98 protein-coding genes (1 of these 98 running past the window's edge) are annotated in these 115343 nt (G+C 44.4%); 42 read left to right on the forward strand and 56 right to left on the reverse strand.

Annotation, left to right across the window (positions count from 1 at the left end; all coding sequences use genetic code 11):
* The 4 genes from ACWI_RS18390 to ACWI_RS04295 all read right to left on the reverse strand — a co-directional run.
* Nucleotides 1–133 (reverse strand): formate--tetrahydrofolate ligase (locus ACWI_RS18390; RefSeq protein WP_139142314.1); only part of this gene is annotated, 133 nt, incomplete at its 3' end.
* A 389-nt stretch (nucleotides 134–522) separates the two neighbouring features.
* Nucleotides 523–1251 (reverse strand): acyl-[acyl-carrier-protein] thioesterase, encoded by a 729-nt coding sequence (locus tag ACWI_RS04285; protein WP_070370195.1) that lies wholly within the window; start codon nucleotides 1249–1251, stop codon nucleotides 523–525.
* A gap of 9 nt (nucleotides 1252–1260) precedes the next feature.
* A complete protein-coding gene (locus ACWI_RS04290) occupies nucleotides 1261–2208 on the reverse strand; it encodes a 3'-5' exoribonuclease YhaM family protein (RefSeq protein WP_084633490.1) in 948 nt (315 codons plus the stop codon).
* Between the two features lie 20 nt (nucleotides 2209–2228).
* Nucleotides 2229–3437 carry a pyridoxal phosphate-dependent aminotransferase gene (locus ACWI_RS04295; RefSeq protein WP_070370197.1) on the reverse strand — a complete coding sequence of 403 codons (1209 nt, stop codon included), beginning with the start codon at nucleotides 3435–3437 and terminating at the stop codon, nucleotides 2229–2231.
* Nucleotides 3438–3587: 150 nt separating this feature from the next.
* On the opposite strand from ACWI_RS04295, the gene ACWI_RS04300 reads away from it, so the two are divergent.
* The 16 genes from ACWI_RS04300 to ACWI_RS04375 all read left to right on the forward strand — a co-directional run bounded on the left by ACWI_RS04300 (nucleotide 3588) and on the right by ACWI_RS04375 (nucleotide 19785).
* The gene (locus ACWI_RS04300) at nucleotides 3588–4232 is read left to right on the forward strand and encodes a pentapeptide repeat-containing protein (protein WP_070370198.1); all 645 of its coding nucleotides are present in this window, start codon (nucleotides 3588–3590) and stop codon (nucleotides 4230–4232) included.
* Nucleotides 4233–4256: 24 nt separating this feature from the next.
* The gene (locus ACWI_RS04305; RefSeq protein WP_070370199.1) at nucleotides 4257–5141 is read left to right on the forward strand and encodes an SPL family radical SAM protein; all 885 of its coding nucleotides are present in this window, start codon (nucleotides 4257–4259) and stop codon (nucleotides 5139–5141) included.
* Between the two features lie 165 nt (nucleotides 5142–5306).
* Nucleotides 5307–5519 (forward strand): helix-turn-helix transcriptional regulator, encoded by a 213-nt coding sequence (locus ACWI_RS04310; protein WP_070370200.1) that lies wholly within the window; start codon nucleotides 5307–5309, stop codon nucleotides 5517–5519.
* Entirely contained in the window at nucleotides 5506–5988 is a 483-nt protein-coding gene (locus ACWI_RS04315) for a DUF6773 family protein (RefSeq protein WP_070370201.1), read from the forward strand. The genes ACWI_RS04310 and ACWI_RS04315 overlap by 14 nt, the downstream gene beginning before the upstream one ends.
* Nucleotides 5989–6209: 221 nt before the next feature.
* Complete coding sequence (locus ACWI_RS04320) at nucleotides 6210–6848, forward strand: Fe-only nitrogenase accessory AnfO family protein (protein WP_070370202.1); 639 nt, start codon at nucleotides 6210–6212, stop codon at nucleotides 6846–6848.
* Nucleotides 6849–6860: 12 nt separating this feature from the next.
* Complete coding sequence (locus ACWI_RS04325) at nucleotides 6861–7811, forward strand: toxin-antitoxin system YwqK family antitoxin (protein ID WP_070370203.1); 951 nt, start codon at nucleotides 6861–6863, stop codon at nucleotides 7809–7811.
* Between the two features lie 562 nt (nucleotides 7812–8373).
* Nucleotides 8374–9195: a nitrogenase iron protein gene (nifH, locus tag ACWI_RS04330; RefSeq protein ID WP_070370204.1), complete on the forward strand. Its 822-nt coding sequence runs from the start codon at nucleotides 8374–8376 to the stop codon at nucleotides 9193–9195.
* Between the two features lie 48 nt (nucleotides 9196–9243).
* Nucleotides 9244–9570 (forward strand): P-II family nitrogen regulator, encoded by a 327-nt coding sequence (locus ACWI_RS04335; RefSeq protein ID WP_070370205.1) that lies wholly within the window; start codon nucleotides 9244–9246, stop codon nucleotides 9568–9570.
* Between the two features lie 14 nt (nucleotides 9571–9584).
* The gene (locus ACWI_RS04340; protein WP_070370206.1) at nucleotides 9585–9968 is read left to right on the forward strand and encodes a P-II family nitrogen regulator; all 384 of its coding nucleotides are present in this window, start codon (nucleotides 9585–9587) and stop codon (nucleotides 9966–9968) included.
* A gap of 15 nt (nucleotides 9969–9983) precedes the next feature.
* Nucleotides 9984–11573, forward strand: a complete 1590-nt coding sequence (gene nifD, locus ACWI_RS04345; protein WP_070370207.1) for a nitrogenase molybdenum-iron protein alpha chain — start codon at nucleotides 9984–9986, stop codon at nucleotides 11571–11573.
* A complete protein-coding gene (gene nifK, locus ACWI_RS04350; RefSeq protein WP_070370208.1) occupies nucleotides 11573–12937 on the forward strand; it encodes a nitrogenase molybdenum-iron protein subunit beta in 1365 nt (454 codons plus the stop codon). Before nifD ends, nifK begins: the two co-directional genes overlap by 1 nt.
* A 239-nt stretch (nucleotides 12938–13176) precedes the next feature.
* The gene (gene nifE, locus ACWI_RS04355; protein WP_070370209.1) at nucleotides 13177–14526 is read left to right on the forward strand and encodes a nitrogenase iron-molybdenum cofactor biosynthesis protein NifE; all 1350 of its coding nucleotides are present in this window, start codon (nucleotides 13177–13179) and stop codon (nucleotides 14524–14526) included.
* Nucleotides 14519–17233, forward strand: coding sequence for a nitrogenase cofactor biosynthesis protein NifB (gene nifB / locus ACWI_RS04360; protein ID WP_070370210.1), 2715 nt, complete (start codon nucleotides 14519–14521; stop codon nucleotides 17231–17233). The genes nifE and nifB overlap by 8 nt, the downstream gene beginning before the upstream one ends.
* Before the next feature lie 203 nt (nucleotides 17234–17436).
* Nucleotides 17437–17745: a 2Fe-2S ferredoxin gene (locus tag ACWI_RS04365; RefSeq protein WP_070370211.1), complete on the forward strand. Its 309-nt coding sequence runs from the start codon at nucleotides 17437–17439 to the stop codon at nucleotides 17743–17745.
* Between the two features lie 275 nt (nucleotides 17746–18020).
* The gene (locus ACWI_RS04370; protein WP_070370212.1) at nucleotides 18021–18998 is read left to right on the forward strand and encodes a homocitrate synthase/isopropylmalate synthase family protein; all 978 of its coding nucleotides are present in this window, start codon (nucleotides 18021–18023) and stop codon (nucleotides 18996–18998) included.
* On the forward strand, nucleotides 18976–19785 hold the full coding sequence (locus tag ACWI_RS04375) for a beta/alpha barrel domain-containing protein (protein ID WP_070370213.1): 810 nt from the start codon (nucleotides 18976–18978) through the stop codon (nucleotides 19783–19785). Before ACWI_RS04370 ends, ACWI_RS04375 begins: the two co-directional genes overlap by 23 nt.
* A gap of 57 nt (nucleotides 19786–19842) precedes the next feature.
* On the opposite strand, the gene ACWI_RS04380 is transcribed toward ACWI_RS04375, so the two are convergent.
* From ACWI_RS04380 to ACWI_RS04425, 10 genes are all read right to left on the reverse strand, one after another.
* Nucleotides 19843–20118, reverse strand: coding sequence for an HPr family phosphocarrier protein (locus ACWI_RS04380; protein ID WP_070370214.1), 276 nt, complete (start codon nucleotides 20116–20118; stop codon nucleotides 19843–19845).
* A gap of 120 nt (nucleotides 20119–20238) precedes the next feature.
* Complete coding sequence (locus tag ACWI_RS04385) at nucleotides 20239–21033, reverse strand: HAD-IIA family hydrolase (RefSeq protein ID WP_070370303.1); 795 nt, start codon at nucleotides 21031–21033, stop codon at nucleotides 20239–20241.
* Between the two features lie 2 nt (nucleotides 21034–21035).
* Nucleotides 21036–22046, reverse strand: coding sequence for a sugar-binding transcriptional regulator (locus ACWI_RS04390; protein ID WP_070370215.1), 1011 nt, complete (start codon nucleotides 22044–22046; stop codon nucleotides 21036–21038).
* Between the two features lie 192 nt (nucleotides 22047–22238).
* Nucleotides 22239–22577 carry a P-II family nitrogen regulator gene (locus ACWI_RS04395; protein ID WP_070370216.1) on the reverse strand — a complete coding sequence of 113 codons (339 nt, stop codon included), beginning with the start codon at nucleotides 22575–22577 and terminating at the stop codon, nucleotides 22239–22241.
* A 56-nt stretch (nucleotides 22578–22633) separates the two neighbouring features.
* Nucleotides 22634–23890, reverse strand: a complete 1257-nt coding sequence (locus tag ACWI_RS04400) for an ammonium transporter (RefSeq protein ID WP_070370304.1) — start codon at nucleotides 23888–23890, stop codon at nucleotides 22634–22636.
* Nucleotides 23891–24365: 475 nt separating this feature from the next.
* Nucleotides 24366–24704 carry a P-II family nitrogen regulator gene (locus ACWI_RS04405; RefSeq protein WP_070370217.1) on the reverse strand — a complete coding sequence of 113 codons (339 nt, stop codon included), beginning with the start codon at nucleotides 24702–24704 and terminating at the stop codon, nucleotides 24366–24368.
* Nucleotides 24705–24775: 71 nt separating this feature from the next.
* On the reverse strand, nucleotides 24776–26029 hold the full coding sequence (locus tag ACWI_RS04410; protein ID WP_070370218.1) for an ammonium transporter: 1254 nt from the start codon (nucleotides 26027–26029) through the stop codon (nucleotides 24776–24778).
* A 439-nt stretch (nucleotides 26030–26468) separates the two neighbouring features.
* Nucleotides 26469–27572 carry a S1C family serine protease gene (locus ACWI_RS04415; protein WP_070370219.1) on the reverse strand — a complete coding sequence of 368 codons (1104 nt, stop codon included), beginning with the start codon at nucleotides 27570–27572 and terminating at the stop codon, nucleotides 26469–26471.
* A gap of 29 nt (nucleotides 27573–27601) precedes the next feature.
* A complete protein-coding gene (locus tag ACWI_RS04420; protein WP_070370220.1) occupies nucleotides 27602–28390 on the reverse strand; it encodes an MBL fold metallo-hydrolase in 789 nt (262 codons plus the stop codon).
* Nucleotides 28391–28554: 164 nt separating this feature from the next.
* The gene (locus ACWI_RS04425; protein WP_070370221.1) at nucleotides 28555–29832 is read right to left on the reverse strand and encodes a UDP-N-acetylglucosamine 1-carboxyvinyltransferase; all 1278 of its coding nucleotides are present in this window, start codon (nucleotides 29830–29832) and stop codon (nucleotides 28555–28557) included.
* 275 nt (nucleotides 29833–30107) lie between these two features.
* Between ACWI_RS04425 and ACWI_RS04430 the strand changes: the two genes are divergently transcribed.
* The gene (locus ACWI_RS04430) at nucleotides 30108–31136 is read left to right on the forward strand and encodes a DnaD domain protein (RefSeq protein WP_070370222.1); all 1029 of its coding nucleotides are present in this window, start codon (nucleotides 30108–30110) and stop codon (nucleotides 31134–31136) included.
* The gene (locus ACWI_RS04435) at nucleotides 31123–32088 is read left to right on the forward strand and encodes an ATP-binding protein (RefSeq protein ID WP_070370223.1); all 966 of its coding nucleotides are present in this window, start codon (nucleotides 31123–31125) and stop codon (nucleotides 32086–32088) included. The genes ACWI_RS04430 and ACWI_RS04435 overlap by 14 nt, the downstream gene beginning before the upstream one ends.
* Nucleotides 32089–32123: 35 nt before the next feature.
* Here ACWI_RS04435 and ACWI_RS04440 read toward each other — a convergent pair whose 3' ends face one another.
* On the reverse strand, nucleotides 32124–32732 hold the full coding sequence (locus tag ACWI_RS04440) for a CheR family methyltransferase (RefSeq protein WP_070370224.1): 609 nt from the start codon (nucleotides 32730–32732) through the stop codon (nucleotides 32124–32126).
* Nucleotides 32733–32814: 82 nt separating this feature from the next.
* The gene (locus ACWI_RS04445) at nucleotides 32815–33570 is read right to left on the reverse strand and encodes a tRNA1(Val) (adenine(37)-N6)-methyltransferase (RefSeq protein WP_070370225.1); all 756 of its coding nucleotides are present in this window, start codon (nucleotides 33568–33570) and stop codon (nucleotides 32815–32817) included.
* Between the two features lie 523 nt (nucleotides 33571–34093).
* Here ACWI_RS04445 and ACWI_RS04450 point away from each other — a divergent pair.
* The gene (locus tag ACWI_RS04450) at nucleotides 34094–35701 is read left to right on the forward strand and encodes a GGDEF domain-containing protein (RefSeq protein ID WP_070370226.1); all 1608 of its coding nucleotides are present in this window, start codon (nucleotides 34094–34096) and stop codon (nucleotides 35699–35701) included.
* 248 nt (nucleotides 35702–35949) lie between these two features.
* Here the strand turns inward: ACWI_RS04450 and ACWI_RS04455 are convergent, their stop codons facing one another.
* Nucleotides 35950–37071 (reverse strand): 3D domain-containing protein, encoded by a 1122-nt coding sequence (locus ACWI_RS04455; protein ID WP_070370227.1) that lies wholly within the window; start codon nucleotides 37069–37071, stop codon nucleotides 35950–35952.
* Nucleotides 37072–37551: 480 nt separating this feature from the next.
* On the opposite strand from ACWI_RS04455, the gene ACWI_RS04460 reads away from it, so the two are divergent.
* A complete protein-coding gene (locus tag ACWI_RS04460) occupies nucleotides 37552–38925 on the forward strand; it encodes a TrpB-like pyridoxal phosphate-dependent enzyme (protein ID WP_070370228.1) in 1374 nt (457 codons plus the stop codon).
* 65 nt (nucleotides 38926–38990) lie between these two features.
* On the opposite strand, the gene ACWI_RS04465 is transcribed toward ACWI_RS04460, so the two are convergent.
* Together ACWI_RS04465 and ACWI_RS04470 are read right to left on the reverse strand one after the other, a co-directional pair.
* Entirely contained in the window at nucleotides 38991–40550 is a 1560-nt protein-coding gene (locus ACWI_RS04465; protein WP_084633491.1) for an ASKHA domain-containing protein, read from the reverse strand.
* Nucleotides 40551–40573: 23 nt separating this feature from the next.
* On the reverse strand, nucleotides 40574–40927 hold the full coding sequence (locus ACWI_RS04470) for a rhodanese-like domain-containing protein (RefSeq protein WP_070370229.1): 354 nt from the start codon (nucleotides 40925–40927) through the stop codon (nucleotides 40574–40576).
* Between the two features lie 200 nt (nucleotides 40928–41127).
* On the opposite strand from ACWI_RS04470, the gene ACWI_RS04475 reads away from it, so the two are divergent.
* The 6 genes from ACWI_RS04475 (at nucleotide 41128) to ACWI_RS04500 (ending at nucleotide 48362) form a co-directional block, all read left to right on the forward strand.
* Nucleotides 41128–41799, forward strand: a complete 672-nt coding sequence (locus ACWI_RS04475) for a response regulator transcription factor (RefSeq protein ID WP_070370230.1) — start codon at nucleotides 41128–41130, stop codon at nucleotides 41797–41799.
* A gap of 4 nt (nucleotides 41800–41803) precedes the next feature.
* Nucleotides 41804–43348 carry a sensor histidine kinase gene (locus ACWI_RS04480; protein ID WP_070370231.1) on the forward strand — a complete coding sequence of 515 codons (1545 nt, stop codon included), beginning with the start codon at nucleotides 41804–41806 and terminating at the stop codon, nucleotides 43346–43348.
* Nucleotides 43349–43637: 289 nt separating this feature from the next.
* On the forward strand, nucleotides 43638–44417 hold the full coding sequence (locus ACWI_RS04485) for a polyphosphate polymerase domain-containing protein (protein ID WP_070370232.1): 780 nt from the start codon (nucleotides 43638–43640) through the stop codon (nucleotides 44415–44417).
* A gap of 12 nt (nucleotides 44418–44429) precedes the next feature.
* Nucleotides 44430–45119 (forward strand): DUF4956 domain-containing protein, encoded by a 690-nt coding sequence (locus ACWI_RS04490; protein WP_070370233.1) that lies wholly within the window; start codon nucleotides 44430–44432, stop codon nucleotides 45117–45119.
* Between the two features lie 295 nt (nucleotides 45120–45414).
* A complete protein-coding gene (locus ACWI_RS04495) occupies nucleotides 45415–47007 on the forward strand; it encodes an FMN-binding glutamate synthase family protein (protein WP_070370234.1) in 1593 nt (530 codons plus the stop codon).
* Nucleotides 47008–47147: 140 nt separating this feature from the next.
* Entirely contained in the window at nucleotides 47148–48362 is a 1215-nt protein-coding gene (locus ACWI_RS04500) for an SHOCT domain-containing protein (RefSeq protein ID WP_070370235.1), read from the forward strand.
* A gap of 166 nt (nucleotides 48363–48528) precedes the next feature.
* On the opposite strand, the gene ACWI_RS04505 is transcribed toward ACWI_RS04500, so the two are convergent.
* From ACWI_RS04505 to mtgA, 6 genes are all read right to left on the reverse strand, one after another.
* Nucleotides 48529–51567 carry a methyl-accepting chemotaxis protein gene (locus ACWI_RS04505; protein WP_070370236.1) on the reverse strand — a complete coding sequence of 1013 codons (3039 nt, stop codon included), beginning with the start codon at nucleotides 51565–51567 and terminating at the stop codon, nucleotides 48529–48531.
* A gap of 67 nt (nucleotides 51568–51634) precedes the next feature.
* Entirely contained in the window at nucleotides 51635–53149 is a 1515-nt protein-coding gene (locus tag ACWI_RS04510; protein WP_278278278.1) for a glycine betaine uptake BCCT transporter, read from the reverse strand.
* 55 nt (nucleotides 53150–53204) lie between these two features.
* The gene (mtgC, locus tag ACWI_RS04515; RefSeq protein WP_070370238.1) at nucleotides 53205–53852 is read right to left on the reverse strand and encodes a glycine betaine-specific corrinoid protein MtgC; all 648 of its coding nucleotides are present in this window, start codon (nucleotides 53850–53852) and stop codon (nucleotides 53205–53207) included.
* 29 nt (nucleotides 53853–53881) lie between these two features.
* On the reverse strand, nucleotides 53882–55312 hold the full coding sequence (gene mtgB, locus ACWI_RS04520) for a glycine betaine--corrinoid protein methyltransferase (RefSeq protein ID WP_070370239.1): 1431 nt from the start codon (nucleotides 55310–55312) through the stop codon (nucleotides 53882–53884).
* A gap of 21 nt (nucleotides 55313–55333) precedes the next feature.
* The gene (locus ACWI_RS04525; protein WP_070370240.1) at nucleotides 55334–56908 is read right to left on the reverse strand and encodes a glycine betaine uptake BCCT transporter; all 1575 of its coding nucleotides are present in this window, start codon (nucleotides 56906–56908) and stop codon (nucleotides 55334–55336) included.
* Between the two features lie 40 nt (nucleotides 56909–56948).
* Nucleotides 56949–57869 (reverse strand): [methyl-Co(III) glycine betaine-specific corrinoid protein]--tetrahydrofolate methyltransferase MtgA, encoded by a 921-nt coding sequence (gene mtgA / locus ACWI_RS04530; protein WP_070370241.1) that lies wholly within the window; start codon nucleotides 57867–57869, stop codon nucleotides 56949–56951.
* Between the two features lie 474 nt (nucleotides 57870–58343).
* On the opposite strand from mtgA, the gene ACWI_RS04535 reads away from it, so the two are divergent.
* Entirely contained in the window at nucleotides 58344–59768 is a 1425-nt protein-coding gene (locus tag ACWI_RS04535) for a sigma-54 interaction domain-containing protein (protein WP_070370242.1), read from the forward strand.
* Between the two features lie 90 nt (nucleotides 59769–59858).
* On the opposite strand, the gene ACWI_RS04540 is transcribed toward ACWI_RS04535, so the two are convergent.
* The 5 genes from ACWI_RS04540 to ACWI_RS04560 form a co-directional block, all read right to left on the reverse strand.
* Complete coding sequence (locus ACWI_RS04540; RefSeq protein WP_070370243.1) at nucleotides 59859–60116, reverse strand: RDAC family protein; 258 nt, start codon at nucleotides 60114–60116, stop codon at nucleotides 59859–59861.
* Nucleotides 60117–60208: 92 nt separating this feature from the next.
* Nucleotides 60209–62026, reverse strand: a complete 1818-nt coding sequence (locus ACWI_RS04545; RefSeq protein ID WP_070370244.1) for a S8 family serine peptidase — start codon at nucleotides 62024–62026, stop codon at nucleotides 60209–60211.
* A gap of 353 nt (nucleotides 62027–62379) precedes the next feature.
* Nucleotides 62380–63003 (reverse strand): DUF47 domain-containing protein, encoded by a 624-nt coding sequence (locus ACWI_RS04550; protein WP_070370245.1) that lies wholly within the window; start codon nucleotides 63001–63003, stop codon nucleotides 62380–62382.
* 17 nt (nucleotides 63004–63020) lie between these two features.
* Entirely contained in the window at nucleotides 63021–64067 is a 1047-nt protein-coding gene (locus ACWI_RS04555; protein WP_070370246.1) for an inorganic phosphate transporter, read from the reverse strand.
* A 138-nt stretch (nucleotides 64068–64205) separates the two neighbouring features.
* Complete coding sequence (locus tag ACWI_RS04560; RefSeq protein WP_070370247.1) at nucleotides 64206–64778, reverse strand: hypothetical protein; 573 nt, start codon at nucleotides 64776–64778, stop codon at nucleotides 64206–64208.
* A 245-nt stretch (nucleotides 64779–65023) separates the two neighbouring features.
* Here ACWI_RS04560 and ACWI_RS04565 point away from each other — a divergent pair, with 245 nt between their 5' ends.
* The 5 genes from ACWI_RS04565 (at nucleotide 65024) to ACWI_RS04585 (ending at nucleotide 74263) form a co-directional block, all read left to right on the forward strand.
* Nucleotides 65024–65716 carry a TetR/AcrR family transcriptional regulator gene (locus ACWI_RS04565; RefSeq protein WP_070370248.1) on the forward strand — a complete coding sequence of 231 codons (693 nt, stop codon included), beginning with the start codon at nucleotides 65024–65026 and terminating at the stop codon, nucleotides 65714–65716.
* A 248-nt stretch (nucleotides 65717–65964) separates the two neighbouring features.
* A complete protein-coding gene (locus ACWI_RS04570; protein WP_070370249.1) occupies nucleotides 65965–66594 on the forward strand; it encodes a corrinoid protein in 630 nt (209 codons plus the stop codon).
* Nucleotides 66595–66688: 94 nt separating this feature from the next.
* Nucleotides 66689–67672, forward strand: coding sequence for a uroporphyrinogen decarboxylase family protein (locus ACWI_RS04575; protein ID WP_070370250.1), 984 nt, complete (start codon nucleotides 66689–66691; stop codon nucleotides 67670–67672).
* 514 nt (nucleotides 67673–68186) lie between these two features.
* Nucleotides 68187–72770 (forward strand): glutamate synthase large subunit, encoded by a 4584-nt coding sequence (gene gltB / locus ACWI_RS04580; protein ID WP_070370306.1) that lies wholly within the window; start codon nucleotides 68187–68189, stop codon nucleotides 72768–72770.
* Between the two features lie 17 nt (nucleotides 72771–72787).
* Nucleotides 72788–74263 (forward strand): glutamate synthase subunit beta, encoded by a 1476-nt coding sequence (locus ACWI_RS04585; RefSeq protein WP_070370251.1) that lies wholly within the window; start codon nucleotides 72788–72790, stop codon nucleotides 74261–74263.
* A 90-nt stretch (nucleotides 74264–74353) separates the two neighbouring features.
* On the opposite strand, the gene ACWI_RS04590 is transcribed toward ACWI_RS04585, so the two are convergent.
* Nucleotides 74354–75400 carry a DUF389 domain-containing protein gene (locus ACWI_RS04590; protein WP_070370252.1) on the reverse strand — a complete coding sequence of 349 codons (1047 nt, stop codon included), beginning with the start codon at nucleotides 75398–75400 and terminating at the stop codon, nucleotides 74354–74356.
* Between the two features lie 966 nt (nucleotides 75401–76366).
* On the opposite strand from ACWI_RS04590, the gene ACWI_RS04595 reads away from it, so the two are divergent.
* On the forward strand, nucleotides 76367–77149 hold the full coding sequence (locus ACWI_RS04595) for an alpha/beta fold hydrolase (RefSeq protein WP_070370253.1): 783 nt from the start codon (nucleotides 76367–76369) through the stop codon (nucleotides 77147–77149).
* A gap of 130 nt (nucleotides 77150–77279) precedes the next feature.
* Here the strand turns inward: ACWI_RS04595 and ACWI_RS04600 are convergent, their stop codons facing one another.
* From ACWI_RS04600 to ACWI_RS04635, 8 genes are all read right to left on the reverse strand, one after another.
* Entirely contained in the window at nucleotides 77280–79034 is a 1755-nt protein-coding gene (locus ACWI_RS04600; RefSeq protein ID WP_070370254.1) for a bifunctional diguanylate cyclase/phosphohydrolase, read from the reverse strand.
* Between the two features lie 186 nt (nucleotides 79035–79220).
* Entirely contained in the window at nucleotides 79221–80249 is a 1029-nt protein-coding gene (locus ACWI_RS04605; RefSeq protein WP_070370255.1) for a 3-deoxy-7-phosphoheptulonate synthase, read from the reverse strand.
* Nucleotides 80250–80357: 108 nt separating this feature from the next.
* Nucleotides 80358–81773 (reverse strand): sensor histidine kinase, encoded by a 1416-nt coding sequence (locus ACWI_RS04610; protein WP_070370256.1) that lies wholly within the window; start codon nucleotides 81771–81773, stop codon nucleotides 80358–80360.
* Nucleotides 81760–82494, reverse strand: coding sequence for a LytR/AlgR family response regulator transcription factor (locus ACWI_RS04615; protein WP_070370257.1), 735 nt, complete (start codon nucleotides 82492–82494; stop codon nucleotides 81760–81762). Before ACWI_RS04615 ends, ACWI_RS04610 begins: the two co-directional genes overlap by 14 nt.
* Nucleotides 82495–82699: 205 nt before the next feature.
* Entirely contained in the window at nucleotides 82700–83677 is a 978-nt protein-coding gene (locus ACWI_RS04620) for a uroporphyrinogen decarboxylase family protein (RefSeq protein WP_070370258.1), read from the reverse strand.
* A 79-nt stretch (nucleotides 83678–83756) separates the two neighbouring features.
* Nucleotides 83757–84386 carry a corrinoid protein gene (locus ACWI_RS04625; protein ID WP_070370259.1) on the reverse strand — a complete coding sequence of 210 codons (630 nt, stop codon included), beginning with the start codon at nucleotides 84384–84386 and terminating at the stop codon, nucleotides 83757–83759.
* 478 nt (nucleotides 84387–84864) lie between these two features.
* Nucleotides 84865–85404: a DUF2284 domain-containing protein gene (locus tag ACWI_RS04630; protein WP_070370260.1), complete on the reverse strand. Its 540-nt coding sequence runs from the start codon at nucleotides 85402–85404 to the stop codon at nucleotides 84865–84867.
* 178 nt (nucleotides 85405–85582) lie between these two features.
* Nucleotides 85583–86500, reverse strand: coding sequence for an AEC family transporter (locus tag ACWI_RS04635; RefSeq protein ID WP_070370261.1), 918 nt, complete (start codon nucleotides 86498–86500; stop codon nucleotides 85583–85585).
* Between the two features lie 290 nt (nucleotides 86501–86790).
* Here ACWI_RS04635 and ACWI_RS04640 point away from each other — a divergent pair, with 290 nt between their 5' ends.
* Nucleotides 86791–87717, forward strand: a complete 927-nt coding sequence (locus tag ACWI_RS04640) for a polysaccharide deacetylase family protein (RefSeq protein WP_070370262.1) — start codon at nucleotides 86791–86793, stop codon at nucleotides 87715–87717.
* A gap of 68 nt (nucleotides 87718–87785) precedes the next feature.
* Here ACWI_RS04640 and ACWI_RS04645 read toward each other — a convergent pair whose 3' ends face one another.
* The 7 genes from ACWI_RS04645 to cls form a co-directional block, all read right to left on the reverse strand.
* Nucleotides 87786–89594: a PocR ligand-binding domain-containing protein gene (locus ACWI_RS04645; protein ID WP_070370263.1), complete on the reverse strand. Its 1809-nt coding sequence runs from the start codon at nucleotides 89592–89594 to the stop codon at nucleotides 87786–87788.
* A gap of 247 nt (nucleotides 89595–89841) precedes the next feature.
* Entirely contained in the window at nucleotides 89842–90990 is a 1149-nt protein-coding gene (locus ACWI_RS04650) for an iron-containing alcohol dehydrogenase (protein ID WP_070370264.1), read from the reverse strand.
* Nucleotides 90991–91200: 210 nt separating this feature from the next.
* Nucleotides 91201–91749 carry a TetR/AcrR family transcriptional regulator C-terminal domain-containing protein gene (locus tag ACWI_RS04655; protein WP_070370265.1) on the reverse strand — a complete coding sequence of 183 codons (549 nt, stop codon included), beginning with the start codon at nucleotides 91747–91749 and terminating at the stop codon, nucleotides 91201–91203.
* 287 nt (nucleotides 91750–92036) lie between these two features.
* Nucleotides 92037–93302: a hypothetical protein gene (locus tag ACWI_RS18745; RefSeq protein ID WP_070370266.1), complete on the reverse strand. Its 1266-nt coding sequence runs from the start codon at nucleotides 93300–93302 to the stop codon at nucleotides 92037–92039.
* Between the two features lie 218 nt (nucleotides 93303–93520).
* Nucleotides 93521–94687, reverse strand: a complete 1167-nt coding sequence (locus tag ACWI_RS04665; protein WP_070370267.1) for a leucine-rich repeat protein — start codon at nucleotides 94685–94687, stop codon at nucleotides 93521–93523.
* A gap of 282 nt (nucleotides 94688–94969) precedes the next feature.
* Entirely contained in the window at nucleotides 94970–95752 is a 783-nt protein-coding gene (locus ACWI_RS04670; protein ID WP_070370268.1) for a carbon-nitrogen family hydrolase, read from the reverse strand.
* Nucleotides 95753–95767: 15 nt separating this feature from the next.
* Nucleotides 95768–97294 carry a cardiolipin synthase gene (cls, locus tag ACWI_RS04675; RefSeq protein WP_070370269.1) on the reverse strand — a complete coding sequence of 509 codons (1527 nt, stop codon included), beginning with the start codon at nucleotides 97292–97294 and terminating at the stop codon, nucleotides 95768–95770.
* A gap of 441 nt (nucleotides 97295–97735) precedes the next feature.
* Between cls and ACWI_RS04680 the strand changes: the two genes are divergently transcribed.
* From ACWI_RS04680 to ACWI_RS04690, 3 genes are read left to right on the forward strand one after another with little or no spacing between them, the layout of a single operon-like run.
* Nucleotides 97736–98752, forward strand: a complete 1017-nt coding sequence (locus tag ACWI_RS04680; protein ID WP_070370270.1) for a uroporphyrinogen decarboxylase family protein — start codon at nucleotides 97736–97738, stop codon at nucleotides 98750–98752.
* 1 nt (nucleotide 98753) lies between these two features.
* Nucleotides 98754–99377, forward strand: coding sequence for a GTP-binding protein (locus ACWI_RS04685; protein WP_070370271.1), 624 nt, complete (start codon nucleotides 98754–98756; stop codon nucleotides 99375–99377).
* Nucleotides 99370–99816, forward strand: a complete 447-nt coding sequence (locus tag ACWI_RS04690; RefSeq protein WP_070370272.1) for a hypothetical protein — start codon at nucleotides 99370–99372, stop codon at nucleotides 99814–99816. The genes ACWI_RS04685 and ACWI_RS04690 overlap by 8 nt, the downstream gene beginning before the upstream one ends.
* Before the next feature lie 70 nt (nucleotides 99817–99886).
* Here ACWI_RS04690 and ACWI_RS04695 read toward each other — a convergent pair whose 3' ends face one another.
* From ACWI_RS04695 to ACWI_RS04705, 3 genes are all read right to left on the reverse strand, one after another.
* Entirely contained in the window at nucleotides 99887–101701 is a 1815-nt protein-coding gene (locus ACWI_RS04695; protein WP_175440895.1) for an alkaline phosphatase, read from the reverse strand.
* 77 nt (nucleotides 101702–101778) lie between these two features.
* Nucleotides 101779–102402, reverse strand: coding sequence for a response regulator transcription factor (locus ACWI_RS04700; RefSeq protein ID WP_070370274.1), 624 nt, complete (start codon nucleotides 102400–102402; stop codon nucleotides 101779–101781).
* Nucleotides 102403–102680: 278 nt separating this feature from the next.
* Entirely contained in the window at nucleotides 102681–103748 is a 1068-nt protein-coding gene (locus tag ACWI_RS04705) for a sensor histidine kinase (RefSeq protein WP_070370275.1), read from the reverse strand.
* Between the two features lie 204 nt (nucleotides 103749–103952).
* Between ACWI_RS04705 and ACWI_RS04710 the strand changes: the two genes are divergently transcribed.
* From ACWI_RS04710 to ACWI_RS04725, 4 genes are all read left to right on the forward strand, one after another.
* Nucleotides 103953–104885: an ABC transporter ATP-binding protein gene (locus ACWI_RS04710; protein ID WP_070370276.1), complete on the forward strand. Its 933-nt coding sequence runs from the start codon at nucleotides 103953–103955 to the stop codon at nucleotides 104883–104885.
* A gap of 8 nt (nucleotides 104886–104893) precedes the next feature.
* Complete coding sequence (locus tag ACWI_RS04715) at nucleotides 104894–106021, forward strand: ABC transporter permease (RefSeq protein WP_070370277.1); 1128 nt, start codon at nucleotides 104894–104896, stop codon at nucleotides 106019–106021.
* On the forward strand, nucleotides 106008–107174 hold the full coding sequence (locus ACWI_RS04720; protein WP_070370278.1) for an ABC transporter permease: 1167 nt from the start codon (nucleotides 106008–106010) through the stop codon (nucleotides 107172–107174). The genes ACWI_RS04715 and ACWI_RS04720 overlap by 14 nt, the downstream gene beginning before the upstream one ends.
* A gap of 238 nt (nucleotides 107175–107412) precedes the next feature.
* Entirely contained in the window at nucleotides 107413–108027 is a 615-nt protein-coding gene (locus ACWI_RS04725) for a DUF6088 family protein (protein ID WP_070370279.1), read from the forward strand.
* A 1-nt stretch (nucleotide 108028) separates the two neighbouring features.
* On the opposite strand, the gene ACWI_RS04730 is transcribed toward ACWI_RS04725, so the two are convergent.
* Together ACWI_RS04730 and ACWI_RS18955 are read right to left on the reverse strand one after the other, a co-directional pair.
* Nucleotides 108029–108352 carry a hypothetical protein gene (locus ACWI_RS04730; protein ID WP_070370280.1) on the reverse strand — a complete coding sequence of 108 codons (324 nt, stop codon included), beginning with the start codon at nucleotides 108350–108352 and terminating at the stop codon, nucleotides 108029–108031.
* 71 nt (nucleotides 108353–108423) lie between these two features.
* Nucleotides 108424–108567, reverse strand: a complete 144-nt coding sequence (locus ACWI_RS18955; RefSeq protein WP_175440896.1) for a hypothetical protein — start codon at nucleotides 108565–108567, stop codon at nucleotides 108424–108426.
* Nucleotides 108568–108909: 342 nt separating this feature from the next.
* Here ACWI_RS18955 and ACWI_RS04740 point away from each other — a divergent pair, with 342 nt between their 5' ends.
* Nucleotides 108910–109104, forward strand: coding sequence for a type II toxin-antitoxin system HicA family toxin (locus ACWI_RS04740; RefSeq protein ID WP_070370282.1), 195 nt, complete (start codon nucleotides 108910–108912; stop codon nucleotides 109102–109104).
* Nucleotides 109105–109140: 36 nt separating this feature from the next.
* On the opposite strand, the gene ACWI_RS04745 is transcribed toward ACWI_RS04740, so the two are convergent.
* The 5 genes from ACWI_RS04745 to ACWI_RS04765 form a co-directional block, all read right to left on the reverse strand.
* A complete protein-coding gene (locus tag ACWI_RS04745) occupies nucleotides 109141–112179 on the reverse strand; it encodes a nuclease domain-containing protein (RefSeq protein WP_070370283.1) in 3039 nt (1012 codons plus the stop codon).
* Between the two features lie 3 nt (nucleotides 112180–112182).
* Entirely contained in the window at nucleotides 112183–113997 is a 1815-nt protein-coding gene (locus tag ACWI_RS04750; protein WP_070370284.1) for an AAA family ATPase, read from the reverse strand.
* A 28-nt stretch (nucleotides 113998–114025) separates the two neighbouring features.
* Nucleotides 114026–114400, reverse strand: a complete 375-nt coding sequence (locus ACWI_RS04755; protein WP_070370285.1) for a type II toxin-antitoxin system HicB family antitoxin — start codon at nucleotides 114398–114400, stop codon at nucleotides 114026–114028.
* A 103-nt stretch (nucleotides 114401–114503) separates the two neighbouring features.
* Complete coding sequence (locus ACWI_RS04760) at nucleotides 114504–115205, reverse strand: hypothetical protein (RefSeq protein WP_070370286.1); 702 nt, start codon at nucleotides 115203–115205, stop codon at nucleotides 114504–114506.
* Nucleotides 115206–115289: 84 nt separating this feature from the next.
* Nucleotides 115290–115343 carry the end of a hypothetical protein gene (locus ACWI_RS04765; RefSeq protein ID WP_070370287.1) on the reverse strand. 456 nt of this gene lie beyond the right edge of the window, so only the last 54 of its 510 coding nucleotides appear in the window; the start codon falls outside the window, past its right edge; the stop codon is at nucleotides 115290–115292.

The raw sequence follows: 115343 nt of genomic DNA on the forward strand, positions 1-115343 counted from the left end.
TATAGTCTACCTTTGCTTTATACTTCCCGTATAAATCCAGATCGTCTTCTGTTAAACCCAATTTCTTTGCTATCTCACGAATATCCTGTGGTGTAGCTTCTTGTGCAATCTCAATGTCTGATTTAAATCCCATTTTTTCTCCTCCAATACTTTGATAAATATTTAACAACTACTATAAGTTTAACCGATTCGATAATAAAAATCAAACAATAGTTATGATAAAATTTTACTATAATTTCATCTGTAATCCCTGTTTCAATTGTTAATTTTGTATCATTTTTTACTCTAGATGCTTTTGGCTCATCATTTTCTTTAATTCTGTGTATTTATTCTCTATTATTAAATTTTATTTTCATTTTTATATCAATTTTTTTACAAATACACCATTTTATAATCTTTGAAAGCGTTTTATTATTGTTTTTGTAAATAGCATTAATCTTACAACTTTTAATCTTCCTATCCTTTCCGGGTAAAAGAAAAACCGCCACCAGATCATAAAAAAATCCGATGAAGGCGGTTCATTTACTTAAGCATCAGCTCCAGTTGACACAAAATGATATCGTCCTGATTAACAATATCAATCCGATACTGGTTTTCCCCCAATTTCTCACCGAGCGCCCGGATCTGATCGCCGTAAAAGCATTGGGCCTTATAAATCATTTTTGCTTCAGCCAGGACCTTGCTTTTAACCACCTCCAGGGGCAGAACCTCAATGGCCCAGGCCAGATATTTGACATGGTTGACATGCTGATTAAAATCAATATCGAGAAACCGTACCGAGAAACACTTTTCGAGATCGACTTGATTGATTTTTGAAAGCTTCTTGAAGATCGGTTCCCCTTTATCAAAACACTCATAGGCATCCATCTCCGGATGTTCGTCAATACGCTCCATTTTTTCGGTCTCCCGGTTAATCAGCAACCACTGAGTATCGGCGGTAACCTTAACCACGCCACTTGCATCCTCGACGGTGAACCGTCTTGTGGCACAGAATTTCTCCATCCCGGTCGCCCGAGTCGTCACCGTCACCTCATCCTGGTAGCGAGGATAATCGTAGAAGCGGATCGCATATTTGACAAGAAACCAGGCCAGATTGTTTTCCTTTAAGTAATCCCCACCCAAACCCAACTGATTGCCCTGGTTGGTGGAGGCTTCCTGAAAATAGTTCATGGCAGTGGTGGGCAGCATTTTCTCGGTGGAATCCGATTCGTAACAGGCCACCCGCTTTTTTTCCTGATAGACAAGGCTCATAAGCTGCTCCTATAAAAAACTGCGGCGATACAGACTGATTCCGTCAAGGCTCCAGTTGGCTTCAGTGAAGCTTCCCGGTTCCACCCGGTTGAGGGCCTGTTCCATGGTATACATCCGGGCATCGATCATGTCAATGTGATGGAGGAGTTCTGCTTCCGGAAACATTGGCCGTTTGGGACTGCCAAATTCCGGCTGGTAATGATGGGAAAGAATCATGTGTTTAAGCATCATCAGAACCTCCGGATCGGCGCCCAGAGACTGACCGACCAGCTCCAGTTCGACAATTTCCTGGGTGATGTGCCCCAGCAGTTTGCCCTCAGGGGTATAATCGGATACCGATCCGTTTTCATCCGAAACCATCTCATTGATTTTTCCGATATCGTGGAGGATGATGCCAGCATACAGTAGATCCCGGTTGATCAAGGGATAAATTCCCGCCAGACTCTTGCCGATACGGAGCATCGAATAAATATGATAAAGCAGTCCGCCCTTTATGGCATGATGATGCTTTTTGGCGGCTGGAAAATAGCTCAGAATCTCGGTTTGATCACTAAAGATTTTACTGGTGATGGCAGCAATGTCAGCATTGGTAAAATCATCAATGGTATCATTGATATAACCCAGCATTTCATCAATATCCACCGGTACGGTTTCAATGAAATCATTGATGCTCACCTCATCTGATTCATCGACCAATCGCATTTTTTCGACGATCAGCTGTAGCCGGTTGTTGAATTCCTGAACCTTGCCCTTTATTTTTACCAGTTTGCCATTGGTGAAGATTTCCTCTTCCTCTGGTTTTACGTCCCATTTCTTCCCATCGATTTCGTCAAAATCGGCATCATTCAAGACCATATTAAAATAGCGACTGCCATTGGTAGCGGTTTTGGTCATCTGCGACTTTATAAAGAGAAAGCCCAGATAATTTTGCCCCTTCTGTACTGACTTGATTTTCAATTTATTCTCCTCTTGTTTTTTTATTTACACTGCTCTGGAAAAGCTTTTTCATACGTAGACAGACCATGCTTTAATACTTCCATACTCTTTTTCATATCCTCGCCATTAAGCACATAGGCAATCCGAACCTCATCAGCACCGTCCTGGGGGTTTAAATAAAAATCATTGGCCGGGGATAACAGCACTGTTTCACCCTGATAATCAAAATCAGTGATCAACCACTCGATAAAATGACTGGCTTCTTTGATTGGCAACTTGGCCATAAAGTAAAAAGCCCCCCGGGGTTCTTTGCAGATAACCCCAGGAATTTCCTGAAGGGCAGCGTAAACAATCTCCCGGCGACAGGTATATTCCTTTAAAACCCCATCAAAAAAATCCCCATCCAGCTTCAGCAACGAAACCGCTCCAATCTGATCGATTGTCGAAACCGACAGTCGCATCTGGACCAGTTTTTTAAGCTGATTCATCAGGGTTTTATTTTTGGAGACAATAAAACCAATCCGTGCGCCACAGGCGCTGTAGCGTTTGGAAATACTGTCAATCAGAATAAAATGCTGGGCCAGTTCGTCATACTGGGCCGGACTCAGATAGTCCTGACTGTCATAGACAAACTCCCGGTAAACCTCATCAGAAATCAGATAGAGATTGTGTTTGATGGCCAGTTTCACCATCACCTCAATTTCTTCCCGGGAAAAAACCTTACCGGTGGGATTCCCGGGATTGGTCATCAACAGCGCCTTGGTTCGGGGTGTAATGGCTGCTTCAATCACCGCTGCCGCTGGCAGGGCAAAGCCGTCTTCAGCGTAGGTTTTAAAACCAACCAGATTAACATCGGTGGCCGCCGCCATTTCCTTATAAATGCTATAGAGCGGTTCGGCGGTGAGGATTTCATCTCCGGCATTGCAGATCCCGATAAAGGTAAACAACAGGGCCTCGCTGCCGCCATTGGTGACAAAAAGATCACCGACATCGTAATGAAGACCCAAACGCCGGTAATAATCGCAAGCTGCTTGCCGAAGCTCGATGATCCCCTCCGGAGCCTGGTAGGATAAGACTTCCTGATCAATACAGTTAACACTGTCTAAAAAACCGGCCGGGGTTTTGATATCCGGCTGGCCGATGTTTAAAAAATAAACTTTCTTGCCCTTTTTCTGGGCCTCACTAACCAGTGGATAATATTTTAAAAGGGCGGGTTCCCCCATTTTTTGGATACGCTGAGATGTTTTCATTTTTTCTCCTGTTTTTCGTATAATCACAATGACTCTTAAAAAATTATAAGCTTTATCGCTGAAAATTGCAAATATCTGAAGCCCATTTAATTGTGCAGTTTTAAAAATCGTGTTAAACTGATCATAATATACTATACTACCGGAGGCTTTATGAAACGATCAACACCAAACATTCCTCCTGTTCTGGAGTTCACCGAGGATTTTTTCTCCCTGCTGGCCTGGGCCCGGGACGAAGAAGAGGATATTGAAGGCCAGCATTTTAAAGATTTAACATTTAATAATGAGGATTTTTCCCAGCTCTCATTTCGGGAATCACTTTTTGAAAACTGTGACTTTTCAGACTGCAATTTTGAAAAAATCGATGGCCGGGATCTGCGTTTTCAATCCTGCAGCCTGTCCAACAGTAATTTTGCCGAGGGCTACTTCAATCGCTGTGAGTTTTTTGCCTGCAAGCTGGTGGGGGCTGATTTTCATCAGGCTCAACTGGAGAATATTCGGGCTACGAAATCCAGTTTCCACTATGCCAATTTTAGCAAGGCCAAACTCAAGGCCCTGGAAATTTCCCAATGTGATTTTAGCGAAGCCACTATTTCCGAGTGCAAACTTACCCAAATCAAATTGGACGATGTCAATCTCAGCCAAACCAGTTTTTTTAAAACGCCGCTGAAAGGGCTGGACTTCACCAACTGCCAGATTGACGGCCTGATCGTCTCTATCGAAGCATTAAGCGGGGCTGTTGTCACCACCTTCCAGGCCGCCGAATTGGCTAAGCTAATGGGTTTGATTGTCCGCTAATAACGCACTAACGAAAGGTCGCTTATGGAAACCATCCCGGCTAAAAATATGCTGACCCGAACCAAAAATAATTTCTGGTTCGGCACCGACTATAACATGAATATCTACCGGGGCTGCTCCCATGGCTGTATTTACTGCGACAGCCGCAGCGACTGCTATGGGATCAACGCCTTCGACCAGGTTCGGGCCAAAGAAAAAGCCCTGACCATTCTGGAGGATAACCTGCGCCGCAAAACTTTAAAGGGCGTGGTAGGTACCGGCGCCATGAGCGACCCCTATAATCCCATGGAAAAGAAACATCAGCTCACCCGTCAGGCCCTGGAGCTGTTTAAACGCTATGGTTATGGGGTGGCCATCGCCACCAAAAGCCCCCTTGTTACCCGGGATAAAGATCTGCTTGCCGCGATTCAGAAGCGATCACCGGTGCTGGTCAAAATCACCATTACCTGTGCTGATGACCCGCTGGCTAAACTCATCGAACCCCACGTAGCCCCCAGCAGTGCCCGCTTTGCGGCGATAAAAGAATTGTCGGACAGTGGCATCTTTGCCGGAGTCCTGCTAATGCCGATTCTCCCCTTTATCAATGATACCCCGGCAAATATTAAGGCCATTGTGACTGCTGCAGCCGAGCAGGGCGCCCGGTTTATTTATCCTGCCTTCGGGGTGACTCTGCGGGATTCCCAACGCCTTTATTATTACGATCAGCTGGATGCCCATTTTCCCGGCATCAAAAAAGAGTACCTCCGCCGTTTTGGCAATGCCTACAGCTGCGCCAGCCCTCAGGCCAAAAGTCTCTGGACGATCTTTACCAGGGAATGCCAGCATTATGGGCTACTCTACAAAATGGAGGACATTGTCGGCCATTATAAACTGGAGCACGGTAGCCAGCAGTTGTCATTTTTTGATTAGGTTCCTTGTACCGCAATTAAAAATTGATTGCTGCGGCCAGCCTCAAAAGGCCCTTTTCACAACCAGCAGACAATCACAGTCTGCTTTTTTTATACGACATAATGCAATATATATTTGACTTTTTGTTTTTTATAGTATACTATAAATCATGTCAGGAGTGATTAGATGAAAAATATAAAATTGAAGGTAGCCCGGGTTGAAAAAGATATCTCCCAGGCAGAACTGGCCACACGGGTTGGCGTCACCCGCCAAACCATCGGTATGATTGAAACCGGTAAATTCAACCCCTCTTTACAATTATGCATCGCCATCTGTAAAGCGCTGGGAAAAACGTTGAACGATTTATTCTGGGAGGAAAACGACAATGAAAAAATTTAAAAAAGTAGTTGATGAGCGTCAGGAACTGGAATTGTATAAAATCGAACATGTTTGTTTCTGGATTGTTTTCTGGCTGTTGCTTGGCAGTATTATCGTCCAGTCGATGTTTCTCAATGCCCCTTTTAGCCAATGGGGATTTGAGTGGGCCATCTTTATGATCTGCTGTGGCGGGGTCATGGTCGGCTGTTATAAAAAGGGTCAATGGGATTTCTACAGTAAACCCACCACCAAAAACTACCTGATCTACAGCCTGATCGGCTCCGGTTCTTTTGCCGTCATTTATGCCATTACGATGTATCTAAATCACGCTTATTTAAAAGACAATTTGCTGGCCCTGGGCGCTCTGACGGCCTTTATCTTTGCGATGTTGTTTGCCCTGATCTTTGTCGCCCTGTTTATTACCGGCACCTTGGTAAAAAAACGCCAGAAAAAACTGGAAAACCAGTTCAGCGATGATGATCTAAACTAGTCTATTCCCTAACCAACACCCTTTGACTGCACAAGGGGTGTTTTTCTTTCTGCTTTTTACCGTTTACTAAAAAATCAAACTTTACTTAAGTCCCAAATTTCTGCAATCGTTTTTCACCGGATTTCGTGTTAATTGCGTTTCGCTTTTTTATTTCTGTGCTATACTACAACTAATTTACACTGGATTTCGTACTATAAGATTTAATCGTAAGAGGTAAACAAATGAAAGAAAATTTAAACCTGATGGCGGTCTTTTGTGATGACAACGGCCAACTGGCCCGCTTTGATGAGATGTCGAATTTTGTCTTCTTTTCCAAAGAAGCAGCCCACTGGAGTCCATCCGAGCGGATTCCTTTTTCATGTGATCTATCGGGTGGTTTGGCTTCGATCCGGGAAAACATCAGCCAGATGCTGGGTGCCTTCAATGACTGCCGGATTATTATTGCCAAATCAATCAGCGGCGTCCCCTATCAGATTTTTGACCGTTCCGGCTTTGTTATCTGTGAATCTGAAGATTTTGATCCCGAACTTTTGGACGCCATCCAGGCCGATCTCATCAGCCAGAATGAGGACGCACAGGCCGATGCTATTTTATTATCCCGGACACCGGTAGAAACCGAGATCCCCGGATATTACCATTTTGATTTAACCGAGGTACAGAGAAAACACCCGGAGCTCAGTTCAAAAGCAGCGCTGTTGCCGTTTTTAAAAGAAACGCCATTTTATGCCCTTAAGCTGGTTTGTGATCATATCCCGCCATGGTTTGAACACCAGTTACCGGCAATGCAGATGCAATACCGGGTCGAAAATAAAAACAATTCCGCTACGCATGTGGTGATTACCCATGTCGTCTGTGAATAGAAGGAGCTTATTATGCCAACCTGCCAAACTGAAAACTATGGCCCCCTCGCCGGGGTCACCTATTTAGAAACCTATACCGACGGCTCACCCAAAGGCTGTGCCTTCGACGAACCCAATACCATCAATACCCCAGTCGGGATGCTGATTCCCCACTATGGTCCGGCCAACCTGAGAAATCGGGAGGGGCTGGCCCTGGAATTTTTTAAAAGCGGCCAGATTAAAAGTATCGATCTGGAAAATGCGACTGAGGTGATCACCTCTCTGGGAAACCTGTCCGCCGAACGAATCAGCTTTTATGAAAATGGCCGGATCCACCGTTTGTTCCCCTTAAACGGTCGGATTAACGGCTACTGGACCGAGCATGACGAATATACCCTGGCCAAACCAATGGCCTTTGATCTGGCGGTGGGAGCCTTTTCCGCCAAGGTCGTGAGCCTCTGCTTTTATGAAAGCGGGGCACTGAAGAGTCTGACCATGTGGCCTCAGGAAACCATCGAAATCAATAGTCCCGATGGGCTGGTGAAGGTGCGCTACGGTTTCTCCTTATATGAAAACGGCATACTGAAAAGTTTTGAACCCGCCCTGCCCGAACCCATTGTCACCCCGATCGGGATTGTGATCGCCTATGACAGCAACGCTCATGGCATTAATTGCGACGAAAATTCAGTGAACTATTCCCCCGCCGGGAAGGTCCGCTCCCTGATTACCGGCAACAACGGTTTGATGATCACCGCCCCGGAAGGCAAGCAGTTCGTCCAGCCGCTGATGAAACCGGGTACTCTGGATCCGGAGGTACTTGTTCCCGAACCGATGACCATTGTTTTTAGTGATGGCAAAATGGAAATCATTCAGGATAATATTGTAACAGTTGATTTAAAAACCGCCACCGTCCGGTCCATACTGGTTCATGATCCAATGAAAAAATCCTGCGGCGACTGTTCTTCCTGCTCCAGCTGTGGCTGATCGTTTGGGTGATATTTAAGGATCTCTTAAGTTTTATTTAAGCAAGAATTTGTCAATTGATTCAAAATACATTAGCAACCCGTGAAAATGATTTCATCCTATCTGACAGTTATTAAACGCATCAACAAACTAAAGTACAATCCCGGTTTGGGCTCAAAAAAAACACTCGCACTGCCAGCCAATTCTTAAACCCATTTCACTTTGAAAAGGGTTTACAAGCGAAGCAGCTTGACTTATCCCTTAATTCCATGGATAATAAGCCCATAGAAAACAATGCAATACGGATTTGACAAAGACAATGTGGTCTCAGCTCCTTACAATTGGGTAAGTGCTGAGACCTTTTTGTTACCCTCACATCTATCCCTATTTAGACAAAGAGGTCTTAATTTGGTGCTCAATCAGGGCGGCCGATTAAGACCTTTTCGTTTATGCAAAACAAAATAAGTTTTTTAGACAAGGAAGTCTTACCATTTACACTGTTGTGAAAGGCCAGGACTTCTTTTATTTTTGCTCAAAAACTTGCATTGGATCTTAAATTTTTCACACTCAGGAGGAACAGATTATGAGACAAATCGCTATTTATGGAAAAGGTGGTATTGGTAAATCAACCACAACCCAGAACCTGACAGCCGGACTTGGCTTAATGGACAAAAACATTATGGTAGTCGGATGTGATCCAAAGGCGGATTCAACCCGGTTGTTGCTTGGTGGTCTGGCACAAAAAACCGTTTTGGATACCCTTCGTGAAGAAGGCGAAGAAATCGAACTGGAAGCGATCTTAAAACCAGGATTCCGGGGCATTCAATGTGTGGAATCAGGTGGACCGGAACCCGGTGTTGGCTGTGCTGGCCGGGGAATTATTACTTCCATCGGGATGCTGGAACAACTCGGTGCCTACACCGACGATCTGGATTATGTCTTCTACGATGTATTAGGTGACGTTGTCTGTGGTGGTTTTGCCATGCCGATCCGTGAAGGTAAAGCGCAGGAAATCTACATCGTCGCATCGGGTGAAATGATGGCCTTATATGCTGCCAACAATATCGCAAAAGGGGTTCAGAAATATGCTTCAAGTGGCGGCGTTCGACTTGGTGGGATCATCTGTAACAGTCGTAATGTTGATGGCGAAAAAGAACTGGTTGATGCCTTTGCAAAAGAGCTGGGCAGCCAGATGATCTACTTTGTACCCCGTGATAACATGGTTCAACGGGCCGAAATCAATAAAAAAACCGTTCTGGAATTTGATGACACTGCCAACCAGGCTCAGGAATACCGTAATTTGGCTGCTGCTGTCGACAGTAATGAAATGTTTGTAGTGCCTACCCCAATGCATCAGGATCGTTTGGAAGAACTGTTGATGGAACACGGCTTGATGGACATTTAGTCGGTACATTAAGATTAATGCTTTAAGAGCGAAAGGAAGGTTTTACATATGTTAATGGTACGCGCAATTATCAGACCTGAGAAAACAGGCGTTGTTTTATCCGAAATGTTATCCGCTGGATTCTCAGCTGTAACAAAACTGGATGTATACGGACGTGGTAAACAAAAAGGAATCAAGGTTGGGGACGTTTATTACGATGAAATCCCCAAAGTAATGCTGCTTTGTATTGTCAAAGATGAAGATAAAGATGATGTTGTTAAAATAATTATGAAAAATGCAAAAACTGGCAAGGAAGGTACTTTTGGAGATGGTCGTATTTTCATTTCTCCCGTAGAAGAAGCGTATACAATCAGTACTGGAACAGCCGGCCTGTAAAAGGAGGAATTGATATGAAAGAAGTTATGGCGATTATCAGGCAGAATAAAGTAAACCAGACCAAAGAAGCCCTTGTCAACGAAGGCTATCCTGCTTTTACCTGTTTAAAGGTGCTTGGTCGTGGCAAGAAAAGTATTGATTTATCGATCATTCAGGATATTGTTGACGCTGGTGAGATGCCCGTCTCATCCATGGGTGAAGCATTAACCGAATCCTCCCGTTTAATTCCGAAACGATTTTTCACCGTGATTTGTGAAGATGAGGACGTCAGCAAGGTTGTTTCCATTATTATTGACAACAATCAAACCGGGAACCCCGGTGATGGTAAAATTTTTGTCATCCCAATTGAAGAGTCCATTCGGGTACGAAGTGGCGAAAAAAATGCGGATGCATTTTAGAAAGAGGTGATTTGAATGGATTCTAGAGATAAAGTACTCGATAAATACAGCTCTAAAATATATAAAAACCGAAAAGAACATGTCATAGAAATTGAAAGCGGTGAACCGCAAGTCATCGCTGCCGATACCCGAGCGATTCCCGGGATTATGACCAATCGTGGCTGCTGCTACGCAGGTTGTAAAGGGGTTGTTATCGGCCCATTAAAAGATGTTGTCAACATCGTTCACGGCCCCATCGGCTGTGCCTATTACACCTGGGGAACCAGACGAAACAAAGCCAAGGGTGATGAAAACACCAAAGATTTCACCCAGTACAGTTTTTCCACCGACATGCAGGAAACCGATATTGTTTTCGGCGGTGAAAAAAAATTACGCCAGGCCATCAAAGAAGCGGTTGAAATTTTCAACCCGGAATGTATCATGATCAGCTCCACCTGTCCGGTTGGATTAATTGGTGATGACATCCATGCGGTGGCTGCAGAATCTGAAAAACTGTACGGCATCAAGGTTTTAGCCTTCAGTTGTGAAGGGTATAAGGGCGTCAGCCAATCCGGCGGTCACCATATTGCCAACAACGGTCTGATGAAATACATTATCGGTACCGGTGATGCCGAACCTCAGAAATACTCGGTTAACCTTTTAGGTGAATACAACATCGGTGGTGACGGCTGGGAAGTTGAGCGGATCTTAAAGCGCATCGGTTACAACGTGGTCTCTGTCATGACTGGTGACGGCAGCTATGATCATCTTAAAAATGCCCATACCGCCGATCTGAACCTGGTTCAATGCCATCGTTCAATCAACTATATTGCCGAAATGATGAAAACCAAATACGGCATGGACTGGATCAAGGTTAATTTCATCGGTGTCGATGGGATTAAAAAGTCTTTAATGGATATTGCTCTGTATTTTGATGATCCCGAATTACTGGCTCGTACCGAAGCAGTTATTGCTGAAGAACTCGATGAAATTTCCGAAGCAATGTCTTATTATAAATCAAAACTGGATGGTAAAAAAGCCGCTGTTTACGTTGGCGGATCACGAACCCACCACTATATCAATCTGTTAAAATCGTTGGGAGTGGAAGTTATCCTGGCTGGTTACGAGTTTGGACATCGTGACGACTACGAAGGTCGTGATGTGATTCCGACGATTAAAATGGATGCTGATTCCAAAAACATTGAAAGTATTACGGTCACTAAAGACGAAGCAAATTACAAAACCTTCCATACGCCCGAAAAACTTGAAGCTTTGAAAGCCGCCGGTGTTCCGCTGGAAAAATATGATGGCTTATGGTCTGATATTTCCGAAGGTGCCATCATTACCGATGACTTTAACCATTTTGAAACAGAAGAATTTTTAAAACTATTAAAACCTGATATTTTCTTCTCGGGAATTAAAGACAAATTTATTATTCAAAAATCAGGAGTTCCCTCACGACAACTACATTCCTATGATTACAGCGGTCCCTACGCTGGATTCAGAGGAGCACTCAATTTCGCCAAAGACATTACAATGGCCACTTATACCCCGGTTTGGAATATGGTTCAAGCCCCATGGAAAAGTGAACCCACGTTAGTTGGCAGCTTAGGAGGTATGGAATAATGTTAGAATTAACCCCAAAAAAATTATCGGACCGATCCACCCTACGAATCAATCCGATAAAAACATGTCAACCAGTCGGTGCGATGTACGCAGCCCTGGGCGTCCACCAATGTATGCCCCACAGCCATGGCTCTCAGGGATGCTGTTCATTTCATCGGATGTTTTTAACCCGACACTTTAAAGATCCAGCTATTGCATCTTCCAGTTCATTTACTGAAGGAGCATCCGTATTCGGCGGTGGCTCCAACTTAAAAACGGCGATTAAAAACATTTTTGATATTTACGACCCTGAGATCATTGCAGTGCATACCACTTGTCTGAGTGAAACCATCGGTGATGACCTGAGTGGTTACATCCAGGATGCCAAAGTACCTGAAGGCAAATTGGTCGTTCACACCAATACGCCAAGCTATGTTGGTTCACATATTACCGGTTATTATAACATGATCTCCGGATTTATTAAATATCTATCTGAATCAACTGGCGAAAAAAATGGCAAACTGGCCCTCTTCCCCGGCTTTGTCAACCCTGGCGACATGCGGGAAATGAAACGGCTGATGAAGCTGATGGGTACCGAGTTCATTATGCTGCCCGATACCAGCGGCGTTTTAGATGCCCCAATGACCGGCAATTACACCATGTATCCCAAAGGCGGCACCACTATTGCTGATATCCGGGATCTGGGCAACTGTGAAATGAGTCTGGGCTTAGGCGAACTGACCTCTGAATTTGCCGCTGACACCCTGGAGAAAAAATGCAAGGTGCCTTACAAAACCCTGCCACTGCCAATTGGTGTCGAAAATACCGATGCCTTCATTATGGCTTTGAATCAGTTCTCCAAAAATGAAGTCCCTTATGAAATTGAAGAAGAACGGGGCCAGTTAATGGATATCCTGTTGGATTCTCATCAATACACCCACAACAAAACCGTGGCTATTTTCGGCGATCCGGACACTGTTTTGGGGATGGCTCAGATCGTTCTGGAAATGGGCATGATTCCTAAATACATGGTAACTGGGACCCCTGGAGCGGCCTTTGACCGAAAAGCCGCTGCGCTACTGGAAAAATTCGGCGTTGAAGGCTGTACTGCCAAGCAAGCCGGTGACCTGTTTGAACTGCACCAATGGATTAAAAATGACCCGGTAGACTTATTAATCGGCGGCACTCACGGCAAACAAGTCGCCCGTGCCGAAGATATCCCTCTGGTCCGTGTTGGTTTCCCGATCATCGATCGTTATGTTCATTCTTACATGCCGATCGTTGGCTATAAAGGTGCCATCCGACTGGCTGAACTGATCCTCAATGCGCTCATGGACCGTCAAGACCGTGACTGTGAAGATGAAGATCTGGAAATGGTAATGTAACAATTGTCGGTACTGGGTTATCTCATTATCTACAACTGGGGTTAATCTTATATATACCCCCAGATAGCAAACAGAAGTAAGTCCGGAGACAATCATAAATCAGGTGTCTGCATCAAGGCGAACAGGCGCGCCTGTCCGATTTTGTAGCAGACAACGATTTGGTGATTGTCTCCAGGACGATTCTTAGAAACAAACACCAGGGGGGATTTTCTTCCCCTTATTTGAAAGGAGGCTGTACAATGAAAAATGATGCGGCAATTTTACCAGAAAGAGCCCAGTCGATCCGTTTTTCGGAATGCAGCGGCGACGGCATCAAGTGTGAGTCCGCCAGTGTCTCTGGGGCCGTCAGTCAACGGGCCTGTGTTTACTGTGGCGCCCGGGTCGTTTTAAACCCCATCACTGACGCCTTCCATCTTGTTCATGGCCCGATTGGATGTGCCAGCTACACCTGGGATATCCGCGGCAGTCTATCCAGCGGCGAAGAAGGCTATCGCAACTCGTATTCCACTGATCTGCGGGAAACAGACGTCATTTTCGGCGGCGAAAAGAAATTGGTGGCCGCCATTGATGAAATCATGGCCAGTCATGCCCCAAAAGTCATTTTTATTTACGCCACCTGTATTGTCGGCGTCATCGGTGACGATATCGACGCCGTCTGTCGCAACGCCGAAGCAAAGTACGGCATCCGGGTCATCGCTGTTAAATCCCCAGGATTCTCCGGAACCAAGAAAACCGGCTATAAAATGGCCTGTAATGCCATCATGAGCCTGGTTACCCCAGACGTTTTACCCGAAAAAACATGTGGGGTCAACATACTCGGCGACTTTAACCTGGCCGGGGAAATGTGGATCATCAAAAATTATTTAAGACGGATCGGCGTGGAAGTCGTTGCCAATATTACCGGCGACGCCAAAGTCGAGGATTTAAAACAAGCCCCTACAGCCCAACTCAATCTGGTTCAATGTGCCGGTTCAATGACCTATCTGGCCAAACAGATGGAAGAAGCCTTTTCAATTCCTTTTATTAAAGTCAGCTTTTTCGGCGTCACCGACACCTCCGATTCACTGATGCGGATTGCCTATGCGGTCGGTGATAAAGACGTGATCAAGCGCGCTAAAGCCTTTATTGAAGAAGAAAAAAATAGAGTCATTCCTCTTTTAAATAAATATCGCAAAAATCTTGAAGGAAAAAAAGCCGCTATCTATGTCGGTGGCGGCTTTAAAGCAATCTCCCTGATCCGCCAGTTTCACGAATTTGGCATGAACACCGTAATGGTCGGCACCCAAACCGGGAGCAAGGATGATTACGAAGTTATCTCGCATTTGGTCGACGAGGATGCCGTCATTTTAGACGATGCCAATCCGGCCGAACTGGAAGCCTTTATGAAGGAAATGGGAGCCGATATATTAGTCGGCGGCGTCAAGGAACGGCCGCTGGCCTATAAACTGGGGGTCGCCTTCTGTGACCACAACCATGAACGGAAGCATCCTCTGGCGGGCTACGAAGGCACCCTGAACTTCGCCTCAGAAATCAACCTGTCAATGAACAGTCCGGTCTGGGAAATCATAGGAGGTATCAACAATGTCTAAAAATTTAGTCAACCTAAATATTAATCCATGTAAAATGTGCATGCCAATGGGAACCGCCAATGCTTTCTATGGTATTCAGAAGTGTATGAATATCCTCCATGGATCCCAGGGCTGCAGCACCTATATCCGCCGCCACATGGCCACGCATTATAACGAGCCGGTCGATATTGCCTCCTCTTCCCTGACTGAAGAAGGCACCGTTTACGGCGGCGAGAAAAACCTGATCATCGGCCTGGAAAATCTGATTAAATTATATCAGCCCGAAGTCATCGGCGTTTCAACCACCTGCCTGGCAGAAACCATCGGCGAAGACATTGAGTTTATCATCAAAAATTTCTACGCTTCTCATCCTGATGAGACGGTAAAAATCATTCCGGTCAAATCAGCGGGTTACGGCGGTACCCAATTTGAAGGCTTTACCCGGGCACTCCGGGCGATTGTCTCCCATGTCGAGATGGACACTGCCAAACACAATACGATCAATATCATCAGTTCGATGATTTCCCCGGCGGACACCCGCTATTTAAAAGATGTGCTGGATCAGTTTGGGCTGGACTATATCCTTTTGCCGGATCTTTCCGAAAATCTCGACGGTGTCCACCAGAGTTCTTATTATCGGCTACCGATGCATGGCACTCCGATTTCGGAAATTCAGAAAATGGCAGGAGCCCGGGCTACCATCGAACTGTCCGACACCATCAAGCCTGACGAATCCCCGGGGGTTTACCTCTACGAAAACTATGGTGTCCCCTACAAACGGCTGAACCTGCCAATGGGACTCCGGGATACTGATGCCTTAATGGAGCTTCTATCCGAACTGTCAAAAAAAGCCATTCCGGAGAAAATCGTTAAAGAACGCGGGCGTTATCTTGATGGCATGGTCGACTCCCATAAATACAATGCCCTGGGTCGCATCGCCATCTTCGGCGAACCCGATTTTGTCGTTTCGGCAGTCCGCCTCTGTTGTGAAAATGGCGTAATGCCCGTGATTGCCGCCACTGGTTCTGCTTGTCCCCAGCTCAAAGAAAAGATTGAAGCTGAGCTTTCCAAACTGGCCGATGTGCTTTTTGTTGACAACTACGTGATCTTAAATGATGTGGACTTCGAAACCATTGAAGCAGAAGCCCTGAGACTCGGTGCCAACCTGATGCTGGGGAATTCCGATGGCCGCCGGATTGAAGAGAAACATGGGATTCCCTTGATCCGCTGTGCCTTTCCGATCCATGACCGCATCGGCGGCCAGCGGGTTCGGACCTTGGGCTATGAAGGCTCCCAGGTTCTCCTGGATCAAATAACCAACACCATTCTTAAAACAGTGGAAGGGGGATTCCGGGAAACCCTGTACAACACCTATTATAATGAAGGGCCCAAATCCAAATACGGATTAGAGCCGGAAACGGAGGCACAAATGAAAGTTCTGGAATACAAAAAAACTACTGACCCACTAACCCCGCAGGCTCAGACCATTGAGGAAAAAACCGCCAACCATCCCTGCTATAGCTGTGGTGCCTCCCAGAAAAACGCCCGGATGCACCTCCCCATTGCCCCTAAATGTAATATTCAGTGTAATTACTGTGTCCGCAAATTTGATTGCCCCAACGAGAGCCGTCCCGGCGTGACCACCGACATTCTTTCCCCCGAGGCCGCTTTTGAAAAATATAAACTGGTTAAAGAAAAGGTGCCCAACCTCACCGTTGTCGGCATAGCCGGCCCCGGAGATGCGCTGGCAAACTTTGAACAAACCCGAAAAGCCCTGACATTAATCCATGAGCATGACCCCAATGTTACCTTCTGCGTATCCACCAACGGCTTAATGCTCCCCTACTATGCCAAAGAGCTGGCCAAACTGGGGGTATCCCATGTTACCGTTACCGTCAATGCGGTTGATCCGGCTATCGGTGCCAAAATCTACAAACATGTGGATTTTATGGGAAACCGCTACCATGGCGAAGCCGCTGCTTCAATTCTTCTGGCCAACCAGCTTTCCGGGATCAAGCTCCTGATTGATGAAGGGGTGATTGTCAAAATCAATACGGTCACCCTGATGGGAATCAATGATACCCACATCGAAGAAGTGGTCAAAACGGTCAAAGACATGGGCTGTTTTATCTCCAATGTGATGCCCCTGATTCCCGTGAAAGGCTCCGCCTTTGAAGGTTTAAAAATCGCCACCAACCGCGAAATCAATGCGATTCGTGATAAGTGCGGTGTTCATCTAAAACAAATGTATCACTGCAAACAATGCCGGGCTGATGCCATCGGCAAGCTGGACAGCGACATCTCCCTGGATTTCCGGGAAAATGAAGCCAGAAGTGAATCAAAGACCATAGTGTCCCCAAAGGGATTGCGCTTTGCGATCACCTCCAAAGGCGGGATGCTGGTGGATCAGCATTTCGGCCAGGCCTCTGAACTGTATATCTATGACTACCTTGACGACGAGGTTCAGTTTAAAGAAAAACGGGTGATCGGCAAGTATTGCAGCGGCGAAGAAGAATGTGACGAAAAGGAAGATAAGATCGGCACCATTCTAAAAGCCCTAAATGATTGCGACGGTACCATCACCATGCGTATCGGTGATCTACCCACCAAACGGTTAGAAAGCAAGGGTATCAAGGTCTTCACAACCTACGACCGGATTGAAGATGCTGTTAAAACCGCCGCCCAGGAAATCTTAAAGTCCGAACTGCGCACGGCCGGTAATTTCTAGCATTGCTCTATCGTACCGACCAATTATTAATCTGTTGTTTGCTGCGGAATCGGACAGGTTTATCAACCTGTTCGCTCCGATGCAAACAACATGATGTAATAATTGTCGGTACTGGGTTAACTTTTAGACAGACTTTCCGTCGGTAAAGTTGACAATTATTATCATTTAAAACTATTTATAAACGTATCAGGAGGAATTTAAAAATGGTTAGTCCTAAACATCATATTTTTATCTGCACCAGCTGCCGGATCAACGGCACCCAACAGGGGTATTGTTTTCAACAGGATTCAGTCAAAATCCTGCAGACCTTTCTTGAAGAAATCGACGAGCGGGAATTATCCGGTGACGTCATGTTAAACAACACCGGCTGCTTCGGCATCTGCGACAAGGGTCCCATCGTGGTTGTTTATCCCGAAGGCGTCTGGTATGGCAAGGTGACCGTCGACGATGTGGAACGGATTATGGACGAACACATCGAAGGCGGCAAGGTGGTCGAAGACCTGATTATTTAGCTCTCTTGGGGTAGTGCCATACTACCGTACCGACCAATGACCAAGGGGTCAGACCCTTGTTAATCTGTTGAATGCGCACAATTCGTACAGTTGCGAATGCAAGAATGCCACCCTATTATGTTATAGCTCCGCAACTGTTCGCCTTGAGGCACACAACATGATATAACAATTGTCGGTACTGGGCTAATCTTTTATTTTATACTACACCAATTGATGCTGCCCTAACATTGGCAGCATCAATTTTAAATTAAAACAAACGAAAGCGGGGTACACAAATGGTTACTATTATTGATCGAACCTTGACAACCTTTAATACGTCCGGGATGACCAGCCAGGATCTTAACCATTTCTGTGACCTGCTTTTTACCTGTGGCGTCACCAAAATCGAATTGACCCCGGAGCTGGTTGACCGGCTTAATTTTCCGGTCACTGCTGCCGGTTTAAAACAATGGTTGGGGCAGCGACGTTTTTTTCTAACCCGGATTTTTCCCGAATCGCTCGCTTCGGCTGGCCCAGGGACGAAAGAACCGAAAGCCCTCTGGAAACTGGAGCCAAATGAGCTGGTGGAAAAAAATATCCCCGTTGGCAAATTACATTCCTGTCACCATCAAAAGATCCGGATCACCGGATTAGAAGACCTGATGACCCGGGATTATTCAGAAGTTTTTAAGGCCCTGCTGGACAGCGGTATTGACACTCTGGATCTCTGCCCCGGCAATCACCACCATTGTGCCACTGCCATCGCTCTGGAATGGCTATTGGCTGGCGGGCAGAGTATCAGCTGCGGTTTTGCCAACCATCATAACTTCCCACCGCTGGAAGAAGTGCTGATGGGGCTAAAACTAAGTCAACCTGATTTGTTTACCGGTGACTTATCGGTTTTAAGTGAGCTGCGTGACCTTTATGAAAAACTGTCCGGCCAGCCGGTTGGCAAAATGAAGGCGATCATCGGAACCGATATTTTCAAGGTCGAATCCGGTATTCATGTGGATGGGGTATTAAAAAACCCCAATACCTATGAACCCTTTAGTCCCCAAAGCGTTGGTAACCAGCGAGAAATTGTCCTGGGCAAACACTCCGGCCGCCAAAGCCTGTTGTATAAACTAAACGATTCGCAATTATCCGAGTCAGCCGCCCATAGCATTTTAAAACACTTAAAATCCCACTGCACTCAGTTAGGCCGAAATCTGTCCGATCGGGAACTGCGAACCCTTGCCAGAGAGGTACAAAATGACAAACAGATATATTGTTGATACGACCTTAAGAGACGGTGAACAAAGCCCCGGAATGGCCTTTTCGATCCGCGAAAAAATCACCATCGCCAAAGCTCTGGATACCCTGGGGGTTGCCCGGATTGAAGCCGGTACCCCGGCCATGGGCAGAGAGGAATGCCGGGCCTTTGAAAAAATCAAACTGTCCTGTAAGCAGGCGAAGATTATTGGCTGGAACCGGATGAACCGCTCTGATATCAGCCAGTCCATCGGCTGCGGCGCCGACATTATCCATGTTTGTGTCCCGGCTTCGGATCTGCTGATTCGTGAGAAGCTGCGCACCACCCGATCCCAGGTACTTAAAACCCTGAGTGCCTGCGCCGCGGCTGTCCATTCCGAAAAAAGAGAACTGACCATCGGTTTGGAGGACGCCTCCCGGGCCGACTGGAATTTTGTCGTTTTACTGATTGAAACCGCCCAGCATCTGGGGGCCACCACCCTGCGTTTTTCAGATACCGTGGGGATCATGTCCCCCAGTCTCTGCAAGGCCACGATCAACCGGATTCCCGACAACATCGACATCGAGGTGCACATGCACAACGATTTGGGCATGGCCGTGGCCAACTCCATCCAGGGCCTCCGCTGTGGTGCCAAATATGCCGATACTACCCTCTTCGGCATCGGTGAGCGGGCCGGTAACTGCAATTTGGAACATCTCCTGATCGCCACCCAGGGTCAACTGGACTTCGGTATCAACCTGGACGAACTGCAGTGGCGTCAAGCCGATCTAAAATCGATTATTTATAAAAATAACCTCGCATCTGCCTGATCGAATATCCGCCCACTAAAAAAACACCTCACGGTGTTTTTTTACCTCATATAATAATTACACTTCACCAAAACCACTGCCGACGAGTGCCACCAGGGTTTCCACGGCCAGCATTTCATCCTCACCGACGGCAAAAATTTCAACCACATCGCCCTGGCCAATCCCCGTTGCCATAATACTCAAGAGCGATTTGGCATCTCCCTCTTTGGGATCGTCGCCCAATTTTTTAATTCGGATATCTGCTCTGAATTCTCCGGCCTTCTGACAAAACTCCGCCGCTGGCCGGGCGTGTAAACCGCTGGGATTAATAATCGTAACTGCTTTGCTGTGCATACTTCTTACCTGTTAATGAATCTTTCATTCCTTTCCGTTTATTCATTTATTCGTTCCCGTCATCAACATGTTCGATTCGTCTTCTTATTATCTTCCCCTTTTTAGCTAAAATAAACAGGCTTACAGATAGTTGGTCATTTCTTTCAGCGAATCAAAAACACAATCCGGAACCACTGCTGAACTTGCGACATCCGCCATTTTTGTCTCTCCAGTCAGCACCAGAAAACCCTTACCGCCGTTATTGACGCCGGTGGCCACATCGGTATAGATGCGATCGCCGACAAAGGCCACGTCCTCTTTTTTATGCCCGGTGATGGCTAAAATCATCTCCATGGTTTCGGGAAAGGGCTTGCCTAAGTATTTGGGTTCCACTCCGGTGGATTTGGTAATCAGAGCACACATCGAACCGCAATCGGGGATAAAACCAGTTTCGGTGGGACAGACCAAATCCAGATGGGTGGATAAAAAAACTGCGCCATTGTTAATAAAGGTGCAGATTTTCTTAAGCTTTTCATAGGTCAAGGTGGTGTCAAAGCTCGCCACTGCCACATCTGGCTGCTCTAGGACCAGCTTGATGCCGTTTTTTTTAAAACTCTCCTCCAGCAGTGGCGTGCCCATCAGATAGACAGATTGTCCGGGATAATAGGTTTTTAAATAGTTTATGGTCACATCCCCGGAGGTAATAATCCGGTCGGCTTCCACAAAGCAGCCCATTTTCTTCAGTTTTTCCTGATAAAAGCTGGATCCCCGGGATGAATTATTGGTGATAAAAATAAAATCTTTTTGATGGCTTCTGAGCGCTTCAATAAAATCCAGTGCCCCATCAATTAAACCGTTACCCAGATAAAACGTTCCATCCATATCCAGAGCAAATAATTTAACATCTCTTAAGGCTTCCTCTTTTGACAATATCATTTTCAATCGGCCCTCTTTATTTCTGGAGTCCCGAATCCAATTTTTTCCACGTGTTCAAAAACGTCATCGAATTCCAGCAATTTTTTTCCGCACTCCACGTCAGTAACCAGGACATTAATGAAACCGCCTTTGATGGCCCCCTGGATCGCCCGGGCTTTTTCAGAACCACTGGCAACACCAATGGAATGGGGAACCCGCCGAAGTTTCTTGATGTCAACCCCAATCACACAATTATCAGACTCAAACGCTTCAGTGCTGCCATTGATATCAAAAAATTGCATACAGACATCACCCACCACATTTTTTTTGCGCATGGTTTCCATGTCTTTTTCATCGTAATAGCCGGTAGACATAATCGCCGATCCGCGATTGGGCACGCCGATCCCAACCACCGCTACGTCCAGGCCATCGCCCATTTTAATGATCCGCTTAATATCCGGCTCCTTCATTAATTCTTCTTTGATCTTGATTCCAGACACTCGGGCCGGGGCGTGGAGCAAATAAGAAACGCCGCCAAAAGCCTTTGCCAAAGCTTCGACAATGGTATTGGAGTGCAGCTCCATACCCAGATGTCCGATCCCACCGATGAGGGGAATGAAGGTCACCCGCTTTGAGGTTCCCTTTGAGATAAAACGATAGATCTGGCCAATGGAAGAACCCATCGAAACCCCGATAATCGTATCATCTTTAATTAACCGCTCGAGATAATTGGCAGTCGCTTTAGCCAACTCATCCTTCTGATCCCGGCTGTCCTGTTTCATATCCACAATGAAAACTTCTTTCAAGCCATAGCGACTCTCCAGCTTTTTTTCCAGATCCACATAGTTGTTACCAAAAATAGGATCGATAATAATTTTGACAATCCCTCGCTCCTTGGCGTTCTGAAGAATCCGGGACACCGTTGGACGGGAAAGACCCAACTCTTTGGCAATCAACTTTTGATTGATATCCTGGTTATAGTACATCTCACAGATTTTCACCATCAGACGTTCATCATCCACTACTTTTTTCATTCCCTCACCTCGCTATCTGTACTTTTTTTTATATTCATTTCTGAAATTTTGCAACTATTCCTTAATTATAGTATTATCGATGAAAATGTCAATCCTTTCATTTGTTTTTGTAAACGAGCAAACATAAAAGAGCCCCCCATATTTACCAATGCAAATATAGAGAGCTCCTTTAAAACGATTAGACCCCATTTTTTACAATGCGATATCGCCTCGTTCTCCGGTTCTAATCCGGATACATTCCTCGACTGACTTAATAAAGATTTTGCCATCGCCAATTTCCCCGGTTCGCACCACACTCATAATCAACTGAATTATTTCTTCAACCTTGTCGTCAGCTACTACAATTTTTATTTCAATTTTGGGAATCATGTTCATCATTACCGAGGTGCCACGGTTATGAGCTACCCAACCATACTGGTTACCACATCCCAGTACTTGCCGGATATTCATGCCATTGACCTTTGCTGCCAAAAAAGCATCCTTGAGGGGTTCCAGCTTTTCCGGACGGATAATCGCTTCGATCTGTTTCATTTCTTTTTCCTTTCGTTTTAGAATTGCTGTCTTCTGGTATTTTAGTCGATCAGCCACTATTGGTCAATTCCAGAAAAAGCGGGATAACCTTCTTCACTATGTTCACTGATATCCAGACCCAGGGCTTCGGCTTCGGGAGCGACCCGGATTGCCATGACCTTTTTGAGGATTAGCATAATCACTGCCGTCATTGTTCCCGAATAAAGCACCGCAATCAGCAGCGCAATCAGCTGAGCCACAAATAACTGGGTGTCACCAAAGAACAACCCATTCCATTGTGCTACCGGATTGATGGCTGTCTGAGCAAACAGCCCGGTGGCAATAACCCCCCAGATCCCACTGATACCATGACAACCAAACGCATCCAGGGTATCATCATAGCCGAATTTAACCTTCACCTTTGTTAAAAAGAAAAAGCAGATTGGACTCACCACAGCGCCGATAAACAAAGCCGCTTCGGTCGGTACAAAACCAGCTCCGGGCGTAATGGAAACCAAGCCGACGATCGAACCGGTAATGGCACCCATAACCGTCACTTTTTTATAAGCGACCATTTCAACCAGCATCCAGGTTAGCATCGCTGCTGCCGATGCCAGCAGGGTGGTCACCACTGCGTGAACCGCTAAACCGTTGGCAGCCAGGGCAGAACCGCCATTAAAGGCAAACCAGCCAACCCATAAAATCGCCCCACCGATGACAAACAGCGGAATATTATGGGGATGATAGGACTTAATGCCATATCCTTTTCGGGATCCCAAAATAATACAAGCCACCAGGCCAGAAATCCCCGAACTTATTTCGATGACAAAACCGCCGGCAAAATCAACCGCACCGAAACCGGCAATCAAACCACCCTGACCCCAAACCATATGAGCCATTGGATAATAAACCAGCAGCATCCAAAACGTTACAAAAATAAACAATGCCGAAAACCGCATTCTTCCCGACAGCGAACCGACCACAATCGCTGGCGTAACCATACAGAATACCAGTTGAAAAATAGCAAATAGCTGACCCGGGATACTACCCGCATAGGGGCCTGGCGCCGATGCACTGATGCCCCTGAAAAACACATTGCTTAAATCACCAATCACACCAAACCCGCCAAAATCCGGACCAAAAGCCAGGGAATATCCCACCATATACCACATCACCGTTGCCAGTCCGCAGCAAAACACCACTGACATGATCGTATTAAGCACATTTTTCCGTCGCACCATCCCGGCATAGAATAGTGCCAGTCCTGGGGTCATAAAAAAAACCAGCATGGTACAAATCAGAATAAATGTTACATCTCCTGAATTAATCATAATTTCCTCCATAATTCTCTTTTTTCGTTATTTATGCCAATCACTGAATCGGGTTCAGTGATTATCTGATCAACCCACTTTAAAACCTGCACGTATGGCCGGCCGCTATGCTTATCGCCTTTGATAAGTTGATTGAATTATCTGATAAATCAGTAATTCAGACGCTCAACGCAAAAAAAGACGACAACAAAAAAACTGTTATCGCCTTTGATCATCGCAATTCAGATCCGGTTCATCGCTGGGTCGATCCTCTTCATTGACAATCGACTGAACCTTTTCGCTATTATTTAAGGTTGATGCTACTATTTAATTTTAGCTGACCCATTTCCGACTCAGCAAGTCGAATTATAGCATTACTCAACCCGGGAGTCAATCCTAGAATTTCAAGAATCACAAAGCTGACAGTTATTTAAAATACGCCACAAAAAAAAGACGATTATATTTAAATATAATCGTCTCAGTCCTCAATCACTAACTTTTAAAGTGCAATATCGCCCCGCTCTCCGGTTCGAATCCGAATACACTCCTCCACCGGTTTGATAAAAATTTTACCATCACCAATTTCACCAGTTCGGACAGTATCCATAATCAGTTGGACAGTTTCCTCAACCTTATCATCGGCAACCACAATCTTTATTTCGATTTTAGGTAGCATATTCATCATGACCGAGGTTCCCCGATTATGGGCTACCCATCCAAATTGGTTCCCGCATCCGAGTATCTGACGGACGTTCATACCATTGACCTTTGCTTCTAAAAATGCGTCCTTTAAAGGTTCCAACTTTTCCGGACGGATAATTGCTTCAATCAGTTTCATAAGTTTTTTCCTTTCTTTACTGATTGCGAAGCCATGATGGCATGACTCCTCAACCACATTTCAATATCGTTCTATTGATCAATTCCCGAGAAAGCCGGGTAACCTTGTTCGCTGTGTTCGCTGATATCCAGACCCAATGCCTCTGCCTCCGGCGAAACACGGATAGTCATGACTTTTTTAAGCACCAGCATTATGACTGTGGTCATCGCAGCTGAATAGATAACAGAAATTCCTACGGCCATCAATTGTGCCACAAATAATTCGGTTGCCCCGAAAAACAAACCGTCCCACTGCGCAATCGGGTTGATGGCTGACTGAGCAAACAGACCAGTCGCTATACCACCCCAGATTCCGCCAATTCCGTGGCAACCAAAGGCATCCAGTGAATCATCATAGCCAAACTTCTGTTTGACCTTGGTCATAAAAAATAAGCAGATGGGGCTAACCAGAGCGCCAATCACCAGTGCCGCACCAAATGGTACAAATCCTGAACCCGGAGTAATGGCCACCAAACCGATAACAGCACCAGTCACCGCCCCCAGAACCGTCACTTTTTTATAAAGAATTGATTCCATCAGCATCCAGCTTAACATTGCAGCAGACGATGCGATCATTGTATTACCCATCGCCTGAACCGCCAATCCATTAGCGGCCAGCGCTGATGCCCCATTGAAGGCGAACCAACCAACCCAAAGAATCGCACCCCCGGTGAAAACCATTGGAATGTTATGCGGATGATACGCTAAAATACCATAACCTTTTCTTTTACCAAGGATGATACAGGCAATCAAACCAGAAACTCCGGAACTAATATGAATAACATTTCCGCCGGCAAAATCGACCGCTCCCAATCCGGCGATAAAGCCGCCTAAGCCCCAAACCATATGAGCCAATGGGTAATAGACTAGCAATAACCAGAAGGCAATAAAAATAAACATTGCCGAAAATTTCATTCGGCCTTCTAAGGCTCCCACCAGAATAGCTGGTGTAATAATACAAAACATCAGCTGGAAAATCGCAAACAGGGCACCCGGTATATTGGCCGCATAAGGTCCGGCTTCTGTGGCACTGACCCCACTAAAAAAAGCATTGCTCAAATTTCCGACAACACCCAGACCGCCAACATCTTCTCCAAATGAGATTGAATAACCGATGGCAAACCACATAACGGTCGCCAGTCCACAACAAAACAATACCGACATTAATGTATTAATGACGTTCTTTCGCCGAACCATCCCTCCATAAAATAATCCCAGGCCGGGGGTCATAAAGAATACCAGCATTGAACCGATCAGAACAAATGCGACATCACCAGAATTAATCATCTTAACTTCCTCTTTTCTTAATTATTTTGATTCAATCATTTAAATATGATAATCTTAAACCATTTAGTCATCTTCTTATGCAATTTATAATTTCAGTCTTTTGGGGAATTCGCCTAATGTTCTTAGTTCACTGGCAATTCATTGTCTTATTCTCATTCAAACAATAGTCAAAGACAAATCCTTCAAAAAAAGGCGATAACATTCATGACTGTTATCGCCTTTGATAAATTAATTTGCCTATTTTAGTTTGAAAAAAAAGGTGATAACAGAAACTTCTGTTATCACCTTTGATAAGCGTCTTAAATCCCAGGTATCATCTTAATAGTCCGGTCTTCTTTGACTTCTATTAAGCTTACCTTAAGATATTTTTGATTATAACACCATAAAAATCGACTGTCAATGTGATTTTCATAAATTTTCATTGCAAACAGTTTTCTCTTTATTGCCCCGCCGTCACAACCACATCTTTTGTCTGACTTTGCCCATTCCGTTCAAAGGTCACACTGACCTTATCACCGGCATTAACTGCATAGAGAATTTCTTTCATTTTCAGCATGGTATTGGTTTTGACACCATTGATCTCTTTAATGATGTCGCCGGCAGCCAAACCTGCATTGGCAGCCCCACCGCCTTGTTGTACCGAAGCAATATAAATCCCTTCGTTAAAATTGACATCACTGTCAGTCAGATAATAATCAGCAATCGCCCGATCATAAGCGGTAATACCCATCACGGTGGAATCAAATTTACCGGTTGCGACAATTTCATTGAGAATCGGTTTTAAAATATTGATTGGAATGGCAAAGCCCATCCCTTCCCCAGTGGTTAGTTTATAGGTATTAATCCCGATTACCTCACCGTTTTTGTTAACTAACGGGCCCCCACTATTTCCTGAATTGATTGACGCATCGGTTTGAATCAGATCTTCTGCCAGCCCGTTTTCCAATGGGATGCTCCGATTAAGAGCGGATATGATTCCTGCCGTAACGGTTCGCTCAAAATTAAGTCCCATCGGATTTCCAACCGCTACTGCCAGTTCTCCAACAACCACATTATCCGAATCTCCCAATTCCAATACCGGTAAATCCTTGGCATCAATTTTGATAATGGCCATATCCAGGGTCGCATCCGACCAGACCAGTTTGGCATCATAGGTATTCCCATCGGCCAGCGAAACCTTTAATGCCGATACATCATCCGAGGCCACATGCTGGTTGGTCGCAATATAGCCATCACTGGTTAGGATGAATCCCGAACCCACGCCACTCGCCTCCTGAGGTCCATAAACAGTCATAGACACTCCGGTTGTTTCAATCCCCACCACTGATGGTGGCACGGTTTGGGCAATGGCTTCAACTACCGTGTCCGCCGAACCCTGATTGACAATAATTTCGTTCTTGGCACCTTGGATTACACTATTACTGTCGAAAAAAAAGTTGACACCTAGAAGCAGTACCCCAACAATTACGCCACCAATAATGGCTCCGATCATGCCGATGATCAGGGAGTTCGGTTTTTTTTCTTTTTTCAGATCGTCGTTCATCGTTTCACCTCAATCTTAGTTGAAGTTCTTTATAGATTAATTGCCTCACTCACACAGCTTCGCTTTGCCACCGAAAGTTTCACATCTCCATCCAATACCACACCGGAACCAGTAAGAATCCGGGCAGTGGTTTCATAGGCCAACAATGGATAGTTATTTTCCTGACTAAGGTGGGCCAGCACCAGTTTCCGGGTCCCTTCCTGTACCAGTGCCAAGGCCAGATCTCCGGCTGTTTCATTGGATAGATGACCAAAATCACTTTTTATCCGCTGTTTGAGGTAGAAAGGATACGATCCGGCTTCCAGCATTGAAACATCATGATTGGACTCCAGCACGACCAGATCACAGCCGCACAATGCGCTGCGCATTTCTGGCGTAATAATCCCTGAGTCGGTGGCGATTCCCAACCGGCTTTTGCCGTCAGATATGACAAAACCGGCTGAATCCGCTGCATCATGAGATGTTTTAAAGGCTTCAATTTGAAGATCCTGAATAATAAAAGGCGCTTCAAAATCAAAGATCTTTACATTATGCTCGGCAATTTTTCCCAAGTCCTTTTTCATTGCTGCCCAAGTTTTTTCATTGGCATAAATTGGCAAATCAAAACGCCGGGACAAGACCCCAACCCCATGAATATGATCACTATGTTCATGGGTCACCATGATGCCACCGATTTCCCGGGGATCTTCTTCAATGGCGTCCATGGCAGACTGGATTCGTTTTCCGCTGAGGCCAGCATCAATGAGTATTTTGGTGCTGTTGTTTGAGACAAATAAACTATTTCCTGAACTTCCACTATATAAACTGCAAAATTTCAATCCTTGCTCCCTTGTTCATTTTAATATCTTGTAAAATTATTCCATTTAAATGCGCCAAGGACCAGCTGAATTGTTAGGATTATCCTAGCGAATGATGCTTAAACCTGACTTAACCTAACTTTACGGGATTTAAGATAGTCATCGTATCGTGCCCCTAATAACCTCTAAAGGCAAGCTGGATCTTTCTCGGAAACCCGACGAATAACCGCCCCAAGATTTCGCAGATTTTCCTGAAGATTTTCGTAACCCCGGTCAATATGAACAATTTCAGTGATCTTTGTTTCACCATCAGCAATTAACCCTGCAATCACCATGGCCGCCCCGGCCCGCAGATCCGTGGTTCGGATTTTGGTGGCTGATAAGGACTTGACCCCGGTAATACTGGCGGTTCGACTATTAATGGAAATATTGGCGCCCATCCGGCGCAATTCGTCCACGTATTTAAATCGGCTTTCAAAAATACTCTCAGTGATGGTGCTGGTTCCCTGGGCAATCGTCATTAAAACTGCCATCGGTTGTTGTAGATCCGTAGGAAACCCCGGATAAGGCATGGTCTTGACATTGACCGCCTTTAATGGATGTTTTCCAATAACCCGAATTCCGTCGTCCTCTTCCCGAACGATGACCCCCATTTCGCTGAGCTTAGCCGTGATCGCCTCCATATGCTTGGGAATGACATTTTTAATTAAGATATCCCCTTCGGTGGCTGCTGCGGCCATCATGTAGGTACCCGTGGTAATCTGATCCGGGATCACCGAATACTCGCAGCCGTGCATTTCTTCAACGCCGACAATCTTAATAACGTCTGTTCCCGCACCCTTGATGTTTGCTCCCATCAAATTCAAAAAGTTAGCCACATCAACGATGTGGGGTTCTTTAGCGGCATTTTCGATAATTGTTTTGCCATCAGCCCGAACGGCTGCCAACATAATATTGATGGTGGCGCCAACGCTGACAACATCAAGAAAAATATGGGCTCCTCTCAGTTCCGGAGCTTCCATTTTTACCTGGCCATGTTCAATCACCACGGTTGCACCCAAGGCCTGAAAGCCTTTGATATGCTGGTCGATGGGGCGATCCCCGATGTTGCAACCGCCGGGCAGGGGCACAATCGCTTTACGATATCGTCCCAGCAGCGCTCCCAGCAGATAATAGGAAGCCCGCATCTGGCCGGTTTCCTCTTCATAGTCCGACACATCATATGAAATCGGTTTTTCGGTATTGATAATTAAGGTATCTTTTTCTCTATATATTTCAGCTCCCAGTTTTTCGAGAATAACAATCATTTTGTTAACATCTTTAATATCGGGAACATTATCTATTTTACTTGAGCAGGCACACAGTACTGCCGCCGGAATAATCCCCAGCACCGCATTTTTCGCCCCGGAGATCGCAACCTCGCCTTGTAGGGGGTTACCTCCTTCTATAATAAAAGCATCCATATTTATTCCTTTCAGTGCAAATGTATATGCAATATCCAATTGGTTATTATATCATAAGTTTCAGTTTTATCAAGAAAAGTATCGATTTTATGCCGTTTTTTTATCAACAAAGCCGTTTTTCTTATACTCTTTAAGAATTCTTTTCCCTGCTTAATGAAAGCAGGAATTCCTCACAAATTATTTTCAATGTGATATAATAGCTTAACACACTATTTATCAGAACTAAAGATTTTTAGTCGTGAGAAAGTATATTAATCCATAACTTGAGGTAACAAATGAATCGTTTTGAATTAGTTTCCAGCCATGATGACTTGGGTGTGACCCCACTCGAAAATATTTTTATTAATCACTATATGCCAACAGCCCGGGGAGACTACGTGAAGGTCTATCTTTACGGCTTAAAGCGATGCTTTAACCAGGGCCTGACCCCCATCAGCAACGAAGATATCGCCAAAGATCTGAATCTATTGGAAACCGATGTGAAAAAAGCCTGGGACTATTGGGCCGCCGAAAAAATCATCGCCATTGAATACACCGGCACCCGGGATGCCCTGGTCCGTTTTTATAATATCACCGGTACCATTCTTTATAAAAATGAGGCGATCCCCGAGACGACCGTACCTAAAAATATCCAGTCTTCCAATAGCATGGAAGACCGGATTCAACGGATGTACACCACCATCCAGGATATGTACGAAAGCCGGACGATCACAAAAAAAGAAACGTTGCTGTTTAAGCGCTGGCTGGATGACTATAATTTTACTCCGGAAGCGGTAATTCTGATTGTCGAATATTCCATTAACATGATCAATAAAAAAGATCGCACCTTTACCCCGACCCAGGTCGTCTCGTATCTGGAAACCGTAGCCAGAAGTTTTTATACGGCTGAGGTTCGTGATCATATCGAAGCCGAAGCCTATATCAAAAACTCAGCGCATCAACGAACGGCCTATTATCAGATTTTCAAATATCTGGGTATCCAGCGAAATCCGATGGTTTCTGAGCGGCAGATGATGGATACCTGGTTTAATGACTATGGTTTTTCAATGGAAATCATTGTCCAGGCCTTATCCCGCACCAACAAACCCAATATGAAATATATTGACGGCATTCTGAAGAATTGGCACGAACAAGGCTTTAAAACCCTGGAAGATATCAAAAATGACAAGCCAAAACAAAAATTTGCTCATAAAGAGTCCCTTGAACCGATGAGCGATGCCCGAAAACAGGCTTACCTGGATATGGAAGTTGACTATGCCGAGGATTTATGGCCGGAACTGGAGATAAACAATGAAGACCTATAATGAAGCCTATGCCCTGCTGCAAGAAAAGCAGCAAGCCTACCAATTTAAACAGCGACAGAAGAAAGCCATTCTTTATAACCAGATTCCCGAGCTTTCTGAACTGGATAATGAAATCAACCGCTTGGGGGTTGCCCTGACCCGAGCCACCATCGCCAAAGAAGTCAATAAAACCGCTCCTATCCGCCAGCAGATGAGTGCGCTTGAGGACAGAAAAAAAACTCTGGCCGGAGCAAAAGCCGCCCTGCTTAACCACTCGTATTACTGCTCCCTTTGTCGTGACTCAGGGATTCTCCCCGAGGGAATCTGTGCCTGCCTGAATCAGTGTCTGGCTGAACTCAGTTTTTCCAGCTATGATTTAAAAACCCGGGCCCAGCGGGAAACCTTTGAGAGCTTTAACCCTGACTATTATTCCCAACAGCCGATTGGTTCGGGATCAGCCAGTCATCGTTCCAACGCTCTTAGCATTAAACAGAATATGCTGAAATATTGTCAGAATTTTGAAAACATCGAAGACCAGCTGCTTTTTACCGGTCCGCCCGGAGTCGGCAAAACCTTTATGTCCAATTGCATTGTCAATAGACTCACCGAAAAAGGCTACGGGATTGTCTACGTCACCGCCGCCCACCTGGTCGCCAGCATTCAGGATCAGCTGTTCAGGGAAAAGAAAACCTCAACTGAGATTTATGAACCGCTACTGCTCTGCGATCTTTTGATCATCGATGATTTAGGAGCTGAGTTTTCTTCAGAATACAGTCAAAAACAGCTCTACGAGGTGATTGACAGTCGCCTCAATGCCGAAAAAAAGATGATCATTTCCTCTAATCTGACGGTTCTAAAAATCAAGGAGCTTTATGACGAACGACTTTCCTCCCGGATCTGCGGCCATTTTAAAACCATTCCCTTTTTAGGGGAAGACATTCGTATTCTCAAGGCCCGACGGGGCCGTTCATAAAAGAAGGTGTCCAGATCTTAATTCTGGACACCTTCTTATTGGCAGCGTTTCTGATAAATTTGGGCATTTGAGACCACCGCTTCAAACTGATCAGCTAATTCGGCTGGCAACTTTTGCGTTTGCTCCATGGCCAGATAGCCCCCATCCATCAGCGAATCATGAAACATCCGTAGCACATCAATGCGTTCCTGTTCATTAAAGTGCAGCAGAACATTTTTGCATACGATCAGGCCAAAATCATTGCCAATGCTTCTCAGGGTCAACAGGTTATGCTTCTGAAAACTTACCGCCCCCCGAATCTCATCGTTGAGCCGATAAAAATCCCGGTTTTCGACCTTGATAAAGTATTTTTCAAAAATTTCAGCGGGGATCCGCTGCACCTGCTCCCGGGGATACTCAGCCTGACAAATAATCTGATCAAACAGGTCGCTGCCATCAATATCGGTTGCTTGGATTTTCACTCTTTCAAAACCACCCTGATCCAACCGCTCCCGCAGCAACATCGCCAGGGTGTAAGGCTCTGGCCCCATAGCGCAACCGGCATCCCAGATCTTAATCGTCGGCTTCGACCAAAGTTCCGGGATGGCATGGTTGCAGATCAGCTCCAGGGTATGTAAATCTCTAAAAAAATATGTAAATGCCATCGATTCCTCCCGCTTTTTTTCTGGATGTCAAAAGTCATGAGCACTGGTCTATTCCCACCGCTACCGAAATTAAATCGTTTGACTATTCCGGCTTTTTCATCCCATATATATCATAAATTTCCTGGGTATATGCACCATCTTGCTGATAAACAATCAGGGGGGCATCGGTTTTTAACCCTGGCTTCCCACTTTTTCGCCCCTCAATCAAAACCAGATTCGCCTCTTTTTTTATTGAAGGATATACAAATTGCAGCTGCTTGACCTCGATTTTATAGAGTCGCATCAATGAAATAATGTCGCCTAACCGTTCCGGCCGGTGAACTAGAAACAGACGCCCCCGATCTTTTAACATGCGTTTACTGAAAATGAGAATATCTTCGATGCTGCATAGAATTTCATGTCGGGAAATTGTTTTTGTTTCGCAATTGTTCTTAAGTCCATCCTTTGCCCGCATATAAGGCGGATTACTCACCACGACATCATAAGTGTTTGGTAGTATCTTATCATCTGGCGCTTTAATATCGCCTTGGATAATCTGGATCTGCTCTGATAAATCATTAAGTGCCATACTCCGCCTGGCCATTTCTACCAGCGGTTCTTGTATTTCCAGACCGGTGATCGAAGCCGCTCTGGTTTTGCCATAAAGCAACAAAGGAATAATCCCCGTACCAGATCCCAGATCGATGATATGTGGAGATCCTTTTATCCGACGCGAAACGAACCAGGATAATAAAACCGCATCCATTCCAAAACAAAAAAATTCAGGATTTTGGATTATTTTCAAATTATTTAATCCTAAGTCTTCGATTCGTTCCCCTTTTTTTAAAAAGTTATCCACAATTAACTCCTCCTAATCGTCGTCATTTCAGTATTTGGCGGGGTAATCAACAAGTTTATCCACAATTCCGCCAATTATATCCACTGTTTGTGGATAACTTTTGAAATTTCCCCACCTTTTCCCTGTAACTCCCTAAATTGCGGGATTTTTTGACCCATCATTTTACAATCCGTTTGTTGATTGTTTTTTTGAAACTTATCCACATATACACAGCTAAAAGTTGAAACAACTCATCCCCTGATCAAAATCCCAATAAATAGCGGCTTTCAACTTTCAGCTTGAGAATTAAACTGGTCAATCACTGTTGATAAAAAATATTTTTTTGTATTTACTGGCTTTTTTCGATTTTCCCTTTAATGTAAGTAAAATCTTTGCTATAATGTGTAGTTGTAGAGGACTATTTCAAATTTATTGTAATGATTCGCCCTCCTCTAAAAGCTCCTTTATCATCCACGATTATGGTGATAAAGTCAATAACCAAAAAATATTGCATTGAAATTATTAGCGAAAGCGATGGATACTTATGAATAATGACAAAATCCAACCCAACAAATTGGATATTATTCTCGAAAAGAAACAGCTTCTGGATGCCACCATTCAGGAATGTGAAATACGAATTGATGCGAAGCTTGCTTCGCTGACTGATGACGGTTTCATTTCCCGTGAAGTCAGCTCCGATGTTTTTGAAGCATCCATCCAGAATCCCTACCACCCCGGAGAACATTTTCTTTCCGGGGTGGATATTTCAGATGATGACGCTCTCGATCAGGCCGTACTCAATTCCCGTCCTTTTGAAACACGTACCAACAGACTGGCCTTTGATGGTGAACACCTTACGAATCCATCCCCCCCCCCTAAACCAACGGGTGGCTTTTCGACACCCATTGGGGAAATCGAGGATGATGACGAACTGCCCACCCTGTCAAAAATACTGGGTCGCACCACACCATACGCTTTCGAATCGGAACGGACAACTGCGATCCCCAAGGCATCCGTGGAGCCAACCACAACCGAGCTACCGCAGCCAAATACTGTCGATGCCATTCTCAATGCCAGATTTTCGGAAACTGAGCATGCATCACCTCCTGCTGGATCTGTTTTGGATGCCCAAATGCCTACCCAGACGCCCGAACCGGAATTTACCCAACCAATCGCTCCAGAACAACCCGTTTTAGCAACCGAAACGCCAGCTCATAAAAAACCACCACCCCTTCCCAAGAAAACTGAAACGACTCAAGCGAAAACGAGCAAAGAAAAAAAGATTAAATCTGAAAAAAAAGTAAACCAATCCACCCTCAAAAAGCCCAGCCTAACCGACATGGTTCCGCCGCTTGTTTTTTTCTTTATGGGATTAATGGTTTTTGGTACTTTTCTGATTTTCACCGCTTCCGAGTTTACTTTCATTGATTATTGTGTCGTATTTATTTTGTTCACCTGTCTGATCTTTACCATCGCCATGCCGTATGGAGCCAGTATCTTTTTTATGATTCTACTCCTTTGCAGTTATGTGGTTCTGTCACTAATTTCTGTTTTCTACCTGGAGATTCCTTTTGAATTCTATCAGGTTGGTTGGCTGCTTGTAATCCCGATGGTATTATTGAGCAGTGCCTTGTTAATCCGAAAGATACGAGAATTGTTCCGTTTTAAAAAAAATCTCGAACAGCAGCTTGCTTCCTATGATAATCTGGAAGAAAGTCCCGGACTGACCATTGAAAAAGCTTATTACAAGGATCTGAAATATGCCATGGAACGGGCTTCCCGGGGCGAAACCATCCTGACTCTGGAAATGATCACGATTCGCCATCTGGATGAACTCAAAACCATGAATGGCCCAAGACTTTGGGATGAAATTCTCTATAAAACCTTAAAGATCATCAAAACCCATTGCTACAGCACGCACCTGATTTATATCCTTGATGGCAGTGTTTTCAGCATTCTGATGGAAAACACATCGGTCAAAAATCAATTGCTGATCAATCAGGAAATCACCGATGCTTTTAATACCCTGATTTTGGATTATGAAAGCATTGAACCTGAAGTGACGCTCAACATCGCTTCGATTCCCTACACCCGGGATATCGCAAATCCCTTTGACTACCGTGCCCAGGTTCTCAGACATCTAAAAAAATAAAGCAGAAACCGTGTGATCGGCTTCTGCTTTTTTAATTCCCCAAAATGATGAACTAAAAAAGGATATGCCGTGGCATATCCGAGGTTGTCGCTAAACTACCGTACCGACCAATTGTTAATCTGTTGTCCGCTGCGGAATCGGACAGGCTCTGCCGTGTCCGCTCCGATGCGTACAACATGATACACAATTGTCGGTACTGGGTTAGCTTTTTTGACAGTCCGGGATATACCATGACATATCCCTTTTAATTAATAAACGATATAGGCTTCCAGATTCTGACGACCAAACTGAATACAGGCGTCATAGGAATCCATATAAATATCAACGATTCCTTCAGTCACTGCCCCACCCCGGTCTTCCACTGTATAGGTAGTGCCCATGGCTGGGATATAGATCTTGGTTCCAAAAGGCAGACCACTCCAGGCTGCTACGGTGTGATTGGCTGTTGGCATCACCCCTGATGCCGTGGCATTTCCGGTTGCTGTATAAGCCGTACACTGGATCGTCATTTTTACCGCCCCTTCAGGAATGGTATTCGTGGCAGTTGACGGTGTCGCCGCTGGCGGCTGAACCACTGGTGTCTGAGTCACAGGCGGTTCCGTCACCGGTGTTTCCACTGCTGCTGGTGCTTCTGCCACTGCTGGCGTTTCCACCACCGGAGCGGGAGTCGCCGCAGCTGCCTTTGTTCCTACTTCGACAATTTCGGGAATTGGGGCTGTGACAATCTCATCATAAATCACTTCCCGTTTGACTTCCACCCCATTCTCGTATAGAACCCGCTCAACCTGGCTCGATTCACCATCAACACCAACCTGAACCACCTTTGTTTTACCTACTTCCATCTCTGGATTATCTTTGTTCTGGGTTGTATAGGTAATCACCTGTCGGCTTGGCAGTTCGTCTATCTGAACCCGGATAACCTTGACCTCTTTTACATCTTCCAATGCGGTTGATTGTCCCGGGACCACCCGATCCAGGTCGCCCAGTTCTATATGATACTCTCCCAGTAAATCACCGACAGTTTTTGCTTCAGACTGATAAATAATGGTTTTCCCATCGAACGACAATTCACCACTGGCTTTACTCTTCACTTCGACAGTATCAACAGTAAACAGCACCGAGTTGGTATCCACATTGACGGTATATTGATCCCCCAGTTCAATGCCGTTATCCTCCAGCACTTCACCAACATTCTGGAACATCCCGCCGCTGAGCACGCGTTCCTGGTCATCAACGGTTACCTTGATCTCCTTGGCAAAAACAAAGGAACTAGCCGTTCCCACCACACAGGTGATGATCACGCTGGCCATCCCGATTTTTAAGATCGACTTTTTTCTTTTATGCGGGCTTTTATTCGCTTTTTCTATCATAAAACCTCCCTATCCATTTCAATCGACAGATTGAAACTCCGTTTCGTTACAATTTCTTTACAAATCGATTGTACTTCATTTCCGAATAATTGTCAAGATTAGAATTTACTGATTGACTTTTCTTAATTTTTCATTTAGAATATATCTAATTAAATAAATATAAACCGTTGATGCGGAGATAACGTTGGAAAATGCCCTTACAGAGAGCGAGGTAAGCTGAGAGCCTTGCAGAACGCAATCCTTCAAATGGACCGCTGAGGGCATGGTCAAAGGCTTAGGCCGAGTATTCCATGACGTGACAACTACGTCAGTGTTGAGGAATATGTTGGTATTCTGCAGAGGCAGGTTTGATCCTGCGAAAAAAGGTGGCACCACGAGTCGTTGTTATACTCGTCCTTTACGTTTAGTAGAGGACGAGTTTTTTGTATTTACAGACCCCCTGTCTGTAATGAGTTAATCGCAGTAAGAAAGGAAAATACCATGGAAAAGATACCTTATAAGATTTATTTAAGTGAAGATGAGATGCCCAAATACTGGTTCAATCTTCGGGCCAAAATGAAAGAACTGCCGGAGCCTTTTGTCAATCCCGGTACTGGTGAATACTGCACCAAAGACGAACTACTGCCAGTATTCTGTGAAGAACTGGTTGATCAGGAACTCAATACCACTGATGCCTACATTGAAATCCCCGAAGAAATCCGTGATTTCTACAAAATGTACCGGCCTTCACCGCTGGTTCGGGCTTATTGTCTGGAAAAAGAATTGGATACCCCAGCTGAAATCTACTATAAATATGAGGGCACCAATACCTCCGGATCGCATAAGTTAAACTCCGCCGCCGCTCAGGCCTATTATGCCAAAAAGCAGGGACTCACCTCCTTAACCACTGAAACCGGTGCTGGCCAGTGGGGGACGGCGCTTTCGATGGCCTGTGCCTACTTTAATCTGGATCTGTCCGTCTATATGGTTAAGGTTTCCGCCGAACAGAAACCCCATCGTCGGGCCGTCATGGAAACCTATGGGGCCAAGGTTATTGCTTCGCCTTCTGATACCACGAACGCCGGACGAAAAATTCTGGCAGAAACCCCGGACACCAACGGCTCGCTGGGCTGTGCCATCAGCGAAGCCATTGAGGTAGCCGTCACCACCGACAACTGCAAGTATGTGTTGGGCAGTGTCTTAAACCATGTCGGTCTGCACCAGTCGATTATCGGTTTAGAAACCAAGGCTGCCTGTGACAAGTATGACATTAAACCGGATATCATCATCGGCTGTGCCGGTGGCGGTTCCAATTTACTGGGACTGATTGCGCCATTTATGGCTGACAAAATTGAAGGTAAGAATGACATTGATTTCGTTGCTGTTGAGCCTGCTTCCTGTCCTTCATTAACCCGGGGCCGTTATGCTCTGGATTTTGGTGACACCGGGAAAACCACCCCACTGATTCGGATGTATACCCTGGGTAGTGGCTTCATGCCTTCGCCCAACCATGCTGGTGGGCTGCGTTACCATGGTATGAGCCCGATTATTTCCAAACTTTATCACGACGGCTATATCCGGGCAAAAGCCTATACCCAGAATGAAGTCTTTGAAGCGGCCACCCAGTTTGCCCGGGTTGAGGGAATTCTGCCCGCCCCGGAATCCTCCCATGCCATTAAAGCAGCCATCGATGAAGCCCTGGCCTGTAAAGCGACTGGCGAAAAGAAAACGATCGTCTTTGGTTTAACGGGAACCGGCTACTTTGATATGACCGCTTACATGAACTATAATGCCGGTAACATGACCGACTATGTTCCCACCGATGAAGATCTCCAAAAAGGCTTCGACAGTCTGCCCGAGATTGAACAAAAATAATTTTTAACCAAATAAAGGCCGCCCGGCAATGGAAACTTTCCACTACCGGGTGGCCTGTTTTTTAATTATCGCAAACGTCCCTGTTTTCTCAGGGCCGCTTTAACAGTGGGATAGAGATCAAAATCAGTATGCGGCAGAAATCGGGAGGCGTACATTCGGGAGATAAAGTCGGTGGCGGCACCAAATTCCAGATACTCGATCCGTTCCTGGAGCCTCGCAACAGCATCCATTTTTTCCCCATTGATCAACAGAGCATAAGCGCCCTCCAGGGAACTGTTCCCCAAAAACACAAAGCGTTCCCGGGGTAAATCCGGGTAAAGACCGATGGTAATGGCCGATTCCAGATTGATATAGGTTCCAAAAGCACCCGACACATACAATCGTTCAACATCCATCGGTGCCACCCCCAACCGTTCCAGCAAATAAGCAACCATCGTGCTGGCGGCAGCCTTGGTGTCAATAAACTGACTCATATCCCGTTGGGTAAACAGCAGTTCTTGACCATTTCCGGATTCATCCTGATTGGCGTAGAGCACCCCGTATTCCCCATCACGGCTGACAATCCGCCGGGATTTTTCGGGATTAAAGCGGCCGGAAAAATCGATCCAACCGTTTAACAGCATTTGGGCAATCAAATCAACAATCCCTGATCCGCAAATGCCCAGCGGCCGGTGTCCGCCGATGGTCGTCAGAACAAGCTCATTCTCGGCAATCACAACCGAATCCACCGCACCGGCGGTGGCCTTCATGCCATTTTTGCTGATGCCGCCCTCCAGTGCCGGTCCGGCGGCCCCAGCGCCAGCTACCAGAAAATGCCGATTACCCAGCACCATTTCGCCGTTGGTGCCAATATCAATAAACAGACCCAATTCTTCCTTCTCGTGCAGTCCAGCCACCAGCAAGCCGCTGACGGTATCGCCACCTAAATAGTTAGCCACCGAGGGCATACAATACAGATAACCGCCGGCGTTAATACCCAGCTCCCGGGCCTCCAGATACCCGGTATGGTTAAACACCGGTGCAAAGGGATACTCAAAAATCGGCCAGGGATCAATCCCCAACAAAAAGTGAATCATTGTGGTATTGCCGGAAACAACCATGATAAAGGATTCCTGAGCCGTGATCCCAGTGGTTGTTTCCAGCCGCTGTAACAGTTCATTAAAGGTATTGACGGTTGCCTGCTGGACGGCGATGAGATGATCGGGTTTATTCTTGGCATAAAAGATCCGACTGAGAATATCATCACCATACTGGATCTGATGGTTTAAGCTGCTCTCCTCGCCCAATACCTTGCCGGTATTCAAATCAACCAATTTCATAGCGACCGAGGTGCTGCCCAGATCAACTGCTAACCCAAAATGCCGTTCACACTGATCACCAGCTTCCAGTTGTATCAGCTCCCAGCTTATCCCGCTATTTACCAGGGTCAGGGTGATTTCCCAATTGGCCTCCCGGCACAGCGGATATACTTTTTTGAGCAGGCCACGGGAAAAACGCACTGTCCCAAATTCCTGGGTCAATGCGCTAAGAATCCGTTCCTGATCACCGATAATGTCGCCATTCCCCGGTGGCGACAGTTTAAGAAATACTTTCCTGGTTAATGCCTTAATCTTTTGTTCTCCCATACCCACCTCATTTAAGTTTTTATTTAGTGGCTTCCACTGACGGTTTCATATCGCCAACCATTGATGCCACCCAGATTATAGACGTTCTGATACCCCATTTTGACCATCTGGCTGGCTGCCCCCTGGGATCTGCCACCGCTTAAACAATAAACAAAGACGGTGGTGTTTTTTTCCGGTATGATTTCTTCCACCCGCTGAACCTGACTTAATGGCAGATTAATGCTGCCGGGAATATGCGCATTGGCATATTCAGCTGCTTCTCTGACATCGAGCAGCACAATTGCTTGATTGGTCTCCAATTGTTGCTTCGCTTGATCCGGGGATATTTTCTTAACTGAATGCCGTGATTCTGATTTTCTTAATAATAAGTTTAACATAATAATACCTTCCTTGCATAATTTATTGGTGTAAATTTTAACGCTTCTTGCTATGACTAGTTTACCTTCTTTCCCAATTTGTATCTGTGATAATGTCACACAAGGAAAATTTTTCAGCCATTAATCAGCGCCCGTTCACGTAATAAACACTTAGCAATATTATTCTGTTTATATTATAATGAGCAAAAGAGGTGAAGAGGATGTATAAGATATTAATAACCGATGATGAAGAAAAAATCAGAGCACTGATTAAAAAATATGCCATTTTCGAAGGTCATACGGCCGTGGAGGCCGCCAACGGCATGGAAGCGGTGGAGCTGTGCCGCAAAGAAACCTTTGACATTATTATTATGGATATTATGATGCCGGAACTGGATGGTTTTTCGGCTGTCAAAGAAATTCGAAAAAACCAGAACATTCCGGTATTGATGCTGTCAGCCCGGGGCGAAGAATACGATAAAATTCACGGTTTTGAATTGGGCATTGATGATTATGTGGTGAAGCCCTTTTCGCCGAAAGAATTGATGATGCGAATTGATGCCATTATGAAACGAGCCGGCCGGGACCAGTCCCAGGAACACGACATCTTTGTGAAGGACGGCCTGACTGCTGACTTTACTGCCCGAAGAATCCTCATTGATAACGAAAATATTGACATGTCGCCCAAGGAATTTGACCTGATTTTTTATATGATCCGCAACAAAAACATTGCCCTGACCCGGGAAAAACTGATTACCGAAGTATGGGGTTATGATTTTTACGGGGATGACCGAACCCTCGATACCCACATTAAATTGCTCCGCAAAAGCCTTGGCGACTATGCCAGCCTGATCACCACGCTCCGGGGCGTGGGCTACCGGTTTGAAGGCTAGACCATTGAAAACAGCCAGGACATCATCCCCAAAGAAAAACAGCCCCCTTCAGATCAGCGTCAAATGGAAAATCTTTCTCTTCCTGCTTGGCTTTTGCGGTGTATTGCTGATGCTGCTGTGGTTTTTTCAGGTTGTTTTTTTGAATAGTTTTTACAAAAGCATCAAAATCAATGAAATCAAGGCCACCGCCAGCACCATTGAAAAGAGCATTAATGATGAGAATATCGAAACCATCATTTCGACGGTTTCAGAAAACAATGATATTTGCATCAAAGTGTTATCCTCTTCCGGAGAAACGATCTATTCTTCTCATGTTGTCAAAGGCTGTATTATCCACAGCAAACCGGAATTTGATGAAAAAGCCCTACATACTGAAGTCACTGATAATAATGGTGAACTATTCCAGTACTACAACCACGATGGCTATAATAAAGAGACCCTACCGGAAGCGGCTCCCGATTCAGATCCGGCGCTTTCTGAAAACTCTGACGTTCAGACCAAACCGCCAGCCGAGGAAAAAGAAAAAGAAAAGGATACGCTTATTTATTCTAAAACCATCATAGACAATAACAATCAGGAATTAACCCTGGTGCTTAACTCGATGATTTCTCCGGTGAATGCGACGGTCAATACACTACGGGTACAATTATATTATATTACCGGTTTCATGATTCTGTTCTCAGTAATCCTGGCTCTCGTAATCGCCAGATTAATTTCCCGGCCCATCGAAGCCATCAATAACAGTGCCAAAATGCTGGCTACCGGCGATTATAGCACCCGGTTCAAAGGCACTGGCTATAAGGAAATTGCCGAGCTCTCGGATACCCTTAACTACACTGCCCGAGAACTTTCCAAGGTTGAGCTGCTGCGTCAGGAGCTGATTGCCAATATCTCCCACGATCTGCGCACCCCGCTCACCCTAATCAGTGGCTATGCCGAAGCAATGCGTGATTTACCGGATGAAAACAATGCTGAAAATGCTCAAATTATCGTCGATGAAACCAAACGCTTAACCACCCTGGTTAACGATGTAATGGATATCTCTAAGCTGCAAACTGGCAATTTAAACATTCATCCTGCACCTTACAACTTGACTACCAGCCTCGGCGACTCGATAAACCGGATGAACAAACTAATGGAAATGGAAGGCTATACCATCGAATTTATCGCCGACCAGGAGGTCAATCTCGTAGCCGATGAAACCCGCATCTCCCAGGCCTTTTATAACCTGCTGACCAATGCCATCAACTATACCGGGGTTGACAAAAAAATTACCGTCACCCAAACCATTTTTCCCAATCCTGCTGACAATCTGGCCGACTGGGTTAAAATAGAAGTGGCCGATACCGGCGAAGGGATCGCCGAAGAAGACCTCCCCTACATCTGGGATCGCTATTACAAAGTCGATAAAACCCACAAACGGGCCGTCACCGGCACCGGTCTGGGCCTGTCGATCGTCAAATCGATTCTGGATATGCACCATGGTGATTACGGCGTCACCTCCAAACTCAATGAAGGCTCGGTTTTCTGGTTTACCCTTAAAATTTAACCCCGAAAGAAGCTCCCCCAGTACCGACAATTGTTACATCATGTTGTACGCATCGGAGCGGACATGGCATCGCCTGTCCGATTCCGCAGCGAACAACAGATTAACAATTGGTCGGTACGGTAGTATATCGACAACCTTGAAGATGCACCTTTGGTGTGTCTTTTTTTATTTTCAGAACGTTCACAAAAAAAACACAAAGTTAACAAACGCTTAACAAACTGCTGGCGTATACTTTAGAAAAGCAGCGATAACGCAGAGAAATAACTATAAACGTTACGGAGGTAATACCATGATCACCAAAACATTTAAACGCTATGAAAATAAATATCAATTGAATGAAACTAAGCTCAAACAGCTGATGCCAGTTCTGCTGACGCAGATGAAACCCGACGCCTACACATCCCAAAATGGCAGCTATTCCATTTACAATATTTATTATGATACCGATAACTACGACATTATCCGTCACTCTCTTTCCAAGCCCTATTACAAAGAAAAACTCCGTCTGAGAAGTTATTCCATTCCCAACTCCCCGGAAGATCAGGTTTTTCTGGAGCTGAAAAAGAAAATCGGTGGGGTTGTTAATAAACGGCGGGCTACCCTCAGTCTCAACGAAGCTTCCCGTTTTATTTCAAAGCTCCAATACCCCCGGGAAATCAACACCATGAATCAACTGGTGTTGGAGGAGATTGAGTATTTCCTGAAAAATCATCCGGTCACCCCCAAAGCCTACATCGGCTATGAACGGATTGCCTTTGTCGGAAAAAACGACCCCGAACTCCGGGTGACCTTTGACTACAACTTAAAAAGCCGCCAGCATTGTCTCTCTCTGGAAAAAGGTGATTTTGGCAATTTGCTCATCCCCGCCGATCAATACTTGATGGAGATTAAGATCCTTGGGGCCATCCCTCTCTGGCTGACTCACGCTTTAACCGAGCTTGATGTTTACAGCAGCAGTTTTTCAAAATACGGAAAAGCCTATCAGGATTATCGCAAACAGAGTATCGGTAAGCTGATTCCGCTACCCATTTATACCGCCAATCAATTGACACCCTGTGTTAATAACTAAAAGGAGGCTTACATGATTGAATCACTTTTTTCTACTACCCTGACAGAAACCCTGACCATCCAAACGGCTCTAAGCGTTATTTTTGCAGCACTGGCCATGGGCTTGTTTATCAGCTTTGTCTATACCCGCACCCGGGGCAAAGACGGGTATTCCCCTGGTTTTGTGGTTACCCTGATTATGCTACCGATGATTATTGCCATTATCATTCTGTTAGTCGGCAACAATGTTGCCCGGGCCTTCAGTCTGGCTGGCGCCTTCAGCCTGATCCGCTTTCGTAGTGCCCCTGGCGACCCCATTGATATTTCCTATGTATTCTTTACCCTGGCCGTCGGCCTCGCCTGTGGCATGGGCTATATCCTCTATGGCGCCATCTTTGCCGTGATTCTCTGTACCGTTATGGTCATCCTTAACATCACCAAATATGGCAAACCCAAGGTCAAGAACATGCAGTTAAAAATCACGATCCCTGAAGATATTGACTTTCAGGATTGTTTTGATGACATTCTTAAACACTATACCGTCAGTCATAAAATACAGCGGGTCAAAACCAGCGATTTTGGCGCCTTATTTGAAATCATCTATTGCATCTGCCTGAAGGACGATGTCAATCAGAAAGAATTTATTGATAAATTACGCTGCCGTAATGGCAACCTGAGTATTGTCCTCAATACCGAAATTATTGATGAAAAAGTTTATATTTAACCTTCTTTATAATTGATTCATAACGAAAACATCGGGAAGCTTTACAAATTACTTTCTGGTCGTTTTCGTTTTTTATTCCAATCATTGAGAGGGTACTGGCAAATCATCGCAATTGTTCACGTTATCATTCGTAATAAGGTGTACTCTATTGACTTTATTCCCGTTTGATTTATAATGGTAAAGTAAGTTTTTTTATCAAGTCATCCGGATAGGGTTGTTTTCAATGGCGATAACAACCGTTACGTTATGCCTGCTGTCTGATAAAGATAAAACTAATTTTCAAGGGGGAAAATTTATGAATCTTCAACAACCGAATGGCAATGATGCCACAGGTACTTTCAACCGATCCAAAAGTGTTGTCCCATGCTCTGGACTCTGTTCACGCTGTGTGGACGGCTGTCGCGGAAATTGCGAAGTTTTCAAGGCCACTTTCCGAGGCCGGGAGCTGATTTATCCAGGTCCCTTCGGCGATGTCACCGCCGGTGGTGATAAGGATTATCCGGTCGATTATTCTCATTTAAATATTCAGGGTTATGCCCTGGGTGCCAAAGGCTTACCCAACGGCGAAGTGGGGACACCCGACAATACCCGATTCCCCAACGTCAGCACTGAATGTGCCTATGGTTGGGACTCTAAAGTGGCCATGAATGTACCGATCTTTACTGGTGCTTTGGGATCAACTGAAATCGCCCGGAAAAACTGGGATCATTTTGCTGTGGGTGCGGCGGTATCCGGCGTGACCATCGTCTGTGGTGAAAACGTCTGTGGGATTGACCCACGTCTGGTTCTTGATAAAAACAATATGGTTATTGAAGCGCCCGATATGGATCGCCGAATCGAAGCCTATAAAAAATATCATACTGGCAAGGGTGAAATCCTGATTCAGATGAACGTCGAAGATACCCGTCTGGGTGTTGCTGAGTACATCATCAACAAACACCAGATTGAAACCATCGAGCTGAAATGGGGCCAGGGTGCTAAATGTATCGGTGGTGAAATCAAGGTTAATACCATTGAGCGGGCTATGGAGCTGCAGCGACGTGGTTACATTGTCACCCCGGATCCCATGGATCCCGTGATTCAGGCGGCCTTTAATGACGGTGCAATTCACGAGTTTGAACGCCACAGCCGTTTGGGCTTTATCAGCGAAGAAAGCTTTATGGCCGAAGTTGAGCGTTTAAGAGCTTTAGGTTATAAACGAATTACTTTAAAAACCGGCGCTTACGGTTTAAGAGAACTGGCAATGGCAATCAAATGGTCTTCAAAAGCTAAAATTGATTTGTTAACCATCGACGGCGCTCCCGGCGGAACCGGAATGAGCCCCTGGCGAATGATGGAAGAATGGGGTATGCCTTCTATTTACCTGCATTCAGCCGCAGTTGAATTTGCTCAAATTCTGGAAGCTCAGGGCGAACGGGTTCCTGATCTGGCTTTTGCTGGCGGATTCAGCAGTGAAGACGGTGTTTTCAAAGCATTGGCCCTGGGTGCACCTTATGTCAAAGCCGTTTGTATGGGCCGGGCCCTGATGATTCCGGGAATGGTTGGTAAAAACATCGAACAATGGATGAAAGAAAACAACCTGCCCAAAACAATCAGCGAATTCGGCTCCACAGCAGAAGAAATTTTTGTCTGCTACGAAGCTGTCAAAGAAATCGTCGGTGCCAAAGAAATTAAAAACATTCCTCTGGGCGCCATTGGGATCTACAGCTACTCCGACAAAATCCGGGTTGGATTACAGCAGTTAATGGCTGGTGCCCGATGCTTCAATACCGACAGCATCACCCGCAACGAACTGATGTCCCTAACGGAAGAATGTGCCAAAGTTACCAGGATTCCGTACCTGATGGAATGTGGTCGCGAAGAAGCCCTGTCAATTTTAAAAGGCTAATCCACTTTCTCTGAATTAATACCTTATCAGCCGACTGAATTTATCTTAAAGAAAAATTCAGTCGGCTCTTTTAATTTGCTATTTTGCTCCTTCACAGGTAAAATAAAATTAGCTTTTTATAAGGAAGAAGGAGATCACTCATGGGATTAAAAGATCTATTTAAAGATGTTACCGATCTGGCCAAGGAAAGTATTGATTCAATCCAAACTGATTTAGCCCTTAAAAAAGAAGAACAGGAACGGTTAAGAGCAGAAATGGATCAACGGATTAAAAGCTATACCGATACCCTGGTGGAACAACTTGTCAATCCGGCAGATGTTCCGGCCCGACCCCTGATCAATGCCGACGATGATGCGCTACTCAGCTTTACCAGAAATTTTAGCGAGAAACTGTTAATGCCTGTCAACAGTCCGGTATCAACAAAAATCAGTCTGTACCCCGATGAAGAAAAAGCCTTGAAAAATGTAACCAAAACCTTCCCCAGTTATACCACTGCGGAAAAATTTCTGGCTCAATTTAAAGATGGCAAGGGACAGACCCTGCTACTGACCACCAGTAACCTTTACTTTAAAATTCTTTTCCCTGAAAACCCGTCCTTTTTTGCGGTGGGCTCAATCCCCCGGGACAAACTCTTTTGCATTGCCATCAATCAGGGCGATGCCCACTGCACCCTGTTGGTTAACGGCATCACCTTGATCACCACTCCAGTGGAAGAAATTAAAACCATCGACATCCTCACCCTGACAGAATACTTAAAGCGCCTGGGCAGTAACGATTTTGTGATTGATGACAATCAGATTGATGCCTTCATCACTGCCAAGCTCGATCCCACGACCCGGGAAATTGTTGCGGGTTTTCTGGAACCGGAGGAAAAGCTGGTCTATTTTGCCTGGGGACTGGGTAGCCTGGTTGCCAAAAAGTTCATCACCTGCACCAGCCAAAAAATTGTTCTTTATGATCGGGAATCAAGTTCCAAAAAAAGTTTTCCCTACGACCAGATCGTGTCACTGACCACCCAGCCCAGTACGGTTTCTTTTCTGGACTTGTCACTGACCCTGGGCATGAACCCCAATGACACCGAGATCAAAACCATTGATGCCATCGAAACCATCAGCATCCTTTATGCCCGGGAAGCCGAGCGGGTCATCCAGATTTATCAGTCCCATAAGCCAGACGCTGCCACTGCAGCAGCCCCAGAGCAGGCCCCAACTGAACCAGGCCAAACCGAAACCACCGAGCCTACAGCCGAAGACCCGATTGCGATGATCGAAAAACTGGCCGGTTTAAAAGAAAAAGGCATTATCAGCGAGGAAGAGTTCAATCAGAAAAAGCAGGAATTGTTGGCTAAATTATAAGCTTGTCTCCGCTTTATTTTGATGCCACCTAAAAAACCGAGAACCGCACTTTTACGTGCGGCTCTCGGTTTTTTTAATTTTTAAACTATTTCGGTTAACATCGTCAAGCAACCATTCCCAATAACAGTTTGCAGGCTAATTACAGACCAATGTTGATTTTCACCGCTTAGTACTTATCCATTTCCATCGCATCCAGTATAATCTGGGGCTGATTCGACTCTACTTTAGCACGGTTATTAATCGGAGCGGTGTTTTCTTTTTGGCGCTGGGACTGTTCCTTAAGCTTAAAGGCTCCAACCATGGCCTTAAGCATTTCGGCCTGACCGGTTAATTCTTCACTGGCGGCAGCACTTTCTTCTGCTGTTGCCGAATTGGTTTGCACCACCTGAGAAACCTGTTCGATCCCCTGCGTGATCTGGGCAATTTCTGAGGCCTGATCATTGGACGCCTGGGCAATATTGCCCACCAGGCCGGTTACCTTCTCAATTTCATTTAATATTTCTCGCAGGCTTTCCGCCGTTTCATCAGCAATCCTTGTCCCAACCTCGACCCGTTCCATCGAACCTTCAATCAGTCCGGTGGTTTCCTTGGCAGCTTCGGCACTGCGGGCTGCCAGAGTTCTGACTTCTTCGGCAACAACCGCAAAGCCTTTGCCATGTTGTCCGGCCCGGGCCGCTTCGACGGCCGCATTCAAGGCCAGGATATTGGTCTGGAAGGCAATATCATCAATAACCTTGATGATTTTTGAAATATTGTTTGATGATTCATCAATGTCACCCATAGCCGAGATCATTTTGCTCATCTGTCCATTCCCCACCTCGGCATTTTTACGAACTCGCACCGCCAGCTCGTTGGCCTCATTAGCCCGGCTGGCGTTTTGTTTGGTTTCACCAGCCACTTCTTCGATGGAGGCAGTCAGTTCCTGGATCGAGCTGGCCTGCTCGGTGGTTCCCTGGGCCAGCGCCTGACCACCATCAGAAATCTGTCGGGCGCCAATCTCCACCTGGGCAGCAGCCACATCGATATCGGACATGGTGCTACTCAAGCTGGCACTGATGCCATTTAGGGCTTCCTTAATCACCAGAAAATCCCCGGAATAGGTGGAGGTGATCTCCTGATCCAGATTTCCCCGGCTCATTTCTGCCAGCGTAATGGCAATTTCATCGACATAACGTTTCAGATTCGCAATGGTCTGATTCATCGCTTCTTTAATGATGGCATGGTCGCCCTGATAATCGCCGCTCATTTGAGTATTGAGATTTCCGGCTGCCAATTCTTTGAGCGTTTCGGAGGCCTCGTTGATGGGATGAATCACGGCATCCAGGGTCTGGTTAAAGCCAGCAATGACTTTTTCGTACTCCCCGTTAAATTTTGTCTGATCCCCTCTAAAACTCAGATCTCCCTTAACGGCAGTGACCGCCATTTTTTGAGTTTCAGCCACCAGTAGAACAATGTTCTCCATCATTCCAATCAGACTCGGTATCAGGGTATCCTTATCACTTCGTTTACCGATGGCTTTTAGTTGCTGTAAGTCACTGAGTTCACCGGCCTCAATATGGTTGGCAATCGCAACAATTCGAACCAGCTGATCATGAACGGCATTAATGCCATTTCCGATCTCACCATAAATCCCCAGGTATTGACTCTCAATTTTTTGACTGAGATCATTCTGGCTCATCAATCCCAGGATCCGGTTGCCCTCCTGAAGTGCTCCCAGTCCCTCAATGCAGGCGTTGATGCTTTGTTTCAGCTTATCAAAATCACCCTGATATGCTTTATTGATTTTTTCGGGAATTTCACCCTGACCAATACGGTTGACATATTCAGCAGCAATGTTTAAGGGTCCTACAACCGCATCCAGGGTGGCATTCACCCCTTTTACAATATCCCGAAAGCCCCCGGCAAATGCTTCGGCATTGCCTCTGGTTTCCAATTTTCCCGCCACAGCTGCCTGAGACAATCGGGTTGCCTCGACGATCAAGTCGCGAATCGTCTTAATGGTTTGTTTCAGGGCTGGGGTGATTTCATCCAGATCATCTTTTTCTTCCAGATCAGCCGACACATCCCCAGCTGAGATCTGGTTCATGGTGCCAATCACGACGTTCTGAAGATCATCGGCAAACTCATCCATGGCCATCGCCATTTCGCCAATTTCATCCTCGGATTCCAGATTCAGGCGAATCCCCAGATGCCCCTTACCCATTTCTTTAATCATATGGTTGACACTGGCAATCGGTTTTGTGATGGATGTCGACAGTTTGTATAAAATAAATCCCAAGATCAGAAAGACAAACAATCCCGCCAGGGCGATTAACAGAATATTTTTGGTGATGGCGGCTTGAACACTGGCCATGGAATAACCGATGTTCAAGGCCCCCTGGAGTTCGCCATTGATGACAACCGGATATACCACATTATAAACATTGGCGTTTTCCGTTTCATTAAATAATTCCTGCGCAATCATTTCACCATCAAGAGCGACCGTTTTTATAACTTCATCATCCTGATAGCTTTTGCCTATATTGTCTTTGTTGCTGTCTGCCACCCCGACTAAATCTTTATCAATAAAACTGGCATAAACAATGTTTTCATCCGCTACCAATTCATCAATCAACGCCTGGTAGCCGAATTTTTCGGTCAGTTCCAGCACCCGATCGGCTGATACCCCAGCCTGCACAAATTCGCCGGTATTGCTCCTCACATAACCATACTTAAATAAGTTTCCCGTTTCGCTGTCGGCCCGGATTTCTTCCATCAGTTCCGGAGCCCCGCTGACCATAAACTCATGGATGGGATGATCTGCCGGTACAGTCCAGCCCAGATATTCACCATAGGCGGCCGTAAAAATGGTTCCTGCCGGATTATAGAGGTAAATGGGATTAATCCCGGTTTGCTGGGATAACTGGGTTAAGTATTCGTCGTTGACCCGATCACGGTTGGCAAAAATAATATTTCCGACACTGCGAAGCTGCGCCTCCAGCATTTCATTCATGGTTTTAACAGCTTCGGTATTATCCTCGATCCGACTGACAAAACGCTGGGATGACGAAAAACCATTTTCCCGCATCTCCGCCAGTAAGCTCTCCCGGGTCAAAAACGATGAAATTGCCCCAATCATCAGAACCCCGATAAGCACGCAGATCAGCGGCACAAACAGCAGTTTTACTTTAATCGACTTTCTTTTCTGGTTACTTCTTTCTTCCATCTCCGATTACCTTCTTCCCCTTTTATTTGATTATTTCATCCGATCATTGATCGTTTCGGGACACAATTTAATTGTTTTCCTCGCTGGAAAATGCCTTGTAGATGGCCACACACATCATGATAATAATCAGTAAAAACGGCAGGGCCATAATGATTGAGGTATTTCGCATGGCAACCAGGCCACCACTAAAGAGCAGAACGATCGCCATCAGGGAGAGCAACGTCCCCCAGATAATTTTAATGCGGGTGTCCGGATTTAAATCACCATTTCGGGAAAACATCCCGATGACAAAGGTGGCGGAGTCGGCAGAGGTCACAAAAAAAGTAATAATCAGAATTGTTGCCACAACGGAGATTATGCTCCCCAGCGGCAAATGGGCCAGGGTCGCAAACAAGCCGATTGTCACATCACTCGTCACTTTGGAGACTAAATCAACTCCGTCAAAAATTTCAAAATACAAGGCCGTTCCGCCAAAAACCGTAAACCAGATACAGCAAAAAATCGCTGGTAGAATAATGACGCCCAGGACAAATTCTTTCACTGTCCGACCCTTCGATATTCTGGCGATAAAGGTTCCCACAAAGGGGCCCCAGGACAGCCACCAGGCCCAATAAAAAATTGTCCAGGTACCAATCCAGGGATCTTTTTCAAAGGGTGATAAGGCCAGACTCATGGGCAGCAGGTTCTGCAGATAGCCGCTGAGACTGACAAAAAAAGTATCAAGAATAAACACGGTGGGGCCAAAGATAAAAACAAACAGCAAAAGCAACACGGCAATAATGATATTGGTGTTGCTGAGTATTTTTATTCCCTTGTCCAGGCCGGTGGTTGCTGAAATCAAAAACATAATGGTGATCACAATAATAATAACAACCTGGGTGGTAATATTGTTGGGTATATTGAATAAGGTATTTAAACCGCCGTTAACCTGCAGGGCGCCCATTCCCAGAGACGTTGCCACCCCGATGACGGTTAATATCAGCGCCAGGATATCGATTACATGACCAATCGGCCCCTTACTTTTTTCACCTAAGAGGGGGTAGAGGGTGGAACTGATCAGGCAGGGCATTTTTTTACGGAAAGTGACGTAGGCCAGGGCCAGACCAACAATCGCATAAATCGCCCAGGGATGAAGTCCCCAATGCAAAAAAGTATAGCGAAACGCCATCATCGCCGACTGATTTGAAGACGGTTCGATCCCCATCGGCGGTTGGGCATAATGAAAAACCGGCTCGGCGACGCCCCAGAAAACCAGTCCAATTCCCATCCCAGCGCTAAAGAGCATGGCAAACCAGGAAAAGTTGGAGTACTCAGGACGGGCATCGTCATCTCCCAAACGGATTTTCCCAAAGCGGCTAAAGGCCAGAAAAAGCGAAAAAGTCAGAATCCCCAGCACCGTTGCCAGGTAAAACCAACCCAGATCATTGGTGATTATTCCAAACAACTGACTGGTAGCGCCCAATAATTGCTCCGGGAATAAAAAGCCAAAAATGAGAAACAACAGAATGAGTATAATTGAAACGTAGAATACCATCTTGTTCACTTCCTTTTGATGCCAGAAAGGTGCCAAAATTAAAATCATTCTGGCACCTGTTTCGGCAATGTTAAATTATTTTATCATAGTTTTTAAGAATAATCTAGGCTAATAATTGTTTACACAGTTCAACCGCTTCATCAGCTGTTTCGGCCCAGCCATCAGCCCCAATATCTTCGCCCCATTTAGCACTGGTCGGGCCACCGCCGATAATAATTTTGTACTTATCACGAAGATTATTATCATTGAGGTACTCAACCAATGTTTTTTGCGATTTCATGGTGGTGGTCAGCAGGGCGCTGGCAGCGATAATTTTTGCTCCCACTTCGTCCGCTTTAGCCACAAATTCTTCGGCTTTCTGATCGATCCCGATATCGTAAACTTTAAAGCCAGCCGAGGTCAGCAGGGCCCCGACAATGTTCTTACCGATGTCATGAATGTCCCCTTCAACGGTTCCCAGAACAATTTTACCCTTATCTTCATAACCGCCATCACCTTCACCGGCAGCCAGCACTTCTTCCAGGACATCCATCCCGGCTTTCATGGCATCTGCCGCCATCATAACATCCGGTAGGAACGCTTCGCCGTTTGTCCAGGCTTTACCAACTTCTTCAATCCCTCCGATAAAGCCCAGCTGAACGGCCTGTACCGGATCTACTTTTTCAGCGATGACTCGTTCAGCCAGCTCAACTGCTAAATCTTCATCACCATCCACAATTGCATCTTTAATTTCATCAAAAATTGTACTCATTATTCTTCTCCTTTTTACCTTTATTATTGTTATTTAATCAATTCTTTGGTTCGTTTTTCAATAAATGCTTCAATTTTAGCTTTCACGTCCGCATCCAGCTCTGGTGCAGTGTAGTTAGCCAACACTTCCTGCCATCGGGCTTTGGCTCGCTGGTTGGTATCCAACCCATCTTTGGCCCACGCATCAAATGACTGTCTGTCACTTAAGGCTGGTCGGAAGAATTCGGTTTTAAAATTCTTACGCGTATGTTTCTGAGTCAGGAAATGTCCGCCTGGTCCTACAGTCTTAATGACGTCAAAGGCCATTTTTTCATCGCTATCACAATCAAAACCTTTTAGGTAGCGCAATACCATACCGGCGATTTCATCATCTACCATGAACTTTTCATAAGACATGGCCATGTAATATTGCAGAATCCCGGCTGTATGTAACACAAAGTTGACGCCGGTGGTGCTGGCTGCAAAGAGAACCATCATCGATTCATAACCGGCCTGGGCATCAACGGTTTTAGCATCACTCAAACCGCCGCCCCCACGACACGGAACACCATAGAACCGTGATAACTGGGCACTGGCTGATGCGAACAAGGCATTTTCCGGATTACCAATTGATAATGAACCGGTTGACATATCTGAGGCGGTAGAAGTTGATCCATAAACAACTGGAGTCCCGGGGTTGATACACTGAGCCAGGGTAATTCCTGCCAGAACTTCCGCATTCTGTAATGATAGCGCCCCTGCCATGGTAGCTGGTCCGGTTGATCCGGCCATTACCAATGAAGCAATAACCATTGGCTGTCCCGTTTCAGCGTAGGCCATTAAACCACCCAGCATTCGATCGTCATATTTAAGCGGTGTCACCGAGTTGATCAGGCAGATCAGAGCCGGTTTTTCTTTGATCACATCCAGTCCCCCATGAAGAATGGCGGTCATCTCGATGGAGTCTCTGGCAAATTCATAGCCAGATGAGCTACCCATAAAGCACTTGTCCGAATTGGTGATATGGCTGTAAGCCATTTTAAGATGACGGATGTCATCGGGCACATCAGTCGGTTCAACAACTGTCCCGCCGGTCATATGGATATTTTTGCTGGCACCAGCCAGTTTTACAAAATTATCATAGTCGGCCATGGTCGCATCGCGTTTACCACCATCTGCATCATAAATAAAGGGAGCGCCATAACCAGGCATGTAAATGGTATTACCATCGCCACAAACCAGATTGTGTTCAGGATTACGGGCATGCAGGGTAAACTGAGCTGGGGCCTTTTCAACCATTTCTTCGACAAAGTCCGGTTCCAGAAAAACGCGGTGTCCTTCGACCCGTTGACCATGTTTTTTGAAAATTTCGATGACCGGATCATACGAAAACTCAATCCCAATTTCCTTTAGAATTCTCATACTGTTCTTGTGAATCTTATTAATTTGTTCATCCGTTAATACATCAAATTTTGGTAACATCTAAAATACCTCTTTCTTTATTTATTCTTGACCTTCCACAGCCTGCTGTGCACTGCCAATGTTGTTTAACTCTTTACTGTTTATCAGTCCCTGGCTTTCATTGTAGTCGGCTTTCAGGGCTTTTAATATACTGACGCACATGACCAGCATAACCAGCATATAAGGGAAGGCGGCAACAATTGAAGCGGTTTGTAAAACTTTTAATGCTGATGTTCCACCAACCAGAATCAGCACGATGGTAATGAGACCCTGGGCAATCCCCCAACCGCCGCGAAGCTTTTTATCCGGATCCATATCGCCGCCGGAAGTCAGCATTGCCAACACGTAAGTGGCTGAATTGGCTGCGCCAACAAAACAGACAACAATCAGGAAGATCGCCAGAATTGAGGTGATCCCATATGCTGGCAGCTGTTGCAGCAGTGCATAGAGTCCAGTCGTATAATCTGCGCCAACGGCAGCTTCAATGGCACCATTGCTTATTGCGTTTAGATTAAAGGCGGCACCACCATAAATGGCAATCCAAATCAGTGAAAAACCGGAAGGCAGAAGGGATACAGCAATAACAAATTCTCTGATCGTACGGCCTTTCGAAACCCGGGCGACAAACTGTCCTACAAACGGTGCCCAGGCAATCCACCATGCCCAATAGAAGACGGTCCAGCCGTTAACCCATTCAACATTTCCCATCCAGAAGGTTTGTCCCACCAGGTTTTGCAGGTAGGCGCCCAATGAATTGGTAAAATTATTTAAAATGTAAACACTGCCACCAAAAACAAAGATAAACACCATAAAGGCGATTGATAGCCAGATTTTAATATCTGCCGCCAACTGCATGGCTTTATGCAAACCGGAAACAGTCGCCAATGTAAAGATGGCTGTCATAATTGCAATGATAATCGAAATGGTCATTGGTGTCGCTTCAATGCCCCAGATGTAGTTAAGTCCAGTAGCAATCTGGCTTGATCCAAAACCAAGGCTGGTTGCGACCCCAAAAATAGTGGCAAAAACAGCCAGAATATCAATTGTTTTACCAATCGGCCCTTTTACCTTATCACCAATCAAGGGATAAAAGGCCGAACTGATCAGAAATGGCATGCCTTTTCTGAATTGGAAATAAGCCAGACCTAAACCACCGATGGCAAAAATGACCCAGGGGTGTAATCCCCAGTGAAAGAAAACGATTCGCATCGCCAGCTCCTGAGCCGCCTGCGTTCCGCCTTCACCCATTGGCGGGGTCAGATAATGCATGATCGGTTCTGACACCGACCAGAAAACCAGACCAATCCCCATTCCGCCTCCGAACAGCATCGAAAACCATTGAAAATTCGAAAACTCCGGTTTGTCGTCATCTTTTCCCAGTTTGATTTTTCCAAAGGGACTGACCACTAAACCGATGGCAAAAACGATAAAAATCCCCACCGCAACTAAATATAACCATCCAAAATTCGTTGTAATGATTGCAAACAGCTGATTAAAAACAGCGCTTGTGCCTTCAGTAAAAAGCAAGCTTAATAATACAAATACTAATGCAATCCCCGCTGAAACATAGAATACGGTTTTATCCTTCATCTTGGCAGCTGGTTTTTTTTCTTCCATCACACGTAATCCTCCTTCTAAATTTGTTTTTAGAATTTTTTTAGAATATTTTCATTAGTGGTGTTTCCAAAGTACCCAGTTTGGTGCCGGTAATTTTGTTGCAATAAGCCATCATGGCATCGGTTGTCGCAGTTGCCTGATATACCCAGCCTGCATTTGCCATTGGTCCATAAAGAATGAAATCAGCACCATGAGTAACTGGGAAAGTAAATACTGAGGCCCCTGCCGCTTCAAAATATGGGCTTCCTTTGGATCGCATTTTTTTCCAGAGGTATAAAGCATTTGACGCTGCACAGCCACCTGGTAAACCATATTGTTCCTTGATATCGCGAATCGCCATCGCTGTCCAACTGCTGCTGGCAACATCGAGCACGCCGGGATCAATCAGGAATTGTTCGACCCCTGCCCGTTTCGCTTTGGTCAATAGGCCTTCATGTTTTTCATCCCCAACCAGCAATTTTACCCGTTTTGCCGGTTGCAGACTTTTCTTACTAAAGGCCAGAATAACAGCTGTTTTAACACCACACTCTTTTAACACTTCCAATTCTTCTTCGGTGCAGCTTTCTTCCAGCGAATTATAAATAATTCTGCTCATGGCAGCTTCATCTTTAGCAAAGTGTTTAAGGGTATCCATTCGAACTTCCGGACTGGGACTATCCAGTAAAATTGGTGAAGATGTATTCTTTAATACAAACTCGACATGTTTGGTCAATGCCACCTCGGTATCGCCAAGAACATCAACAATTCTGGGATTACCGGTTTCTGCTGACAATTCGGCTTCGGTATCCAGTAAGCCTTTCGCTGCATCTTCATCAAAAATCCCTTTTTCTGCATCTTTTATAATTTTATGGCCCCGATAAAAAATACTGCCAATTAAAACCGTCGGATACTCACCCGGTTGTCCACCAATTTTGGTGCCATTAATGTCGTAAACAAATTGATCTGTAGTAAATCTAAACATTTTGTACTCCTTCTAAAATAAAACTTAATAATTGCGAAACTCACAAACAAAAAACAAATTGCCCTTCTCCTCTAATCATCTGGTCTTATGCGATGGCTTCTGTTTTTCTTTCTCGTAGTCGTATCGATTCACTATCTTTTTTCTCCTTTCTCATATATTTACGAGATGTCGTGTTTGATCTGCCAATATGTATCGCAATTATCGTGCCAAAACAGCAAAATACCTTATATTCTATTTATAGCCATTTTTGACCATTCGTAACAAATTCTTTTTTTCAGAAATGAAAAGCGACCCGTTTATTTTTCATTTTTGAAAAATCCCGATAATTTTCTTTTTCACTTGAATAACAGACGATTTTGATTTATCATCAGTTCATCGATGAAAACGATTTTTATCAGGCTGTACTTTCACGGCATGATGAAATCGCACTAAATAATAAGGAGAACATATCTTAGAATATGTGATACGTAAATAATGATTACCAATGCATTTAATCACAGTCCGGAATATCAGGCGTATCTGAAAACCCTTTCCAGCGAATTTTTTCTGGACATTCTGGAGAATAGTTTTATTGAAGTAACCGTTACTGATAAGGATGGCAAGGTTCTCTATGCCAATCCGGCCTGTCTGGAATACCATGGCATTTCTGCCGAAAAAATGTGGAAGTTAAATTTCTTAACCTCTTTTCAGGGCTTCTGGACTCCCCCTTCGACGGCAACTGCCATCAAAAAAAAACATACCATCATCTCCCGCCAGCGATCCCTGCTTACCGATGAGGAACACATCACCATCACTACCCCGCTTTATAATCCCGATCACGAGTTGGTGATGCTGGTTTACAACACCTTAAAACGGGAGTCGTTTGTGGAGTTTGACCTGGATTATCTGAATCCGGAAAAAGAAACCGATGAAGATGACGAACTAAAAGCGCACAAAGGTTCCCGTGAGGAGCGAACCAAGGCCAGCAACAACATTGTTGGCCGCAGCTACATTCTCTACCAGACCCTGCATAAACTGAAGAAAGCGGCCAAATCCGACATCCCGATTCTGTTATTGGGTGAAAGCGGGGTTGGTAAGAGTCTGGTGGCCAAGTTTATTCATGATTGCAGCCCCCGGAAAGCCAACCCGTTTATTTCGATAAACTGCGCTTCCATTCCCGATAACCTGATTGAAAGCGAGCTCTTCGGCTATGTCCCCTATGCCTTCACCGGTGCCAGTCCCAAAGGAAAAAAGGGCCTGGTGGAAATGGCTGATAACGGCACCCTCTTTCTCGATGAAATCGGCGAATTGCAGCCCAATATCCAGGTTAAACTGTTGGATTTTTTGGAAAATAAGCGCTTCACCTCAGTTGGTGGCTTGGAATCCAAAACCGTCAATACCCGGATTGTCACCGCCACCAACAAGAATTTAGAGGATCTGGTCGCTAAAAACAGCTTCCGGGAAGATCTCTACTGGCGAATTAACGGCATCACCCAAACCATCCCCTCACTTCGGGAACGGCGGGACGATATTTTTCCGATTGCCCAGTATTATTTGAAGGAATACAATAAAAAATATAATCAGAATAAGGTTTTCTCAAATCCGGTAATCGAATCTCTGATTCAATACGACTGGCCGGGAAATGTCCGGCAATTGAAAAACGCCGTGGAGCAGATGGCAGTAATGAGTCTTGGCAGTGTTATCGGTATTGATAAACTGCCCGAACAACTGAGTTCCTTTTTCGCTAATGAGGGAATTAAAAAAAGACAGGTCATTTTTGATGACCTGGTTGAGAATTACAAACGGGGACTGATTGAAGATTATTTTGAGATCTACGGCAACATCAATGACCTGGCCGATTCTCTGGGGTTAAGCCAGACGACAGCTTATCGCCTGGTGAATAAGTACATCAAAAAATAACAACACCATAAACAGGGGGCTGAAAAGCTCCTTTTTTGGGTGTTGTATTTAAGTGGGCCGATCCCACCAAGTCACGGTTTAATATGCTGTTTAAAATACCAGGGAACGATCCTTTGACCAGAACGATTTCTTATCCCAACTAAACTCAACATCGGCATGAATCTCGGTAAAATAATTCTGGATCAACCCATTCAAAACATCCAGGTTATCAAACCGATTATCTTTATCCATCGATTCAATCCACATGCTCTGCCCGCCGCAGGCATCACTCAAGTGCACCTTATACGCCAAATCCCGTTCTGTAATACGCCTATTTATCTCACTGATATTATCCCAGGTAATAATCATCTCCTGACACTCCTTCCCATAATGATTTCTTATACGTTCATTACCCATAAAAACTGCTTTTATTCATAAAATTTTTATTGCCAATTCTTTTTTTAGCTGACAAATGGCCGACTGGTCGATCCGGGTGCTGTCGCACCTTTAGGTACAATGCGAATTTCGATCGCTTCCAGTCGCAGAGACTTTCCCTGAGTTCCGGAGCTACCGCCATTTTTGGCCCAATCCAACCAGCCGTAATTCTGGCTGTGAACCCGATAATAGACATCGTAGCTGGTTGCCGCAGCGCCGGTCAAACGAATTTGAATCGCCTCCAACCGCAGGGATTGGCCAAAGGTTCCACTGGTTTGACCATCTCGCTTAAAACCCTGCCAACCAATGTTCTGAACATGGGTCTGATACTCAATCCCGAGATCATTGCCCAGATTATTCATTTTTATCTCAATTCCCTCCAATCGCAGGGATTGGCCTGATGTACCACTGCTCTGACCGTCACTTTTCCAGTCCTGCCAGCCGATATTCTGGACGTGGGTACGATAGGTCGACCCCACTGTGTCACTTGAATGAATGGCTGCCACCGCCAAACCCAACTGAATCAACCCACTACCATAGTAAGGATCGCTACCGGTTGTTCCCAGATCCAGGGCGGTACTTTTTAGAAGCGTTTCAACCGCTTCGGCATCGAGACTGGCATCCGCTGCCATCAATACTGCACAGGCGCCAGCCACAATCGGACTGGAAAAAGACGTACCACTGGCATATTCGTAGCCGCCACTTCTGGCGGTGGTTAAAACGGATTGGCCTGGGGCCACCAAATCCACCCGATCATTATACTGAGAAAAGGAAGCCCGGTTGTTATCCTTGTTTGTAGCACCTACCGATATAACATGGTCATAAGATGCCGGATAGGCATATTGTCCCACCCGGGAATTCCAGGACTCACCTTCGTTACCTGATGATGCCACCACTATTTTACCGGCGCTGACCGCCTCACTAACTGCTACCGCCAGTGAAGAAAAGGTTCCGTATCCGCCAAAACTCATATTGATGACCTTTACCTCCGGCCGCTCTGCAGCCGAAAGAATGGCAGCGCAAATATAGGCCACATCCAGCTGAGTATCCCCGCTATACATCCCCCCGGTACGGTAAGGGGCAATTTTAATATTGGCCAAACCGGAAATTCCCGCTGTGCCAATTCCATTATTGGTAACCGCCGCAATACACCCACTGACAGCAGTACCGTGGCCAGCCAGATCCACCACGTTTGTCTTGCCGGTCACAAAATCATACCCGGCCACCGTGTTGCCAATCAGATCCGGATGATTGACATTTAATCCAGTATCAATCACAGCCACTACCACCGGGTCGGCATTGGATATCTGGTTCCAGATCTGATCGGCACCGATTCGTTGAAACTGCCAGGCCGAACCATTGGTCACATAAGGATCATTGGGCAATGATGTCACTTGAATTTTGTCGTTTTTATCCACCGTCAGGACATTGGGATTCTGAGCCAGATCAGCCATCAGCGCATCCACATTTGTTTTATCACTGACTTCGATCAGATCAACCCGGTTCGATAGCTGCTCTCCAGAAGCCACCTCCTCGGTAGTCAATGCCAGCTCTTTAACATTGTCTTCACCACTTTTGGCGTAAACAATAATGATTTGTTGCTCCAGATTTTCGTTGGTATTTACTTCCGGCAGCTGTTCCATGGTTTCAATCTCGGTAGGTTCCCCATCACCGGATTCCGCCCCGTCACCCCCTGGCGCACTCATTTCCACTGGCGTTGTCGTCATAATAGACTGAACTGCCGGATTAACTGAATCTTCTGCGTGGCTCGTCGCTGGAAACAACAAACAAAAAACGGTCATGATTGCCAATCCTCGTTTTAATATGCCAAATCTCTTATTCATGATGTCCTCCTGCGCTGTTTCTGGCGTTGGTTTTGTTTACATTATCATTCATGATGTAATCCTTTACTCTTCTAATACTCATGCCATTTAGGATATATTACTATAACATAAATACTTTATTTTCTGCATCATTTCAGACAATGCTTAAAGATTTTAATATTATATTTGCTTAAACGGATCGATTTCTTTTGTAAATCAAACATAATAAAATTATTCCATATATTTTTAACATCACTTACTCTTAATACTGTCTTAAAGCGCCTCACATTATTGAAAGGGTCGCCAAAAAAAGAATCTACATCCATAGACTTTTCTTCATATCATTTTGTTTCTTAGATATCTAATAACCAGCTTTATGTCAGCCTCACAATAATCCGATGCAGTACATCCACCGTTTCTTCCAGGTTTGTTGAAGCATCTTTGATATGATGATAAACTTCCCGTTTCTTTAGAGCCTCCATGGGGTCGGTTCCAGCAAATACAAACACCATGCCATCCATATAGAGTTTTTCGATTTCCCGGTGGGTCGCTCTCATTTTGCCCACCGCTTCCTCAGATTTGCCATGGTTCTTTTTAAGATCTTGAACCGCCTCAGCAAAAATTTCCACGCCTAAGTTTAACTGTTCCACCATACTGATGATGGTTTCATTGGCTTTGACATCAAAGGTTTTCATGGAAATAAGCGTTGACTGCGCGTATTTAAGAACCCGGTTCATCCCTACCGATATGGAGTAGATATCCCCCCGGTCAAAAGGCGTTGCAAATGCTTCCGTCAGATTTTTTTCCATTTCCATCCGGATTTCATCCGCTTCCTTTACATATCGGGTCAATGCTTCACAATCCGATTCTGCTGAGCTTTTCAACCAATCATATAAGGCACCTACCCCCAATGCATTGCTTTGGGCCTGCATAAACAGCATCTGATGAAAATGATATTTTATTGGAAAAATCCGATCAATTATATTTCTTTTCTCCATTATGTTTTTCTCACTTTCTAAATCACATTAAAAATAACTGTTGTTATGGTATAAATAAAGGCGGATACCAAAGCCGACAAGGGAATGGTAATACACCACGCTACCAGAATTTCTTTAACGATACCCCAATGAACCATTTTATATTCATCGCCAGCACCTACTCCCATAATCCCACCAACGACAACATGCGTTGTTGAAACCGGTGCCCCAACCAGGTTTGCCCCTAAAATCGAACTTACCGAGGATAATTGCGAATTTAAGCTATGCAGCGGTTTAATATCAAAAATGCCCCGTCCCAGCGTCTTCATGATACTCCATCCACCCAGCAAGGTGCCCATGAACATGACAATTCCACCACTGACCCGAGCCCATAGCGGTGCCGAATGAACAACCGTGCCGCTCCAGGCGGCCAGAGCCAATGTGAATAGCCCAATAATCTTTTGGGTATCATTGGACCCATGGCTGTAAGCAAGACCCGCCACGATGAACCACTGAATTTTATTGATCCGCTTATTGATGGAAACCCTGGCATTACGCAACAGCAGCTTTGTCATTTTTTCCAGAAAAAAGGCAATCGCAAAACCAATAACCGGAGACAAAAACAAGGCCATAATCACTTTTACAATACCGGTGATTTGGTGGCTCTCACCAATCAGCTCTGCCCAGCCCCATAAAATATGTTCATAACCAGAAGATACCATCACAGCACCAATGATTCCGCCGATGAGTGCATGGGTGGAACTGGAAGGCAACCCCAATTTCCAGGTTATTAAATTCCATAAGGTCGCTCCGAAAACTGCCGCAAAAAGAATCGTCAATAAAGCAGCATCGGTTGGCAGATCAATCAGCTCTGATATCGCATCAGCCACCAGATTCCCGCCGACTACCGCCCCAATCAGACCAAAGATAGAGGCGACCGCAATGGCTTGTTTCGGGCTGGCGGCTCCACAATTGATAAAGGTTGCCACCACCGAACTGGCATCGTGAAGCCCATTTGTCAATGCAAAAACAAGGCCGATTATAATGACTAAAACTAATATGATTGTGGCACTTACTGATATCATTTCTCCACCCCTAAATCTTGCTAATATTCAATATAATGTATTTTTATTTCCATGTCAGCAACCTGATCAGTTGCCATAGTAATTACCCGATAAAAAATATCTCAAGCTGCCAAAAGACAGTTTGAGATATTGTTCTCATTAATCGAAAAACATCACATTACTGGTGGTTCCATCCGTTAGAAAGACAGCCTGAAGCATGGTTCCATCCTGGTTAACCCAAACCCTTATATAGCTAACCTTATTATCTTCAAAGGGAATCTGCGTCGCACTGGTTTCGGTCCCATCGCCGCCGAGGATCTTTTTGACTTCGTCGTACGTCGCTCCATCAGGAATACTCTCTGCCTGCGCCTCGGTTACCGGCTTTGTTGTTAAAAAAGCCAGATCTTCGGTCATCGGATAAAACAAGGTTTTACTGGTAGCCAATCCATTTTCGTCAAACAAAACACTCACCCCAAAACCGGTGTTATCATTCACATATGCAAAGCTGTTTTTCATTTGGGCACTTTCGGTCGGAAGCACACCCAATTCGGCATCGACCTGTTCCTTGTTCTGATCTAATTGCACCTTATCATAAAACTCATACACGGTATCTCTCGAAACATTAGATTGACCGGTAGCACTGCCACTAGTTGTATTTCCGCCGCATCCTACCAGAACGGACACCAATATCATCACAACACCCGACACAAGCAATAACTTAAGTCTATTCATTCCATAACCCTCGTCTTTCTTAATTTCAGGATTGAATCAGCTTCAAAATTTCGGCTGTTATTTAATTATATAATTTTTACCCGAATATGTACATCTTAAATCTTGATTCGCTTCTTTTTATCTTTTTTTCTTGTTATCATTTCAATAACTCAGCACAGTCTCCATACAAATAAATTAGACATGGACGACGTTTCATTTTTTATGCTATTATATCCTTATACTACAAAAGAATGAGGACAGCCACCATGAATACCAGAGATAAAATCTATAATACCGCCAAACGGCTATACCTGGAAAACGGTTACGCCAACACACCAAACACCATGATCGCCAAAGAAGCTGGAGTCAATCTGGGTTTGGTCACCTATTATTTTAAAACCAAAGACATTATCGCCAGTGATATGCTCAATTACAATTATGAGACGCTCTATTCGCATTTGCTTAAGTATCTCCCCACGGATGATGAATTGTTACAGTTAATCACCTTTTTTAAATTACATTTTAAGCTGACCGGAATTGACCCGCACTATGACCGCTTTATTTACGAAATGAATAAATTCGATTTACTTGAAAAAGCCACCCGGGATGGCAATCTTTATGAACTATATAAAACATTGGTTGCCCAGAACAATCAAATTGCCAGCTCCGACAAAGGTCTCACCCTGGATTGTGCTGTAACTGCCTCTTTTGGAGTAATTCGGGCCTTAACCATGAAGCAGTACGAAAAGGAAATCCAAATTTCAAAAGAAGAAATTTTCGATCTCTGTATCAATCAGATGTTTTACTCGCTAAAAATTGATTCGAATCATTTGCTAATTAAGTCTCTAATCAGCTCAGCCAACTGTACCATTGATCGATTGCTCGAAGAATATCCCCAATTAACGCAAGTAAAAAATTATTTGTATATCGAAGATGCCGCTATTGTTCGCAAACAATAGCGGCATCTTTTATTTTTTGTTTTATTGAGATATTAATCGTTTTCTTAAGGCTTTTTTTGGTTGTTTATTTTTATTTTACGAATTTAGTTGACTTTTTGCGATCGATCATATATATTGTAATTGCTCGCAAGCAATTACAATATTGGTTGTAAACGTGTTCGTTTTACTCATCACTTTAATGTATTTGACGATTCGCTTACGCACACACGTAAGCATCGCTAATAAAAACACCACACAAGGAGGAAAATATGTCAAAAATTCAAGAAGTCAAAGCAAAGGTCGAAGCTGGAAAATCAAAACTGGTCCCCGGACTGGTACAGGAAGCACTCGACGAAGGCAGCTCACCTGCAGAAATTCTCCAGGCCATGGTTGATTCCATGGGCATCGTTGGGGACAAATTCTCATCCGGCGAAATTTTTGTCCCGGAAATGCTAATTGCTGCCAAAGCCATGTCAAAAGGCGTGGAAGTATTAAAGCCACTGATGGCTGGCGATGGTTCCACCTCGCTGGGCACCTGCATCATCGGTACGGTTGCCGGTGACCTTCACGATATCGGTAAAAACCTGGTTTCGATGATGATTGAAAGTGCTGGTTTTGATATGGTTGATTTGGGCGTTGATGTCCCTGCTGATACCTTTGTTCAGGCGGTTAAAGACAATGCCAATGTCAAACTGGTGGCCTGTTCCGGTCTATTGACCACCACCATGCCAGCCTTAAAAGAAGCAGTACAGACCATTAAAGCCGCTCATCCGGAGATGAAAGTGATTGTTGGCGGCGCCCCGGTCACCCCAGAATATGCTGCTGAAGTCGGTGCTGATGGTTATGCCCCTGATGCCGGTAGCGCTGCCGTTAAAGCGAAAGAGCTGGTTACCGCTTAAATTCATCCTTCTTAAAAAATTAATTACAACAATTCCAAAAACCTAACATTTCCACCATTCTATTAAACATACCAAAATTTCAGGAGGTATTATTATGTTAACAAAACGACAAAACTTAATGGAAACCATCAAAGGCGGAAACCCCGATCGCTTTGTCAATCAATACGAGTTTATGGATCTGATCATGGAGGCTCCCATGGATTTACCGCTGGCACCTGCTCCTGGTACACGAGTAAAAAACAAATGGGGCATCACCTTCGATTGGCCTGCCGATCAAATCGGTTCATTTCCCATGCATGATGACGAACACAAGGCCTTAAAAGATATCACCGATTGGAAGAACCAAGTCAAAGCTCCGGCCATTGAAACCTCAGAAGAAGCCTGGGCTGCTGCCGTTGCCCATGCCAATTCAGTTGACCGCAACGACAAATTTGTCACCGCATTTTGTGCTCCTGGTATTTTTGAAATGACCCACCATCTGATGAGCATGGAAGATGCTCTGATGGCTTTGTACGAAGAACCCGAAGCCATGAAAGAACTGATCGATTATGTTGTTGAGTATGAATTGGCTTATGCCAATGAATATCTCAAACATATTCAACCCGATGCTTTATTCCATCATGACGATTGGGGCAGCCAAATCTCTACATTTATCTCTCCGGCAATGTTTGATGAGTTCATTCTGCCTGCCTACAAGAAAGTCTACGGCTTCTGGAAAGCCAATGGTGTTGAACTGATTGTTCACCACAGTGACTCCTATGCTGCGACGCTCGTTCCAGAAATGATCGAAATGGGTGTTGATATCTGGCAGGGCGTTATGACAACGAACAACGTGCCAGAATTGATCAAAAAATACGGTGGTCAAATTTCGTTTATGGGCGACATTGATAGCGGCCGGGTTGATTTCCCTGGCTGGACCCGTGAAAAAATTTATGAAGATGCGAAAAAAGCCTGCGAGGAATGTGGCAAACTCTATTTTATACCAAATTTAAGTCAAGGATTAAATATCAGCTCGTTCCCTGGGGTTTATGAAGCTACCAGCGAAGTGATCGACCAACTCAGTAAAGAAATGTTTTAAATCTTAATAGAAAAAATCAATTAGCTCTATCGGAAGCAAACTCAATGGGTTCTGTTTCATGATAGAGCTATTATTATTGAATAAAATCTTAAAAAAACATTTAGCCCGAACCCATACATCGTTGAGATTTAATCAACGTAATCTGTAAATGAATACAGGGCTTAACTGTGCGGTTTTGGCATACAATTGAACGCCATTCAAAAACACTGATTGCATTAATTTGCAAAATACATTATAAAAAAAGCGCCATTTATTCGATTCGATCAATAAATTTTTGTGGTAATTATCTGTCTTTATAGTATAATTATAAGACTCCATCTTGTCTATAACAATCGGGGATTTTTTAAGCTTAATATTTTACTAATATTTCTTTCGCTGACGATGGATACTTATAATATATATAGAAGGAAATAATAAATTCCCGTTTTATAATAATAAATACTATTGAATGTTTACTCAACCAATAGTATTCTGGTCATAACAAAAGATTTTTCTGAGGAAGGTTAAAATGCGTATGAAACACACTAGTTTACCACCAAAGCAGGGACTTTATGATCCCGCTTTCGAACATGATGCCTGTGGTATTGGAGCGATTGTCCATATCAAAGGAAAAAAATCCCATGATATTGTAAAGCAGGCCTTAACAACACTTGTTAATTTACAACACCGTGGCGGTCGGGGCTCCGAACAGAACACTGGCGATGGTGCCGGAATTCTGATCCAGATCCCCCACCAGTTTATGGAAAAAGCTTCGATTAAAGAAGGCTTTACTCTGCCCCAACCTGGCGACTATGGTTTGGGGATGTTATTTATGCCCACCGATGTCAATGAAAGAAACCAATGCGAAAGAATTCTGGAAGACATTATCATCGAAGAGGGTCAAACCCTGCTGGGCTGGCGTGATGTTCCGGTGGATCTTTGTGATCTGGGAAAAACCGCCGTTGACAGTATGCCTTTCCTCAAACAGGTGTTTATTCAAAAAGATGCGGCTTTAACCGATACCATGGATTTCGAGCGCAAGCTTTACACCATTCGAAAACAGGCTGAAAAGAAAACAAAAAAAGCCGGACTATCCTTTTACGCTGCCAGTTTTTCATCCCGTACCATCGTCTATAAAGGGATGCTAACCGAAGATCAGGTCGGTCAGTTTTATCTGGATTTACAGGATCCCGATGTGACCACTGCCATTGCCATGGTTCATTCCCGTTTCAGTACCAATACCTTCCCCAGCTGGGAAAGAGCGCACCCCAACCGCTATGTGATCCATAACGGTGAAATTAATACCCTTCGAGGCAACGTCAACTGGATGTACGCCCGTCAATCCCTGCTCCAGAGCGAGCTTTTTGGCAATGAGCTGGAAAAGACCTTCCCGGTTGTTGATGTCGATGGTAGTGACTCGTCCATCTTTGATAACACCTTTGAATTTTTGAGTCTGACCGGACGTTCTCTGGCTCACAGTGCCATGATGATGATCCCTGAACCCTGGGCCAAGCACCAAACCATGAGTCCTGAGAAAAAAGCCTTCTATAATTACCACGCCAGAATGCTGGAACCTTGGGACGGACCTGCCGCCATTGCGTTCACCGACGGTGTTCGCCTGGGTGCCGTTCTTGACCGTAACGGCCTCCGTCCTTCCCGCTACTATGTGACCAAGGACGACATGGTTATTCTTTCCTCAGAAGTCGGTGTTTTAGACATTCCCCCTGAAAACATTCTTTGCAAGGAGCGTTTAAAACCAGGACGAATGTTGATGATTGACACTGAAAAAGGTGAAATCATCAACGATGAAGATCTGAAACACGCCGTTGCATCGCAACAGCCTTACGCCGAATGGCTTGAAAAACATAACATCCCGATCACCAAATTACCAGAACCAAAGACAAAGTATGTCACTGATAAGGCAACCCTGATTCAGCGTCAAAAAACTTTCGGCTACACTTATGAAGATTTAAAAGCATTGATTATCCCAATGGCTAAAGACGGTGTTGATCCGATTGGTGCAATGGGTAACGATATTCCACTGGCCGTTTTGTCCGATAAATCCCAGGTTCTGTTTAATTACTTCAAGCAGATGTTCGCTCAGGTAACCAACCCGCCAATTGATGCCCTGCGGGAGGAATTGATCACCGGAACGGAAGTCTATCTCGGCGGCGAAGGTAACCTGATTAATCCATTGCCTGAAAGCTGCCATCAGATCAGTCTGGATATGCCTATTCTTAGCAATGAAGATCTGGAAAAAATCCGGGAGCTTAATGATCCCCGAATTAAAACCATTACCTTATCCACCTTGTTTGAAAGCAATACCGGTGGTGACGGTCTGGAAAAAGCCCTGAACGACATTTTTGCTGCCGCTGATCAGGCAATTGCTGACGGCAATACGATCATCGTCCTTTCTGACCGGGGCGTCAATGAAAAAATGGTTCCCATCCCATCGGCACTGGCGATTGCTGGTCTCCATCATCATTTGGTCAATAATTTGACCCGAACCCGAGTCAGTTTAGTTGTCGAGTCCGGCGAACCCCGGGAGGTTCATCATTTTGCCGTACTGATCGGCTATGGCGCCACCGCTGTTAATCCCTATCTGGCTTTCGAAAGCGTTGCTGACCTGATTGATCGTGGCATGTTAACCGATGTAGCCTATGAAAAAGCGGTCAAAACCTATATCAAAACCGTCAGTAAAGGGGTCATCAAGGTTCTGTCAAAAATGGGTATCTCAACCATTCTGAGTTATCATGGTGCCCAAATTTTTGAAGCCGTGGGGATCAACTCCGAAGTTATTGATAAATACTTCACTCGAACCCCTTCGCGAATCGAAGGGATTGGCATCAACGAAATCGCCCGGGAATCACAAATGCGTCATGATGAGGCCTACCGTAATCCCTTTGGCGATGCCAATGCACTGGAATCCGGCGGTAATTTTCAATGGCGGGCCGATGGTGAATATCACACCTATAACCCCGAAGCTGTTTATAAACTGCAAACTGCCTGCCGAAACGGTGATTATCAGACCTATCAGGAATACACAGCTCTGATTAACGAACAAAGCCAACGAACCTGTACGTTAAGAGGCATGATGACTTTTAAAGATCTTGCGCCGATTTCCATTGATGAAGTTGAATCCGTCGAAAGCATTTGTACCCGCTTTAAAACCGGAGCGATGTCCTACGGTTCGTTAAGCAGCGAAGCCCATGAATGTCTGGCCATTGCCATGAACCGGATTGGTGGCAAGAGTAATACCGGTGAAGGCGGCGAAGATCCCGAACGACACATTCCTCTGCACAATGGCGATTCCCGACTCAGTGCCATTAAACAGGTGGCGTCCGGTCGTTTTGGCGTGACCAGCCACTATCTGTCCAGTGCCCAGGAAATTCAGATCAAAATGGCCCAGGGTGCAAAACCAGGGGAAGGTGGACAATTGCCAGGTCGTAAAGTTTACCCCTGGGTTGCCAAGACCCGCTATTCAACACCTGGTGTCGGCTTGATTTCACCACCGCCACACCATGATATTTATTCCATTGAGGATTTAGCCGAGCTGATTCATGACTTGAAAAATGCCAACCGTGAAGCCAGTATCAATGTCAAACTGGTTTCTGAAGTTGGTGTTGGAACCATTGCCGCTGGTGTTGCCAAAGCAAAAGCCGATGTGATTCTAATCAGTGGTTACGATGGCGGTACTGGCGCCTCACCGCGAACCAGTATCCGACACGCCGGTTTACCCTGGGAACTTGGACTGGCGGAAACCCATCAGACGCTGGTACTCAATAACCTGAGAACCCGGGTAAAAGTTGAAACGGACGGTAAACTGCTTACGGGTAAAGATTTAGCGGTGGCAACCTTACTGGGCGCTGAGGAATACGGCTTTGCGACTGCACCACTGGTTATTCTTGGTTGTGTTATGATGCGGGTCTGCCATCTGGATACCTGCCCGGTTGGGGTGGCAACACAAAACCCTGAGCTACGCAAGCGATTTACGGGTGATCCTGGTCATGTTGTTAACTTTATGAAATTTATTGCCCAGGAACTGCGGGAAATCATGGCCGAACTCGGTTTTCGAACCATTGATGAAATGGTTGGCCGTTCCGATAAACTGGAAATGAACAAAGCCATTGATCATTGGAAAACCAAAGGACTGGATTTCTCCAGTATTTTATACCAACCAGCCATTCCAGAAGGCGGCGGTTTATATTGTCAAATCAAGCAAAACCACAATATCGAAAAATCCAAGGATCTAACCGAACTCCTGGCACTCTGCCAACCTGCTTTGGAAAAAGCTGAAAAAGTGGTCATTAACACCACAATTAAAAATGTCAACCGGGTTGTCGGTACCATCGTCGGAAATGAAGTTACCAAACGCTATGGTGAAGCTGGTCTTCCTGAAGACACCATCACCATTAACCTCAAAGGTTCTTCCGGACAAAGTCTTGGTGCCTTTATGCCCAAAGGCATGACCATCAAGCTGGAAGGTGATGCCAACGACTATTTCGGTAAAGGCTTATCCGGTGGAAAAATGGTCATTTATCCACCTAAAGAAGCGACCTTTGTTCCAGAAGAAAACATCATCGTTGGAAATGTCGCCTTTTACGGCGCCACCGAAGGCGAGGCTTTTATTCGAGGTGCCGCCGGTGAACGTTTCTGTGTAAGAAACAGCGGTGTTACTGCCGTTGTTGAAGCAGTGGGCGATCATGGTTGTGAATACATGACCGGCGGAAAGGTCGTCATTCTGGGAAAAACCGGGCGAAATTTTGCCGCCGGAATGTCCGGTGGAATTGCTTATGTGCTGGACTTGGATGAAAACTTCTGTGAATCCTGCAATGCTGAAATGGTTGATCTGGTAAAAATCACCGATGCGGTCGAATTGGCTGAGCTTAAAGAGTTGATCATCAAACACCATGATTATACCAACAGCTCACTGGCTCAAAAAATCCTGGATGACTTTGATCACTACGCAAAACAATTCACCAAGGTTTTACCTCGAGATTATAAACGGATGCTGGATGCCATGGAACGGGTTAAAGCCCTCGGTCTTACCGGCGATGAGGCCTTAATGGCGGCTTTCGAAGAAAATAACCGGGATCTGTCCCGGGTAAGTGGAAACTAGAGAGGAGGTAAACAATTATGGGAAAATCAACAGGATTTTTAGAATATAACCGGGAAGTGCCCAAGGATCGGGAACCTCTTGAACGGATTAAAGACTGGCAGGAATTTCATTTAGAGCTGCCGGAAGAAAAACAACGTCTTCAGGGCGCCCGCTGTATGGATTGCGGCGTACCCTATTGCCACTCTGGCATGATGATTGCTGGCGGCGCCTCTGGCTGCCCAATTCATAATTTAATCCCTGAATGGAATGATATGATTTACAAGGGGTTGTGGAAAGAAGCCCTAATTCGACTGCTTAACACCAATAATTTCCCTGAATTCACTGGCCGGGTTTGCCCGGCTCCCTGTGAAGGGGCCTGCACCGTCGGCTTAAACCAACCACAGGTAACCATCAAAACCAATGAATGCACCATCATCGATCATGCTTTTAAAGAAGGCTGGATTACGCCAAACCCACCAAAACTGCGAACCGATAAAAAAATCGCCGTGGTGGGCTCCGGACCAGCTGGCCTGGCCTGTGCGGCGGAACTCAATAAAGCTGGCCATAATGTTACAGTTTACGAGCGGGCCGACCGGATTGGGGGACTGCTGATGTATGGTATCCCCAACATGAAGCTGGATAAGATTGCTGTCGTTCAGCGTCGGGTTGACCTGATGACCGCCGAAGGAATTAACTTTGTCACCCGTACCGAGGTCGGTAAAGACTACGCCGTTGCCGATTTAAAAGCTGATTACGATGCGGTGGTTTTATGTGGTGGCGCCACCAAACCCCGGGATCTGCCAGTGGAAGGCCGAAATCTTAAAGGCGTTGATTTCGCAATCAACTTTTTATCAGCCAACACCAAAAGCCTGCTGGACTCCAACCTGACCGATGGCAACTATACATCTGCCAAAGACAAGCATGTGGTCATTATCGGGGGTGGTGATACTGGTACCGACTGTGTGGCCACCTCGATCCGTCATGGCTGTAAAAGCGTGCTGCAATTGGAAATCATGCCAAAACCGCCGACCTCCCGAGCAGAAACCAATCCCTGGCCGGAATGGCCCAAAACCTACAAGCTGGATTATGGTCAGGAAGAAGCAGTGGCCCTGTATGGCAGTGATCCCCGCCAATACTGTACCACCACTAAAAAAATTGTCGGCGATGCCGAAGGCCATGTTAAAGAAGTCCATACCGTCGAAATTGAGTGGATTGCTGATGAAAACGGACGGATGACCATGAAGGAAATCCCCGGAACTGAAAAGGTGCTGCCAGCAGATCTGGTTTTACTGGCGATGGGCTTTCTGGGACCGGATGACCTGCTGGTTGACCAACTGGGTCTGGATCGGGATCCCCGCTCCAATGTCAAAGCCGATTACGGTGTTTACCAAACCAGTGTGGACACTATCTTTGCTGCCGGTGATATCCGTCGGGGCCAAAGTCTGGTGGTCTGGGCCATCAATGAAGGCCGTGAAGCCGCCCGAGCCTGTCACAATTATTTAACTAAAAAATAAATTGCTTCTTATCTCATCTAAAACAGCCACAAAATCCAAACTGGATCGTGTGGCTGTTTTTAGGTTCATCTTAATCTTTGGGTGAGTGTTTTAGACAATCACAATCTCACCTTCCAATATGCCGGCACTGTTTTCTTTTTCAAAATAGTTAAAGAGAGTCGTTCGGATGTCCTGAACCACTTCCAGGGTGTAGCCTTCCAATCCATAGTCGGCCATATTTGTTGTGATCCGATCAATCTGATCCGGGCTGTAAACTTCCCCAATCAAATCCAGTCGCAGATTTTTTCTTTCCGGGTCAATGGTTGCTCGCATGGTGGTGGTTGTCGACGAATCGACTTCAGCATTCACAAATGATTGAACCTTACCCGTAAGATGCTGGTTCAGTATCGAATCAATCGACACATAGATTGCGGAAACCGCTGCCGGAATGGTGATCAGAATCATCCCAATAATGATCCCCCGCTTTAAAATTTTATTGAAGCGCTCTTTAACCACCGCAGCTTGCTTGAGCTGCAGCAGCTTACAAAAAGCAAAGGTTGCCAGCATAATAAAAAAAGCATTAATCAGAAATAAATAAGCTGCCGGGAAAATATAATCCGGGTTGCTGTTGGCGATGCCATAGCCTACGGTACACATTGGCGGCATGAGTGCAGTGGCAATGGCAACACCGGGAATGACATTGGTTTTTTCTTTTCTGGTTATTCCGATGACCCCGGCGGTTCCACCAAAAAAGGCAATCAACATATCAAAAAAAGATGGCCCGGTTCTGGCGATCAATTCACTGGTGGCCTCATGAATCGGGGTCAGCGAGAAATAAATGGAAGCGCCAATCAGGGCAATAATAATCTGAATCATAAAATTAAGGGCGGCATTTCGTAGCAATAACCCGTCATAGGTCGCCAGACTATAGCCCATGGCAATGATCGGATTCATCAGCGGTGATATGAGCATCGCTCCAATAATAACCGCCGTTGAATTGGTGTTTAAACCAACCGAAGCGACAATAATGGCACAGAAAAGAATAATCAACGGGGCACCCTTTAGCTTCACACCAGCTACAATACTTTCGTGGATAGCATCGGCACCCATCTGATCGGATCGGATATCAAATAAACCATTTTTAAGATAATCAATCATGCTAAATCTCCCAATCTCATTTGCTTATTGTCTTTTATTACCCAATCGAGCATTAAACAAACCTCACTTTTTTATGATTATCAAAAAACTGACTTCTAAACTCCACCCATTTTCTAGCGCTCATTTTTATAGATCCGTCCAACCACAAAAAAGCTGAAAGCCGATTCCACAATTAATTCTGTAGAATCGGCCTCAGCTTACAATCTCAGTTGTCATTTTTTGGGACTCACCCCTTTCTGCTTATCAAAAATCTTCCGCTTCGCATTTCCAATGTAAATAGTTCACTTGCTCCAGGGATTATCTTACTTTTTATTTCGCTTTTACGATCCTTTTCTGCCGATTTTGCATTGGGGATTTTTTATGAAATAAATTTCTGAACAATCTGTTCTCTCGTCCAAATTTCTCCCGTTTGTTACGCTGAATTTCAATTGAAAATCATCTTCTCTTCTCACATTGATTACCTATTCTTGATCCATTATTTTTATTATGAACACATCTTTTTAAATGTGCTGATCATAATGTCAATACCGATCGCCAATAAATCTGACTGTGATTAACGATGTACTCCTCAATTCTAATGACTTTAAGAATTTTTCCACCGTAGAGTGTATGATCGAAAAATCAGTTCCTTGAAGTTTATCTCTGACCTTCTTACAATCTGATAATCTTCTCCCTGATTTTTTCATTCGGTTAAGTGATTCTTTACTTTTCTATGAACCTGTCATTAAATTGGAAAAGGATTTGGTTGATCCTTGATTCAATTATATTGTATCATGTTTATGGCAAAAGTAAACAACTATGCTGTAAACGTTTGTAACTCTTTTGTAAAGAATCGATCTGGCTTTATTATGCCATTTTAAAAAATAATGCTCCGATCTTTTTTTTAATATTTATCGCCTTTTGTTAATAAATTCCCTCATTAAGGGTATTAAGTAAATGGTTATTCTTTCAAAGAGAGGTGTTGTAATGGTAAGAGTTGAAGACATTAGTATGAGCTACCAAGTTTATGGATCCGGATACCCTCTGCTTTTAATAATGGGTTATGGTGGAACCATGAACCTGTGGGAGGAACGGTTTTTACGTTCGCTGTCAAAAAAATACAAGGTGATTGTCTTTGACAACCGCGGCATGGGTGAAACCAGTTCTGGTCATAAGCCTTTCACAATTGAACAGTTTGCTGAAGATACTTATGAAATGCTGGTTGCCTTAAAAATAGAACGAGCCCATGTACTTGGGTGGTCCATGGGGGCATCAATTGCTCAGGAGTTAGCCTTAAGGCATCCTGAAATTGTTAACAAACTGATTCTATACGCTTCACTTTGTCATCCGGAAATCTTTCCTCCTGAACCAAAGGTTCTTTTCCGGCTTGAAAACACACTGGGAATTCCCTCTGAAAAAGGTTATGAGTGGCTGCGACTGATCTTCCCTCCTGAGTGGATAAAAAATAATCCGGATCGCATTCGGGAAATATTTCATCGCCCGCTGGGGGTTATGAATCCTGATTCGATCCTGAAACAAGCTGATGCGATCAACAAGTGGGAAGGTTCCTGTAATCGCATTCCTTTTCTAAAACACGAAACTCTGGTTATTGATGGTAAAGACGATTTGATTCTCCCTTCCGAAAATGCCGAATATCTGGCCAGTCGATTGCCGAACTCCAAGCTCATTTTGATCCCCGAAGCAGGACATGGCTTAATGTTTCAAAAACCGGATAAATTCACGTTAATCATTAATCTATTTCTTGACTGATACAACCGGTTCGTCCTTTAAATTTTGCAAACTCACAGCAACGCTGTTCCATAATAGATAATTCATTGCATGACTTGAGGCTGGTTTCTAAACGAAGAGACCAGCCTTACTTATATATCATTTTTTCTGGCTATCGGTTTATGCTAAAGATTTCCTCACAGACCGGATTTTTCTGCATAATTCCAACGAATAACGAAACAATATCGGGATCAAACTGTGAACCCGCATTTTTCTGAATTTCAGCTAAGGCATTTTGGCAATTTGTTGCTTTTTGGTAGATTCGGTTCTCAGTCATGGCATCATAGGCATCTGTGATTGCGATAATCCGTGACAACAGCGGAATCTCTTCTCCGACTAGGCCTTTCGGGTAACCACTACCATCCCAATGCTCGTGATGGCAAAGAATATATTCAGCGATCGATACCAGCTCTGGTGAAGCGCAAGCAATACGATAGCCAATTTCTGGGTGCTTTTTCATTTCAATCCATTCTTTTTCAGTCAGTTTTCCAGGTTTTGCCAGAATCCGATCATCAATTCCGACCTTGCCAATATCATGAAGTGTCGCCAGTAATTCCAGATTGTCCAGTTCGATTTGGGAAAGATTGAGGGCTTGACCAATCATTCGCGACAAAGCCGCCAAGCGTTCAGAATGCTCCTCGGTTTCATGGCTTTTTTCATACATCGTCGCTTTGATTGAAGCAATAATAGCGCTATGTGAGCTGCGTTGCTCCAGTAGTTTGCGCTGGTTCATGTATAATTCAGCTCTTTTAATAGTTTCCTTCAAATCGCCATGGGGTTCTTCTTTTGTTCCCGAACCCAAGGCCACATTAATATGAAATGCCTCATTCAAAATCCGCCGATTATGTTCAGCAAAACTTTGCTTTATTTCTTCCATCTGTTTCAGCGCCGCTTCCCGGGATGTTTTTGGCATCAGGATACTAAATTCATCACCTCCGGTTCTGGCAACTATTTCACCCTTCTGACAACTGTTTTTCATGATCCGGGATGTTTCAATGATCATCCGATCTCCAGCTTCATGGCCAAAGGCATCATTCATCAGTTTAATCCCATTGATGTCACCAATTATAATTGAAATCGGCAACTGTTCATTGATGTTAATCCGCTTTTGCTCTTCCTCCCAAAAGAGACGATTGTACAACCCCGTCAGATGGTCATGATAACTTAAATATCGGTATTTTTGCTCACTGGCTTCCAGACTTTTTTGGGATCTGATAATGATTTTTGCTTGTTTCTCAAGCCCCTCATAAATGATTTGGATAACAAATAACAAACCAATTCCCAGGATCTGACTGCTGATGGCAACGATCGGCCATCTTGATCCGTAATCAGCAATGGCAAATTCATTGAAAAAACTGCTGAACAACAGCACTGTAATAACCAGAAAAGCAAACAGATTAAAAGCAATAAATTTCAAAACCCATTTTTTATCCAGCAGCGACCCCGATAACACCAGCACCACTGTCACACATACCATTCCGGCTCCCATGGGTCCAGCCACAATCAGCACCAGCACACTGGCAAAATAGCCGGTCAGCAGGAAAAAGAGTTTTTTGATTCGAAGATTGATCTTATGATTAAGCAGAACAAAGACGGAGACAAAATACAGTAAAAACTCCATAACCGATACCACATACTTGCCTTCCTCATAAAACAGATAGGCACCGTAAAAGAACAGAATCGGCCCCAACAGAATAAAATAGAAGGTAATATCATAAAATAAATGATTCTTTAGATAATTGAGATCCCGATCTCGATTCCCCTCTCCGTTGTTTTTTATATTATAAGTAATGGCTCTCAGGTTTTTTAACCGCATTTTTATGAAGCCCATCATAACAGCAATCTTTTGTCTGATTATCTGATTCATCCTTCATAACCCTTTCAACACATACTGGAACTGTCATATTTCTATAGATATAAATGCTTAGTAATTTGATACCCCCTGTTTATACGTTTAGTCACCTGCCTTTTTAAATATCCCATTTCTGATCGTTTTTAAGCATTAAAAAACCGCCAATTGTTCATTGACAGACAATTGACGGTTTTTTATTTACTATACTTTTTCAGCAATGGTTCGAATTAACTCTTCTGAAGCTTTCCATCCCAGGCAGGAATCAGTAATGGATTTGCCATATACCCCACCATCGACTGGCTGGTTCCCTTCTTCAATGTAACTTTCAATCATCAGACCCTTCACATACTTTTTCAAGCTGGCGTCATAATGACGATTACGCAGGATTTCCCTGGCAATTCGGGGCTGTTCACCAAAACGCTTGTTGGAGTTGGCATGATTCAAGTCAATGATAACGGCAGGGCAGGAAAAATCCCGCTTTTCATATAACTTAATCAGATGCATAATATCTTCATAATGATAGTTGGGATAGTTGCGTCCATGCTGATCCACCGATCCGCGCATAATCGCATGGGTCAGCGGATTTCCATTTGTTTTTACTTCCCAACCCCGGTAGATAAAGGTGTGCCCTGCCTGAGCGGCCTGAATGGAATTCAGCATTACTGTAATATCACCACTCGTCGGGTTTTTCATTCCCACCGGAATTTCCAGACCCGAGACCGTTAACCGATGTTTCTGATTTTCCACCGATCGGGCCCCGATCGCCACATAACTGAGCAAATCTTCCAGGTAGGCATAGTTTTCGGGATATAACATTTCATCCGCACAGGACAAACCTGTTTCTTCAATGGAACGGATATGCAATTGGCGAATGGCTTTAATCCCTTCAACCATGTTTGCCTCTTTGTTTGCATCCGGTTGATGAAGCATCCCCTTATACCCTTCGCCGGTGGTTCGTGGTTTATTGGTATATATTCGCGGAATGATGATAATCTTATCGGCCACTTCCTTCTGAATTGCACTTAAACGATTCACATAATCAATCACGGCTGTTTCATTATCTGCTGAACAAGGCCCAATGATTAAGATGAAGCGATCGTCCTTTCCTTCAAACACATCTCGGATCATCTGATCCCGCTGGGTTTTTATTTTTTTGCCCGTTTCAGATAAAGGCATCATTTTCAAAATTTCACTGGGTGAGGGGATTTCCTGGATCAACTCAAAACTCATTTGTTACTCCCTTTTTCACAATTTTTCGCCAAAATTTACCCCGATCTGACCGCTGCCGGTAATTCTGACCGTTGTATCGACACTTTTAGTTTGTATTTATTATAGTGATTAATGTTCCAACTGACAAGGATTATTATTGATTCCCCGGCCATCCCAGATCGATAGACGATCCGGAGCCATTGTCCGGCTAGTATTGGACAGTACAACCGCCACGCTAAAGATCTGATCATCTGCTTCAAATCGAGCTTCGCCGTCATATTTTTGAGCGATGGCGGTCACCGACGCAATCCCAATACCAGATGACTGCTCTCTTTTCTGGGAAAGGTAGACGCCATTTTTCATTGAAATTTTCCCACTAAAACGATTGTCCACCGTAATATATAACTTGTTGCCAATAAACTGGGATGCCAGTTTAATCATCTTTTCCCCTGAGGTGATTCGCCGGTTGGCTTCCAGGGCATTTTCCAGAACATTTCCAAAAACCACACATAAATCCGTTTCATCAATTTTTAAATCCTGGGGCACCATTGCTTCAATGGTAAAATCAATCGCTTCCAGTTTGCAAATATTGGCGTAATAGCCTAATATGGCATTAACAGCATCATTTTTGCAATACATAATATCGGCGATACTCAAGCGGTTCCCCAGCAATTCGGCGATGTAGCTTTCTGCCTTGTCCCCATTCTTCTGTTGGATCAATCCCAGTACTGCGTTTAAATGATGCCTCAGGTCATGTTCACCTTTGCGGGTCTCTTCAATACAGATCCCGAATTTCTTATAATACTCCGACTGAAACAGTAATTGTTGTTTAATCACCTCATTGCTTTCGGCCAGAAGGATGTTTTTCTGAGTTTGTTCCAGCATTTCAATGACTACATAATAAATCAGGTAAAAGCCTAAAAAAGAAACCAGATTAAACACCAGAAACTGCCATTGCGCAATCAGGGTCGCATTCAGAGCACCAAAAGCCAAACTGATAATATAGTAAACCATCGGGATAATCCAGAGGTACCCCCAGGCCTTGTTGCGGGTCGCCATCACCTGTCTAATTTTCTTTCTGAAAAAAATCCATACCAGGGGATACGTTAACACCAGAATTGCGCATTGAAACAGGTTAAAGTAGAAAGAATAGGAGATTTGAACATAAACCCGATGCAATCCATACGTCAGATAAGCAATCTCCAGAAATTTGGCCATGGTAACAATAAACTCGGCATAGCTTTTAACCAGCAGTCCAACAAACAAAAGTTTAGCAGGCGTTCCCCGAACCATTGCGGTATAAACCCCCAGGTAGAGCAATAAAAAAAAGACGCTGTGAAAAGCACGCAAACTGTTCCAATTCGGAACCCATTCAATGATCATGATCACTGAAATGATGTTTAATACCATACACAAGGTACCCGCAGCGATTACCGTTTTTTTTGAATACCGGAGCTGCTTCCAGACCGGTATAAAGGCTAGAATAAAATAGGGGCCTATTGATAAAGCAATCCCCCAAACAATGTTCAGATTACTGCTTAGCACTGACTTCACCTCTGACTTTTGTAAATATAAAATCCAAATACTTTTGACGAACGGCGACACTGTTACTGCGGGTGATTCCCACCCGATCACCATTATTCATAATGAAATCAGTGGTAGTGTAATCCTCGACGTGATTCATATTAATGATGCTGCAACGATGGCAGCGCAAAAAGGGTCTACCGCCTAGCATATTTTCTAGCTGAGATAAGGGCAGATAGGTCTTGATTTCTTCATTTTCCGTATGGATTACCGAGATCTTATTAAACACTTCCACATAAATAATATCTTTCAATCGAACGGCTACTTCCAGTTTTCCATTGGGAACCCGGATCACCTGAAGCTCCTTAGACAAAACTACCAGACAACGATCCAATGCTTCAAAGATTTTATCTTTCGTGATTGGCTTGATGATGTAGTGCTGGGCTTTTAACTCAAAGCCTTCGATGGCAAAATCCCTGCTTGATGTAATAAAAACCATTTGGCAGTCTTCACCTAAATTTCGCAGCCTTTTCCCAATTTCGATGCCATTGCCCTCTTCCAAATATATATCTAAAAAGACGATACAAAATGATTCGGGCTGATAATGGGCCCAAAAATCCACCGCCGTCGAAAAAAAAGAGATTTCGAAATCACAGCAATTAATGGCACTGTATTCTTTTAAATACCACTCAATTCTTTCCTGGTGTTCCTGTTCATCTTCACAAACTGCTATATAAACCATGCTGTCCTCCATCTGACCGTTGATTCATTAACTGTTTTTTGATAATTTTATCATATTCAATCCGATTTCACAATTTATTTGCAACTTCCAGACAGTGTGAAAGAGATATTTCGCCGTGTATTTGATAAGTAAAATTCAAAACCCGCTGAGAATCAATAAAAATTCTCAGCGGGTTTCTTTCTATCTTATTTTTTGAGTCGTTTTTCTAAAACATTAAGGCGCTCATTTTATCAATGGCTTCATCGTTTGATTCATAAACACCTGGGAAGCAACCAAAATTTAAACCATGGCTGGCCCCGGGAATAAAATAGAGCTTTCCACATCGTTCGCAGGCTTCCTTTGTTTTTTCAAAGACAATCTCCGGTGTCCAACCTGGGAAGTCAATGACACCACTGTCAATATCACCCATAAACGAAATTTGACCACCATATTTTTTGATCAGTTCGGGTACGTTATTGGTTGTCATGACCCCCTGCCAAATGTCGATTCCCATTTCAATCATCGCTGGAACCAGGTTGGCGGCATAGGAATCGCTATGATGAACAATCAACTCTACCCCGTTATCCTTGTAAAAACCATAGATTTTTTTATAAGCCGGAACAAAGAACTCCTCAAACATTTCCGGTGATACAAACGAAGAACGTTGGCTACCCCAGTCATCATGATGGAAAATACAATCGGGATGGAGGCGGCTAACCATTTCTTTGGCATAAGCCAGTTCATACTCAACCAGATAATCAATCAAATCATGCATCGCTTCGGGTTCTTCATACAGGGCCATCAAGGCATCTTCCATGCTCATCAGATGATGGGTCATTTCGAAGATTCCCGGCGCTACAAAGGCAGTTACAAATTCTTCATTGCGATCGACGGCATTCGCATGAGCAACCGCTGCTGCCCAGGCTTCATCTGACGTTTCCACCGCTGGTGCTTTTACCTGACTGCGCCAATCGGTGATATCTTTTAAAACCTTGTGCGCATCATCATGAATCGGAAAACCACCCAATTGACCTTCCGGCCAGGTAAAGGTAATTCCCCAGCCATTTTTTATTGTCTGTCCCGGCCCGCACATGGCTCCGATGGGCGCTTCCATAATCAAATTCATAAACTCATATTGTTTTACAAAGCGATCGGGATTTCCACCTTTAATGGTTTCCAGTAAATTCTGTCTTTTTGTCAGCATTCTAATACCTCCTAAAATTATATGGATCGTTGTGAACCTGCCTTGAGCAACGCCCGCTTGTTCTTTTAAACCGATACTGTTATGCGGTTACCAATTCTTTGGCTTTAACTGCCGCACTTCCGGCATCAGGAGCATAGCCATCAGCACCAACTTCAGTTGCGTACTCTGGCGTAACTGGCGCCCCACCAACGATTACTTTTAAATCCGGATACGCCGTTTTAATCGTCTGAACCGCTTCTTTCAAGGCTGGCATGGTCGTCGTCAGCAGACCGGAACAGGCTACCAGCTTGACATTTGCATTATCCTTTACTGCTTGAACAAAGGTATCAGCCGGGACGTCAACGCCCAGATCGACCATATCAAAACCGGCACTTTCAATCATCATCGAAACCAGGTTTTTACCGATATCATGAAGATCACCAGCCACCGTTCCGATAACACAAGTACCCAGCGAAGCTGAACCGTCACCAGCCATCAGCGGTTTTAACACTTCTACACCTTTAGACATGGCTTTAGCGGCAATCAGCATTTCCGGTACAAAGATTTCCCCGGATGAGAATTTATCCCCGACCACACCCATTGAATCCACCATGGCCTGAAGAATTTCTGCCGGTGCACTGCCTTCATCTAGGGCTTCCTGAACCAATACCGGAACCAGCTTTGACTTTCCAGCTTCAACCTTTGCTTTTACTTCTTCGATTTTTGACATTTTTTCCTCCAATTTTAAAATCGATTTATGATATCTGGATGATATCGGTTATATTAACGATTCCACGTGTGTGCGTGTAATCCCTAATTTCTGATACGATGACGTAACGACTGATGCTAGTTTTACAACTGTTAAGTTCTCAAATAGCCGTTATTTCGGGAATGTGATAGCGATTACATCGCTTGACTGGATCACTTTTGTGCCATTCTTTTTTACAGCACTCGTTGGCTGCCTGATTTAATCACTTTCGCAACTGAGACAATTTTAAATCAATTTAATGTTTATGTCAACAGTTATTTATAAAATCAAGCGCTTTTACTAATTAGGAAATCATGGCTATTTACAAATCAAATCAGTCTCCGTTTTTTCCGACTATTAAGTTAATATAAAAAATCTCCCTTTCCGGGTTGGCGCTTACAGCCCGACGGAAAGGGAGATCATATTTGCTATCTGTTAAAAGGGTTCCGTGGCAAACTGACTAGTTAAATAATACACACCCAACATAGGTTAGGGTATTAGGGCCATAGTAATATTCAAGCTGATTTAGTTTACACAAGTCACTAACAAGAATTCCAAAGGCTTCCATGGATGAGAAGGCTTTCTCGGGAAAGCGGCAGGCATCTTCTGGATAGGTACATTTTTGACACAGTGAACAACATCCATCGCCCAGTGGAAGCATATCCGCTTTTTTTTCAAACAGGGCTTCAACCAGCCGATCAAAGCTGGCATTGTGCTTGTTCTTGATCTCTTCCATCCCTTCAAAATCAAAACTGTCTTCTAATTCGCCGGTGGTTTGAACAATCACGCCATGCTTGTAATTTTTTACCTTTGTTCCACATTCTTCCAATGTTCCGCATCCCGGTGGACATGCCCAATTGGTATCATAGATCTGACACTTATTATCGGCACACATTTGTCTGACTTCGGGGTTTAAATCAATGGTGGAAACCTCAAGTTTGGCTGCTCTCGTAAATCCACTTTTATCGGCCAGATCCAATACTTCTGCTAATTCGATCATTTCGTTTTCTCCGCTTTCCTGTGATAACTATTTTTAGTTTTCACTAAATTAATGATAATTTTAGCACATTTTTTCGTATAAATATAGCCTTTTCTTGAACAACCATACAATAACAAACTCTTACTCGCATTTAATTTCAAAGCTTGAAGAAAGATTATCGGGAATCTGTACCGATCGTTCACATTAACAGAAATGCGATCATTGGAATCGTAACAACCGAAGCCAGGGTCGTGATAAAAACGCCTTTTGTAGCCAGCGCAACATTGTTTTCGTAGCGATTGGCAAAAAGTACCGAAGATGTTGCCACCGGCATCGCAATGATGATAATCACAATTCCCAGTAAATAGGGATTTATGATCACATTTCTTAAAATCACCCAGGCCAATAAGGGCAACAAGACCTGCTTAATAATCACGTAGGGATACAGTCTGAACTCGGCAAAAACGCTCCGAACTGAAATCCCTGATAAAGCAATGCCGATTACAATCATGGCCAGGGGCGTCGTCGTCGACCCGACGGTTTTTAACGTATCGTTAAGAAGCTCCGGAAATTTAAAATGGCAGGCAAACATAATAACTGCAATAATCGATGACACCATCCCCGGGGATAAAAACTTTCTTACATCCAGCGCATTTCGGCCCTCTTTTGACATCAGCATAATCCCCAGGGTAAAGTTGCTGACATTAAAAATTAGATTAAAGATCGTTGCATAAAAAATAGCGCTTTCCCCAAAAATCGATGCGATCACAGGAAAACCCATAAAGCCAACATTAGACCAAATGGTCATATACATGTATAAGTAACGGTCTTCTTTTGGCACCATCAGGATTCGGACAATCAAATAAGCAATAAACGGCATCACCACATAAAAAAGAATGGAAATTATAAACATCATAATGACATCCGAATTATTGGTATCCGCTGGCATGGTTGCCACCGAGGCCAGCATCATACATGGCAGCGTAATACTTAAAATAAAATTCGAAAGCTGTGATCCGAAATTTCCACTGACAACTTTTTTCTTTGCTGCAATATATCCAAAAGCCAAAATCAAAAATAATTCCAACATCTGGCTGATCACCACCATTATATCCATCGGCCTGCTCCTCAAATAAAAATAGCCTATCACAAGCTCGGTTTAAATTCAACCCAATTGCCAAAAGGAGCTCAAACTTGAAACCGTTTAAAGGTTTTGACCGATTCTCTTAAGCCTTGTCTAATGCTGCAGTAATCGCTCTTTGCGGTAACAATGTGAATTCAATATTTTTTTTAAAAAAACAAGAAATAAATTACACATTTAGTTGGTTTTCTGCTACAATCAACTTTAGACGGGTTAGACTCGGCGAGACTGCCCGCTGTTCTGATTTTAAAACAATAGAGGTAGCGATGAGAAAGAAAACCACCCCAAAATTACGAATCAAAAATTTACCCCGTTTCCTGACATTTTCGGCAATGAGCCTGATTATTCTCGTTATCATTACCATGTCTTTGTTTTTTTTAATGAATAAAATGGCCGAAGCCTTTAATACCCAAAAACAGATCCTTCAGACTTCATCAGCTAATTCGTCCGACCCCAATGCTGCCAAAACAGAAACCGTAATCAGTAATAATCAGCAGAATGCCAAAACGGAAACCAAACCCCAGGTGACGGATGATGATCCCCTGGCCGATATAAAAGCTCGACTTCGGAGCGGAGACACTGCCGGGATCAAGGTTGTTTTTCTGACCTTCGATGATGGCCCCAGCGAAAATACCGGAGCACTTCTTGATATACTCAATGAATATGATGCCAAGGGCACCTTTTTTACCACCCTCCATGACAATGACAATGCCAAAGCCATGTATCGCCGGATTGTTGATGAAGGCCATACCCTGGCTAATCATACCAGCAGCCACGATTACGGCCTTTACAGCAATCCGGAAGCCTTTTTTGCCGATGTTGAGGAGCTGGATCAGTTCCAAAAATCAATAACGGGTCAAACAGAAACCAGCCACGTTTTTCGTTTTCCAGGTGGTTCAACAAACTCCAATGAGGCCTGTGTTCAGGGCATCGTTAGTCGGGGCTTTAATTACAGCGACTGGAATGTTTCTTCCGGAGACGGCTGCTCTGATCCACCGCCAAGTGATGTCATTGCCCAAATGATTATTGAAGGATGTCGGGAAAACGATGTATCGGTTGTTTTATGCCATGCTGAACTCAAAGAATCCAGCCGAAATGCCATTCCCATCGTTATTGAAACGCTCCAGGCTGAAGGTTATGTCTTTTTACCGATGGAGAAGGACTATACCTATCCCCGCCATTTAGAAGTTTAACCGGCCGTTTTTACCCGGAATAACCAATAGACCCAAATAGTAAACCCACCGTTTTTGCGGTGGGTTTACTATTTGGGTCTGGGTCGTATTGCCGTACTTTCATATTGCTTATGACGGTACATATCATCTTCCGCCCGTTTAAATATTTCTTCGATATCTTCTGCCTCGTTATTTTTTGTTTCGTAGCCAAAAGAGATGGATACCGCCAATCCACCCACTTTTTCCGCTGCCGCTAGGCTTTTGATCTTATCGATCATCATTTCGATGACCGAACCCGCTGTTCGTGGTAAGATCACAATAAATTCATCCCCGCCCAGTCTGGCAACAATATCGTCCTTGCGACAGACCTGGCTGATAATCCTGGCCGTTTTGATTAACAGCTCATCCCCCATCAAATGTCCCAGCGTATCATTAACCAACTTTAAGCCATTAACATCTCCCAGCAGAAGGGTTAATGGTAAATTTTCTTTTTTATCCAGTCTCGCCAATTCCTGTTCATAATACCGGCGATTATAAAGCCCCGTTAAATAATCATGATAGCTGAGATAGAGAATCTCTTTTTCATTTTGCCGTTTTTCATTAATAAAGCGGGCTTGAAGCAGATTCTGAAAGGCCAGATTTGACAGCTGATTGGCAATGGTATGGAGCAATTTTGCGATTTTTTCAAACTGCTGGATGGACATCCGGGGCACTTCTCTAAATGCCCGCAAGACATCATCTTCATCGGCACCGATTTCCCGGGCATAAGCGACTAATTGGGACTCTTTGATGTTTTCATCCCGGACCTGACCGATCAGCCAATTTGCCACGTGTTTACCACCCACCGTAATCGCCGCCCCGGCATCCCACAGACCACCACTTAAACATCTTTTAATGATGGGCCCGTCGACTGAATAGGCACCAATTGCCGCATCCGATTTATAACAATTCTGACAGCCACGTACAGTCTTGCGAATAATATCCCGACAAAGTCGGGTAAAGTTGGAGGGTTCGGTTATTGGGGTGCCATCGGTCAGGGTGATCACTGAAGCAACACCGGTTGCCTCAGAAAACTGATCCTGCAATCGCTGAATGGTCTCCAGATCGATTAATTCAGAAAAGTCAATTGTGCTGGTATCTTCAGCTGGTCTGGTCAACTCCAGCATCCGCCTTTCTAATCGCTGTTCGATTTTTTTGCGATCCGTAATATCCCGGGCAGCCGCATAAACCAACTTTCCCTGGGGCCGGGAAGACCATTCAATCCAATGATAGGTTCCATCTTTGGCCCGGTAACGATTGGTAAAGTTAACCACCGGGTTCTGTTCATTAAGACGATTCATCACCTCCCGGGTTACCTGAACATCATCCGGATGGACAAAATCCAGATACTTTGTCCGGATCAATTCTTCGCAACTGTACCCCAACACCTCTTCCCACGCCCTGTTTGTTTTGACAAAATATCCATCCATATCAGCAATGCACAAAAAATCCAGGCTCAATTCAAAGAAATTGTTCAATTCCTCCAATTGTGTCTTTTCCTTCGTGATATCGATAAAATGGGTAATAAAAAAACCTTTTTTCGGGGCATATGCAAGGACCCGACACCAAATGTTAAGGGCCGCCGTATATTGATCAAACTCTTTTTTGCCACCATTTAAAGCAATGTCACCATAGAAACGGATCCAATCAAAGCTGTCATTAACAATTTCTGGCAAAACCTCTGTGATTCGTTTCCCAAGTATTTTAGCCCCAAAGAGCCCTGTCAGTTTTTCAAAAGCCGGATTGACTTCAATAAACTCATAATCACACGGCTTACCGGCTTCATCACAGACAATTTTGTGATAAGCATAACCCATCGGGGCATGTTCCAGAATCGATTGATACATAGCGTCATTCATGCGGCTTCACCCTTTCAGCTAACTTTTATGAACCATAACAATTCTTATATACCCAAATGCTGGCGATTTATGCCTGGATCTTCTGCCAATCACTTCATTTTCTTCAAATTTTTGCCGTTTCTGCATCTGTTTAACTTTGATCCCATTCATTGAAAAAGAGGATCTATCCCGGTTCGGACAAATCCTCTTAACTTATTATCGTGTCTATTTTCTGCTTATCTCAATCAGGCGATTTCCATACCCAAAATTAAAATGCTGCCTTGTAAATGGCAATCACATCATCTTTGGTTGGGCATTTGGGATTTCCACCGGTACAGATATCAGCCAAAGCCAGGTCAGCCAATTCACTGAAATCTTCTTCTTTAACGCCGATTTCTGCCAGTCCAGAGGGAATGCCAACATCTTTAGACAATTGTTTGATGGCTTCAATGGCCAGTTCGTTAATTGCTTCTTTGCTTTTGTGCGCTGTATCAACGCCCATTGCTTCTGCCACCGCTTTTAAACGATCACCCACCGCATCAGCATTGAAGGCTGCAACATGAGGAAGCAAAATGGCATTGCAGACGCCGTGAGGCAGATCATAAAAACCACCCAGCTGGTGAGCCATGGAATGAACGATTCCCAAGCCGCCGTTCGAGAAGCCCATACCGGTGACAAATTGTCCATAAGCCATATCATCCCGGGCCGCCACATTTTCTCCGTTGGCAACCGCTTCTCTTAAACTACCAGCGATCGCTTTGATCGCTTCTAAGTTGAATAAATCAGTAAACCGGGAAGCTCCGGCGGTGGTATAGCCTTCAACGGCATGGGTCAAGGCATCCATCCCGGTGGCTGCTGTTAATGATTTTGGCATTTTTACCATTAAATTGGGGTCATTAACCGCCACTGTGGCCAGGCAGTTTGGATCGACAATAACCATTTTCAGTTTACGATCTTCATCAGTGATAACATAATTAATCGTTGCTTCACTGGCGGTTCCCGCCGTTGTATTGATCGCTACGATTGGTAATGATTTATTGGCGGTTTTGCCAACACCTTCATAATCCCGCAGATCCCCGGGATTAGTAGCTAAAATGGCAATTCCCTTGGCCGTATCCTGGGGTGATCCGCCACCGATGCTGATTACAAAATCGCATTCGTTATCTTGCAAGGCCTGAAGACCGGCGTTGACATTGGTAACTGTCGGGTTTGGTTTAACATCAGAAAACATGGCATATGCCACTTCAGCATTATCTAACACATTGAGTACTTCCTGGACAATTCCAGCATCGATGAGCACCTGATCGGTTACAACTAATGCTTTTTTGACATTCATCCGTTTGATTTCCGGGGCAATGAGTTCGATTGCACCGGGTTCCATAATTACGACTGGTGGAAAATAATAGGTTCTTGCCATTTTGGGTACCTCCAAATTTTTTCGACTGTAAACAGTTACATTTCTTTATCATTGTATCAAATTTTTGATGTGATTCAATTGACATAGCTCTCTAACTGTCACATAAGTGACAGTTAATAAAATGTGTCACTTTTCTGCGGCAAAAAAATAATCGTTATCTGATGACAGGGCAGCTGTTATCAAATAACGATTGTCATAAAAAATATTAACCTACAAAAACAATAAGTAGTGTCTGAGCTTTTCCGGAATTGCCTCAATCAGTAATTTAGCAAATTCAGCTGGCTCCATGACCATCCCCTCGGTCACCCATTTAAAGGTCATATCCATGGATCCCTGACAATACATGTCCAGTAGGAATTGATCATCTTTTTCCAGGGGCTTTCCGGTTTTTTGGACAATCCGATTCGTATAATAATCCGTTATCAGCTTTAAATCGTAATCAAAAATCGAATTGCAGTCACTGGATTTAAATGCCGCTGTAAAAAAATCTTTCTCCGCCCGGACAAAGGCAAATTTACGGGTTAGGCCTTCTTCCAGCGTGAGACTGACCCCCATCTGCTTAATTGATTGTTGCGCCAATTTATCAAAATACCAATTAACTAAGTCATATTTATCCTGAAAATAACGATAAAACGTCTGTCTTGTTAATTCACATTGATCAACAATTTCTTTAACGGTTATTTTATCTAAAGGCTTTGTAACCATTAGCGTTTTAATCCCCTGAGCCAACCGTTCTTTTGTTCGATCATTTGCATCCATTGATAACCCTCTTAACTAAATATTTAAATTTTTTACAAATTTATCACCAGTTTCTCTTATTAATCTTATCGGCCTCGGTAATCGATGTCAATGAAATATTTTATCAACTCACCTAAAATAATCTCGGTTACGCTCTTTTAGATGGGCCACATAAAAAGAACTCCTTTTATTGACCGTTTCGCGATGCGTCGATCAGTAATCGGAGTTCATTTTTAACAACCAATAAACGCAACTAAAACCAATGGTTTTCGTCTACTGTACTGCTTTTTTGTGAATAGTGTGTGTATTTATGCTTTGATTTCTTTTTTGCTGATCAGATAAGCCATACCCATCAGTGCTAATAATCCCATAGTAGCCATTAATGCATCCTGACCCATGTCTTGAGTACCAGTTTTTGGGTTAGAAGATGATTTCTGGTAACAGAGATATGGTTCCAGATACAAACAGGATGCGGTCAGATCGACATCACCATAGCAAGGACTGATCCAAACACCTTCGCCGCCATAGATAGCTAACGGATTAACACCACCAGAGGTACAAAGATCCAGAATACCATCTCGGATTACAACCCAGCTAGCTGCATATAATGCAGTTGCTACACCAGTTTCGGTGGTTGATTTAACAGTTGTGTATCCGCCTTTAACGATGGCGTCATCGCCAGCGCCAATACCCATGCTCTGGCCACTAACTGAATCAGTAATGACATCGACGTCGCCGCCGTTGATTACCAGGTCATTGTCTGCCCAGAGACCATAGGCTCCGCCGGTTCCAGTATGGACTGCCGTTGCATCAAGCCATCCGTCATTGATGATTAAATCACCATTGTCAACAAGTATACCATAGGCATTATGGGTATTGTCACTTGTTAAAGCGGTTAATTCATAATCACCATCATTAAGCACGAGATCGCCGTCCATGACATGAATTGCTGAATATTCGCCGACTGCCGTCAGTTCGCCAGGTCCGCCCATGGTCAGGTTTCCGACAACTTCAACTGCGCAGCCATCCGGATTCACAACAAGGTTTTCACCTTTGAGGATCATGGCAAAATTGCTACCCATATCAGCTGCAACAACCTGTTTGCCAACAAAACCGTTTAAGGTTAAGGCGTTGGTTATTGCATCATAAGAGTAGTCAGTACCAACGGTGTTCAGGAGTACATCAATAAAGGTTGTTGCATCTCTCCATAAACCGAGTGCTGGAACTGCTTTTACCTCAATGGTTCCTTCATCTGCTGCAGTTTCGATTACTGGTGCTTCAGCAACGGCTACAACCGGTGCATCAGCAGCTGGGGTTTCAGCAGCTGGCGTTTCCACTGCCGGCGCTGCTGCCACTGGTTCAACCGCCGCTGGCGTTTCCACTGCAGGCGTTTCTGCTGCTGGCGTTTCTACTGCGGTATTTAGCACCTCATCAACTGGTGCTCCCTCAACTTCCAGAACCACGAGTGTTGGTTCTTCAACAACTTCTTCTGCGGCAAATGTTGATACCGGTATTAACATTAACACCATCATCACAACCAGCAACAAAGCCATCAATTTCGACATTTTTTTCACTTCACTATTCCTCCTTTCAATGGAATTGTTTTCTGTGTACATCACACCCCAACTGGTGTGAAATTACACAGTTATCACTACGATATTGTTTTTACCCTCTTTTATCATAAATAACAAAAATATTTAAAAAAAATAAATTATTTGAAATCTTTTTTTGTTAGCCGTTGGCATTCAAGTCCAGCATTTCACCAAAGTCTTTTTTTTTTGACTTAGTTTTGTTAATTCAAGCTGCTGGCAAACGGTACAACGGTGGCTCCCGGGGCCGCCGAACCACTTGGCACAACGATGATCTGAATGCCTTCCAACCGCAGTGCCATCCCTTCGGTACCGGCACTGGCACCGTTTTTAGCCCAGTCCAACCAGCCATAATTCTGGGCATGGACACGATAATAAACATCATATTTACCCACATCGACACCATCGAGCTCAATCCGGATTCCTTCCAGACGCAGACTAAGACCGGTTGTTCCACTAAGGTCACCGTTGCTGACCATTGGTTGCCAACCGATATTCTGAACATGGGTCTGATACTGAATGGCCACATTGACTTCGCTGTTATCCACCAGAATTTTGATTCCTTCCAGGCGCAGGCCCTGGCCAACCGTCCCACTGATTTCACCATTTTTTTTGGCACTCTGCCAGCCGACATTCTGAACATGCGTGGAATAGTACACATCCACATAGGAAGCAGGCAGGCTGATAAAGGGTCGCATATTTGCATACGCATAAGATTCTGCGGTCGATCCGGCATAACCGTAGATGGTAAGATGGGGAATGGTTCCGAACACCTGTCCATCAAAAGTCAGGGTACTGTTAAAAATAGTAATTTTAGTCAGGGCATTGCAATTGGCAAAGGCCGCATAACCAATGGTCGTAACGGAACTGGGGATAATGATGCTGTTCAGCGTCTGGGCACCCCAGAACGAACCATTTCCGATGGTTGTTAAACCGTTTCCTAAAAAGACCGAATCCAGATTGGGACAATTGTAAAACGAACGCATCCCCAAACTTGTCACACTGTTTGGCAGGTTCACACCCGTTATGCTGGTGTTTCCGTTAAATACATCGCTGCCTATTTCCAGCACACTTTTGCCATCAAGTGTAGCTGGGATATCGACATTACCACCGCTTCCCGTATAGGCAACAATCCTGATCCCCCCGACGATCGTATCATACCAGTAATCCCCGGCATGAATGCTGTTAAGCGAAATTTCTGACCGTTGTGTTTCTTCATTTAAGCTCTGGTTTTCATCACTGGCTTCCAAATCAAGGTTTTTGATTAATTCAGTATCGTGATTCTGTTCTTTAGCCATAATACCGATTGGAAACACACAGATACCAGCAATGATCAGCCCACAAAAAACTTGTTTTACTAACCCGTTCATTTTTGGCCTCCTTTTTTAAAAATACGCATTCGTGCTTGCGAAACTAAAAACACCGCTTACGGTACTTTCGCAATTGTCTAAACTAATTCTTTACCATGTTCTTCAAAGAACTAATCTGATCGCGATCTGTTCATCGTCTTCTGTAAAACCTTTGCTTATATGATCATCTTACCCTGAACTCATGGATTTAAACGATGGGTGTCGTTTTACTGATGCCATAAAAAAAGATCCGCTACCAGGTAACGCATCTTTTTTTGGTATAATATCACTATCCAAGCTTTCTTAATACAATTCAGGTCTCCGATCTTTAAAAACGGTCATGCTCTTTCTGGTTTGATCCAGTTCAGCCACGTCCACATCGGCGATAATCAATTTTTCTTCCGGATCAGCTCCAGCATCTGCCAGTAGCTTGCCCAGAGGATCAATGATCATCGAGTTGCCAGCGTTTTGTTGATCCTTTACTGCCGCACCACAGCCATTAACGGCGACCACAAAAAACTGGTTTTCGATAGCCCGGGCCTGATTCAGAACCCGCCAATGACGAACCCGGGGTAAGGGCCATTCAGCCGGGACAAAAAGCACCTTTGTACCAGCCAGCGCCTGTTTTCTGGCCCATTCGGGGAAACGGATCTCATAACAGATGATGATCCCGCAGGGAATGCCGTCAAGGTCAAAGGTAACCAACTGCTGGCCCGCCCCGAAACGCTTGTCTTCACCGGCATAACTAAACAGGTGGGCCTTGTCATAATCGGCAATAATTACTCCTTGCCGATTAACCACGTAGCCGGTATTATAAAAATAACTGCCTTTTTTCGTGGCCACCGAACCTCCGACAATGTTAATATGCAGTTCCTCGGCCAATTGGCTCAGAAACGCTTTCGCCCGTTGCCCATCCGCCAACCGCTCATCCAGATCATCGGTAATAAACCCGCCACTCCACATTTCCGGCAACACCGCTACATCTGCCCCAGCGGCTGCAGCCTGGCGGATTAAGCCCTCGGCATTACGATAATTAACGTCAATCTGTCTTAGGATCACCTGCATTTGAATTGCACATATTTTCATTTCATATCCTTTCAATTACATCAATGGTGCCATAATTCTTAAAACTGCCTGCCCCACTTTTGTTAAAAATGCGGTTTGCTCCCAATCCGAATAATGCACTTCCCGACTCGCTTTGATACAATCCAGCAAGTCAGCCTTGATCTCCTGCACCGTTTGCGAGCCGTAAACCCAGGTACCGCATTCGTAATTCCAGGTCAGGCTGCGGTAATCCATATTGATGGAGCCAACAATCGCAACCTGATCGTCGGTGACCAGTACCTTGCCGTGAATAAAGCCCGGGGTGTATTCATAAATCCGCACCCCTTCCGCCAGCAGCTCGCCGTAAAATGCCCGGGTGGTGGCATAAACCAGCTTTTTATCGGGAATACCCGGGGTGATAATTCGCACATCCACTCCGCTACGGGCTGCCAGTAAAATACAATTCGTCAGATCCGTATCCAGAATCAGATAAGGAGTGGTCAGATAGAGATACTCTTTAGCGTTGGCAAAAATAGTCATATAGGTGTTGGCCGCTGGATTTCGGGGGTTCATCGGCCCATCACAAAACGGCATTACCAATTCATCGTCTGTCTCCGGAGCGACTGTCGCCTTGAAGTCATCGAGTTGCGAAACCGCCCCGGTGGAATAGTCCCACATATTAATAAACATGGTGGTGAGGCTAAAAACCGCCGCCCCTTCGAGCCGAATGGCCATATCCTTCCAATGGCCGAAACGCACCTTTTGATTGATGTATTCATCACCGATATTAATGCCACCGGTGATGGCCACCCGGCCATCAACTATGGTCATCTTGCGGTGATCCCGAAAGCTGATAAACTTAAACAGTGATGGCGAAAAAGGGTTATACGGAATACTCTTTATCCCGTGTGCCGCACAGCTTTGATAAAAATCTTTGGGCAGGGTCGACAGACTTCCCATCTCGTCCACCAACATCCGGATTTCTACCCCGGCCGCCGCTCTTTCATAGAGGGCGGCCATCAGTTCATCGTACATTTTACCACCGGTAACAATAAAATATTCCAGAAAAATAAATTTTTCAGCCGTTTTAATGGCTTCCAGGTTCGCCCGATGCATGTCCTCGCCCAGCTTCAAATAGGTCGTTCGGGTATTTTGCCAAACCGGCAGATCACTCAGCCGATGAACCAGCTCCACCTGTTTTCTGATGCTCTTGTCATCAATCGATTCCAACACAGCCTGGTTCTGTTCCAATCTTAAAAAGGTACGCTGATTCACTTCATCCCAGCGTTTTTTTGATTTTTTGGGAACCCGCTGCCGTCCCCAGATAAAATAAATAACAATCCCAACGGCTGGAAATGCCAACACAAAAATGATCCATGAAATTTTATAGGCGGCCGTCTTTTTGCGATAGACAATATTAAGCACCACAAAAACAGCCACCCCTTCAATGATCCAATAGGCAACCACTGCATCTTCAGAAAACTGCAGGATAACCAATCCGATGATTCCTAATTGCAAAGCAATTAAAACCACATTGACGATCAACCTGAACCTGTTTTGATAATGGTTCGACGAACTTCTCATTGCAACCTCTCTCCCACTCATTTCATAAAAAATCGGATCTCCCCGATTTCGCTGACTACTTTTTTTGTATTTTTATGCTTTTTTAATTATATGCTATGTTTAAGTCAGACACAACCAGCTAACGGCGTTTTTAGCGGATTAACAAAACCTATTGACTAAGCAGCTTTTGTCAGTAGCTCTGCCTTACTTGTCTCACTTACATATTTTGAATTTATTTAATAATCGCAGTCACCATCAATCGATCTTTTTTAACCGAGAAGCTTTTACTTGCTGACCAGTTCACATATTTTTTAGGTATTGCATCATTTTATTATGATATCAGGACAACTATCGTTTATGAAAACGATATTATAGTAAATTTATTTATTATTACAAATGTGTTGACAAAACCGTATTTGAATATTAAACTTGTTTATAATTCAACCATTAAGGAGGACAAGCATGACAGCTCATTTAACTCAGAAGGAAAATTTTTTGCGGGTAGCCCGGGGCGAAATGCCGGAATATGTGCCGGTTTCATCTTATTTCGGTCCTAATGCACCGCTTCTTACCATGGCCGACCCCTGTATTTTAGGCAGTTTTCGGGGGCCTGGGGGCGGTGTCGACCCTTGGGGCGTCACCTTTGTAACCGGTGAAGAAATTAATTTTGCCGCCCTGCCAAAACCCAATGACTTTATTTTGACCGATGTGACTAAATGGCGGGATGTGATCAAAGCTCCGGACTATACCGGCTTTGACTGGGAAGCAGCAGCCCGGGATGACCGTAAAAAATACGTTCAGGATCCTGACCAAACAGCCTTTGTTCTCAGTGGATTTGCTGACTTATTTCAGCAGTTCATCGGGTTTATGGGCTTTACTGAGGGGCTTTGCGCCATCTATGAAGAACAGGAAGAAGTTGAAGAGCTGCTTGACTACATGCTGGAACACTCCCTCTATATCACCAAAAATCTGCTTCACTTTTATAAACCGGAAGGCTATTACCTGCTCGATGATACCGCTTCAAAACTCAACCCCTTTATTTCGCCCAAATTATTTGAAGAGATCTTTGTACCCCGTTATAAAAAATGTCTGGATCTGGTCAGAGACGAAAATATTCCAATTTTTTACCATAATTGCGGTCGCTGCGAAGATTTGATCCCCTCAATGGTGGACATCGGGGTCAACGTTTGGGATCCGGCTCAGGTTGAAAATGATCTGGTGGGAGTAAAACAAAAATATGGCGCCAAGCTGGCAATCAACGGCGGTTTTGAATTTAGAATGCCCAGCACCTGGCCAGTGGTCGATGAAGAAGAAGTCCGGGAAGCGGTTCGAAACACCTTTGATCGACTTGCACCCAACGGCGGTTTTATCTTCAATGGGATGCTGACCTCGCTGGATTATTTTGACCCCAAGGTTCAGGAAGTCAACGGCTGGATCGTCGATGAAGCAAATCGTCTGAGCAAAACAGTTTACAATTAATATGAACATTATTATCTTAGGGGGATTTCTGGGTTCCGGAAAAACCAGCGTTTTATTGCAGCTTGCCGGCCATCTGATCGGGAATCAGCCTTCCAATACGACCCGGGTGGTCATTCTGGAAAATGAAATCGGTGAGGTCAGTGTTGATGACAGCTTACTCAAAAAAAACGGCTACCAGGTAACCAATCTATTTTCCGGCTGCGTCTGCTGTACCATGTCCGGAGAACTGATTCTGAATCTGCATCGGATCAGAACCGATTTCAATCCCGAGCTGATAATCATGGAAACGACTGGCGTGGCCTTTCCCGATAACATCCGCCAGACCATCAACCAGTCGCTGCCAGAACTTACGGTTCAGGTCACCTGTATCACCGATGCCAAACGCTGGTTACGGCTGCTGCAGCCTATGGAGATGCTCCTGGAAGGGCAACTGGAAGCTGCTGATGTGATTCTGATCAATAAGATCGATCTGGTCGACGACCAGACCTTGTCCGAAGTGGAGACTTCCATCCGATCCTTTAACGACCACGCCAAATGCTTCAGAATCAGCGCCGCCCAGCCGATTGACCCGGTCATTTGGGGAACCATCTTGAATACCGAACAGGAGGCACCAATCAATGAATAGCCAACAACCTCACCATCGTCATGACGAAAATTGTGGTTGTCATGGTGACCATCACCACGCTGCGCCCGCCCATCAACCTGAGCGCCATCAACACAACCCTCAAGCGATTACGGTAAAAACCCATGATGCCAGCCTGGTTGGCTCATATCGCTTAACGATTGAGCTAAGCTTTGAAGAAGCAGTAACCACCCTGGATGCGGCGCTTAAAAAAATCGCCGCCCAAATTACTGAACGGGGGGGGATCATCGGCCATATCAAGGCCAATCTGACTGCCGAAGGTCAAAGCTGTATGATTTCCCTCACCGAAGAAAAACCCGATTGGCATTACAACGACAGCCGTCGCTGTCAGGTAGAAGGAGTGGCGATTGTCTTCGGTATCTTACCTGAGCAGTTGACTGCGATTCTTAACACCGTTCTGGGCCCTTACCGCTTGGCCTAATGCCGTATCTAAACGAACTTGAAAAATACCTGTTACCGCATTATTGTATGCTGCGTAACAGGTATTTTTGTTATTTTAGTAATTCCCGGATCACCCTGGGAATATCGGTGTTATTGATATAGGCACCCCGAACCGGGTCGGAACCCACAGCATATTTTCTAAACAAATCGGAACCCGGCCCTTTGGCAAAAATAGGCACCAGCTGATTCGTATGGCTTTGGCTGTTCCAGACCATCGTCGGCATGACCCCTTTTCCATTATTGACCACCTCATTATAAATACCACTACTGCCTGTTAAATAGCCGGTTTCGTGATCACTGGTGACAATCACCAGGGTTTCTGACCAACTGCTGTTACCTTCCACCCAGTCACACACCGCGGCAACGGCCTGGTTAAACGCAGTTTCTTCTTCAATCATTCGACCACTCTGATTCTTACTGGCGGCCCAATCAACAGCGCCGCCTTCAATCATCAGGAAAAATCCCTCCTCGTTATTGTCCAGTACATTAAGGGAATCCCGGGCCATTGTCGCCAGCGAGGGCACCTGATTATTCAACGCAACCGCAAAAGGCTGGGCATTAACATCGCCAGTCCGGCCATACTGCAGGGTCGTATAAACCGGTGGCACGCCGATCACCCGATCCGGTGCGGCTCCGCTCTGGAGGGCTTCAAAATCGGCCTTGGTCTGGATCAGCTGCCATGAGTCAGGATCGCCATCGCCATCGGCGTCATTGCCCAAGGCTCCCGCCTCCAGAGCCGCCCAGGTTTCCTGGCCACCGACAAATTGATAATGCTCGGCTTCAATGCTGCTACGTTTAACGCTGTCATCATTATATAAAGGATTTCCAGCGCCCATGATCACATCAATCCTACTATCTCTGATCATTTCATTGGCAATCCCACTGTAATTACTGCGATCCGTGTCATGCGCCACAAAAGCTGCCGGGGTGGCATGACTGAGTTCCACTGAGGTGACCACTCCGGTGGATTTTCCGTTTGCTTCAAAATCTTCAGTCAGATTACGTAAATTATTCTGATTGGGATCGACTCCGACCGCGCCATTATAGGTTTTAGTACCAGTGGCCATGGCGGTGGCAGAAGCGGCGGAATCCGTCGGCCTGTTTTTCAGCTCATCAAAACTGCTCCAAATCGTGGCTGGATCATAGGTATAACGGGCATCATCTGCAGATTCGATTTTTCCGGTCGAGTAGGTACTCATAAAATACTGGGTTGGAAAGTTCTCATATACCTGGATTCCGCCCTGACCACCGGTGAAATAGTCGGTAGCTAGAATATGGTTGGCACCGCATCCATCTGAAATCAGCACGATTACGTTTTTAAAAGCAGTTGTGTCGTCCGGCGGGGCTGCTCCTTTGGGGGTGATCACCATCCGGATCGCTTCCATCCGATAGGAAAGCCCTTCGGTTCCTGCTAACTCACCGTTTTTAACCCATTGTTGCCAGCCCTGATTCTGAACATGCGCCTGATAATACACGTCAAATTTCTCCGCTTCAGAACCAGTGAGTTTGATGCGGACTGCTTCCATCCGTAATGACCGGCCTGTCGTCCCAGCCTCGGCACCGTCATCAACCCAGTTCTGCCAGCCGATATTCTGAACATGGGTTTTGTAGGTAATTCCTAAATTAGGGTGATCGTTGATTTTTAATCTGATCCCTTCCAGGCGCAGTGAGCGGCCGGTCGTTCCGCTGACACCAGCATCCGACTGCCATTCCTGCCAGCCGACATTCTGGATATGGGTTTGGTAACTGCTCTGGAAAGTCACAGCCTGCGGCTTTGTTTCCACTGCGTTGACACAAACCGACAAGGAAATCATTAGCATCAATCCGAGCAGCATCATCCACATTCCAGTTCTTATCTTTTTCATGGTTTCATCTTCTTTCATCGTAAAGAGATTATCCCCAACATCAGCGATGGCTTTTTTTGCTTTTAACTGCTAAAACCTCAGTTCAGGTTTTTGTAGAAAAAGATGGCCAACTGAGTCCGATCCCGGAGATTCAGTTTTTCCAAAATCACGCTAATGCGGTTTCGCACGGTTCCTTCACTTAAATACAGGCTCTCGGCAATTTCCCGGTTACTAAGCCCCTGGGCCACCCGGTCGAGCAGTTCCCGTTCCTTCTCACTCAGATCAAAATAATCTACCGACCGGGGTTCTTGCTGATTAATCAGTCCCGGAATCTTGGTCACAATATCCTGGCCAAAGACACTTTGACCGATCTCTACTGCTCTTAGGGCAGGTACAATGCTTTCAAAATCCTGTTTGATGATATACCCTTTTGCTCCCAGTTTAAGCGCTTTGATAATATATTCATCATCTAAAAAAGTAGTTAAAAATAAAATTCGGGCCGTTTGATCAATGGCCAGGATTGCCGCAGCGGCTTCCAGCCCGGTTTTCACCTCCATCCGGATATCCATCAGCAGCACATCCGGTTTAAGCTTACGGTATAAGGCAATCGCTTCTTCGCCATTGTGCCCGATTCCAATCACTTCAATATCCCCCTGAGCTTCAATAATGGTTTTTAGTGATGCACAGACCAGCCGGTCATCATCGACAACAAGTATTTTCATGTTTCCCCCTCTATTTTATACTTTAGGCAATTTAACAAACTGCCACGAGCTTCGCTGCCGGTTTGCGCTAAACAACCAGAAGAAATCGCAAAGCGAATTTCTTCTTTGTCGCGGGCAGTCGCCAACTACAAGCAAGCTTGTGATTGGCTCATTGCCTTTGCGAATTTCTACACTAGGGCGGACAGTCTATCGACTGTTCACCTACACGTTACTAAATTGTTTGCAAAAACCGACATCAAAGCAAATTCCGTTCGATGTTTTAAATTACAAATTCATTTCTACAAGTCATTTTTAGGCACGGAGATAAAGATCCGAAATCCCCGCTCCGTAGTAATATGAACGTTGCCATTCAGGGCAGCCACCCGGTCTCTGATATTTTTTAGCCCGATACCGTCGCCATCAAGACTGGCACTGCCGCTGCCGTTATCCTGTACCACCAGTTGGATCAATCCCGGATGTTCCCGAACCACCAGTTCCACTTCATTGGCTTGAGAATGACGAATCGTATTGGATAAGGCTTCCTTGACCACCGCGATAAAACAATATTTCACTTCTTTATCCAACGGCGATTCCACATCATAGTCAAATTTAACCGGACAAAATTCAAAATTCTTAATCAGCGTCTGCAGTTCCAGCTGCAAATCCAGGGATTCATCGTGAAGATCGTGGACGCTGTTTCGAATACTATCCATGGCTTCTGAAAGGGTTTCTTTGATCTGAATTAACCCTTCCCGAGTTTTTTCTTCCTGGCTGATTGCCAACAGCGCCCCGGTTTGCAAAATACTCCGGGACAGCATGTGTCCGACATTATCATGAATATCCCGGGCAATCCGGTTGCGTTCAGTCAAAGTGGCCAGATTCAGTTCATAGTCCTGCTTTTCCATCAGCATTTTATTCTTTTTTTCCAGCTGCAGGGCGGTTTCCCGGGTGGTGTCCCGGAGAGCATTGTAATCCTGTCTGAGTGTTTCCAGCGAGAGCGTCCGTTTTTTGACAAAATAAGCCACCAACATAAATACCGGAATCAGCACCACCGCAGTGCCACTCAGCGCTGTAAAACCGGTTGCGGCTGGCAGCAGCGCCAGCGTCCACAACCATTTATAGCGGGAAATCAAAATGTCATAGCCGATCAGTGGCACAAATAAAAGATAAACCGGCTCAAAAAAACAGATTAGCAGATAGCCGCCAAACAATCCCGCTGTCACCGGCCCTTCCTTTAAATAACTGGATGCCGCCGCAAAAATCACCGCCACCAGTACCGGAGCAATCAGCAGCACATTATCCACCGTGGTTAGATACAAGGCCAGACAGAATCCAAAAACAATTACCTTATCAATCAGCTTATTCATTTTTACCTGCCTTTATCAGAATCGTATCGCTGTCAGCACTACAATTTTATCACTACTTTAACATAAATGGTGACATTTGTCATACCCGATCGGGAGGCTTATCACTATTAAAGCGTGTGCCAATGGCGTAAAATAAAAGCATCAACCAATATAAAACTGTTTGCGCTGCTGCTTAAGCAGGCATACCGATAAAGGAGAAAGAAAATGGTCATTAATGTCAAAAATCTGGTAAAACGTTACGGCGATCTGATCGCTCTCGATCACTTCAATCTGGAGGTACAGGAAGGGGAAGTCCTCGGGCTGCTGGGCCCCAACGGTTCAGGAAAAACCACCGCCATCAACTGTATTTTATCGCTCTTAAAATACGATAAGGGAACAATTGATATCTTCGATCAACCGATGACTCCGGATGCCTACCATCTTAAGCGGGACATCGGGATTGTCATGCAGAATGTCGCTGTTTTTAATGAACTGACTGTATATGAAAATATCGACTACTTTTGCGGTCTGTACATTTCTGATAAACAGACCCGTAAAAAACTGGTGGCCGAGGCCATTGATTTTGTCGGTCTGAATGATTTTTCTAAATTCTATCCCAAAAAACTCAGTGGTGGGCTGCTGCGACGCTTAAACATCGCCTGTGGAATTGCCCACCAGCCAAAGCTTATTATTCTCGATGAACCAACTGTGGCCGTCGATCCTCAGAGTCGCAACAATATTCTGGAAGGGATCCAGAAGCTGAATCAGCAGGGCGCCACGATTATCTACACCTCGCATTATATGGAAGAGGTGGAGCAGATCGCCAGTCGTATTGCCATCATGGATAAAGGCAAGATCATTGCCATGGGCACCAACGAAGAGCTGAAGAAAATGATCAAATCCGGGGAACACATCAACCTCGAACTGCTCAATCCCGGAGATCTCGACCTGGCCGGAATTAACGCCCTACCCCATATCATTTCAGCCGAACGCCGTGACCACCAGTTGGTGATCAAGTCTGAGCGTGGTAAGAATAATCTGATCCCCATTCTGGATCACCTGAAAGATCAACAGATTGCCATTGGAAAAATCTATTCCGAGCCACCAACACTTAACGATGTCTTTCTGGAAATCACCGGCAAAGAGTTACGAGATTAGGAGGAGCCATGTTTTTATTTAATTATCGCTATCGACTTAAGTGCATTCTCCGGGATCGGGAATTGATGTTCTGGACCCTGATGTTTCCTATTCTGCTGGCTACCCTGTTCAATCTGGCTTTTTCTAATATTACCAGCGCCGAAGAATTTGTTAAAGTTAAGGTAGCCGTCGTTGAGAATGAAGATCTTGATGCCAACCCGGCTTTCAGCGAAGCCCTGGACGACACTACTGATATTTTTGAGGTTACCTATACCACCCGAGCGAACGCAGACGAGTTGCTCACCAACAATCAGATTGACGGATATATCGTTTTCGACCCGGACCTCAACCTGGTGGTCAATCGATCCGGTCTTAATCAGACCATTATCCGGGGCTTTCTGGATGATTTTTTACAATCTTCGGCTACCATCGTCACCGTTATCACCAAAAATTCCACTGCCCTGGATCAAGGTATCCTGGCCGGGATTACCAATCGCACCGAATACTTGCGGGCCGTTTCGGCCAGCAACTCCAACCCCGATCCAGTTGTCAATTATTTTTATGCGTTAATTGCAATGACCTGTTTATACGGCGGCTTTCTGGGGGTCAAAGAAGTGGTTGCCATCCAGGCTGATCTTTCGGATGTCGGGGCCCGAATCAATCTGGCACCGACCAATAAGCTGAGTGTCCTTATCTCTTCAATGCTGGCGGCTACCACCGTTCAACTGGTGGAACTGCTTATTCTGCTGGCCTTTGTGATCGGCGTGTTGGGCATCAGCTTCGGCGATCAGCTGGGTTATGTCGCTCTGACCTGTGTCGTCGGAAGCCTCACCGGGGTGACTTTCGGGGCCTGCGTCGGAGTCATTGTCAAAAAAGGTGAGGGGCTGAAGACAGGAATCCTAATCGGCTCCACCATGACGATGTGCTTCCTGGCCGGAATGATGTTTGCCGATATGAAGTATATCATCGCCACTAAAATCCCGATTCTTGGCTACCTCAACCCGGCCAACCTGATCACCGACAGCTTTTATGCCCTCTATTACTACAATACGCACACTCAGTTTTTCACCAATATCCTGCTGTTGTGTGGTTTCACCATTTTATTCAGCGCAATTACGTACTTTGTGTTAAGGAGACAGAAATATGCAAGTTTATAAAGCTTTTTTTCGGATCATCCAGAAGAACCGGGGCCAGATCCTCATCTATCTGGTGGTCTTTATGGTACTGGCACTACTATTGACCAACGCCTACAACCCGCCCCAGGATACCGATTTTACTAAAACCCGGGTCAATATTGCATTTATTAATGAAGACGATGATTCTCAACTGGTGGCAGGGCTTAAAAACTATCTGGGCGAATACGCCAACCTGGTGGATCTTCCTGATGATTCCCAAAAACTTCAGGATGCGCTGTTTTTTCGGCAGGTTGAATACATCCTGCGGGTGCCGGAAGGCTTCACCGCAGCGATGCTAAACGGCCAGGATATCCAACTGGAAAAAACCATCGTCCCTGATTCTCCCAGTAATATTTATATAGATCTGCTGATCAACAAATACTTAAATACTGCAAAAACCTATGTCACTTATCTGCCCGAACTAACCCAGACCGAACTGGTCAGCTATCTGAAAACAGATCTGACCAAAGAAACCGAGGTCACGGTTATCTCAAGTGATCGCCACTCGGATAACGCTGAAAAATCTAGCTACTATTTTAATTATCTTTCCTATTCGCTTTTTGCTATTCTGATTTTGGGGGTCTGTTCGGTAATGCTGGTCTTTAATGATACCGATCTGAAGCGACGCAACCTCTGTTCGCCGATGCGCGCAGCAACAATGAACGTTCAGATGATTTTTGGTAATATCAGTTATGCGGTACTGACCTGGTTGGTGCTGATCGCTGCCAGCTTTGTGATGTATGGCAGCTACATGTTCACCACCAATGGCCTGCTGCTGTTGCTTAATTCCTTTGTCTTTACCCTGGCAGCACTTTCGATCAGCTATCTGATCGGCAACCTGGTTAAAAGCCGGGGCGCCATGTCAGCAGTGGCCAATGTCTTTGCTCTGGGCACCAGCTTTCTCAGCGGCGTCTTTGTACCCCAGGAACTGCTTGGCCCCAATGTCCTGATGATTGCCAGCTTTACTCCGACCTACTGGTATGTTAAGGCCAATAATGAAATCGCCAATGCAGTCAGTTTCAATGCCGACACGCTTCAGTCGATTTTTACCAGCATGGTACTGGTGCTGGCCTTTGGGATAGCGGTGCTGGGGGTAACCCTGGTACTGATTAAGCAGCGTCGGGTGGAAGGGTGATTGGTTGGATCGATACATAGAAAGTAAAAAACAGGTTCGGGACAACGAGGGGGTTGTCCTGACCTGTTTGTTTTATTCGTTGGAAAATCGTCTCCAACTGCTGAGATAACAACAACTTGAGTCAGATCGATAGCAACCATCATCCTTTGCTTAAACAATGTCACAATTTTATACATTGTTCTTATAAATACTTGCCTATCCTTCCCAAACCAACTATAATAAAGATGAGGTGATACCGATGCTGACACTTGCTCAAATTAAATCTGAATTTAAACCAAATACCCCAATTTTTTTATCTGATCTGGAAAATGCAAACATAATTTCCGGTGATGCGTTAAGAAAATCCTTTTCCCGGATGGCTAAGACCGGAGCGCTCCGACGCTTTCAAAAGGGTATTTACTATATCCCAGAAAAAACCATCTTTGGTGAATCGTCGCTAAATCCCGCTGATGTGATCCGGCGAAAATATCTTAGCGACGATAACAATCAGTACGGCGTTTTAACCGGTCTGGCCTTGCTGAATAAATGGGGGCTCACCACCCAGGTTCCCAACGTCATCGAAATTTCAACCAACAATGAAACCAACCGCAAGCGACAAGTTCTAGTCGGCGGTCAAGCTGTGATTCTCAGGCGTTCCCGAACGCCTATTACCAATGAAAATGGAACCCTGATTGAATTTCTCGAAGCCCTTTCAAGCATCGATTTTAACAATGTCGAACAGCTTAATTATTTGTGTAACTACCTCAAAAGCCAAAGCTTTTCACGGTCGCTACTCGATCAGGCACTCATCGCCTATCCGAAAAAAATTTATCAGGAATTGGTTGAAAGTGGGATGATTTATGATTTTGTATAAATCAGTCATCGATACCTACCATTTTGAACCCTTCCGGGTCTATGCTCAGGATATTTGATCTACCTTTATTGACAAAGTCTTCGCCATATTTAAATTCCTGAACCCGGTTATCCCGATTGATGGAGGGCAGGAAAAAAATGGCAAAAGAAATCAGGCCGACTACCAGATTGGCCAGTAATTCACAGACCACATCGACCCGATCGCGGGTAAAATTAAAATTCGTGAACCGGCCCCATTCCGGCTGGCCGGTACGCTCCCCGGCCAGGGCATTCAGCTGATCAATGAGCTGGCAATAATAGGTAATGGCCTCTGTCATTTTTTCCATTCCAAATGGTTCGTACTCAAGCCTACCTCCCAAATACTTTCTATATTATGTACATCACAACAATTAAACCATCAGAGCCAATCGCACCAATCTCCTATTGGATAAATGCCTTCATCAGCAAATGCATAAGCCTCTCTAAGATCATCAAGAACATACGAGCAATCCTCCTCTTCATCCGGTAATGTCGCTAAATTCTTTGGAATTATTTCTGCCATCTGTGCCAACTCCTGCTGACACTTTTTGCAAAAGCAAAAATCATTCCCGTCATAGCTGCGTACCATTTCTCCGATATCCGATACCTCTTCAAGTTCCCTTTTACATTTAAAACATGTGATCATATAATTTCCTGCCTCTCGCTAGCACGTATCATGATACGTGTTTTATTGGTTGTTACACGTATTATAACACGCACTAAAAATAAGTCAACTGCTATTTGTCATTTTTCTTTCCTTGACTTCGAGCACTAATCTTCATATAATTGAACCATTCATAGAGCTTCGATGTGCCTAGAAAGCAGACCTTTTGTTACTGTTAACAAAGCACAAAGGAGGCTGTATATGAATTACATTAAACTCGAGAAAATTATCACCCGTAATGGCTGGATTTTGGTAAGAACCATGGGTTCAAGCCGCCAGTATCGTAAGCTTGACCATAAAAATACCGTGATTATCGCTAATCACGGCAATGGCAGAGTTTCGGTCGATGTTTTAACAACTCTCGAAAAAAAAACCGGGCTGTCTCTTCAGAGATAGTCCGGTTTTTTTTAACACTAAAGAAACGGAAGCTTTTCACCTATTCCACTCGAATAACACTGCACGCGACAACAGTACAGTTAGCGGAATATTATTTTTTTTATTATTCGGAGCTGTTTGCCTGCATTTAGGACAGGATACATTCCAACAAGCACATGAATTGCTACTCGTTGCCCTGGCATAATAATTTTCTGTATGCTTTCCAATTTTAATATTTTCATCATGAGAAGTACACCCACTCTGACCGCAATGTGTTTCTACCATAAATTTTCCACATTCAGGATTTTGGCATTTAATATGATATTTTGTATTCCCTTTCTCGGTGTACTTCGGCGATATCTCAACTGTTCCACCACAAATCCAGCATTTTGACTGATATAATCCAAATTGCTGTTCCATTATCATCTGGATTACATAGTTAAGCTGATTGCTTTTCGGATTACAGGTAATAATTCCTAACTTGTTTTCATTGTTGTTCAATCCGCTTTTCCACATTGACCATTCTTGAAGTTTTTCCTTATTAACATCCCAATTATTTTCGCTTGCTTTTTCGATCCACTTTTCTGACCATATATCCAGATAATCTCCCAAATACTTCTTGGCATCATAGTGTAACTCAACCTTTTTGCCCTGCCCATCCTTTACTTCATCTGTATTAGCCACAGTCTGCATGCTACTATGCAGAATAAACGAGCCAGAGATAATTTCAGTTGGGAGATTACAAGATCCAAATTCATCCTTTAAATTCATCCCCTGAGTAAGCTCCGTGGTATACTTTTGGAAAGCAACTTCGCAGAGATCCTTCTTTCCATCATAATTCTGGTTGCCTCGATATTTTGCATCAAATACAAATAATCGTGACTTGTTGTCATAATCTATTTTCATAAATATGTCTGGTCGTAAACTGGCATGCGTATCTTTAGCAAAAACATTAATTTTTTTTAAATAGTCTTTATCAATGCGAAATTTCCTATCATACCATATCGACACGTCCATTGTAGTTCCATTTAATTGATCAGATTTTAGATCAAACCTTGTTCCATTAAGTGAAGCCCGCTCATCTAATATATCCTTAATCAGATTTTTAAATCCCAAAACGCCATCATTTTCATATTCACCATTTATTCCTTTAATTTGGAAACCATAACTATCAACAAAGAGCATAACCAGTTTTATGCAACACCATTTTTCATATAGCTCCGGTAATTTGGCAACTCTGAATTCCTCATCACTTGAATAATAATCAACGCCATCCATGGCACCACTATTGGTTTTCATTATTTTATAGATTCTCCGATATAACGGATTAAACGAAAACAAATTTGATGAGCGAATGGGTGTTCTTTCTTTGCTTACGCTTTTTATAAGATCGGTTTCATCTATCCGATCCAGTTTTTTTTCCAAATCGTTCCAACGTTTATCACGTTCATTTTTATTTTTCAGTTTTAAATTTAATTCTTTTTTTTGTTTTTGACTATCCTCATATTCTTTGAGGAAACCCCTGCTGTCGTCATCACTGTCGCTGACCTGATCAAGAATAAATTCACGAAAAGCTGCTATTGCTGATTCTTTTTCTTCCGGACTTATTTCCTTTGCTAAAAATATTTTTTCCTCTTCATCCGGCTTCTTAAATCGTGATATCTTTTCGATAGTTCTAAAATGAAATGTAAAACTGGCATATTCTTGATTGCTTTTAGTAATGTCATAATTTGGTAATACCTTTCCCCTAATGCCAATAGTATCACCGCTGTTAACACGCTTAGATGAATCAAAATTAGAATCAGTATACTTAAATAATAAGGCTGCAGATTCAAGACAATCCATTGGCAACGTCATATTTATAAAAGCCGTTGTTTTAGCATTATTTGTCTTATACGCTTGCCGTTCAGACCATACCGTTTTAGTCTTTACACGATATTGACAATCATCTGCATTTTTTACGCCCGTCTGTGTAAACAAACTTATTTGCGGAGGTTCTTTTGAAATTTGATATTTGAAAAAATTATCGATCTCATCCCGCTTGTTCAGTTTAATCTGTATAAAAACAGTTTGCAATTCAGGTTCCAGAGGTCTATTATGCGTTAAACTATTTTTTAAATTATCTTTTTTATCCTTTATATTGTCATTGATGCGTATAATCTCATCTTCTAATTCTTCCTCTGAAAAATTCAGTCTAGTCAGGCTAGATTCCAACCTTAATTTCTCGTTTTCAAGTGCAGTTGTCTCAATATTTTGTCTGACAGAAATCAGTCTTTTTAAACGGTCAATGTGTGTCTTAATGACACGATGTTCAAATGTATCTAACACTTCTCGATGTGCGATTGCAGTTACCTTATCCATATGGAAAATTTCATGCTCGACAAGAGCCTGCTGTGTTATCTTTTTTACTTTATTGAATGACTGTTTGCATTTATATTGTCGAAGTTCAGCTTGGGCATCTTTCTCAAGCATCCAAAACGCTTCACAAAACTCTCTAATTGTCCGTTCCGTATTATCATATAGCGCATCCGTCCATGTCAAAGCCATTGACATGGAGCTCTTTTCGTCTATACATAGCTGTTGTTGTATCGAAACCAGGTCCTGGATTAATTCTTTATAGAAATTCGACTCTTTATCTGTCCTTCCGGATATCAACCTCATCGATTCCGTCCGGCCTTCAAACGAGATCTGCAGCACCTCGTATCCTACTGTAGTATAGTGTGACACAACGGTTTCCTGAAGCCGTATATTAATCTCCCATTTCCGGGGTGGCAGAAAGTATATTACGCCATCCTCTCTGACAAATTTCTGATAAATATCTCCTGCCTCCGTTGAAACTGATTTTACTGATGTTGTGTGAGGATTGATTTTTATGGAAATATCGACATTTTTGTATGTGTCTTCAATTTCTGCCCGCAGATATGGTTGAAACGACAATTCACCACCATCAACCCACTTGCCTAGGCTGACAAATTCGGGATAATCTGCAGGATCCACCTCCTCAAGCGACATGATTGGTAATTCCCCATTATTTAAAAGGCCCTTTTTATTAAATGTTGCATTTACAAGGACTACTTCGATCGCGTAACCTTCCATCAATTAGTCCTCCCAATACTTTAACCTCTCCGTATCCGTTGCCTGTTTCTCCATCCTCTCAATTTTCCTAAATGATCTCTCGCAATCTTGAATAATTTTCTTCAATTCTTCAATCATCGTTTTGGTCTGATGATTATGTTTATAATCAAGATCAATTGCCGGAAGAATTTTTACAAGAACAACCTCATCCAGGTCTATTAAAGTTTCATCCCCGCCATTCCACTGATTAATGTATGTTTTCACACGGTTTGATACTGGCAACCCAAGCACTCTTATCTCATTAATTTTAGATAGCAAATCCGAATCTTCATTATTGTTAGCTGGAGGAACTTTAAATCTTTCCGCCTTTACCACTACTCTGTTTCCATCAAGCACAACCGTTTCGGGCAAGTTCTCTGCTTCTGTTCTCTTAACCTCTTCAGCCATTGCCTGAAGTTCGATCAGACAGCTTCTATCAATTACCTTTGGACTAATTGTTTTTGTTGTTGCATCCGTATTAAGTGTCCCCACGAATCTAACATTCTCAGGGATCTTAAAAGACGGCTTATAATAATCCATATCTGCAAGTTGAGCCACAAGCTCTCTTATATCTTCTTCTGCCACTTCAGCTTCCTTAAGTTCAGCCTGTAGTCGGGTTCTGATTCTGTCAGAATAAAGCGGCAATTCATATGGCTTATCCCAGGTAAAAACATTGAGCATTTCAGAAAAGTAATACTCAACATTAGCCAGATTCATCTCATCCAGAAGAATAAAATAAAGCTGCTCCGGATTTTTTTCTGCCTCAATAAGCGCATCAAGAAATTGTGTCGATACATAACGTTTATCCACAACATTAAAAAAGCCAATCAAATCTTGGTTATCTGTCCAATTAGACTGTACCTGTATTCGTATACACTTTGCCCCAAGAGCATGTGCCACCTTTATAGGCAGACTGGTCTTTCCGGTTCCCGGTCTTCCCCATAAAAGAGTCAGCTGTTTTGTTCTTAAAGCATTCATAAATGCTTTGATTATCGCTTTCTCGTAATAGAGATTTTCATTTTTCCAAAGATAGCCCCATACCTGATTAATCAATTCTTCATAAGAACTATAGGCGTAATCTTTTCTAATATCTGGCACCATCTGATGATCCGAAAGTATCCCCAGCTCCAGATAATGTGCATATTTAGGCTCAGCTTCTTTTATCTGCTTCTTCAGCTGTTTAAATTCCTCCTCCATCTGATTTTTGTTGCCTTGAATTTTATTCAATTCGGATTGTTTTTTATCTATCTTATTTACAATACCCTCTAACTCTGCTTTCCCGGTTTCGATCTTACGATTAAAGACTTTATGCTTTCTTTCCAGCATCGCCTCGACGTAATCCGTTGCCCAGTCATATAAGGCAATCTTTCCATCAAATTGTGGAAGATCATCATTGTCTATGCGGAAGTCTTCGGATTCCCATTTTTTCTTCAGTTTTTCAATCAGCTTATTTGTGAATTCCTCTTTTGAATCAAGTCTTCCAACATCAATCAGATAATAGGACCACTTATTCTTATCTTTTCTAGGATCGAGTCTTCCACATATATAATTGCCTATTTTTAGATCCTTGTCTCTATCCAAATCGATTCTACATGTTTTTTCACGCAGGAATAATGTGGCTGGCTTTCCATAAACGTCATACGGCCTCATCTGAAATGATTTTGTGTTTTCTTCAACTATCCGCCCATAAACCCAACCGTTATCTGTTCCCAGGATTCCATACGCATAATCACATATTTCTTCATTAGTAATTTTCGGATTGTGCAATAGTTCTTCTTTTGTTACTTTTATATTCTCCATCTTTCCTCCAAACTCAAAAGTTACCCCTCTATATTCCCAGTTCCTCTTTAATCCCTTTTACCAGGCAGGCAGAAAAATTTACATTATTCTCTTTCGCCAGAATATCAAGCCACTGCGGAATGGTAACAGTCTTCTTGACGTACACTTCCTTAGCCATATTTTTATAGTACGGCAGCCAGACATGAACATAAACCGCACCTTCCTCCACAACTGATGCGCTGGGTGGTTCCTTGCCCTGATCCATGCAATCCAATATCGACAATGCCAATGCTTCCTGCGCTATTTCGATTAGGCCCTCTTCAGAATTAGCTATCGCAATTACGTTTGGGAAGTCCACAAATTCTAATACGATTTCTTCCACTGTTCTTTTTATTTTAGCTGGATATGTATAATTATTTTTCATGACACCTCCATTAAGTTTTTCATAATGCGTATTATAATACGTATTTTTATTTTGTCAAGAAAAAAGCCGAACTATCTATTGTCACCAACAACCGGTATCGGTATCAAGACCTGTCCCAATATAGAACCGCCGATGCCAGCAGCGCCGACTGCTGAATTCTTAAATAATTACTTGGTTGAAATTCTACCGCATACCGCTCGACAAATATCCGAACCAAATACAACAACCGCCGTGATCGCACCAGACGTAACTGCCCGGTCACCTTATCAAGCCGGATGGATTTACCTATACTGCTTTTTGCTAAAGCTGAGGTACTGACGGATGAAGCAACTTTTTCACTAATCGCAAAGGCCGGATTAGCAATTGTTGCCACGTCTTTAAATTCACCACTTTGAAAATAGGTTTTTGTCAAAGAAATCGCCAGTTTTGATCGTGAAAGCTGTATCGTCAGAGTATAAATCAGTGCCCCTTTTCCAAATACTTTCAAGCCTGTCACCAATCCGGCTTTGGCTGCTTCAGCCGGTTTTTCACCATTCCAAATCGCAATCGAAAAAACAATCACAACCGAAATCCCGGTGGGAATGGAAGACGTAATAATACCGGTGCCCAAATCCACACACAGGCTTTCAATCGTGCCGGAAGCGGCAATATTATGTGCCGATGCGTAGGTGAAGGTTCCCTTTTTGACATACTTACGCGGATCATCACCTGGCTGTGCATCTGGAACCTGCCCGGAGTCAATCCGTTTCTGCATTAATTCACAAGCCTGATCATACTGATCTCTTGGCACTTCTATTTGCATCATTGAACCATCTTCATTCAAATAAATGGCTTTTTTCTTTTCAAACGCCGCACCAATACTTTCACTGGCTGTTTTATAGTATTTTGTCTAAATATTGACGCCATCAACAATTCGATCGGCACCATGTTTTACCTGTCTATT

This window comes from Acetobacterium wieringae, from assembly GCF_001766835.1.
GTDB classification, from domain to species: Bacteria; Bacillota; Clostridia; order Eubacteriales; family Eubacteriaceae; genus Acetobacterium; species Acetobacterium wieringae.

What these genes read in the sequence shown, in the direction of transcription:
- ACWI_RS04570 (WP_070370249.1), top strand. Translation starts at nt 65,965, where the DNA reads ATGTCAAAAATTCAAGAAGTCAAAGCAAAGGTCGAAGCTGGAAAATCA.
- ACWI_RS04620 (WP_070370258.1), bottom strand. Translation starts at nt 83,677, where the DNA reads ATGCTGACAAAAAGACAGAATTTACTGGAAACCATTAAAGGTGGAAAT.
- ACWI_RS04500 (WP_070370235.1), top strand. Translation starts at nt 47,148, where the DNA reads ATGGGATTAAAAGATCTATTTAAAGATGTTACCGATCTGGCCAAGGAA.
- ACWI_RS04545 (WP_070370244.1), bottom strand. Translation starts at nt 62,026, where the DNA reads ATGAATAAGAGATTTGGCATATTAAAACGAGGATTGGCAATCATGACC.
- ACWI_RS04390 (WP_070370215.1), bottom strand. Translation starts at nt 22,046, where the DNA reads ATGAAAAAAGTAGTGGATGATGAACGTCTGATGGTGAAAATCTGTGAG.
- nifE (WP_070370209.1), top strand. Translation starts at nt 13,177, where the DNA reads ATGAAAAATGATGCGGCAATTTTACCAGAAAGAGCCCAGTCGATCCGT.
- ACWI_RS04705 (WP_070370275.1), bottom strand. Translation starts at nt 103,748, where the DNA reads ATGAATAAGCTGATTGATAAGGTAATTGTTTTTGGATTCTGTCTGGCC.
- ACWI_RS04450 (WP_070370226.1), top strand. Translation starts at nt 34,094, where the DNA reads ATGAATAATGACAAAATCCAACCCAACAAATTGGATATTATTCTCGAA.
- ACWI_RS04440 (WP_070370224.1), bottom strand. Translation starts at nt 32,732, where the DNA reads ATGGCATTTACATATTTTTTTAGAGATTTACATACCCTGGAGCTGATC.
- ACWI_RS04645 (WP_070370263.1), bottom strand. Translation starts at nt 89,594, where the DNA reads ATGAATGACGCTATGTATCAATCGATTCTGGAACATGCCCCGATGGGT.
- ACWI_RS18955 (WP_175440896.1), bottom strand. Translation starts at nt 108,567, where the DNA reads ATGGCAGAAATAATTCCAAAGAATTTAGCGACATTACCGGATGAAGAG.
- ACWI_RS04715 (WP_070370277.1), top strand. Translation starts at nt 104,894, where the DNA reads ATGTTTTTATTTAATTATCGCTATCGACTTAAGTGCATTCTCCGGGAT.
- ACWI_RS04585 (WP_070370251.1), top strand. Translation starts at nt 72,788, where the DNA reads ATGGGAAAATCAACAGGATTTTTAGAATATAACCGGGAAGTGCCCAAG.
- ACWI_RS04415 (WP_070370219.1), bottom strand. Translation starts at nt 27,572, where the DNA reads ATGAACGACGATCTGAAAAAAGAAAAAAAACCGAACTCCCTGATCATC.
- ACWI_RS04305 (WP_070370199.1), top strand. Translation starts at nt 4,257, where the DNA reads ATGGAAACCATCCCGGCTAAAAATATGCTGACCCGAACCAAAAATAAT.
- ACWI_RS04310 (WP_070370200.1), top strand. Translation starts at nt 5,307, where the DNA reads ATGAAAAATATAAAATTGAAGGTAGCCCGGGTTGAAAAAGATATCTCC.
- ACWI_RS04455 (WP_070370227.1), bottom strand. Translation starts at nt 37,071, where the DNA reads ATGATAGAAAAAGCGAATAAAAGCCCGCATAAAAGAAAAAAGTCGATC.
- nifB (WP_070370210.1), top strand. Translation starts at nt 14,519, where the DNA reads ATGTCTAAAAATTTAGTCAACCTAAATATTAATCCATGTAAAATGTGC.
- ACWI_RS04410 (WP_070370218.1), bottom strand. Translation starts at nt 26,029, where the DNA reads ATGATTAATTCTGGTGATGTCGCATTTGTTCTGATCGGTTCAATGCTG.
- ACWI_RS04365 (WP_070370211.1), top strand. Translation starts at nt 17,437, where the DNA reads ATGGTTAGTCCTAAACATCATATTTTTATCTGCACCAGCTGCCGGATC.
- ACWI_RS04750 (WP_070370284.1), bottom strand. Translation starts at nt 113,997, where the DNA reads ATGGAGAATATAAAAGTAACAAAAGAAGAACTATTGCACAATCCGAAA.
- ACWI_RS04665 (WP_070370267.1), bottom strand. Translation starts at nt 94,687, where the DNA reads ATGAACGGGTTAGTAAAACAAGTTTTTTGTGGGCTGATCATTGCTGGT.
- ACWI_RS04555 (WP_070370246.1), bottom strand. Translation starts at nt 64,067, where the DNA reads ATGATATCAGTAAGTGCCACAATCATATTAGTTTTAGTCATTATAATC.
- ACWI_RS04470 (WP_070370229.1), bottom strand. Translation starts at nt 40,927, where the DNA reads ATGTTAAACTTATTATTAAGAAAATCAGAATCACGGCATTCAGTTAAG.
- ACWI_RS04655 (WP_070370265.1), bottom strand. Translation starts at nt 91,749, where the DNA reads ATGGATGCAAATGATCGAACAAAAGAACGGTTGGCTCAGGGGATTAAA.
- ACWI_RS04510 (WP_278278278.1), bottom strand. Translation starts at nt 53,149, where the DNA reads ATGATTTTAATTTTGGCACCTTTCTGGCATCAAAAGGAAGTGAACAAG.
- mtgC (WP_070370238.1), bottom strand. Translation starts at nt 53,852, where the DNA reads ATGAGTACAATTTTTGATGAAATTAAAGATGCAATTGTGGATGGTGAT.
- ACWI_RS04375 (WP_070370213.1), top strand. Translation starts at nt 18,976, where the DNA reads ATGACAAACAGATATATTGTTGATACGACCTTAAGAGACGGTGAACAA.
- ACWI_RS04600 (WP_070370254.1), bottom strand. Translation starts at nt 79,034, where the DNA reads ATGAATCAGATAATCAGACAAAAGATTGCTGTTATGATGGGCTTCATA.
- ACWI_RS04435 (WP_070370223.1), top strand. Translation starts at nt 31,123, where the DNA reads ATGAAGACCTATAATGAAGCCTATGCCCTGCTGCAAGAAAAGCAGCAA.
- ACWI_RS04725 (WP_070370279.1), top strand. Translation starts at nt 107,413, where the DNA reads ATGCTGACACTTGCTCAAATTAAATCTGAATTTAAACCAAATACCCCA.
- ACWI_RS04370 (WP_070370212.1), top strand. Translation starts at nt 18,021, where the DNA reads ATGGTTACTATTATTGATCGAACCTTGACAACCTTTAATACGTCCGGG.
- ACWI_RS04565 (WP_070370248.1), top strand. Translation starts at nt 65,024, where the DNA reads ATGAATACCAGAGATAAAATCTATAATACCGCCAAACGGCTATACCTG.
- ACWI_RS04615 (WP_070370257.1), bottom strand. Translation starts at nt 82,494, where the DNA reads ATGGTTTATATAGCAGTTTGTGAAGATGAACAGGAACACCAGGAAAGA.
- ACWI_RS04695 (WP_175440895.1), bottom strand. Translation starts at nt 101,701, where the DNA reads ATGAAAAAGATAAGAACTGGAATGTGGATGATGCTGCTCGGATTGATG.
- ACWI_RS04340 (WP_070370206.1), top strand. Translation starts at nt 9,585, where the DNA reads ATGAAAGAAGTTATGGCGATTATCAGGCAGAATAAAGTAAACCAGACC.
- ACWI_RS04300 (WP_070370198.1), top strand. Translation starts at nt 3,588, where the DNA reads ATGAAACGATCAACACCAAACATTCCTCCTGTTCTGGAGTTCACCGAG.
- ACWI_RS04405 (WP_070370217.1), bottom strand. Translation starts at nt 24,704, where the DNA reads ATGAAACTGATTGAAGCAATTATCCGTCCGGAAAAGTTGGAACCTTTA.
- ACWI_RS04700 (WP_070370274.1), bottom strand. Translation starts at nt 102,402, where the DNA reads ATGAAAATACTTGTTGTCGATGATGACCGGCTGGTCTGTGCATCACTA.
- mtgA (WP_070370241.1), bottom strand. Translation starts at nt 57,869, where the DNA reads ATGTTTAGATTTACTACAGATCAATTTGTTTACGACATTAATGGCACC.
- ACWI_RS04685 (WP_070370271.1), top strand. Translation starts at nt 98,754, where the DNA reads ATGAACATTATTATCTTAGGGGGATTTCTGGGTTCCGGAAAAACCAGC.
- ACWI_RS04630 (WP_070370260.1), bottom strand. Translation starts at nt 85,404, where the DNA reads ATGATCGAATTAGCAGAAGTATTGGATCTGGCCGATAAAAGTGGATTT.
- ACWI_RS04385 (WP_070370303.1), bottom strand. Translation starts at nt 21,033, where the DNA reads ATGATATTGTCAAAAGAGGAAGCCTTAAGAGATGTTAAATTATTTGCT.
- ACWI_RS04335 (WP_070370205.1), top strand. Translation starts at nt 9,244, where the DNA reads ATGTTAATGGTACGCGCAATTATCAGACCTGAGAAAACAGGCGTTGTT.
- ACWI_RS04525 (WP_070370240.1), bottom strand. Translation starts at nt 56,908, where the DNA reads ATGGAAGAAAAAAAACCAGCTGCCAAGATGAAGGATAAAACCGTATTC.
- ACWI_RS04295 (WP_070370197.1), bottom strand. Translation starts at nt 3,437, where the DNA reads ATGAAAACATCTCAGCGTATCCAAAAAATGGGGGAACCCGCCCTTTTA.
- ACWI_RS04575 (WP_070370250.1), top strand. Translation starts at nt 66,689, where the DNA reads ATGTTAACAAAACGACAAAACTTAATGGAAACCATCAAAGGCGGAAAC.
- ACWI_RS04395 (WP_070370216.1), bottom strand. Translation starts at nt 22,577, where the DNA reads ATGAAACAGATCGAAGCGATTATCCGTCCGGAAAAGCTGGAACCCCTC.
- cls (WP_070370269.1), bottom strand. Translation starts at nt 97,294, where the DNA reads ATGAGAAGTTCGTCGAACCATTATCAAAACAGGTTCAGGTTGATCGTC.
- ACWI_RS04640 (WP_070370262.1), top strand. Translation starts at nt 86,791, where the DNA reads ATGAGAAAGAAAACCACCCCAAAATTACGAATCAAAAATTTACCCCGT.
- nifK (WP_070370208.1), top strand. Translation starts at nt 11,573, where the DNA reads ATGTTAGAATTAACCCCAAAAAAATTATCGGACCGATCCACCCTACGA.
- ACWI_RS04560 (WP_070370247.1), bottom strand. Translation starts at nt 64,778, where the DNA reads ATGAATAGACTTAAGTTATTGCTTGTGTCGGGTGTTGTGATGATATTG.
- ACWI_RS04720 (WP_070370278.1), top strand. Translation starts at nt 106,008, where the DNA reads ATGCAAGTTTATAAAGCTTTTTTTCGGATCATCCAGAAGAACCGGGGC.
- ACWI_RS04690 (WP_070370272.1), top strand. Translation starts at nt 99,370, where the DNA reads ATGAATAGCCAACAACCTCACCATCGTCATGACGAAAATTGTGGTTGT.
- nifH (WP_070370204.1), top strand. Translation starts at nt 8,374, where the DNA reads ATGAGACAAATCGCTATTTATGGAAAAGGTGGTATTGGTAAATCAACC.
- ACWI_RS04730 (WP_070370280.1), bottom strand. Translation starts at nt 108,352, where the DNA reads ATGGAAAAAATGACAGAGGCCATTACCTATTATTGCCAGCTCATTGAT.
- ACWI_RS04540 (WP_070370243.1), bottom strand. Translation starts at nt 60,116, where the DNA reads ATGATTATTACCTGGGATAATATCAGTGAGATAAATAGGCGTATTACA.
- ACWI_RS04635 (WP_070370261.1), bottom strand. Translation starts at nt 86,500, where the DNA reads ATGGATATAATGGTGGTGATCAGCCAGATGTTGGAATTATTTTTGATT.
- ACWI_RS04710 (WP_070370276.1), top strand. Translation starts at nt 103,953, where the DNA reads ATGGTCATTAATGTCAAAAATCTGGTAAAACGTTACGGCGATCTGATC.
- ACWI_RS04595 (WP_070370253.1), top strand. Translation starts at nt 76,367, where the DNA reads ATGGTAAGAGTTGAAGACATTAGTATGAGCTACCAAGTTTATGGATCC.
- ACWI_RS04550 (WP_070370245.1), bottom strand. Translation starts at nt 63,003, where the DNA reads ATGGAGAAAAGAAATATAATTGATCGGATTTTTCCAATAAAATATCAT.
- ACWI_RS04490 (WP_070370233.1), top strand. Translation starts at nt 44,430, where the DNA reads ATGATTGAATCACTTTTTTCTACTACCCTGACAGAAACCCTGACCATC.
- ACWI_RS04485 (WP_070370232.1), top strand. Translation starts at nt 43,638, where the DNA reads ATGATCACCAAAACATTTAAACGCTATGAAAATAAATATCAATTGAAT.
- nifD (WP_070370207.1), top strand. Translation starts at nt 9,984, where the DNA reads ATGGATTCTAGAGATAAAGTACTCGATAAATACAGCTCTAAAATATAT.
- mtgB (WP_070370239.1), bottom strand. Translation starts at nt 55,312, where the DNA reads ATGTTACCAAAATTTGATGTATTAACGGATGAACAAATTAATAAGATT.
- gltB (WP_070370306.1), top strand. Translation starts at nt 68,187, where the DNA reads ATGAAACACACTAGTTTACCACCAAAGCAGGGACTTTATGATCCCGCT.
- ACWI_RS04760 (WP_070370286.1), bottom strand. Translation starts at nt 115,205, where the DNA reads ATGATGCAAATAGAAGTGCCAAGAGATCAGTATGATCAGGCTTGTGAA.
- ACWI_RS04505 (WP_070370236.1), bottom strand. Translation starts at nt 51,567, where the DNA reads ATGGAAGAAAGAAGTAACCAGAAAAGAAAGTCGATTAAAGTAAAACTG.
- ACWI_RS04650 (WP_070370264.1), bottom strand. Translation starts at nt 90,990, where the DNA reads ATGGCAAGAACCTATTATTTTCCACCAGTCGTAATTATGGAACCCGGT.
- ACWI_RS04320 (WP_070370202.1), top strand. Translation starts at nt 6,210, where the DNA reads ATGAAAGAAAATTTAAACCTGATGGCGGTCTTTTGTGATGACAACGGC.
- ACWI_RS04460 (WP_070370228.1), top strand. Translation starts at nt 37,552, where the DNA reads ATGGAAAAGATACCTTATAAGATTTATTTAAGTGAAGATGAGATGCCC.
- ACWI_RS04495 (WP_070370234.1), top strand. Translation starts at nt 45,415, where the DNA reads ATGAATCTTCAACAACCGAATGGCAATGATGCCACAGGTACTTTCAAC.
- ACWI_RS04605 (WP_070370255.1), bottom strand. Translation starts at nt 80,249, where the DNA reads ATGAGTTTTGAGTTGATCCAGGAAATCCCCTCACCCAGTGAAATTTTG.
- ACWI_RS04740 (WP_070370282.1), top strand. Translation starts at nt 108,910, where the DNA reads ATGAATTACATTAAACTCGAGAAAATTATCACCCGTAATGGCTGGATT.
- ACWI_RS04535 (WP_070370242.1), top strand. Translation starts at nt 58,344, where the DNA reads ATGATTACCAATGCATTTAATCACAGTCCGGAATATCAGGCGTATCTG.
- ACWI_RS04670 (WP_070370268.1), bottom strand. Translation starts at nt 95,752, where the DNA reads ATGAAAATATGTGCAATTCAAATGCAGGTGATCCTAAGACAGATTGAC.
- ACWI_RS04285 (WP_070370195.1), bottom strand. Translation starts at nt 1,251, where the DNA reads ATGAGCCTTGTCTATCAGGAAAAAAAGCGGGTGGCCTGTTACGAATCG.
- ACWI_RS04745 (WP_070370283.1), bottom strand. Translation starts at nt 112,179, where the DNA reads ATGGAAGGTTACGCGATCGAAGTAGTCCTTGTAAATGCAACATTTAAT.
- ACWI_RS04465 (WP_084633491.1), bottom strand. Translation starts at nt 40,550, where the DNA reads ATGGGAGAACAAAAGATTAAGGCATTAACCAGGAAAGTATTTCTTAAA.
- ACWI_RS04625 (WP_070370259.1), bottom strand. Translation starts at nt 84,386, where the DNA reads ATGTCAAAAATCGAAGAAGTAAAAGCAAAGGTTGAAGCTGGAAAGTCA.
- ACWI_RS04430 (WP_070370222.1), top strand. Translation starts at nt 30,108, where the DNA reads ATGAATCGTTTTGAATTAGTTTCCAGCCATGATGACTTGGGTGTGACC.
- ACWI_RS04680 (WP_070370270.1), top strand. Translation starts at nt 97,736, where the DNA reads ATGACAGCTCATTTAACTCAGAAGGAAAATTTTTTGCGGGTAGCCCGG.
- ACWI_RS04315 (WP_070370201.1), top strand. Translation starts at nt 5,506, where the DNA reads ATGAAAAAATTTAAAAAAGTAGTTGATGAGCGTCAGGAACTGGAATTG.
- ACWI_RS04425 (WP_070370221.1), bottom strand. Translation starts at nt 29,832, where the DNA reads ATGGATGCTTTTATTATAGAAGGAGGTAACCCCCTACAAGGCGAGGTT.
- ACWI_RS04325 (WP_070370203.1), top strand. Translation starts at nt 6,861, where the DNA reads ATGCCAACCTGCCAAACTGAAAACTATGGCCCCCTCGCCGGGGTCACC.
- ACWI_RS04475 (WP_070370230.1), top strand. Translation starts at nt 41,128, where the DNA reads ATGTATAAGATATTAATAACCGATGATGAAGAAAAAATCAGAGCACTG.
- ACWI_RS04380 (WP_070370214.1), bottom strand. Translation starts at nt 20,118, where the DNA reads ATGCACAGCAAAGCAGTTACGATTATTAATCCCAGCGGTTTACACGCC.
- ACWI_RS04755 (WP_070370285.1), bottom strand. Translation starts at nt 114,400, where the DNA reads ATGAAAAATAATTATACATATCCAGCTAAAATAAAAAGAACAGTGGAA.
- ACWI_RS04590 (WP_070370252.1), bottom strand. Translation starts at nt 75,400, where the DNA reads ATGATTGATTATCTTAAAAATGGTTTATTTGATATCCGATCCGATCAG.